This window comes from Plantactinospora mayteni, assembly GCF_016862935.1.
GTDB lineage: Bacteria > Actinomycetota > Actinomycetes > Mycobacteriales > Micromonosporaceae > Plantactinospora > Plantactinospora mayteni.
Genome location: NZ_BONX01000036.1, coordinates 1 through 115,343, shown reverse-complemented (window position 1 = coordinate 115,343; position 115,343 = coordinate 1). Strand labels below are relative to the sequence as shown.

Below are 115,343 nucleotides of genomic sequence, written 5' to 3'. Positions count from 1 at the left end.
TGGTGTACGTCCCGCACCTCGACTACGACCTGCAACGCTTCGGCCCGTCGTCCCCACAGGCGTCGGCCGCCGCGGCCGAACTCGACGCGGTACTCGGTCCGCTGCTGGACGCGGCAGCCGCCCGGAACGCGACCGTGGTGGTGCTCTCGGAGTACGGCATCACCGAGGCGAGCCGGCCGGTGGACGTGAACCGGCTGCTCCGCTCCGAGGGACTGCTCCGGGTCTACACCCAGGACGGGATGGAATACCTCGACCCGTGGACCTCCCGGGCGTTCGCGGTCGCCGACCACCAGATCGCACACGTCTACGTGAAGGACCCGGCCGACGTACCGGCGGTGGCGAAGCTCTGCGCCGGGCTGCCCGGGGTCGCCGAGGTGCTGGACGCCGCCGGCAAGGCGGAACACGGGCTGGACCACGAACGGGCCGGCGAGCTGGTGCTGGTCGCCGAGCCGGACGCCTGGTTCAGCTACTACTACTGGCTGGACGACGCCCGGGCCCCGGACTTCGCCCGGCTGGTGGAGATCCACCGCAAACCCGGGTACGACCCGGCCGAACTCTTCTTCGACCCGGCCGCGCCGGGTGCGGCGAAGCGGCGGGCGGCGGTGGCGCTGGCCCGGAAGAAGCTCGGGATGCGCTACCTGATGAGCGTGGTGGGGCTGGACGCCGGCGCGCGGGCGGTACGCGGCTCGCACGGCCGGCTGCCCGCCGATCCGGCGGACGCCCCGGTGCTGATCTGCTCGGACCGGTCGGCGGCCCGGGACAGCTACCGGGCCACCGAGGTCAAGAGCCTGCTGCTCCGCCTCGCCGACGCCGATCCCGCCGCTGCCCTGGGAGATCGGCCATGACGGCGACCGTGCCGGAGGTGGATCTGGGCGACCTACGGAAGCGCTTCGACGCCCAACTCGTCGCCTTCCTCGACCGGCAGGACCCGGACTGGCCGGACGGCGCCCCCCGGGGCGTCTTCACCACCCTGCACCGGTTCGTGCTGGCCGGCGGCAAGCGGCTGCGCCCGCTCTTCTGCTACTGGGGCTGGCGGGCCGCCGGGGGTGCGGACGGTACGCCGATCGTGGCCGCCGCCGCCGCGCTGGAGCTGTTCCACGCCTTCGCGCTGATCCACGACGACATCATGGACGGCAGCGACCGGCGCCGGGGCGAGCCCTCGGTGCACCGGCTCTTCGCCGACCTGCACGCCCGGTCGGCCTGGCGCGGCGACCCGGCCTCGTACGGCCGCAGCACCGCGCTGCTCTGCGGTGACCTCTGCGCGGCCTGGGCGGACCAGCTCTTCCACGAGTGCGGGCTCTCCCCGGCGGAGGTGCACCAGGGGTACGGCGTCTTCGCGACGATGCGTACCGAGGTGATCGCGGGGCAGTATCTGGACCTGGTCTCCGGGGTGGGGGACGGTTCGGTGGCGAGCGCGCTGACCGTGGTGCGGATGAAGGCGGCCCGCTACACGGTGACCCGGCCGTTGCAGATCGGTGCCGCACTGGCGGCCGGTTCGCCGGAGCTGCTCGGCGCGCTGGCCGCGTTCGGCGACCCGCTGGGCGACGCGTTCCAGCTCCGGGACGACGTGCTCGGGGTCTTCGGCGATCCGGCGCTGACCGGCAAGTCCATCCTGGACGATCTGCGCGAGGGGAAGCCGACGGTGATGATGGCGTTGGCCCGGGGGAGTGCCGACCGGGCCCAGGCGCAGCGGTTGAAGGCGCTCTTCGGCAACCCGGAGCTGGACCCGGACGGCGCCGCCGAGCTGCGATCGATCATCGTGGCGACCGGTGCATTGGACCGGATCGAGCAGATGATCAAGGTACGCACCGACGCCGCGCTGGCGGCGCTGGCCGAGGCGCCGGTCTCCGCCGAGGCCGCCACGGTGCTCGCCACCCTGGCTGCCGAGGCCGTGGAACGGCACGGATAACGCCGCGCGGCGGGGTGGTCGGCCGGACGGTCCACAGTGGCGCGGAGAGGCGCTAGTCGATCACTGGTCCGGCAACTTTTCACCGTGTCGACAAAAGTTCATGTTGGCGTGGCAGAAGGCATAGACACATCCACACATAGAAATTACTGTGTCGAGCACAGCTCAAAGTTGTTACGTCGAGGTAACCGACGGCGCGGTTAGCCCACGACAGCGATCGGCGTACCGGTGTGCCCATGCCGGTCCACGGTCGCGGCTTGGCGGGAACGGCGGCCCCCGGGCGGAGATCCACCCCGACGGCATCTGGCGCGACGGCGAGCGCCCTGCCTGTATCGCAACTGGTCAGGACGGGAGTGCACGACCATGTCTCTCACCCACCATCCCCGCCCACCCGGCCGATCCGGCCGCGCGCATCCGACAGGACCCCGGCGGTGGGCCGGCGGCGCCGCGCTGCTGCTGGCCGCCACCACCCTCCCGGCGGTACTCGCCCCGGCCGCCCCCGCCGTGGCGCACCCGATCACCGCCTCCGACTTCCAGCAGGTGACCCTGGCCCGTGGCGTCGCCGAGGTGGGCGAGCCGATGACCATCGCGGTGCTGCCGGACCGCTCGGTGCTGCACACCGCCCGCAACGGCACGCTGCGCCGCACCGACGCCGCCGGCAACACCGCCGTACTCGGCACCCTGCCGGTCTACACCCACGACGAGGAGGGGTTGCAGGGCGTCGGCGTCGACCCCGGCTTCGCCACCAACCGGCAGATCTACCTCTACTACGCCCCGCCGCTGAGCACGCCGGCCGGTGACGCCCCGGCGAACGGCACCCCCGCGCAGTTCGCGCCGTTCGCCGGGGTGAACCGGCTCTCCCGGTTCACCCTGAACGCCGACTTCACCCTCAACACCTCCAGCCAGGTGACCGTGCTGGACGTACCGGCGGATCGGGGGATGTGCTGCCACGTCGGCGGGGACATCGACTTCGACGCCGCCGGCAACCTCTATCTCTCCACAGGGGACGACACCAACCCGTTCGAGTCCGCCGGCTACGCACCGATCGACGAGCGGACCAACCGCTACCCGGCGTACGACGCGCAGCGCTCGGCCGGCAACACCAACGACCTGCGGGGCAAGATCCTGCGGATCAAGGTGAACGCGAACGGGACGTACTCGATCCCGAGCGGGAACCTCTTCGCACCCGGTACCGCGAACACCCGGCCCGAGATCTTCGCGATGGGCTTCCGCAACCCGTTCCGGATGAGCGTGGACAAGGCCACCGGGCACGTCTACGTCGGCGACTACGGCCCGGACGCCGGCTCCACCAACGCCAACCGGGGCCCGAGCGGGCAGGTCGAGTTCAACCGGATCACCTCGCCCGGCAACTACGGCTGGCCGTACTGCACCGGGACGAACACCAGCACCGAGACGTACAACGAGTGGACCTTCCCGGACGGGCCGGGCGCGGCGAAGTACAACTGCACCGGCGGCCCGACCAACAACTCGTTCCGGAACACCGGCCAGACCACCCTGCCGCCGGCCCGCCCGGCCTGGATCCGGTACGCCGGTGACGCCGGCAGCCCGCCGGAGTTCGGCGGCGGTTCGGAGTCCCCGATGGGCGGCCCGGTCTACCGCTACGACGCGTCGAACCCGTCGACCACCAAGTTCCCGGCCACCTTCGACGGCCAGTTCTTCGCCACCGAGTTCGGCCGGGGCTGGATCAAGCCGATCCACGTCAACGCCGACGGCTCGCCCGGCACCATCGACACCTTCCCGTGGGTCGGCAAGCAGGTGATGGACTCGGCGTTCGGGCCGGACGGCTCCTACTACCTGCTCGACTACGGCACCGGCTACTTCAACGGGGACGCCAACTCGGCGCTCTACCGCTTCGACTACGTCGGCGGCGGCAACCGGGCCCCGACCGCGGTGGCCAGCGCCAACCCGACCTCCGGGGTGGCACCGCTGACCGTCACCTTCTCCTCGGCCGGCTCGTCCGACCCGGAGGGCGGGGCGCTGACCTACTCCTGGGCGTTCGGTGACGGCACCACGTCGACGGCGGCGAACCCGACGAAGACGTACGCCGCGAACGGCACCTACACGGCGACGCTGACCGTACGCGACCCGGCCGGCGCCACCGGCACCGCCAGCGTCACCATCGGGGTCGGCAACACCGCGCCGACGGTGACCATCACCGCCCCGGCCAGCGGGCAGCTCGTCGCCTTCGGTGACGCGGTGCCGTTCTCGATCACCGTCACCGACCCGGAGGACGGCACCATCGACTGCTCCCGGGTCAAGATGACCTACGTGCTGGGCCACGACAGCCACGGCCACCAGATCACCTCGGCCACCGGCTGCACCGGCACCATCACCATCCCGGTCGACGGTGAGCACGACGACGCGGCGAACATCTTCCCGATCTTCGACGCCGAGTACACCGACCGGGGCGGGCTGACCACGCACGCCCAGCACGAGCTGACCCCGAAGCACCGGCAGGCCGAGCACTACGAGACCTCGTCCGGGGTGAACAAGTTCGCCAAGGCGGCGGCCGAGGGCGGCCAGACCGTCGGCGACATCAACAACGGTGACTGGATCGCCTTCACGCCGTACCGGCTGGCGGGCGCCACCTCGTTCAGCGCCCGGGTCTCGTCGGCCGGTGCCGGCGGCACCATCCAGCTCCGGGCCGGCTCCGCCACCGGCGCCATACTGGGCAGCGCCACCGTGCCGGTTACCGGCGGCTGGGACACCTTCACCACCGTCACCGGCACCATCGCCAACCCGCCGGCCGGCACCACCACGCTCTACCTGACCTTCGCCGGCTCCGGCACCGGTGCCCTCTACGACGTGGACGCCTTCACCGTCAACACCGGCAGCTCCGGTGGGGGCGGCGGCACCGGCCCGATCGTCGGGCTGGCCGGGAAGTGCCTGGAGATCGAGGCCGGCGGCACCGCCGACGGCAGCCAGGCGCAGATCTGGACCTGCACCGGATCGGCACACCAGACCTGGACGAGGAACGGCCAGACCCTGCGTACCCTGGGCAAGTGTCTGGACGTCTCCGGCGCCGGCACCGCGAACGGCACCAAGATCCAGCTCTGGACCTGCAACGCCACCGCCGCCCAGAACTGGGCCCCGCAGGCCGACGGCTCGCTGCGCAACTCCGGCTCGGGCAAGTGCCTGGACGTCTCCAACAACAGCTCCGCCGACGGGCAGAACGTGCACCTCTGGGACTGCATAGCCGGTGCCGCCAACCAGAAGTGGACCCTGCCCTGACGTAGCCGGACGGGCGCCCGCCCCGCACCCGGCGGGCGCCCCTCCCCACCGCCCCTCCAGAGGAGAGCGACGATGCGACTGTTCCGCAGCAGAACCCGGAAGACGATCCGTCCCAGCCTGGCCATCGCCACCACCACGCTCGCGGTGCTGGCCTGTACCACCGTGCCGGCCGGTCCGGCCAGCGCCGCCGACGCCCCCTACGACGTACTGGTCTTCTCCAAGACCGCCGGGTTCCGGCACGACTCGATCGCCGCCGGTACCCAGGCGATCCGGGAACTCGGCGCGGCGAACAGCTTCACCGTGACCGCCACCGAGGACGCCGCCCAGTTCACCACCGCCAACCTCGCCCAGTACGAGGTGGTGGTCTTCCTGAACACCACCGGCGACACCCTGAACGCCAGCCAGCAGACCGCCTTCGAGTCGTACATCCGCAGCGGGAAGGGCTATGTCGGGGTGCACGCCGCCGCCGACACCGAGTACGACTGGCCGTTCTACGGCAACCTGGTCGGGGCGTACTTCGCGTCGCACCCGGCGATCCAGCAGGCCAACGTGAAGGCGGTGGACCGGGGGCACGCGGCAACGGCCCACCTGCCGCAGACCTGGACCCGCACCGACGAGTGGTACAACTACCGCACCAACGCCCGGTCCAGTGCCCGGGTGCTGGCGACGCTGGACGAGTCGTCGTACTCCGGTGGCGGGATGGGGGCGGACCACCCGCACGCCTGGTGCAAGACGTACGAGGGCGGGCGCTCCTTCTACACCGGCGGCGGGCACACCCAGCAGTCGTACGCCGAGCCGGCGTTCCGGGCGCACCTGCTCGGCGGCATCCGGTACGCGGCCGGCCGGACCAAGGCAGACTGCCGGCCCGAGTCCGGCTACACCACCCTCTACAACGGCTCCACCACCGGCTGGTCCCAGGCCGGGCCGGGCAACTTCACCAACTCGGACGCCACGCTGACCTCGGTCGGCGGCATGGGCCTCTACTGGTACAGCGCCAAGCAGTTCACCTCGTACTCGCTGAAGCTGGACTGGCGGATGGCCGGCGACGACAACTCCGGAGTCTTCATCGGCTTCCCACCGTCGTCCGACCCGTGGTCGGCGGTGGACAACGGCTACGAGATCCAGATCGACGCCACCGACGCGGCCGACCGGACCACCGGCGCGGTCTACACCTTCAAGTCCGCGGACATCGCGGCCCGGGACGCCGCGCTCAACCCGCCCGGCGAGTGGAACAGCTACGAGCTGCTGGTCGAGGGGGAGCGGCTGCGGATCTACCTCAACGGGGTACTGATCAACGACTTCACCAACACCAACCCGGTACGGTCGCTGGCCGGGCACATCGGCATCCAGAACCACGGCACCGGCGACGACGTCTCGTTCCGGAACATCCGGATCAAGGAACTCGGCGGCGGCCCCGGCCCGGACCCGGGCCAGAACACCACGATCCAGGCCGAGGCGTTCAGCGCGCAGAGCGGGGTCCAGGTGGTCGGCAAGGCCGGCGCCAACGGCGGGTCGACGATCGGGTACCTGGACCCGGGTGACTGGGCCGCGTACAACGGGCAGAACCTGACCGGGGTCACCTCGCTGCGGGCCCGGGTCGTCTCCGGCGGTGCCGGCGGCACCCTCCAGGTCCGGACCGGTTCGCAGACCGGCCCGGTGCACGGCACCGCGACGATCTCCAACACCGGCGGCTGGGAGAGCTACGCCGAGGTCAGCACCGCGCTGACCGGGGTACCGACCGGCACCCAGAACCTCTACCTCACCGTCGCCGGCTCCGGCACCGGACTGTACGACGTCGACGAGTTCACCCTGGTCCGCTCGACCACCGGTGGCGGCGGGACCGGGCCGGTGGTCGGGCTGGCCGGCAAGTGCCTGGAGATCGACGGTGGCGGCACCGCCGACGGTACCCAGGCACAGATCAGCACCTGCGTCGCCAACTCGGCCCGGCAGACCTGGACGCGCACCGGCCAGACCCTGCGGGCCCTCGGCAAGTGCCTCGACGTCTCCGGCTCGGGCACGGCGAACGGTACCAAGATCCAGCTCTGGACCTGCAACTCCAGCGGGGCACAGAACTGGGCCGCCCAGGCCGACGGCACGCTGCGCAACCCCGGCTCGGGCAAGTGCCTGGACGTCTCGAACAACAGCTCGGCGGACGGCCAGGACGTACACCTGTGGGACTGCATCGCCGGTGCCGCCAACCAGAAGTGGACGTTGCCCTGAGATAGGCGGGTAGCGGGCGGCGCGCATCCCCACCACCCGCCCGGCGCGACCCCGCCGCCCCCCGTCTCGCCCCGTCCTCCCGGACACCTCCGGTCCGGGAGGCGGGGCTCTGGTCCGCTCGCCCCGGCCATCGGCGGACCTCGGCCGTCGGGTCGGGGCTTCCTTGGGCCGGGCGGCACGGCCTAGAGTGGTCGTGGCGATCCCCGGCGCTGGCCGGTGACCGGGCGGGAGGCGCAACCCGTCCGGCCCAGGTGCGGTTGCGCACGTGCCGACCACACCGCCGGGGGAGTTCCCGCCACCGTCCAGGGTCGGTCACCCTCGCCCCGGTCCACCGGCACCGTGCCCGGCGCAGTCGCGAATCCCGCGTGATCAACAGGGAGAAAGACCATGGCGCGACCCATCACGCTCTTCACCGGCCAGTGGGCCGACCTACCGTTCGAGGAGGTGTGCCGGCTCGCCTCGGAGTGGGGCTACGACGGGCTGGAGATCGCCTGTTGGGGTGACCACTTCGAGGTCGACAAGGCGCTCGCCGACGACTCGTACGTCGACCGCAAGCGGGAGACGCTGGCCAAGTACAACCTCAAGGTCTGGACGATCTCCAACCACCTGGTCGGGCAGGCGGTCTGCGACCACCCGATCGACGAGCGCCACCAGGACATCCTGCCGGCCCGGATCTGGGGCGACGGGGAGCCGGAGGGGGTCCGACAGCGGGCCGCCGAGGAGATCAAGGACACCGCCCGGGCGGCGGCGAAGCTCGGCGTGAAGACCGTCGTCGGGTTCACCGGCTCGTCGATCTGGCACACCCTGGCGATGTTCCCGCCGGTACCGCCGTCGATGATCGAGCGGGGCTACCAGGACTTCGCCGACCGGTGGAACCCGATCCTCGACGTCTTCGACGAGGTCGGGGTGCGGTTCGCGCACGAGGTGCACCCGAGCGAGATCGCGTACGACTACTGGACCACCCGGCGGACCCTGGAGGCGATCGGGCACCGGCCGGCGTTCGGGCTGAACTGGGACCCGTCGCACTTCGTGTGGCAGGAGTTGGACCCGGTGAACTTCATCTTCGACTTCGCCGACCGGATCTACCACGTCGACTGCAAGGACGCGAAGGTGCGTACCGGGGACGGGCGGCGGGGCCGGCTCGCGTCGCACCTGCCCTGGGCGGACCTGCGCCGGGGCTGGGACTTCGTCTCGACCGGGCACGGCGACGTGCCGTGGGAGGACTCGTTCCGGGCGCTGAACGCGATCGGCTACGACGGTCCGATCTCGATCGAGTGGGAGGACGCCGGGATGGACCGCTTGGTCGGTGCCCCCGAGGCGTTGCAGTTCGTCCGGCGGCTCGCCTTCGACGCGCCGAGCGCGGCCTTCGACGCCGCGTTCAGCAGCAAGGAGTGAGACGACACCGCCGACGGCACGGAGTGACCGTGGCGTAGCCGCCCGGTGCGATCGCGCACGGTGCGGGACCGGCCCGATCCCGGGTCGGCCCCGCACCGGTCACGCGGGGTGGCACACCTGCTCGGAACGTGTCGTGCGGCTGGTCAGTAGCGAGTCGCCCCGCTGCTCAGAACGTGGTGCCGTTCGCTCCCGACGCCGCCCGGGAGGCGGGGGCGGTCGTCGAGGACTTCGTACCCGATCCGACGGTCGCGTCCGTGCGCCCGCCGTCGCCGGTGCCCGAGTCGGCCGGGGTGCCGTTACCCAGGGCGAACCTCTCGCCCAGCCGGGTGTGGCTGAGTCGGTCCCTGCCCTCGGTGTACAGCCGGGAAGCCTGGGCCTGAGCCACCCCGGCCGCCTCCTGCACCGTCGGGTGGTCGAGGACCTTGCGACCCTTGAGAACCAACTCCTCGTACCTCTCCCGGCCCGCGCGGGCGCCCAGGACGAAGCCCACAGCCAGCCCGCCGACGAACCACAGCTTTCCGCGCATGACGGCTCCTCTCCGTGTTCTGACGCGGTCAGCGCCCCCGGCACCGCCGGTGGGCGACCGTGTCGCGCCTGCGTCATCTGTCCCCAGGTCCGTACCCATCCTCCTCCGATGTCATGCCTGCTTGTGGCCCCCATGCCGTTTTGTCCAGATATCTTCCCTGCCTCGTCCGGCGATAACCCGGTAGCCCCGCACCCCCACCTGTCCTGTACTCTTGTCCCGTCGCACCGCCCCGGAGAGATCCAGTGCCGGGCAGGCGATCCCCCGTAGCTCAATTGGCAGAGCAGCCGGCTGTTAACCGGCAGGTTTTTGGTTCGAGTCCAAACGGGGGAGCTTTCCCAACATCCCGCCCGTCGGCCCCGCCGACGGGCATCGTCATATCTGGGGTCCGTCCGGCCTCCGGCCTCGGCACCCGCCAGCCCACGGCAGCGGTCGCTCGGGCCGACTCCGGGCGGGCCGGGAGAACCGGAACACCAGCCGGGCCGGACAGCACGACCACGACGGTCGACTGCCCGGGACGCACCGCGCGCCCCGCACCGGCCGTGCGCCGGCCGGGCGGTGCGGACGTGGCCAGGGTGCCCCGGCGGCGGGCTCCCCAGGTGGCCGGCACGGAACGGATGGGTGGGAGATGGCTGGAACGCGGCGCCGCGCCACCATGCTGTTGGCCGCCCTGCTGGTGGTCGGCTGGCTGGCGGTGGGCGCGCTGTCGACGCCGTACCCGGGCCGGCTCAGCGAGGTCGCCACCAACGACAACGCGGCGTTCCTGCCGGCGGATGCCGAGGCCACCCGGGGAGAGCGGCTCGCCGCCGGATTCGTCGAGCGGCAGACCCTGCCGGCGCTGGTCGTCTACGCCCGGGACAGTGGTGTCACCGACGCCGACCGCGAGCGGGCGAGCGCCGACGCGGCCCGGTTCGCCACCGTACCGGGGGTGGTCGCGCCGCTGCCGCCGCCGATACCCAGCGCCGACGGCAAGGCGCTCCAGGTGATCGTGCCGGTGGACAACGCCGAGGGCGACCGGACCCGCGAGGTGGTCCGCGACCTGCGCCAGATCGCCGGGCACGGCAGCGACGCCGGCCAGGTCGTCGTGGTCGGCGGTCCGGCCGGGCTGCTCGGCGACCTGATCGAGGTCTTCTCGTCGATCGACGGGCCGCTGCTGCTGGTCACCCTCGCCGTGGTACTCGTCATCCTGCTCATCGTCTACCGCAGCCCGGTACTCTGGATCATCCCGCTGCTGGCCGCCGGCCTGTCGTACGCGCTCGCCGCCCTGGCCGTCTACTTCCTGGCCAAGAACGACGTGATCACGTTGAACGGGCAGGCCCAGGGCATCCTCACCGTGCTGGTCTTCGGGGCCGGCACCGACTACGCCCTGCTGCTGATCGCCCGCTACCGCGAGGAACTGTTGCGCCACCACGACACCGTCACGGCGATGCTCACCGCCTGGCGGGGCGCCGCCCCGGCCATCTTCGCCTCCGGCGGTACGGTCATCGCCGGGCTGCTCTGCCTGCTGCTCTCCAGCCTCAGCTCCAACCAGGCCCTCGGGCCGGTCGCGGCGGTCGGCATCGGCGCCACCCTGGTGGTGATGCTGACCTTCCTGCCGGCGCTGCTGCTGATCGGTGGGCGGTGGGCGTTCTGGCCCCGGTCGCCGTACGTCGAGCACGCCGCAACGGTCGGCGGGCTGTGGAAACCGGTGGCGCACTTCATCGCCCGGCGGGCCCGGCTCGTCTGGGTGGTCACCACCCTGGTCCTGGTCGCGCTCGGCTTCGGCCTGACCCAGCTCGGCGCCACCCGGCTCAGCCAGACCGAGCTGTTCACCAACCGGACCGACTCGGTGATCGCCCAGGAGGTGATCGACCGGCACTATCCCGGCGGGCTGGGCAGTCCGGCGACCATCTTCACGCTGGCCGGCGCGGCCGACCGGGTGGCGGCGGCGGCCCGGGCCGTACCCGGGGTGGCCGAGGTGCGTACCGTCCCGGTGGACGACCCGAACGCGACCGGTTCGGAAGCCGGGCCGGGTGCGCCGGGCGCGTCCGGCGGCCCGCCGAAGGTGGTGGACGGACGCGTCCAGCTCCAGGCCACCCTGCGGCCGCCGGCCGACAGCGCCGAGGCGGAGCAGACGGTACGCGAGCTGCGCGTCGCCGTACACGCGGTGCCGGAGGCGGACGCGGTGGTGGGCGGGTTCACCGCGATCAGCGTGGACACCGCGGACGCCTCCACCCGGGACCGGAACGTGATCATCCCGGTGGTGCTCGGGGTGATCGCGGTGATCCTGGCCCTGTTGCTCCGGGCCCTGCTCGCGCCGATCCTGCTGATCCTCACGGTGGTGCTGTCGTTCCTGGCCACCCTCGGGCTCTGCGCGTTCCTCTTCCAGTACGCCTTCGGATTTCCCGGCGTCGACGCGTCCTTTCCGCTCTTCGCGTTCGTCTTCCTGGTGGCGCTCGGCATCGACTACAACATCTTCCTGATGAGCCGGGTCCGCGAGGAGTCGGTGCGTCGGGGTACCCGGTCCGGGGTGCTGCGCGGGCTGGTGGTCACCGGTGGGGTGATCACGTCGGCCGGGTTCGTGCTGGCGGCGACCTTCTCGGCGCTGGCCGTACTGCCGCTGGTGATCCTGATCGAGCTGGGGTTGGCGGTCGCGCTCGGCGTGCTGCTGGACACCATCGTCGTACGCTCGCTGCTGGTGCCGGCGCTGACCTACGACATCGGGCCGGCGGTCTGGTGGCCGTCCCGGCTGTCCCGGGTCCCCAACCATCCCGACGGGGAATGACGGTCGTGTCCGAGTTGCCGACGGAGACGGATGTGGTGATCGTCGGCGGTGGGCTGGCCGGGTTGGCCGCCGCCCGCCGGCTGCACCGGGCCGGTACCCCCTGGCTGCTGGTCGAGGCCGCCGAGCGGCTCGGTGGCCGGGTCGGCACCGACGCGGTGGACGGCTATCTGATCGATCGCGGTTTCCAGGTGGTGAACACCGGCTACCCCCGGTTGTCGGCACTGGTGGACCTGACCTCGCTGGGACTCGGCTACTTCACCCAGGGCGTACTGGTCCGCCGGGGCGACACCCTGCACCGGATGGTCCACCCGCTGCGGGACCCGTTCGGCGCGGCCCGGACCGTGCTGACCGGCCTCGCCGACGCGGCCGGGGTGGGCCGGCTCGGGAACGCCTCCGCCGGAATGGGTGGGTCTGGGAGCGGCGCTGTCGGGCTCGGCGGGTCCGGGAACGCTTCGACGGGCGAGGACGGCGACCGGGGTACCGGCGGGCGGCTGGCGGAGGTACGCCGGATCAGCAGTGTGGGGCGGGCCGGCGACCGGCTCCGGCTGGCCGCGCTGGCGGCCCGGTGTGCGAGCTACCCGGTCGACCGGCTGCTGGCCGCGCCGGAGACCAGCACCGAGGCGGCGCTGCGCCGGGCCGGGCTCTCCGACCGGATCGTCGAGGAACTCCTCCGGCCGTTCCTCTCCGGGGTCTTCGGCGAGCGGGAACTGCGCACCTCCAGCCACGTCCTCGCGATGATCGTCCGATCGTTCGCCCGCGGCCGGATCGGACTGCCGGCCGCCGGGATCGCGGCCCTGCCGGAGGCCCTCGCCGCCCCGCTGCCGGAGTCGCTGATCGCGCTCGGTGTCTCCGCCACGTCGCTGCGGCCCGGGCTGGTGAACACCTCGGCCGGAGCGGTGCGCTGCCGGGCCGTACTCGTCGCCACCGATCCGGTGACCGCGACCGCCCTGCTGCCACCCCTCGGCCGGGTACGCATGCACGCCCTGACCACCTACTACCACTCGACGGCCGAGCCGCCGCTGGACGAGCCGATCCTGCTGCTCGACGGAGACCGGCGGGAGTTGGTGGCGAACACGGTGGTGGTCAGTCGCGCCGCGCCGACGTACGCCCCGCCGGGGCGGCACCTGGTGGCGACCTCGGTGGCCGGTCCGCTCGTACCGCCGGAGCCGGTGGTCCGGACCGAGCTGGCCCGGCTCTACGGCCGTCCGGTCGACGACTGGGAGCATCTGACCACCGTCGGGGTGCCGGAGGCGTTGCCGGCCGCGCCGGCACCGCAGGGGCGGCTCCGGAAGCCGGTGGCGCCGAGGGAGGGGATCTTCGTGGCCGGCGACCATCGGGGGAGCCCGTCGGTGCAGGGAGCGCTGGCCAGCGGGTGGCGGGCGGCCGGGGCGATCATCGGGTTCTTGCACGGCTGACCGTCACCCGGGCCGGGCGCTGACCGGCCGCCCGCTCGGCGTCACCTGGATGTCGATGCCGGTTGGTATCCTCGCCGTGCCGGAACCGCCGGGGGCGGTGCCGAACCGGGGAGCGATCCGGTGGGCCGGGTACGGTCAACTCGATCATCACTGGTGGGTGCCGTATGTCGGTGGCCGGTCGACGTCGTGTCGGGTTACCATCCCGGCGCCCGTTCGGGGGCGGTAGCTCAGCAGGTTAGAGCAGGGGACTCATAATCCCTCGGTCGCGGGTTCGAGTCCCGCCCGCCCCACCGGCAAGAACGTGCCGGTCAGCGCGGCAGAGCTGCTCACCGGCGGTGGCGCCGAGGCGGAGGCAGGTGACACGCACCGTCTGGTGCGGGGCAGCATCGGGTCGTACACCGACCGGTCGAGCGGTCGACGGTTGCAGGCGGCGGTGTTCCGCCTCGAGGGGCGGCTGGCCGACGGCAGTCAGTGGACCACCTCGCTGCGCGTCGCGGTGCCTCCTCATGCCGAACAGACCGCTCTGTTCGCGGAGCCGGACGAGCCGGCGACACGAACCGCCATGGCCGCAACGCCCATGGGTGTGGCTGGACCTGGAGCACCACCGCCTTCCGGAGACCGCATCCGTGCGGCCCGGCAGTCCGCGACTGATCCGTGATCTGCTCGCCGCGGTCGAGGGCACGGGCGCGTCGTTGCCGTTGACATCGGAGGTTTTCGACATCACTGAGGGCCACGTCGATGAACTCCGCGGATGGCTGTTCGACCCCGGTCGCCGCGTTCCGGTGATCGTCTTCAGTCCTGATCCACAGCAACCGGAGGACCAGGTGCGTTTCGCCAGACGGCTCGCCCGGGATGTCACCGGGGTGGCCGTGGTGATGCGCTTGCACAATGTCGCCTCGGCGGCGGCCTTCAAGCGTCGGGTTGGCACCCACCTGCAGGTGTACGGCGGTGGGATGCGGACCTATCTACCGGGGCTGACGCCGAACGAGCCGTTTCCGCGGCGGCACCGCATCCTGTCCGCGGCCAGCATGCGCGCGCTCGGACAGCGGTCGGCCAACGCCGTACGCGACCAGGTCCTGACCCTGTCCCGCCGCCGCCGTCCTACAGTTTGGTCCGCCGCGCTCTCTCACGGGGGTCCGCGGTGCGGACCAACCCGGATCGGCGGCCACCGGCCACGCATCCGGCGCTGTTCCCGGCCCCCGGTGAACCGACCGTACTTCCCGGCCTCACCGGCAATGTCACCGTTCCCGAGGCGCCGGTGCCGACCGAGACCGTCGAGGGGAACCGGCTGCTGCGGGCCACCCTCACGCTGGCCGGCGTCGATCCGAGCGCGATCGTACTGGTCGACGAGCCGGCCGGCGTCGCGGCTCTGACCGCGGAACGTCTCGCCCCGCAGGACCTGCTGCTGCGTTCGATGCGGGTGAACACCGAGGCCGGTGAGAAGCTCGCGGAGGCCAGCGCGGAGATCACCATGCTGTACGCCGAGATCGACGACCTGACCGTTCAGCTCGCCGAGGAGCAGAAGGTGCGCGGGGAGGTCGAGGACCTGCGGCTGGGCTGGGAGCTCGGCGAGATAGAGCTGACCGACCTGGAACGGGACAACGAGCGGCTGCGTGCCCGGATCCGTTGGCTCGAATCAGAACTGACCGCCCATCACGTGCACGTCGCCAGCCAGGAGCCTCCCGGCCAGATAGTTCTACCCGGCAGCGTGGTCGAGACGCTCGAACTGGCGGCCCGGTTGCCGTTCCTGTCCATCGGGGCCACCTCGGACGCGGCGGCCGGGCTCGACGTACATCCGCAGGCGGAGCGGTGGGCAACCAAGATATGGCAGGCGCTCGCGGCACTGAATGCCTACGCGGAGGGGCGGTCGGCCGGCACCTGGCCCCCATTCGTTCCTAGCCTGGTGCAAAGGGCCTCCGCCGGGCGGCGCCGCGGTCCCGGCGACGTGGGTTGTACTGAAGGGTTCGGAAACCACCACGACCAAACCGAGGTTGCGGGAAGCGCGCACCTTCGCGGTGCCGGTGCAGGTGGAGGCGTCAGGTCGGTCCTACATGCAGGCCCACATCAAGATCCAGCAGGGCGGTACGCCGTGTCCACGGATCCACTTCCACGACGACACCGGAGGCCGGACCGGCCGCATCCGCATCGGTTACGTCGGCGATCACCTTCCCACCTCGGGCTTCCGCTGACCCCGAAGCTGACCCGCTTCACATGGCCGAGCCCGACCGACCCGAAGCCAATGGTAGCCACTCAGCTACTTCTCGTGATATGCGTGGCGAGTTCCTCACTGAGGAGGCTTTCCATGCGGATTCTGGTTCTCTCCGATCATGGTGGCAAGCAGTTGGGCCGGACCGTTGCCCAATTGCGGGACGCCGAGACAACCGTGGCCGCCTGGCACGACTCGTACCTGCGGGCCCGACAGGATCTCGACGCGAGCCGCCGCCGCACGTCGTGGTGGCGGCGGCTGCTCGAGGTGTCCACGGCCGAGGAGCGGCAGGCGTCGGCCCGTACCCGCCAGGCCTGGCAGGGCGTGGCCGCAGCCGATGCGGGCCGGCAGCGTCTCGATGGGCGGGCACGGCAGCAGGCGGCCGGCGTGTCGGGCGAGGAAGCCCTGCAACGCGGGTTGTCCGTTCTGGACGACTCGTGGGTCATGCTTCGCGGCTATCGCAACCGTCGCGGTGAGACCGACCATGTGTTGGTCGGCCCCGGTGGCGTGTGGGCGGTCGAGGTCAAACGGCGCCGGGTCCGGCTGCATGCCGTGGGCGAACATTGGTGGTACGAGAAGTTCGACTCCTACGGCAACCTCGTCGACAAAGGCCTGGCCGTAGACGGTGGAGGGCGAAGCTGGGCACGGCAGGTCAACGATGTCGCGGCCGACCTCGCCGCATGGCTGGCCCGCAACGATCTGCACGTGCCGATCCACACCGCCGTCATGATCATGCACGAGCGAGCGACCCTCGGCCGGTGTGAGAACCCGACGGTGCGGGCCATCGGCACCCATCCCACACATCTACTCGAAGCGATCGACCGGTACGCCGTCTCCCTCGACTCGCAGTCATGCGAGAGAATCGTCGCGCTGATCCGCCGCGACCACCGGTTCCACGAACGACGGCGCGGCGGATCTGGCGGCCGAGGTGACAGACGGGGGTGAAGGTGCTCGACCTGCGAGATGTCGTCAAGCAGTGCGCCGAGCGGCTGGAGCGTTTCCAGCGGAATCCGCACCGGCTCGGCGAGCAGAACACCAAGGCGAGCCTGATCAGCCCGATCATCGAAGCGCTCGGCTGGGATCTGCGAGATCCCGACGAGGTCTCCCACGAATACCGGCGCAAAGGCACCGACAACCCGGTCGACTACGCCCTGCTGTTGCTGCGCACGCCGAAGTTGTTCATCGAGGCAAAGGGCTTGGGTGAGAACCTGGATGTGCCGCGCTGGGCCAACCAGACGATCGCGTACGCGACGGCCGCCGGGGTCGAATGGGTCGCACTCACCGACGGCATGCAGTGGCGGATCTACAACGCGCACGCGCCCGTGCCCATCGAGCAGAAACTGTTCCGGACCGTTCGCATCGACGATACCGAGCAGGCCGTGGAACTACTCAGCCTGTTGACCAAGGACAATATGCGTGACAACCGGATCGACGATCTCTGGAAGGGCTTCTTCGTCGACCGCCAGGTCAACGTCGAGCTGACCAGCATGTTCAGTGGGACTGAGCCGCCGGCCGAGCTTGTCGCACTACTCGACCGGCGCCTACCCCGGCTGACCGCCGACGAGGTCCGCACGAGTCTGATCCGAGCCCGCGCCACGTTCGACTTTCCGATACCCACCGGCCAGCCTGTTCTACCCTCCGGCGCCGCGGTTCACCCGGCGCCGCACCTCTCGATCACCACACCGTCCGTCTCGCCGAGTGACCAGAGGCCCGCCACCGCCGGTCGCCGGACCCGGCCGGCAGTGACTCCGCCGGAACGACTGATCAAGGTGACCGACATGATCGCCGCCGGGCGGCTCCGGCCAGGATCCGCCCTCCACGGCGACTATCGTGGCGTCGCTCATCACGGTGAACTACTCGCTGACGGCCGGGTCCGCTGCAACGGGCAGATCCACTCGACGTTGTCCGCAGCGGGACGCGCCGTCAAGCTGCAGATCCTCGGACACGACGCGCCGGAGTCGAAGATCTCCACCGACGGGCTCAGTTTCTGGCGCGCCACCGACGCGGTCAGCGGCGACGTGGTCAGTATCAAGGAGATCCGGAGCAGATGCGCCCGAGACCGGGACGACAGCCAACGTTCGAGCGGCAGATGACCTCGCCACCCTCGCAGGTCGCTCCAGACGGCGCCTGTTCGCCGTGTTGCCGTCGTTGTCGGGCGAACGGCGGGCAGGGCGACATCGGGTGGAGGGAGCGCGGGCACCGTCGCGCGATACCACCAAAAGTCGCGATGCGGCTACCTTGAGCCTCGACCTGAATCGATGTCATCGATAGCCTGAGTTGACAACGTGGACGGGTGGCTGATGGCTTCGAACAGACGATCGGGTAACTCCGAGTTCTTCCGAATGCAGCAGAACCAGCTGAAACAGGCTCAGCGAGATCAGCGCGACGCCGAGCGCGACGCCGCTGCCGCAGCGCGGGACAAGCGGGCGAGATACCTCGCCTCGCGTCGAGACGAGGCCGAGCGCAGAACCGCCGACGTCACCCGGTGGGTGGCGATACTCGACGGGCTTCTCGTCGAGGGCGTTCGCCGCGCCGCACGAGTCGACCTCCAGCGCTTCAAGCAAACTTTCACACCATTGACCTTCGATCGTGGGAGCTTGGCGGTCGCGGCGCAACGGCCTGAGTGGCGACAATTCGAACCGGCTGCGCCGGGGATGTTGTCGACGCTTTTTGGGGGCCGCGAACGGCATGAGGCAGCGGTGTCGCTGGCGCGGCGGCGGTTCGATGACGCTGTGGCGTCGTGGGAGAAGCAGGAGCTTGACCGGCAACAGCGTCTCGCGCAGGCGCGAGCGGCGTTCGATGCGCGGATGGCGCGGGAGCAGGCGGAATGCGTAGAACGCAACCGTCGGATCGATGCCGAGATCGCCGCACTCAACGAGCGACGCCGGCCAAGCGTGGAGAGGTACTGCGAACAGGTGCTCTCGCGATTGCTGCTTCCACCTCAGTTCCCACGTCGCGCGGAGGTTGCCTTCAACCCCGACGCAGAGCAGGTCGTGGTCCAGCTACAGCTACCGGGAACTGATGTGGTACCGACGGCGAAGACGTTCCGGTACGTCCAGAGTGGCCAGAACGCCGACACGATACTCGAGACCAGGCGGCCGGATTCGGAGATCAAGAGGCTCTACCGCGACGTGATCGCACAGGTGACGTTGCTGGCCATACGAGATCTGTTCGACGCCGACGAGCGCCTCCGCGAGGTTGCCTTCAACGGGCACGTGGACTCCATCAACCCGGCAACTGGCAGGCAGGAGTACCCGTGCCTCATCAGCTTGGACGTCGAACGAACTGTTTTCGAAGAACTCGTCCTGGACCGGGTAAAACCAGCGGACTGTCTGCCGCATCTTCGCGCGCGCGTATCTGAGCACCCTTACGCGCTGAAGCCGATCGAGCCCATTCTTGTCTTCGACTTGAGTAAGTTCGCCTTCATCGAAGGTCTCGACGCCGTCTCCACCCTCGACCACCGACCCGATCTCATGCAAATGGGACACGGGGAGTTCGAACATCTTGTGCGCCAGGTCTTCGAGGCGATGGGCATGCAGGGATGGACCACCACATCCAGCAAGGACGACGGTGTCGACGCGGTGGTCAGGAACCCGGACCCCTTCGTCGGCGGAATCACCATCATCCAGGCCAAGCACTACAAGAACGTCGTCGGGGTCAATCACATCCGTGAGTTGGCCGGTGCCATGGAGGAGAAGAAGGCAGGGCGAGGAATCCTGGTCACGACCTCATGGTTCACCTCTGGTGGCCGCCAGAAGGCGTTCGAACATGGACGTATGCAGCTTGTCGACGGCCAGAATCTGATATTCCTGATCAAGAAGTATGCCGGGAAAGACGTCGTCATCAGCGTGAAGCGGCCAAAGAACGCGGCCTCGATCGACCAGCCCGACCTACCGGAGGACTGAAGGCAGTTTCCGGCTTCGGTCGGGGCCTCGTGCTCAGGAGCCGGGTCTTGGTCGTGCAGCCCGTCCACGAATGCGGGCGGTGGGCGGCTCTGTTGCGCTGTTCGATCGGTAGGCGCGTCTGGTCTGGACAGGTGGCGTGGTCAGATCGCTGCGGCGAGTTCGGTGAACGCGGCCGCGACGCGTTTGCCGAGGGTGTTCGTCGACGGCGACCTCATAGTGTCCGCGGCGCAGGTTCTGAACGAAGGCGTGTCCGGCGATCACCAGCTGGGCGGTACGGTCGGTCCGTAATCCGCGCATCGGTCGGAGGCGGTGTTTGAGCCGGCCGTGATCGGCCTCGACCGGGTTGTTCGCATACCGTTCGACGTGATGCCAGGCCGCCGGGACCAGGTCGGCGAGCACGGCGGGGTAGACCGCTGCGGCATCGGTCACCACCTTCAACGACGTGAGGGCGCGGGTGAAGAACCGGCGAGCCGCCGCAGCGTCTCGGCGGGCCGACACCAGCACGTCGATGACCTGCCCGTACTGATCGATCGCCCGGTATGCATACCGCCACACCCCGGCGACCTTCACATACGTTTCGTCGACGAACCAGCGGTCACCCGGCGCACGGCGGGCGAACCGGGCCGCGTCGGCCAGCAAGAGAGTGAACCGCTGCACCACCCGGTACACCGTGACGTGATCCACTTTCACACTGCGTTCGGCGAGCAGTTCCTCGACGTCGCGGTAGGACAGGTCGTAGCGCAGGTACCAGCGCACCGCTACCACGATCACCTCCGGCGGGAAACCGGAACCCCGCGAACGCTGACGTCGGAGCGGACCACTGACGGGAACGCGCTACCGACCTCACCGGTCAACCATGCCTGACTACCCCGCCGGTCGGCACCACAGCATCCGATCGCTCAATGCAACAGCGCCGGCGCGTATCCCATGAGAAACAGAATGTGCCGTATGCTCGCTACGAGCAAGACCCGCGTGCGGCGTGCGGCTTACCGTCGACGCCATGAGGAGCCGCATCAGGGGAGGAAACGGGCGTGGTTGCCAGGCTGGTGGACATGGCAGGGCTCATCGATCCGGGGATCGCTGTTCCGGTGGTCGTGGTGCTGGCTGTCGGGTTTCTCGGCTGGGTGATCGTGAGTGACGGCCGGACGGTTCGGTTGGAACGGCTGATTCGCGCCTTCCGGGAAGGGCGTAAGGGGGCGGACGATGACGCTTGATCATGCTGCCGGCGGTGCTGGCGAACGGCGTCTGATGACCAGGTTGGAGATCGCCCAGGCGGCCGGTGTGCATGGGGCGGCGGTGAGCAACTGGATGCGGCGGCACCCGGATTTTCCCGACCCCGTCAGCACCGTGCCCGCCGACCTCTTCGCGGCTGAAGAGGTGGCCGCGTGGCTCGACAGCCGCAAGATCCAGCGCGACGAGCGGCGAGACGGCGAGACGGCCGGTGCCACCTACGGCCGGCGCTTTCGTCTCACCGCCGGCCTGGCCGATGTCCACTCCGATGTGAAGGTGGCACCCGACATGGTCGCCGAAGCCATCAAGGCCGACCTGTGGCAAAGCCTGGGGCCTGGCTTCACGCAGAGCCAGGACCACACCATGTTCCAGGAGATGATCATGGCGCTGGTCTGCGTTCAGGCGATCGCCCCGAAAGAGTGGACCCGCATCACGGACACCCTCAGCCCGGATCTCTTCGCCCACGTGTGGTCCGCCCTGCCGACAGTCGACGGCGTACGTCCGGAACTGTTGGACAGGATCGTCCGAGACAGGTGGTGGCAGGCTCGCTTCCGTATCGGCGTCAAGGTTCTGCAACGCTGGGTCCAGCCCGGTACGAGTGCGCCACGGGAGAGGGTCGGCCGGCGGTTGACGGCAGCCGCGGCCTTCGACCATCTGCTCGATCGATTCGCGCAGGCCCGCAAGTCCAGCGACGACGAGTACCTCACCCCGTATGGCGTGGCTCGCCTCATGGTGCGGCTCGCCGATCCGAGCCCAGAAGACCGGGTTTACAACCCGTGCTGCGGCTCCGGCGAGATCGTCGCCGCCGTGCTGGACCACCAACGCGACAACGGAGCAGACCTGTCGCTGGGACACAACGTCAGCGGTCATGCCCTGGCCTCCCGGGCATGGCGCCTGGCTGTCATGAACACCGCCGTTCACGGCCGCCCACTCGACCTCGGCGGGCCGCCACCCGACGATCTCAAGGTCGTTGACGTCAGGGGCGGCCCCTACGACGTCGTCCTGACCAACCCCCCGTTCACCATGCCCGACTGGCGGTCGGCAACGGATATCGCATCTTCCGGCTGGCCGTACGGTGAGCCGTCCCGCCACAACGCGCACTTCGCCTGGCTGCAGTTGATCGCGGGCGCGCTGGCACCGGCAGGCCGAGCCGTCGCGGTGATGCCCAGTATCACCACGTCGGTCGCCACCAGCAAGAGCCGGCAGATCCGCGCCGCGATGGTGGAACAGGGCGTGGTCCGCTGCATCGTCGAACTCCCGAAACAGATGTTCCGGGAGACGGCCAGCCCGCTCTGCCTCTGGCTCCTCGGCCGCCCGACGCAGCGTCCGGACCACGAGGTCCTGCTCATCGATGCGAAGAAGGCCACCGAACCGGCGGGCAGAACCCACCGGATCCTGACCGACGAGGGTAGCCGGCACATCGTCGACCTCTACCGCACATGGTCCGAGGCCGGCGGCGGCCCGGTTCAGCCGACCGGCAACCTCGCCGCGGTCTCCGTCAGCCTCGAACGTCTCCGCGAGCACGACCACGACCTCACACCATCGACCTATCTCCGCCCCCCTGTCCCGGACGTGACGAACCGGTCGCCGAGCCCCGCCGCGCTCCGGGCCGAACTCCGCCGGCTCGACGACGCGGCCGTTGCCGCCGACCATGAACTGGACCACTTACTCGATCGGTTGCAGCCATGGAACCCCTGATCAGTCCCACCCCCGACAACTGGACGCACCGTCGCCTCGACGACCTCTGCCGCATCAACGGCGGCCCCAGCGGCTCCGACCTCAACGTCGGCGACCACGACGCCGACGGTATCGCGGTCATCAACACTGTCGACATCAGCGACGGCCGGGTGTCCGACACCCCGAAAATCAGGATCAGCCCGGCGGCTGTGCGGAGGCTGAGCCGCTACGAACTCACCGTCGGCGACGTTCTGCTGGCCAGGCTCAGCGGGAGGATCAATCACGTCATCATCGGGGAACGAGAAGCCGGGATGCTCATGGGCGGATCCACGATCCGGATCCAGGTCGCCGAAACCGCGAAAGCGATCCTGCTGCCGTTCTATCTCCACTGCTACCTGATGCACCCGGCGGTCCTGGAGTTCCTTGGCCAGCAGGTCAAACAGGGAGTCCAGCCCAGCTTGACCCAGAGCAGCCTCAGAAACCTGCCCATCGCCCTGCCCCCGATGGGCATCCAGCAGGAGATCGCCGAGGTGGCGCAGGCGTTCCGCAACAAGATCGAAGCCCACGAAAGGGTCGCCGGACTGGCCCGGCAGCTGTACAAACAGGTGGTCCCGCAGATGGTCGCGAACGAGATGACGTTACGGGCGTGACCCAGGGATCACTTACGACAATGTTCATGTTGTGCGGGCGCCGGCCGTCGCGGCCGACGCAAATGATCCCGCGTCAGGAGGATGATTCCGGGCACGATCAGTGGCCGCGCGCGAGGGCTGGACTTACTGCTGCTTCAGGCGGGCGATCTCCGCTTCGAGGTCGGCTACGCGTTTCTCCAGCTGTACGCGGTTCGGTCGCGGAGCGACCGCTGTGTCCGCTTCTGATCTGCCCTTGACGGGGATCGGTGGTACCAGCCAGCCCACTCGTTGGAAGGCGACGATGGGTTGTTCGTATTGGCAGGTCCAGCATGTCGTCATCGGGTCCGGCTCGAGGTGGCCCTGCTCGATCTGGCGGATGGCGTGCGCGTACTCGGCCGCCTCGAGATGCTCTTTGATCTGTTCTATCCGGGCTTTGCGTTGCGAGACAGTATCGGGATCGTTCGGTTCCGTCTGTCGATGGCCGTCCGCTGGCTTCCAGTCCAGCGGCGTGATCTGGTGGTCGAGGTGTCCGCATTCCAGCTTCACGGTCCAGTAGCCGACCGTCTCAGGTTCGCGCCGCAGGTCCTTGTCGCCTTCGAGATCCAGCGTTGACCGGGTGAGATAGCGGCTCACCGCCTGGTACGGCGGCTCGGGGGTTCGGTGAGTGGTGCAGGTGTAAGCGCCTTTACGCAGCGGGCTGCCGCCCCACGACCATGTCATGTCCGTCGGTGGCCGGCCGTCGCCAAGCGTCAGGATCTCGACGATGTCGCCGCAGCCGAGCTGCATCCGCCACCGGAACATCAGCTCCGCGTCCGGAAAAGCTGACCGTATCAACGTCCGGTCTTCTCCCTTTCCGGTGGCCAGGGCCTCGGCGCGGCGTTCGTTGTACTCGCGTAGCACCACAGCGACTGGCCTGGCTCGGCCAGGCAGCCGCCGCTCCGACTCGTGGCGCTCGTACGTTGCGCCTTCGCGCCGTGCCTTTCGTACCCGTTCCTCCGCACTGTCCTGAAAGATCTCCGAGATTCGGCGGATCTGGTCGGGGCTCATCGGAGGCGGCGGGCAGCATCGTCCGCAATGGCTGACCGCGCTACCCGCCATACTCCAACGCCCGGCGTGACAGTAGGCGTGCCGCTCCTTGAATGCCTGCTCCGCAGCCGTACGGGCGGCCTGCTCCTCGGCGGTCAGATACATCGTGCCCTTGCCAGTCCACGAGGGCAGCTCGCCGAGCGAGACGAGTTCCTCGCCGCAACCGGGACACGGTTCGCCAGCCATCATCTGCTCGTGAGTCAGCCGGTCCGACTCGGCGTATATCGCCACGGACCACGCTTCGCACTCGAGATGCTGCGTGACCCCGCTGGCCACCATCCGATGAAGCTCACCGTACCTGCGGCATTCCATGCAGTACGGAGTTCCGTCGTCTGCCTTGGCCGGCAACTTGCGCAATGCGGCCTTGGTGATCAACGTCCGTTCTGTCACCGCCAGCGGCCTTCCGTGAAGCATCGATGGCTCAGGCTATTTGCCCGTCGCGAGCTACCGACATCCCACGAACGAGTGGTCGCGTCCCAGCGTGCCCACCGGAGCCGTACCTACCCCTCGGGCGGATGTCGATCATGGTCTTCCCGCTGCCGCGAGTGACTTCTCCGAGCGCACCGACCCACTTACGGCCTGGCCTGAATGCGGCGTGAGCTGGTCAAACGTCCTAGTAGCGGGTCGCCCGGAATGACTATCGGGTGGTTCGCATGGCGCAACGTCCGACCCACTTGTTGATCTTTCGTGCGAACCTGGCCGGACGACCCAGGTAAGGTACAGTTTTCTGTACTTGCCTTGGAGGTGGTCATGCGTACCGTGAACTTCACCCAGCTACGGCAGAACCTGGCTGCCGAACTCGACAGCGTGATCAACGACGCGGAGGAAGTGGTGGTGACCCGGTCAGGCCACGATCCCGTGGTGATCGTGCCACTCGCGGAGTACGAGTCGATGAAGGAAACCGAGTACCTTCTGCGCACTCCGAGCAACGCCGCAGCCCTGCGCCGATCGATGGAGGAGCTTGAGAAGGGCGACGCGGCCGAGAGGGATCTGATCGACCCGGCCACCGTGCGGGACGTCGCGTGAGGCTGGTCTTCACCGCGACGGCGTGGAGCCAGTACCTCAGCCATACGGACCGTAAGTTGGTCAAGCGCATCAACGACCTCATCGCGGACGTGATGCGCAACGGATACGAGGGCATCGGTAAGCCGGAGCCTCTTCGGGGGGAGCTGTCCGGCTTCTGGTCCCGCCGGATCGATCGCGAACACCGACTGGTGTACCGGATCACCAAGGACGACGTCGAGATCATCGCCTGCCGTTACCACTACGCTGACCGGTAGCGGACTGGATTGGAACCAGGAACGTCGGTCGTCTGGCCACCGAATCTCGGGACGCGTGAACCGAGGCTTTCCAGCGGCAGCGGGTCACCGCTGATGGTCGCCGGTTGGTTCGCATGGTGGTACCTCCGGCCCACCTGAAACGGATACCCAAACGGAGGGGTCCACGAGCAGCGAAGCTGCAGGCCGAGGTCGATTTCCTGGCCGCGTTGCATGCCCGACCCGATTCACATCTGGGGCAGCCCGGCGAGCGGGTTCCGCAGCGTCACCCTGTGGCTTCACCGTATTCAGCAGGAAGCCGGCGTAGCTGCGGGCGAGGGATGTCGGATGGGTCCGGCGGGTTCCCGGGTACGCCGGGAACTGGGCAGCTATCAGGCATCGTAGACGTGGCGTGCTTGGTGACGGAGGTGTTCGAGGGCTTCGGCGAGGCGGATTTCGATTTCTTCCGGCGGGGATCCGAGCCGCTGGGCGATTTCGTGGATGTCAGCCTCGTGCAGGTATCGGAGTTCGATCAACCGGCGCTGCTCCGGATGGAGCGGGCCGAGCAGTTCGCGGACGAGGTTGGCGGTTTCGAGTTCGGCTGGTTCGCTCTGCGATCGTGCGGGCAGGGTCGCTGCCCCGGGCTGGCCGTCTCGTTGGTGCGGGAAGTTGATCGAGACGGGCATGGCGGCCTTCCAGGTCTGGACGCTCTTGTCGAGGATCCGTGCCGGTACGCCGAGGCGGGCGGCCAGTTCCGCGTTCGTAGGGTCGCGGGTTAGTTCCTGGGTCAACGCGTCGCGTGCGGCGGTGACCGCTTCGCGGGCGAGAGGTGTGCGGGTTGTTCCGGAGAGGGTCATGGAGCGGGCGTACGCGCGGATCGATCCGGCAACCCATTTGCGCAGGTACGGGATGAAGTCGCCGTATCTGGGGTCGCAGCGGTCAACGGCGCGGATGAGCGCCTCGCAGGCAACCTGCGCGGCGTCATCACCGGGTACTCGGTAGTGCTGGTACCGGCGGGCCAGCGTGCGGGCGAGGTTGAGATGCTCGACGATGAGCCGGTCACGGAGAGCGTCGTGCTCGGCCATACCGGGTGCCGTGTTGCGGAGGAGCGCGAACACGTCCCGCAGCCGGCGGTCCTGGAATGTCGGCCGCAGCGTGCGGAACTGTGCGGCGAGGTCCTGGTACCGGATCCCGGGTGTGGTGTGCCGTCGGACGAGGGTGTGGAGGATGCCACCGTCGGGCTTCACGCAGTGCTCGTACGCGCGGACGGCGCCGGCGGTGCAACCGAGTGTGGCGGCGAACCCGGCCCGGGTGTAGCCGAAGAAGACACGCACCGCGGTCATGTACTCGTGGATGGAACGGTGCGCGGTTGGGTCGACCGTTGTGACTGGCCGATACTCGTACCACGTGGCCAGATTGTTGAAGTTGATGCCGTCAACGGGCATGGCGTCCAGAAGGTCGAGCAGCAACGGCCGCGGTGGTCGCCGCAAGCCCTGCTCGTACGAGGCAATACTCGTGACGCTCCGGCCGAGGATCGCGCCCAGCTCGGCTTGGCTAAAGCCGTGCTCGCGCCGGATCCCGGCCAGGAACGCACCGACGCTCGGCCGCGGCGGCGCCGGAGCCGGGGAACAAGGATGACAAAGGGTTGCGGTGTGACGTCGTACGGTCATGGATATCTCCGAGGCATCGATTGCTGGTTCTGACGCTCAACGAGCGGAGCAGAGGTCGGGACGCGATTCGGGCTCAGATTGACCATAATTCCGACCGGTCGCTAAAATGGCTGCCATGGAGACCATCCCCATCACGGAAGCCAAGGCCCGGATCGCCGAGCTCGCCGACCGGGTCGCCCGGGAGCACGACCACTTCACCATCACCCGCAATGGCCGCGCCGACGTGATGCTGATCTCGGTGGCCGAGTACGAGTCGATGCGGGAAACGCTGGACCTGCTGTCCGACGACGAAGCCCTCGCAGACCTGCGCCAGTCGCGGGAGGATTTTGCAGCCGGCGACACGTTCTCGATGGACGAGGTTCGCGCGGAGTTGGAGCGGCGTCGCAGCAGGGCGGCCTGATGCCTCCGGGGGGCAGGCAGGTGCACGACCGCACCAACGAACCTCTCAGCCCGTACACGGTGATGTTTTCCCGCCAGGCTCGCCGCAATCTGCACGAGGACCTGCCGTTGGAGGTGGCGATGGCGGCGACGGAAACCATCCAGCGGGCGATCGCGGTCAACCCGTATCGGGTAGGCAAGCCTCTCGACGAACCCTTTGACGGCTTCCACTCTGCCCGCCGCGGCACGTACCGGATCATCTACCGAATCAACGAGGCCAAGCGAGCCGTGGAGATCCACTCGATACGCCACCGGCGCGACGCCTACCGTTCGTAGGACACATTCTGGGTTGGGTCCGGTGACGTCGCCACTGTGGCTGCGACGACACGGCACTCATTGGCTGCCGCCTCTGTGCTGCGAACTGGGCAGATTGCAGCATTAGCGGATCGCCGGCGATCGTGGCGGTGTGGTTCGCATGGTGGTACCTCCGGCACACCTTGTGTTTGTGCAGGTGAATCGACATCGGTAATCGAATGATGTCGATCATCTGTGATCTTGTGGTCACGGCCGTGGTCACACGGCGCCCCACACTACGCCTCGGCGACCAGTGTTGAAACGTCCGAAGAAATCGCCTCTGAACAGGGATTGTTACTGTTCCTCGGGCTGTCCGAGATGCCTAGGCCGGATTGTGGGGCGCAGAACCGTGTAGTACGGCGGTGCCGGCCCGTGTCGCTACGTACGGATCGGTCGCTGGGTTACCCGCTCGTCGCCTGTCCCCGAGAGGGGCATCCCCGGCGGGTGATAGCCGGGGCCCAACAGTCGCCGACAGCGCCGTCTCAATCGAGAACTGTCGGAGGTTGTTGAAAATCTTGGCCTCTGATCGACGCGGATTCCGTGTCTGCTGCGCTCGGCGCCCGCCGCGCGCGGATCGCAACCCCGGCCCCTGTGACTGGAGCATGTAGTCGGGCACGAGCTGCGCCCGGACCCCGCCGGGCGAGGATCGCAACTCCGCACGCCGCGTCGGTGACGGCTTGTCCTCGTCTCGCTGCCCCCGGACCCGACCATTCCGTCACATGATCCGGCATCAGGTTCCAACCTCCCGAGCGTGCCTGGCGTCTTCTACCCGGCAGCTCACCGGAGCCCATCGAAATCCGGTGTGCGTGGTGACGTCGAAGGAGGGAACGCGAGTGGAATTGCGGAGCTGGTTGGTGGCCGTCACGCTCGCCGCCGTGGCCGTACCGGGGGCTGGTCCGCCTGGGGCAGCGGCGGCGCCGGCGAGCAGTCCGGCCGTGCCGGACCGGTGGGTGACGCTGGTCACGGGAGATCGGGTACTGGTCCGGCCCGGACCACCGCTCGACACGGTGCTCCAGGTGGCGCCCGCGAAGGGACGGGAGGAGATGGCGTTCCGCCAAATCCAGGAGTACGGCGACGTCTTCGTCATCCCCGGCGACGCGACGCCGTTGGTCGCCGCCGGTACGGTGGACCGCCGGCTCTTCAACGTCTCGAAGCTGATCGACTTCGGCTACGATGACAGGTCGCGCGGAGATCTGCCGCTGATTGTCACCTGGGCGAGTCGGCAGCAAAGCGCGGCGCGGAGCATGTTGAGCGCGATCGGAACCACCCTTACCCGGGAACTGCCCAGCGTGGACGGTGCGGCAACGCGGGCCGGCAAGGACCGGGCCGTCGAGTTCTGGCGCGGCGTACGTCCGGCGGCGGGTCGGGGGAGTCTGGCCGGCGGTGTGTCGTCGATCCGGCTCGACGGTCCGGTCCGGGCCACCCTCGACCACAGCGTGCCGCAGATCGGCGCGCCCGCGGCCTGGCAACGTGGCCACCGGGGTGGGGGAACGACGGTGGCGGTGCTGGACACCGGGATCGACCGCACCCACCCCGACCTCGCAGACGCGGTCACCGCCGAGCGGGACTTCACCGAGAGCGCCAGCGGACCGCACGACGTGCACGGCCATGGTACGCATGTCGCCGCCACCATCACCGGAAGCGGAGCCGCCTCGGCCGGACGGTACGCCGGGGTCGCCCCGGACGCGCGGCTGGTGAACGTAAAGGTGCTCGACGACGAGGGGTCCGGCCTCGACTCGTGGGTCCTCGAGGGCATGGAGTGGGCGGCCGGTACGGGCGCCAAAGTGGTCAACATGAGCCTCGGTGATCCCTGGCCCAGTGACGGCTCGGACCTGCTGTCCCATGCGGTGAACCGGCTGACTGCGCAGCGCGGCACACTCTTCGTGGTCTCCGCCGGCAACTCCGGCCCGGACGACGGTTCGATCGGCAGCCCGGCCGCAGCCGACGCCGCGTTGACCGTCGGCGCGGTCACCGGTGAGGACGAGCTGGCGGACTTCTCCAGTCGGGGGCCACGGCTGGGGGACGCGGCGGTGAAACCCGACATCACCGCACCCGGCGTGGGGATCGTCGCGGCCCGCGCCGAGGGCTCGGAACTCGGTGAACCGGTTGGCGACGGGTACCAGCGACTTTCTGGTACGTCGATGGCGGCACCGCATGTGGCCGGAGCGGCAGCGATCCTGGCCGGGCAGCACCCGGACCTGACCGGACCGGAGCTCAAGGCGCTGCTGACGGGAAGCGCGACCCCGAACACCCGTTCCACGGTGTATCAACAAGGCTCCGGACGGGTAGACGTGGCCCGGGCCACCGGTCAGAGCATCTTCAGCCAGCCGGCGAGCGTCAACAACGGCATCGCCCGGTGGCCGCACCAGGACGACGTACCGACTGAGCGAACAGTCGAGTACCAGAACGTGACGGCGACGCCGGTGACCCTCGACCTGTCCCCGGAATTGCGTGACCCGACCGGGGCGGCGGCGCCCGCCGGGATGTTCACGGTCGAGCCGCGTCGGGTCACCGTACCGGCGGGCGGCGTCGCGTCGGTCAGCCTCACCACCGACACCAGGGTCGCCGCCCCGGACGGAGCCTACGACGGCGTGCTCATCGCGACCGGCTCCGATCAGACGGTGGTCCGGACGCCGGTCGGCGTGGTACGCGAGGTGGAGAGCTACGACGTGACCGTGACCATGCTGGACCGGCAGGGAAGACCGACGCCGGACAATTGGCTCCGGTTCGTGGACCTCGCAGCGCAGCGGGCCTGGATCCACCACGATCCGTCCGGGACCGTGGTGGCCCGGTTACCGAAGGGACGGCACTACTTCGAGGCCGATGTCGGGGCATATGACGGCGTCACACCGGGTGCCGAGATGCAGGCGGTCGAGCCGGAGGTGCTCGTTGACCGCGACACCCGCCTGACGGTGGATGCCCGGGACGGTCGACCGCACGGAAACACCGTGGAGCAGCCCACGGCCCGCCCGGTGAACACCGTCTTGTCGTTCCAACGGTTTACTCCGTGGGGTGACACCGGTGGCGGTGTGTTCGGCCGAGCGGAGCGGCTGGCGTTCATCTACCTGCGGCCCTCAGCCACGACGGCGCCACCGGATGAGTTCGTGTTTGAGTACGAGCAGACGCTCGCCAAACCGGACGGGTCTGGTGGCTTCTCGGGCAGTCCCTACCTCTACCACCTCCGGTGGGCGGTGCCGGGGCGGGTCCCGGCTGACCTGGTCCGGCACACCCGCGACCGGGACTTGGCGGTCGTCCGCAGCACGTTCGCGGCGAGCGGGCCGGGTGAGCAGGTGATGAAGGACAGTGACCGGGTTCGGCTGGCGACTCCCGCCACCCTCACCGAGTACTACACCCCGGACGTGCCCTGGCCCGCCACTGTTTTCCGCGCCGGGCCCAATGCCGAGGGCGTCCTCTCGCACAAGCCACGGACCTACCAGCGTGGTGGGGCGCCGCTGGCCGAGCGCTGGAACGTTGGCGTCTTCGGACCGGCGTTCCCGCCCCGGCCGGCGGCGGAGGACCGCTTCGTCTTCCGGTTCGGCGACACGATCGGAGCGAACATCCCGCTCTTCACCGACCAGGGGATCGATCACGCGGGTTCGTCGTCGACGGACTCCGGCGGTACGCGCCTCTACCGCAACGGCGAGCTGATCGGGACGACCGAGGATGTTGGTTACGGGTACTTCGACGTACCGGGCGATGCGGCGACGTACCGGCTGGAAGCCCGGGGTGAGCGGCCCGGCGAGACGTTGTCCACCCGAGTCAGCTCGGCCTGGACGTTCCGCTCCGGTCACGTCCTCGGCGAAGGGGATCAGCCCCTCCCGGTGCTGGCGGTGCGGTTCGCGCCGGCGCTGAACGACCACAATCGGGCACCTGCCGGGCGAGACTTCGCGTTCCCGGTCTACGTCCAGGCGCAGCCGGGCCCGGCGTACGGGAAGCTGCGGGCGCTCACCGTCGAGGTCTCGTACGACGACGGGGCGACCTGGCGGCCGGTGAAGCTTCATGGCGAGGGTTACGAACGGACGGCGTACTTGCGGCATCCATCCGGCTCCGGGTTCGCCTCGTTGCGGGCCAGCGCCACGGACACCCTGGGTAACACGGTGGAGCAGACGATCATCCGTAGCTACGCCTACTGACTGAACCGGGTCGGCGTATGCCGGGCGGCGGGAGCCGCCGCCCGGCATCGTGCCGAGGCGTTCGCACCAGCGGAGCCCTCGGGGGCGCGAGTTGTGCCGAATCCGAAAGGTGCGGGTCTGTCAAGCAACGGCTCATGCGCAGAACCGGTGATAGGTGATCCTCGATGGCGTTTCGTACTGCGGCAAACCCGGCCGTAGTGGCGCTTGCCGGAAGCAGCACCATAGAGAAGACGGGAGGTACGCGCGCCCGGGGCGTCCGGACACCGTACCGGCTCCGGGTTGAGCCGATACTGATTCCAACCGGCCTGCTCGAGATGGCGACCGTGGTTCCGCACCGGCTCTCTGGTGACGGCTGGTAGGCACCCGGTCCCAGAATAGACATCCGATGTATCCGTCCGCTCTCGCGTGTCTCCGGCGGGGTCGGACAGCGCTGCGACCCGTCATCGTGGACAGGGTCACCCGGGCGCTCGCCTATTGGAAATCGCGGAACCGCGTGTTTTGATCGGATGTCTATCGGCGCTCGACGAGGAGAACTGATGATGGGTAGACCGCTCGGTGCCCTGCTCACCCTGCTGCTGGCGGTGAGCACGCTCGCCGTGCCCGGCACCGCCACCGCCGGACAGCGGCAGCCCAGAGGCATCCCCGGCGCCGTCGAACTCAGCGCCGATCCCGACCTCGCCGCCTGGCAGCGGCTCCAGTACGGAATGTTCATCCACTGGGGCATCTACTCCGAACTCGGCGGGGTCTGGCAAGACCAGCCGGTGACCAGCGGCTACAGCGAGCAGATCCAGATGTGGGCGAACATCTCCGAGGCCGACTACCGCGACGTGGCGCACCGGTGGACGCGTTCGACCCGGCCGCGATCTGCGGCCTCGCGAAGCGCGCCGGCATGCGGTACGTCATCATCACCAGCAAGCACCACGACGGCTTCTCGATGTTCGACACCGCCACCACCGACTACGACATCGTCGACGCCACGCCGTACGGGCGGGACCCGCTGAAGCTCCTCGCCGACGAGTGTCGCCGCCAGGGCCTCGGCTTCGGCTTCTACTTCTCCCTCGTGGACTGGCACCAGGGTCACGAGTTCGACGGCGGCAACAACAACCCGATCCCGCCGTCGATGGAACCGGTGATCGAGGCGCAGATCCGCGAGCTGATGTCCCAGTACGGCGAGATCTCCGAGGTCTGGTTCGACATGTCCTCGCCGACGGTGGCGCAGAGCGAGCGGTTCGCCGGCATCGTCCGCGGGTTGCAGCCGCACGCCGCCATCAACAGCCGCGTCTGGAACAACGTCGGCGACTTCCGCACCCTCGGCGACAACGAGATCCCGTCCGTCCCGCTCGACGGCACGTGGCAGACGCCGGCGTCGATCTACCACGAGACCTGGGGCTACCGCAGCTGGCAGCAACGCGACGACCTGCCGGGAAAGATCCGCGACCTGGTCGTCGGCCTGACCGGCGTCCGCGCCCGCGGCGGCAACTACCTGCTCAACATCGGCCCGCGCGGCGACGGCTCGATGGTCGAGTTCGAGGCCGACGTGCTGCGCGGCATCGGCGACTGGCTCGCGCGCCACCCCGGCGCGGTGCTCGGCGCGTCCGCCACCAGGTTCGGCGGGCAGCCCTGGGGCGAGGTCACCGTCAACGGCTCGAACCTGTACCTGCACGTCACCGACTGGCCGCAGTCCGGGGAGCTGCGCCTGCCCGGCCTCGCCACCCGGGTGCGCGGTGTCGTCGAGGACGGCGCGGGCGCGCTCGACTGGCGCATGGACGGTGACGACCTCGTGGTGTCGCTTCCCGACCGGCCGCACGACCAGATCCTTCCGGTGCTGCGGGTGGCGCTCGCCGGCGAGCTGCGGATCATCCCGCCGAACACGGTCGACGCGCGGGGCGCCTGGCTGCTGACCGACGTCGAGCGGGGTTACAGCCACACCGACACCGGCAGCTACGGCAGCACCCGCCGCACCACCGTACGGCACACCGCGTACCTGGTGACCGACCGCGCGGAGCGGGTCTCGGTGACCGTACGCGGCACCGCCGACCCGGACGCCCGCTACCGGGTCGCCGTCGGCGGCCAGGCACGGGTGGTCACCGGTGCCGCGCTGACCGGTGGCGCCGTCGGCCCGTTCACCGTCCGCCCGAACCAGGTCACGCCGGTGACGATCACCCTGGCCGCACCCACCCACCAGGGCCAGGATCTCGGCCTGACCGTCGACACGACACTGGTCGCCGCCACCGACCGGCTGGTCGGCTGGCTGGACGCCCCGACGCACCTGGAGACCGGGGCCACGACCGAGATCCCGGTGCTCGTGACGAACCCGCGCCGCGAGGCGGCGAGCGGCTCGGTGGCGCTCCGCGTGCCGAACGGCTGGACCACGGGCGAGCCGGTCTCGTTCACCGATCTCGCACCGGGCCGGACGGTCGAGGCGCGCATTCCGGTGACCGTGCCGGCGGACGCCGAACCCGGGCCCGCGTCGCTCGCCGTCGACCTGTCAGCCGGTGGCCGACACCTCGAACTGGCCGGGCAGGTCGCGGTCGTGCTGCCCAACGTCGCCGTCGGCAGGCCCGCCACCCAGGTCAGCACCGCCTGGGGCGGGGTGCCGGGCCGGGCCGTGGACGGCAACACCGCCGGCGACTACCTGGTGGACAACTCGGCCTCGCACACGGCCGAGCCGTCGTACCAGGCGTGGTGGCAGGTCGACCTGACCCAGCGGTACCAGGTGGACGCCGTCGAGATCTGGAACCGCACCGACTGCTGCACCGAACGGCTCTCGGACTACTGGGTCATCGTGTCGCCCGAACCGATCACCACGAACTCGCTGGCCGAGGCGCTTGCCACCCCCGGCGCGACCGCCGTTCACCTGCCGGAGGCGGCCGGCCGCCCCACCCTGGTCGACGTCGACGGCGCCACCGGGCGGTACGTCCGGGTGCAGCTCAAGTCGACGAGCGACCCCCTCACCCTCACCGAGGTGGTGGTACGCGCCCGGCAGTAGGTCCGCGTCGCGCGGAACCGGGTCTTCGACGGCGTCCGGTCGGCGGGATCACCAAAACCCGGCGCGTTTATCCGGATCTGAAGAACACCTGCTCCGCTCACCGATCCACCCTCTCCTGGGCGGCTCCAACCCCTGCTCGCGGGCGGGGAGTGGCCGGCGGCTTTTAGCCGATAGCGCGGCCCGCCGTCAATGTGTCCCGGGTTCGCCGCGTGGTAATCGAACCCGGCTGTCCATATTGACAGAGCTCCGTGGATTTGATGGCCTTTCCGCAACATCCCAGCAACAGCTGGGAAATCATTCCCCACCGTGCCGTCCCCGCCCGGAGGCATCATGAACCGTCCCGATCGACCAGGGCGCCGCCTGGTCGCGCTCGTCGCCGCGGCCGCGGCCGCCGTCGTCACCGCCGCCGTCGCGCTCGCCGTGCCGTCCGCTGCCGGCGCCGACCCGCTCGGCGCCGGCAGCTACACCACCGTCCGCCCGGCAGGCGCCGCTGCCCCGTCCGGCTGCGCCGACATCTCGACCAACCCCCGGCGGTACGTCACCGCCAACGCACCGGCCGGCGCGGTGCCGACCAACGACTGGTGGTCGTCGCTGCTGTTCAAGCGCTCGGACTGCGCGTACTCCATGCCTCTGCAGGCCCACCCGATGGCCTTCGACCCGGCGGCCGGCGGGCTCGGCGTCTCGTACACCACCACCGCCACCGTCTCCGGTACGCCCACCACGGTCGGCGAGTACCACTACCCGTACAGCACCGAGTTCACCCTCGGGGTGACCGGGCTCAACTCCCCGGACGTCAAGGTGGACGGCTGGACCGACTGGACCGTGTCGCCCTACTGGTCGGACGGGACGCGGACGCTGCGGGCCACCATCGGGCACGGTCTGCCCTTCGTCCACGCCCAGGTGACCGGCGGCAACGCCCAGCTCAGCTTCGGCGGGGCGCCCGAGGTCTGGAGCAACAGCGGCACCCGGGTCGGATTCACCGTACGCGGGCACGACTACGTCGCGTACGGCCCGGCAGGGGCGACCTGGTCGGTCGCCGGTACGGCGATCACCTCGACGCTGGCCGGCCGGGGGTACTTCTCGGTCGCAGTGCTGCCGACCACCCCGAGCACCCCGGCCGCCGACCGTGCCGCCCTGGCCGACAGCTACGGCCGGTACGCCCACGCACACGTCACCGGGACCCAGGTCGACTGGCGCTTCGACCAGGCGACCAGCACGGTGCACGCGACCTACACGCTGACCACCACCGCCCGGGAGGGCGCCGAGCGCAACACCGTCGTCGCGCTCTACCCGCACCAGTGGAAGAACCTCGCCGGCGGTGCCCCGATCCCGCAGACGTACGTCTCGCCGCGCGGCGCCATGCGTACCCTGGTCGGGGTCGGCTCGTTCGGCACCGCGATCCGCTACCACGGCGTGCTGCCGGAGCTGCCCGCCGTCGCCACCTCCAGCGGCGCCGACCTGGCCACCCTCGGCGGCTACCTGGACCAGGTGGCGACCGGTGACCCGCTGGCCGGCTTCGGCAACGACACCTACTGGACCGGCAAGGGGTTGGGCCGGGCCGCCCGACTCGCCGAGATCGCCGACCAACTCGGTCGGACCGCCCAGCGGGACCTGCTGCTGGGCGCGATCCGGACCCGGCTGACCGACTGGTTCACCGCCTCGCCCGGCGAGACCGGGCGGCTGTTCCACTACGACCGGGCCTGGGGCACCCTGGTCGGCTACCCGGCGTCGTACGGGTCGGACCAGGAACTCAACGACCACCACTTCCACTACGGGTACTACATCGCCGCCGCGGCCACCCTGGCCAAGTTCGATCCCGGCTGGGCCGCCGCGGACGGGTACGGCGGCATGGTCAACCTGTTGATCCGGGACGCCAACGGCGTCGACCGCGCCGACCCGATGTTCCCGTTCCTGCGGGACTTCGACATCTACGCCGGGCACGACTGGGCCTCCGGGCACGGCTCGTTCGACGCCGGTAACAACCAGGAGTCCTCGTCGGAGGGGATGAACTTCGCCAGCGCGCTGATCCAGTGGGGGCTGGCCACCGGCAACACCGCCGTACGGGACGCCGGCCTGTTCATCTACACCACCCAGGCCCAGGCCATCCAGGAGTACTGGTTCGACTCGGCCAACCAGAACTACCCGGCCGCCTTCGGCCACAGCACCGTCGGCATGGTCTGGGGCGACGGCGGGGCGTACGCCACCTGGTTCAGCGGCGAACCGGAGATGATCCAGGGCATCAACATGCTGCCGATCACCGGTGGCTCGCTCTACCTCGGCTACCGTCCGGACTACGTGACGACGAACTGGAACGAGCTGGTCACCAACAACGGCGGGCCGCCGACCGTCTGGTCGGACGTGCTCTGGTCGTTCCAGGCGTTGGCCAGCCCGGACACCGCGCTGGCCAGCTTCCGGGCCAATCCGGGGTATCCGCCGGAGGAGGGCGAGAGCCGGGCACACACCTTCCACTGGCTCCGCAACCTCGCCGCGCTCGGCCAGGTCGATACCACCGTCACCGCCAACACCCCGCTCTACGCGGTCTTCAACCGGGGCGGGGCGCGCACCTACGTGGCGTCGAACATCACCAGCAGTCCGATCACGGTGACCTTCTCCGACGGCCGGACCCTGACCGTGCCGGCCGGTCGTACCGCCACCACCGGGGTACACACCTGGAGCGGCGGGAACGCCAGCGGGGGAACGCCGAACCCCACCCCGACGCCGACGGCGAGCCCGACAGCCACACCGACGGCGAGCCCGACTCCGACCGTCCCGCCGGTCACCAACAACCGGCTCCACGTCCGCTCCGGCGGCGCACTGGCCGGCACGGCGGGCCCCGGAGCGACCACGGTCGCCATCCCCGCCGCGGCCGGCAACCATGACGGTACCCCGAACAACCCGGTCACCCACCGCCTCTGCGGGCTGACCGGGACCTACCAGGGCGGCGGGGCGACGAGCTTCGCCCTGCACGTCGACGCGGGGACCGCCGTCGGGGCCGGGGTGCAGGCCCGGATCTCGTACGACTTCACCGGCTCGGGCAGCTACGGCCGAACCGAGACGTACGCCTACTTCGCCACCGACCCGATCCCCGGCACCGAGACGTACACCCAGGCCACCGGGGTACGCGCCACGTCGGGCGGCTTCGCCGCGATGAGCGGCGGCTGCGTACGGCTGGAGGTCTGGAACGCGATCGGCTCGACACCGACCACGCTCCGGGTCGACGCGACCGCCGCACAGGGTGCCCAGTCGACCGTCACCATCCCGTTCACCCTCTCCGGTTGACTGTATGAGTGAACCTTTTTCAACCTGAACCGCGCGGCGCTCACACGCCGCGTCCGACCTTGCGGTCCGACGAACCGCAAGGGGAGGTTGAAAAAGGTTCAGGGGAGAGCGGGCTTGCCGGACAGGTCTGCGGTCGCGAGCCTCACCTCGCCTCGCGGATCAGCGAGGCGGTCGCCCGAGACCGTCGTGCCGGCGCGGCGGCACGGCCCCTGCGGCGGCCGTGAGGTCCGTCAGCAGCGTGTCGAGCAGTCGCTCCTCCATGACCGCTCGCCCGATTCGGCTCATCAGCGTTCCCAGCCCCAGGTCCCAGGGCGTTTCGGCCGGAGCCCCGCTCAGCGAAACGCCCTGGCCGTCGGCCCGCGCGTAATCCTCGGCGCCCATCCGCCAGGGCACGGCCTGCGCGTATCGCCTCAGCGCCGCCCCGGTCATCCGCACGCCGGTCCAGTCGAAGTCGTTGCGCCATCGGATCACCACCTCGGGCCGTACCGCCTTCAGCAGTTCGTGCACCGCCGCGGACGGGACCCCCTCGGTGCAGACGATCGCTTGAGTCCGCCGGCCGGCGGCGGCTCGCAGTACGGCAGGGTTCTCGCACACGAAGATCTCGGTGGCCTCGACGGTCAGCGGAGCCAGCCGTAGCTGCTGCAGCGTAGCCCGAAACGGCACGTGCGCCAGGGCGGCCTCGGTGAGCCAGGGGCCGACAATCCCGCCGGCGGCCGGCAGGTTCAGCACGAGCACCTGGCTGGCCAGGTCGTCCGGAACGACCCCGGCCAGCTCCCACAGCTCTCGCTCCTGCTCGGCTCCCGACGGCGCGGGCAGTCCGTGCCAGGCCGCGAGTGCCCGCAGTACCAACCCGCGGACGGGTCCTTCGGTGAGCCCCTTGGTGTCGTCGAGTATCCGTTCGGCGAGCACCGGCAGCGGGATGTCGGTGGCCGGCAGCGCGTCCAGCACGGCGACCACGTCGGGGAACGGAAGGCCGCCACGCACGACACGGGTCAGTGTGCCGTCGCGGCGCAGACCGTCGAGCCACCGCTCGTACCAGTACGAACCGGCGTGCCTGCTCTCGGCGGCCAGCGCGAGCACGGCGTCGCGTCCCAGCGCTTCGCGCTTGCGCTCCTCGGGCCGGTCGCGTACCGGTCCGAGCGTCTCGGCCAGCCCTTTCCCGTGCGCGGCGCGCAGGTGCGCATCCACCTCGGCGAGGCGTACCGTGACCCGCCCCACCCCGGCGGGCCGGTGCACGCCGGTGAGCCCGATGATCACGAGCCGCTCGTCGTCGTCCGGTGCGGAGAGCGACACCGTACCCGCAAGGCTGCCGCCCGTGCGTTCCAAGCTGCGACGGGCCGCCACGAGCAGCCGCCGCCAGCCCGGTTCGGTGAGCGGGTCACTCACCGATCGGCGCCCGGCGGGTCTCCGGCGAGCCCAGTGCTCGTGCCAGGCTACCGTCGAGGTCGGCGACGTTCATCTTGCCGTCCCAGACCAGCAGCACCGTCGACACGGCATGGTCCACGGTGGAGTGCGACAGGTCGTAATGAGCGGCCCCGGTTACCGCAGGGTGAGTGGCCCACAGGTCGTAGCCGGTCATGAACAGGTCGAGATCGAACTGCTTGGCCAGCGACATCAACTCGCCGCGGCCGTTCTCGTCGACGCCGGCGAATGCCTCGTCCAGGCCGAGCAGGCGGGGCGCGTCCGGGCGGGCGGAGTCGAACAGGGCGTTCGCGGCGGCGAACAGCGGCAGGTGCAGCGATACCGATTGTTCGCCGCCAGAGAGCTGACTGTGCCGGGACCTGGTCAGCGCTTCGCTGCTCCCGCCGGGCCGGTGCAGAGTGAACGCGAATGTCCGCCACTGGCGGTAGTCGAGGATCTCGGCGAGCAAGTCCCGGTACGGCTTCTCCGGTGCCTGGGCGCGGGCCGTCTTGATCCGGCTGGCGAAGTGCCGGCGCATCTGGGCGAGCTGGGCGGGGCCGAGGCGGGCGGGGTCGCGTTCGAGTAGCCGGCAGACCTCGCGCTGTTCCGGGTCGAGGTCGTCGGCGAGCCGCCAGCCGACGCCGACGGTGAGTCCGGAGGACATGCGCCGGGCGCGCATCTGGGCGTCCATCGCCGCGACCAGGTCGCGGGCCTCGATCGTACGCCGGTGGATCTGACCGGCAAGCTGTCCGAGGAGGGCGTCTTCGAAGACCCGTTGCTCGGCCTCGGTCAGCAGATGTTCCTGGTCGCGGCGTTCGGCGGCGATGTGATGCGCGAAGTGTGCGACGGGCGTGAGTCCCTGCTCGTCTGCGACCCGCACCACCACGACGCCTTCGTCGGTGTCCCACTCCGGCCGGTGGTCGAGCCCTGCGGCGGGCAACTGGGCCTGCAACTCGGTGAGCGCGCCGCTGAGCCTGGTCGCGCTCTGCTTGAGCGACGTCTCGGTCGGGCTGAGATCACGAGTGGCGCCGAGGATCGCCTCGTGCAGCGCCACGACCTTCGGGTCCACGTCGTCACCGGTAGCTTCGGTCACCGGCCAGGGAAGCTCGACCGGGCACCGCATCAGGCCGAGCAGATCCGGCTGGGCGTACGGGCGCAGCCGCAGCGACTCGCGCCGGGCCTCGGCGATCGCGTCGGCGATCGCCTGCTCGCCGAGCCGAACGCGTTCACCGGCCGCGGCGAGGCTCTCCCTGGCCGTGCTGTGCGCGTCACGGGTGACGATCAGGCTGTTCTCCGCCTCCTCGATGGCCACCTCGGTTTCGTTCACCTCGGCCAGCACGCGCGTCGCCTCGGCGCCGATCGAGGCCGAGAGCGTCCGCAGCTCCTCATCCTTCTCCACGTGGCGGCGAGTGGCCTCCCGGGCGGCTTGCTCGGCCTCGGTCAGGCGCCCGTCCGCCTCGGCCCGGCGTTCGGCGGCCTGCTCGGCGAGCCCGACGGTTCTCGCTGCCGTCTCGTACGCGTGCCCCAGCTCGACGCCGAGCAGGGAAAACCGGTCGAGCGAGGCCGCTGTGGCGTCGAGGCGCTCGACCGGTAAGCCGCGTTCGGCGACAGCCCGGCGCAGCGCGACAGCGGCCGCCGCCTGCTCCGCGACGGCGGCGTCCAGTCGGTTCGCCGCGTCGAGGGCGGCCTCCCGGCGTACGCGAAGCTCCGTCGCGGCCCGGTCCAGCGCACGCTCGGCGTCGCCGACGGCCCTCCTCGGCGGTAACGCCGCACCGGCCGCACCCGCCGCGGTGAGCAGCGCCTCCCGCGCCCGGCGCCGTTCCGTCACCCGCTCCGACTCCACGCGCAGATCGGCGAGCCGCCGTTCGCAGTCTGCGACGCGGATTGCGCGCCGGGCGGCCCGGGCTGTGGCGCCGATGTACTCGCAGCGGTCCTTGGCGAACCGGCCGGTGCCGGCGCCCTGCGCCCACCGGCCGGAGGCGTCGACGCCGGCTGGACCGCCGAGGTCGCCCAGGGCGATGCCGGCCAGCACGGCCGAGATCCGTCCGGCGGGCACGAACTCCTGGTCCTCCGGGACCAGCACATCGGCCAACGCCCGCCCCGCCACGCGTGGCCCGGCGCGCAGGAAGGCGTCCTGCTCGCCGCCGTCGTCGCCGTCCGGGTGGATCCAGGCGTCGAGCAGCCCGGCGGCGTGCAGCGCGGCCTCGATCCCGGCGGCCTCGGCACCGGGCGTGTCGTCGGCGAACCGGACGAGCCGCCACAGCGGTGCGCCGGGCCGGCCCTCGCGCGGCGCCGGCCGGGTGGGCGACAGCGGTGGGGCGTCGTCGTGCTCGGCCGCGATGGCGTCGCGATCGGCGGTCAGGGCTTCGCGGTCAGCGGTCAGCGTCTCCTCGCGCGTGCGCAGCGACGCGACCTCGTCGCGGACGGCGGCAAGCGGGGTGGCGACCTGTTCGTGGTAGAGGTCGCGCAGGGACGGAGCCGCCGGCTGCCCGGCGAGCAGTTCAGCCAGACTGGGCCGGTTCAACTCGGCGAGCAGGCCGGCGTGGTCGGCGCCCCAACGGCGTACCGAGGCGGCGGTCTGCTCCTTCGCCTCGTCCAAGGCGATACCAGCACGTTCCTCGGCCGCGACCGCGTTGTCAGCGGCGGCCCGAGCCTGCCGATCCGTCTCGGCCGCGCGTGCGTGGTCCCGTTCCGCCTCGGCGAGCCGGCCGCGCAACGCCCGCACGTCGGCGACGTCGGCGCGGCGTGCCTCGACCCGAGCGGAGACCCGGACTCCGAGCCCGTCGGCGGTCGCGTCGGCAGGCCGCCACTCGACGCCCGCGACCGCCGCCTCGGCGGCGAGGTCGGTGGCCGTCCGAGCCGCCCGCGCCTGTGCGTCCTGCGCGGCTGTCACGGCCTGACGCCACTCGGCCTCCCGCCTGCCCGCGGTGCCCTGCTCGGCGGCGACTCTCTCGTTCGCCCGCCGCTCGGCGGCTGCGAGATCCTGCACATGCCGGTCGAGGTCGGCCAGCTGCTCGTGGGAGTGGTAGGCCGCCGAACTCTTGAGACGCTCCAGGTGTGCGCGCAGCCGTCCCGGTTCCCCCTCGACCGCGCGCAGCCGTGCCTCGGCCTCGGCTGCGGCCCGTGTCGCCTCGGCCGCGGCGTCCCGCGCGTCGGCCAGCGCGGCGCGGCGATCGTCGACCGCGGCCCGGCGCACGCTGAGCGCCTCGGCGGCGGCCCGGGCATGGGTACGCAGGTAGGTGGCATACACGGTGAGAAACGACGTGGTGGCCTGATCCGCGACGACGAGCCCCTCCAGGGTACGGGCCACCGTCTCCATGTCGTCGAATGAACGCGCCGCCTCGACGAGTAGATGATCCTCCACCGGGCGCAGACCGCGTTGCAGCGTGCGGGACAGCTCGACCGGATTGAGATCCTTGGCCAGCTGCGGCTTACGCAGGTTGAGTACCAGGTCGAGCAACTGCTCGTAGCGGGCGGCACCGAGCCCGAACAGACGCGCGTCAACCAGGTGCCGGTACTCCTCGACCGAGTCGCGGACCGCGTCCGCGCCGAGCCGCTCGATCAGTTCGCGCCGCGACACCGGCCGGTCGTCGGCGTCCAGCAGCGACAGGTCCACCCCGACCCGCCCGTCGGCCACGAAGTGCCAGCGCGTGACCCGATCGTTGTGCTTGTGCGCCCGCAGCCCGATGCCGATGGTCACCCACGAGCTGCCGTCGCCGAACTCCATCCACACGTACGCGTGCGACAGCTCCTGCCCTCGGTAGAGGATATTGGACTTCATCGTCCGGTCCTCACCGGCGAACGGGTTGAGCCTGCGCGGCTCGATGCGTCCGTCCAGCACGAATGGAAAGAGCACCTCCAGCGCCTTGGTCTTGCCCGAGCCGTTCGGGCCACGCAGCACCAGCCACCCATCGACGAACAGGAACTCTTCGTCCCGGTAGTCCCAGAGGTTGATGATGCCCGCGCGGGTGGGTACGAAGCGTGCCAAGAGCGATCCCTTATCAGAAGAGTGTGCGTTGCCGGACCTGGGCGACGGTGTTGCGGTACCGCCCGATCAGCGGCCGGGCCAGCACGCCGCCGGGCACCGGGACGACCGCGCCGAACCGGGCGAGCAAGGAAACCGCCTCGGCGCGCAGGCGGTCCGGATCGGCGTGCCAGGTGGCGCCGAAAGCGGACCCGTAGGACCGCAGGATCTCGCCGGTCGCCTCGCGCAGGAAGCTGTCCGTGATCAGCGGCATCCTCCGCTCTCCGGAATGCTCGTCCGGCTCGTCCGCCTCGACGGGGGCAGGTGGTGGGTCCGCGAGCACGGCCCGGCTCTCGGGCAGGCCGGTGTCGGCGGCGGCGGTCAGCGCGGCCTGCCGGTCGTTCGGGTGCGGCGCCGGCACGCGCCGGGCGCGGCGGCCGTCCGGGTCGGACACCCGATCGCCGATTGCCACCGCGAGCAGCACGGCGGCCTGTGCCACCGAGCCGGTGCCGGGGAACCGCTCCGCCGACCAGCCCACGGTGTCGACCAGCAGGACTCCTTCGGCGCGGCGCTCCAGCCGGAGACCGGTCAACCGGTGCAGGTCCTCCGCGAGGGCCTGCCCGCGCAGGTGGTTACCGATCTCGGCGGGCACGTCGTCGTAGTACACGACCGACCGCTCCACCGCGGCCCGCCGCGCGGCCTGCGCCGCCGCTCGGCGCTCGGCGTTGCCGCTGTTGCTGAGCGACCGCTCCAGCAAGGCGGCCACCGAATCGATGTGTTGCAGCACGCGCGGCGGCCGGAAGAGGGCGAACACGGCGTCGCGGGCCACGTCGTACAGCGCCTCTCCGGCGTTGGGGTCCCTGGCCCAGGTGGCGCTGGAACCGTCCGCCACCCGCAGCACGCCGCGCTCCTCGAGCCAGGCCACCGCATCCACGAAGGCCCGCCGGTCCGTTCCCTGATCCGCGTCGAGTCCCAGGGCGGGGATCCGGTTCGCGTCGCCGGCGACCTGGTCGGCCAGCTCGGTAAGACTGATCTGGATGCCCGCGCGACCCAACGTCGCCAAACAGAGCGCGAGGTACGCGTACCTTTGTCGGTCGAATGGGCGGCCCGTCCTCGAAATCGCCGGACAGTCCGGGTTCAGCGCGTCGGCCGTGCGCACCAGGCGGGCGGCGGTGCCATGCAGCTCCAGCCGGTAACCGAACGCCTCGGACAGGTCGCGGCGCAGGTCGGCGGCGAACCGGCGGACCCGCGGCAAGGCCCTCTCGTCCGGCCAGATCGCCGTCACCAGAGGATGGCGCAGCAGCAGGCGTACGGCCCGCTGATAATCGGCCAGCTCCAAGTCGGACACGTCGGCGGCGAACCTCACGTGGCCATCATCCGCTCCGGCTTTCCGGCCGCGCGCTGGTGTGCTCGGCCGTGGTCAGGGTGAGCGCGTACCCGTCGAGGTGGAGCCGGCCCCCAGTGGTGACCACCGTGGTGAACTGGCCGGATGCCGGGACGAGCGTGAGCCGGATCCCGAACGCAGCCGCAGCCAGCGGCGTGTCGAGACGGCCGGCCGCGCGTGCACTGAGCGCGAGGTCCAGCAGCCGACGCAACGCGCCGGCCTGTGCCTCGTCGAGCGGCACTGCCGTCCCGCCACCAAACGCTGTCACCAGGCCGGACGCTGCGCTGGCCTGACGGTGTTCCTCGGCGATCTGACGCTCGCGCAGTATCTGTCGCGACGAGTCGGCACGCTCGATGCGCGCCGGCCGGCCGTTGCCCTGGCCGGGCATGCGGCCGGACTGCACGAGGGTGCGCGACAGCTCCACGGCCGGGGCCTCCCACCAGGAGAGCCGGCTCGGAATCGCCTCCTGGTCCGGGTATCCCACGCTTACGTGCCGGGGGGCACCCAGCCCGAACACGAGGTCGAAGACGGCGTGGGCCGCCTCGTCGGAGCCGATACCGGTGAACCAGGCCGCCAGGTGCCGCAGCTGTGATTCCCGACTGACACCGCCGCGTCTCGCCTCGGTTACCCTGCGCAGCAGCGCCAGCACGTCCCCGATCGCCGCCATCGTCGCACCGGCCAGCCGATCGGCCTCGCTGAGGGCGTCGGGCTCGGGCGGCGCCAGCCACGACCGCAGGCCGGACCACCTGCGCTGCCAGTCGGCGATCCGCTCCGAAGGCGTGGCGAACAGGCGCTCGTCGGCTTCTGCGGCCGCCTCGACCATCCGCTCCAGACCGGTCGTCTCCACCTCGGCGACTGCCTCGCGCAGCCGCGGAGTGTAGCGCTGCAATTCGTCGTGGAAGTCCCGCAAGTGGGCCAGCAACGCGTCCTTGTGCGCCAGGAAGACCTCTGGGCGCACGTCGTGGGTACGACTCAAGTCGCCGAGCATGTGGTAGAAGCGTGCGGCCCGCTCGGCAACGTCGGCGAGCGCGCGGTCGAGCCGGTTGAGCTTGCGGTAGACCTCCTCGGCGTCCCCGGCCGCGTTCGCGGTGGCCAGCGCCTTCAGGTCGGCGAGCAGGTCGGCGAAGACCAGCCGGGACAGTGTGCTGTCGTCCAAGCCGGCGGCGAGCACGCCCTCCACGGCACGATGGGCGCGATAGCCTGCCTCGGTGAACTGGTAGACCGAGTGGCGGTTGCGGTATTCGGCGAGCGTCGCGGCGCGGGCGCCGTCCTGGCTGCGGTCGAGCACACCCCAGTCGACCAGGGCGTCCAGCAGGCGCGGCAGCTCCAGCGTCGCAGGTTCGGGACAGTCCGGGTGGGTGGCGGCCAACCCCGCGAGCGTAGCCGCCACGTCGGAGGTGTGCAGGACGACGTGGTAGCTGGAGCGCGCGGCGTCGAAGGCACGCAGCACCCACAGGTACGCGGTCCGGTTGTCTGCGGTCACGTATCCGAACAGTCGCATCCGGTCGTCGAGCCCGAAGTCATCGAGACCGAACGATGCTGGACCGGAGTTCGGCACGCCAACCCTCCTCACGACGGTCCGGTCAAGGTTACCGGGGTCTGGGAGAGACGGCCGGACGTGGTGTGCGCCCCGCCGGTCGCACCCGACTGGTCGGCTGCCAAAGGCGACGCCCTGTCGGGCAACCGGGCAAGTCGATGAGGCCCGGGGAAGGAATCGATCTTCTCAGCGGCGTCGAACGCGGTGCGCGGTTGGTCGTACCGGTGACGCCGGGCGTTCCGGCAGATCCGAAGTTGTCGGCCAGCGCGGGTTCGGCGCCGAGAAGTACGGCGGCCATCACGCCGGCGGCAAGTAGTCGGCCTCGGGCGCGTCGGGATCGTGTCAGCACGTGGTGTCCTTCTTCCGGAGGGATGGTTCGTCAGTCCATTGGCAGGTGAGCGGTGAGTCCGGGGATGTCGAGCGCGTTGTCCAGCCGGAGGCGGCTCAGCTCGGCGTCGGTCAGCGCCCGGTCGTAGACGCGCAGCTCGTCCATCCGGCCGTCGAAGCGGTGCGCCCCGTCGAGGCGCTGGCCCAGGTAGATCGGCATGGGCTCGGCACCCGCAATGGTTCCGGCCGTACCGGTCGTCGTGCCGACCTGGATGCCGTCGACCATCAGCGAGAGCGTGTCCCCCTGTCGGCGGAGCACCAGGTGGTGCCAGGCGCGATCGTTGTAGGCCCCGGCCGAGGCCACGCTGATCCCGGCCGTCGCGCCCGCCGGTCGTACGCTGGCCTGGATCTTGTTGTCGGCCGGTTCGCCCCGGATCCACACCTGTGGCGTGGTGTTCTGCCCGTACGCCCAGAAGATCGCCTGTGGGGCGGTGGACTCGCCGTACCGGAACCAGACCGACACGGTGAAGTCGCCGGGGCCGAGTACGGGTGTGGTCCGGTACGGCAGTTGGACCCGGCCACTGATCCCGTCGAAGTTGATCCCGCCGCCGAACCTGCCGGCGCTGCTCGGGGTAGCGCCGTGGAACACCAGCGCGGACCGCCCGCCGGCCGTGTCCGGCGTCGTCGCGGGGGTGTGCAGGTCCGTCTCCGTCAACCGGACGAAGACGATCTCGTCATGGTACGAGTTGACACCGCGCTCGTACAGCAGGCCGACCCCGCCGTCCGCCAGCTCCACCAGGTCGGAGTAACCGGCATAGCACGCGCACTCGTCCTTGCTCGCCCCCCGGTTGGCGGTGCCCCACACCTGGCGTCCCTCGTCCGTCGAATCGCTGGCGACGGTGTCCACGGTCTGCCAGGTCCGCCCCTCGTCGAACGACGACCGGACGGTCATCGCCCGGCGCGAGTTGTTCCAGGCCGGGGCAGAGGTCAGGATGCGGTTGTACGCATCGCCCTCGTCGGTGGCCCGCAGCCGCAGTGACGCCGACTCGACCCGGTGCGTCTCGAAGCCCGTGACGGGCTGGAACCCGTCCGCGGTGTAGCTCTGTCCGCCGTTCTTGCTGATCGCGAAGAGCCGGTGTGGGCGCTGGTTGACGTCGAACTCCGGATCGTCGATGGGCTCCGGCGTCCAGTTCTGTCGGGCCCAGACATAGAGGTCACCGTTGGCCAGCTCGACCAGGCTCATCTCCTGTGGCTTGGTCCTGGCCTCCGCCGGGTACTCCCGCCGGGCCCCCTTCTGCCAGGTCGTCCCGCCGTCGTCGCTGTAGGCGATCATCGCCCCGGAGACGCTGCCCGGCGCCCCGTAGTTGACTCCGACCACCAGCCGGCCGGCGTGCGGACCCCGCTGGAGCTGGATCGCGTGGACCGGGCCGGTCGCGTAGTGACCCCAGCTCGGGTCGTCGATCTGGTCCAGCAGGCTCCGCGCCGTACTCCAGGTCCGGCCGTCGTCGTCGCTGTACTGGACGTACGGCGTGCGGGGCTGACCATGGTGGCTGTCGCCATCGTGTGCCGGGTCGACCCAGTTGTACGTGCTCAGCAGCACGACCCGGCCGTCCGGTACCGCGGTCACCGGCGCGCCGGGAAGGGTCCGGTACACCACCGGGGCCGAGTTGCCCCGGGTCGCCGCTGCCTCCGGGTCCTCGGGCGTGCCCCGCAGTACCGACAGTTCGGGCTCCCAGACCGTCGCGCCGGCGGGCAGCCGCCGCACGACGATCTGGGTATTGGACTTGTCCAGGCAGGTCTTTATCCGGTGCGAGGCGAAGGCCAACAGCGAGCCGGCCTTGGTGCGGACGATGGCCGGGATCCGATAGCACGGATCCTCCTGGGCCGATTTGCCGGTGGTGAACAACGTCGTGGTCCTGGCGGCGAACGGGTCGACGGTCGCCAGCGGCGCGACCCCGGCCGCCGACCCGGCGGGTCGCGCCGACCCGCTGGCCGGCAGCACCGCGAGGCCGCCGGCAGCGAGTAGCACGATCGTGGTCAGGCGGGCGACGCCATAGTGGACGGTCTTCGGTGGGTGCGTCGATCTCACCAGGGCTCCTCCTGGTCGGTGGCGGTGGTGCGAACCGCCGCGCAGGCGACGCGGCGGCGGTCAGCGGCGGCTCCGGTCAGGTGCCCGGGAGCGGCACGGCGGTGTCGAGGACGACCTCCACCGGGATGTGGTTCGGCCACGGTCGACAACCGGGTTCGGACTACAATTGCTCTTCTCCATGGCGTGCCGCCAGGACACGGACCGTCAAGTGACCGTCAATCTCGGGGGGAAGGACGGCGACCGCGGACACGATGGACACCCGGCATCCCCCGGCGCATGCTGATCCGGCGCCACCACCGGCCGAGGAGGAATCCTTCGCCCGGACGCTGCGTGCGCTCCGCGAGCGGGCGTTGTTGACCCAGGAGGAACTGGCCCGCCGGTCAGGGCTCAGCGTGGGCACTGTACGCGGCGTGGAGACGGGCCGGATCCGACGGCCCCGGCTCGGCTCGGTACGCCTGCTCATCGACGCGCTGGACCTGCCGGAATCGGACCGTCAGGCGCTGGTGTCACTGGCTCGCGGGTCGCCGGCTCCACCTGCGGAGCGAACGGGCCGCCGGCCCCAGCAGGCCCCAGAGTTCGGGTCGGGGCAATCGCCGGGCCACGGCCACGGCCGGGAGCCGGCGAGCGACCTGGTTCCGGCGCAACTGCCGGCGGCCGTGGTCGGCTTCACCGGTCGTACCGAGGCACTCAAGCTCTTGTCGCAGAGCCTTCCCACGGACACACCGGCACAGGGCATGATCTCGGTGATCGCCGGCACCGCAGGCGTCGGCAAGACCGCACTCGCGGTGCACTGGGCACAACAGGTCCGGGACCGGTTCCCGGACGGGCAACTGTACGTAAACCTTCGAGGTTTCACCTCGGGCGGCTCGCCGATGGAACCGGCGGAGGCCATCCGCGGGTTTCTCGACGCCCTGTGGGTGCCGCCGCACCGTATCCCAGCCACCACGGAGGCGCAGTCCGCGCTGTACCGCACCCTCCTTGCCGATCGCAGTGTGCTCGTCGTACTGGACAACGCCCGGGACGCCGCGCAGGTCCGCCCGCTCCTGCCCGGCTCGCCCCGGTGCCTGACCCTGGTGACCGGCCGCGACCGGCTGTCCAGCCTGGTCGCGCTCGAAGGGGCCCACCTGGTCACCCTCGACCTGTTGCCGGACGACGAGGCACGCGAGTTGTTGACCCGTCGGCTCGGCGTCGACCGGATGGCCGCCGAACCCCGGGCGGTCGACGACATCGTCACCAGGTGCGTACGCCTTCCGCTAGCACTGGCGATCGTCGCCGCTCGCGCCGCCGGGCAGCCCGAATACTCTCTGGCTACGCTGGCCGACCAGCTCGACAGGAGCCGGGATCGGCTGGACGCCCTCGCCGTCGACGATCCGGCCCTGGACGTCCGGGCCGTGTTCTCCTGGTCATACCACGCACTGAGCCCGGACGCCGCCCGGTTGTTCCGGCTACTCGGCCTGCACCCGGCAGCGGACGTCACCGTGTCCGCCGCGGCCAGCCTCGCCGGTACGGCATCGACCCGGGCGCGGAGGCTACTGGACGAACTCACCCGCGCACATCTCATCGCCGAGCACATTCCCGGCCGGTACGCCTTCCACGACCTGCTCCGCGCCTACGCCGCCGAACTCGCCGACCATGCGGAGCGGGACGCCGAGCGACACGAAGCCGTACACCGGATGCTCGACCACTACCTGCACACCGCGCACGGCGCAGCCCTTCTACTGCTGCCGACCCGGGAACCGCTCCCGCTGGACCCGCCCGTCGCCGGCGTCGTTCCGGAGCGGCTGACCGACCACCGCCAGGCGGCCGGATGGTTCGTCGCGGAGCACGCCGTCATGCTGGCCGCCGTGGAGCATGCGGCCAGTACCGGATTCGACGCCCACGCCGGCTGGCTGGCCTGGACCTTGCAGGACTTCCTGGACCGGCGAGGGCACTGGTCCGACCTGACCGTCACCCAGCACCGGGCGCTGTCGTCGGCGACCCGCCGGTCGGATCTGCGAGGCCAGGCCGACGCCCACCGCGGCCTCGCCCGCGCGTACTTCAGCCGCGGCGACCACCGTGACGCGCACACCCACCTGCGGCACGCCCTGAGCCGGTACGCCGAGCTGGGCGACGTTCCCGGGCAGGCTGACACGGCCCGCAACCTGAGCCTGGTGCTGTGGCACCTCGGGCACGGCGAGGAGGCGCTCCGCCATGCCGAGCGGGCGCTTGCCCTCTACACGGAGGCCGGACACGAGGCGGGGCGGGCCCGCGCATTCAACGCGGTCGGTTGGTGCCTTGCCCGGCTCGGCGACTACCCACGGGCGCTCGCGTACTGTCAGGAGGGCCTGGTGCTGCAACAACGCGGTGGTGACCGGTTCGGTCAGGCTCACGCCTGGCACGGCGTGGCCCACGCCCACCACCGTCTCGGCCAGCACGAACAGGCCGTCGCCGGCTACCGCCGTGCCGTCGACCTCTTCCGCGACCTGCACGACCGCTATGACGAGGCCATCTGCCTGGCCGGCATCGGTGATGTCCACGCCGGCACCGGCGACCTGGCCGCCGCCCGGCAGGACTGGGCACTGGCCCTGGACATCTTCACCGAACTCGACCACCCGGACGCCGAGCAGGTCCGTGCGAAACTGGGGTGACCCCGGGTACGTCCCGTCGCAGACACGTCACGGACGTCGTACGGTGTTCCTCGGGCGTACCACACGGCGCTCCGGGCAGTCGGCGGCTGGCTGATCCCTCAGCCGGTGACCGCCAGGGCCAGCAAGCCCTGCTCCAGACCCACCAGCAGGGTGCCGCCGACGGTGCAGCAGGCGAGGGCCGAATGGTAGACGGGGATCGTGCGGACCGTTCGGCCGGTCATCGGATCCCAGATCCGCACCGTACGGTCTCGGCTGGTCGATGCGAACAGGTCCCGACCGCCGGCCCGCACCAGGCTCAGCCCGGTCACGGCCGCGGAGTGCCCGATGAACCACCGGACCGGTTGGCCCTGTTCGGCGTCCCACATCCGGATGGTGTGGTCCGCGCTGGCCGATATCAGCGCCGGCCGGCCGGCCACCGTTATCCCGCAGAGCGCGTTCACAGCATCCTGGTGGCCCTGCTGGGTCCAGAGCGGGGTGTCGCCACCGCCCCACAGCATCACGGTGCCGCTCTTGTCCGCCGAGGCGAGTGCCTCGAAGCCCGGCCAGCCGACCGTGGCCAACGCGGTCACCCAGGCCCGGGTGACGTGGCCGAGCAGAACCGCGCGTACGCCGCCGGTGTGCGGGTGCCACAACCGGATCGCCTGGTCGTCGCCGGCGGAGGCGATCAGGGTCTCACCCTTCACGACGATCGGGCAGATCGCCGCGACCCGATCGTGGTGTTCGCTCATCTCCCGCACCAACGAACCGTCCCGGACGTCCCACGACCCGACCAGGTTGTCGTCGTGGGCCGTGAGGACCAGCGGCTCCTCGTCGTCCGCGACCGCGCAGACCGCGTTGACGGCGCCCCCTGACGTGGCGAACGCCCGTAGCCGCTCGCCGGTGGCGACATCCCAGAACCGCACCTGCCCGTCACCGCCGCCCGAGGCGACCAGCGTCGACCGCTCGTCCGGGACCAGGCAGAGCGCGCTTACTGGTCCGAACCTGTCCTGGTCGGCAACCGTGTCCGGCTGGCCGCCGGCCGGATCCCACAACCGGACCGTGCCGTCGTCGCCGGCGGTGGCCAGCATCCGGTCCTTTGCCGTCCGGAGTTCACACACCGCGCGGATCCAGCTCGCGTGTCCGTGCAGGCTCGGCCTCTCCGCCCAGGTCGGCACCTCCCACAACCGGATGAGTCCGTCCTCACCGGTGGAGACCAGCAGGCAACCGCCGTCGACGTCGACCGTGCACAGGTCGGTTATCGGTCCGCCGGTGTCGAGGACCGTGACTCGCTGACCGGTCAGCGGATCCCACAGCCTGACTGTGCCGTCGTAGCCCGCCGAGGCGAGCAGCGTGCCGCCGGGCGCGCGGACCGCGTACAGCGTCGTGACCCATCCGGTGTGGCCGGCGAGCACCTGTGCCGGCTCGGCGCCGGCGCTCGGCTCCCAGATCCGGATCAGGCCGTCGTAGCCGGAGGACGCCAACAGGTGCCGGCCGCCGGCCGGCACGTGCGTCACCGCCGTCACCCAACCGGTGTGGCCGGTCAGCTCGTACCGTTGAGAGCCGGTGACCGGATCCCACACCCGTACCGTCCGGTCGTCCCCGGCCGAGGCGAGCAGGTCACCATCGGGAAGGGGAATGACACAGAGGTTGCGCACCCAGTCACCGTGCCCACGCAGCTCATGCCGGCGGTGGCCGGTCCGCGGATCCCACAGCCCGATCGTGCCGTCGTGGCTGCCGGTGGCGATCAGCACCTCGCCGCCACCGGTCTGGACCGCGCACACCCCACGGATCGTGTCGTCGTGACAGGTGAAGACCTGCTCGGCCTGGTTGGTCAACGGATCCCAGAGCCGGACGGTGCCGTCGTCACCGACGGAGGCGAGCAACCGTCGACTGTCGATTTCGATGGAGGCGACGTCGTAGACGGCCTGCGAGTGCCCGTCCAGCACGCTGCGTTCCTGCCGGGGAGGGGTGTGCGCCCACCGCGCACGGTACGGCGCCGCGCGGGCGACGATCCCGCTGCCGAGCTGATCGAGGCGGTCGACGACCGAGAAGAGCGCGGCCCGCTCGGCTGGTTCCGCCGCCACCGCGAGCGGGGTGCGCTGCAACAGCCGCGCCCGGGCGGCCGGCAGTGGCGCCATCGACGTCTGCTCCGCGTCGACGACCGTGAGCAGCCGGTCCAGGTGCGCGTGCAACAGGTAGTCCTCGTCGATGAGCAACCGTTCGACGAGCCCGGCCCGGCCGGCGTGCTGGGGCAGCGACCGCAGCAGGTAGTCGGGGGCGTCCGCCCAACCGGTGGCGCCGGCCAATTCGGTCCAGGCGGACACCAGCCGATGCTGGTCGTCGCGGCGGGACGCCCGTGCGTCGCGGTCCGCGAGCAGCGCGTCGTTGAGAGCCTGGTGGAACAGCCGGTACGTGGGCTGCGCACCGCCACCTGTCTCGACCAGGAAGTTAGCTGCCGAGGTACGGGCGAAACCGCCGAGCTCCGCCTCGGTGACGGCTCCGCCGAGGGCCGCTATCGCGGTCTGCCACAGGGGGAGCGGCAGCCCCGGCGTCTCGGCGTGCGCCAGGGCGGTCAGCGCGAGCCGGGCGGAGGTCGAGCCCGCTCTCGGCAGGCCGGAGAGGTAGGCGTCCAGCGCGTGCGCAACGGTGGCGGTGAACGACACCGTGGCCGGGTCGACAGGCTCGGTGTCGCGCAACGCGTGTGCCCGCGCGACGAGGCCGGCGACGAGGAAGTTTCCCTTGGCCAGCGCGGCAATCCGGCAGGCGAGCGGTGCGGCCACAGTGGCGTTGGCGTACGGGTTGGCCGGCCGTTCGGCACCGACCAGTTGCAAGGTCGCCTGGGCGTAGTCGGCGAGGTCGGATTCGGCGAAGTATTCCGGTGTGTCCAGGTCGATCAGTTCGGCGTTGTCACCGAAGCAGGCGATCAGGTCGCCTCGGTCGTCGGAGCGACGGGTGCCGACCACCACCCGGAGCCCGTACCGGCCGCAGTCGCGGACCAGCGGCAGCAGGATGTCGTTGACGACCGCACGGGCGTCGGCCGGGTCCGCTGTCTCGTCGAGCGCGTCGATGATCAGCGCGAACTGGGTGGGCCGGCGGGACAGTCGCTCGCGTACCGCCGGCATCAGATCGGCCGGTGCGCCGGGCAGGTCGACGGCGACCGCGCGGGCGATTTCCGTCGCCACTTCGACGGCGGTCTTGCCTTTGGCGTGCACCGCGCAGGAGACCGAGCCGATCGAGGCTCGGACGGCGATGTCACCGACGGACAGGTTCGCGCGGATCTGCTGGTCGGCGGTGGTGACGACCCGGCCGAGGGCGGCGGACTTGCCCACGCCGGGCGAGCCGGTGACGATCAGCGGGCTGGTGACCGGTGCCGGCCCGTCGATCCAGTCCACGATCCGGCGCAGGGCCGCGGTGCGGCCGCGGAACCGGGCCCCGCCTTCGGTGTCGACCGCCACGCCTCGGGCCCGGGGCAGCCAGTGGCGACACGCCTCGCTGTCCGTGCTGAGTGTCCAACCCCAGGCGGAGAGGGCGGCGTCGTCGGCATCCTCGGCTCGCCAAGCGGAGAGTGTTCCCAGCTTCATCTCGGGTAACTGTTCGTCGGCGTAGTGCAGCGTCACAGCCTGACCGTTGCCCTGGGTGTCGGCGGAAACGACGACCCCGATCACCGCCTGGTATTCCGGGGACCAGACGGCACCGCCGCTGAACCCCTTACCCAGCACGCCGCTGGCATCACTGTTGATCATGACGCGTCCCCAGCCGCCGATATCGGTGAAGGTGCCGGTGACCGGGGTGCCCCCGATGATCCCTCTCGGAAAGCCGTACGTCCAGAAAGGACGGCCCAGCAGCGGCTTGGGCCCCAGGCAGCGGAGCCGCGCCGGTACGACTGACGCCGGCACCGGCTCGACAAGCTCAAGGACGACCAGGTCTACGTGTGCCACAGACTTGCCGTCGTGCAGGCATTGTCGGACCTTGCGCCGATCGAAGTAGTTGACCTTCGATGCGAGGGGGAAGGCGACCCAGAGATCGTCGTGCAGGGTGCCGTTGGTCGCGAACGCCACGTGGTGACAGGTGAGGACGAGGTTCATGTCGATGACGATGCCAGTGCCGATCGGCGTGTCCGGGTCTCCTTCCCGGTGGAGGGCGACCGCCCACGGGCTGTCGTCAGGGACTGCTGTCACCGACCACTCCGTCCGTCAGTGCTGCGGCCCGGTGCCGCTCTCCGCGGATCCGTCCGGTTGCCAATGGAGAGTGACTTCGAAGTTTCCTTCGGTGGTCGCCCTGGCGACCACCCAATTCGCCGTCCCGGTCGCCTTGACGCCGAACCTCACTTCGACCGCGTCCGGGGACACCGCTTTCACCTGCTCCAGCAACTCTTTCGCGGCGGCGATCGCCGGTGCGGCGGCTTCGCGTACCCAGCCGGCCACGTCGCCGACCCCGGCGGGCTGGAAACCCGCAGGTGGTTCGACCTCGATCAACGCGACCGTCTTGTCATCGACCTGGTAGCGGACCACCTCAGACTGCACCGGTCACCTCCGTGGCTATTCCCCGAAAAGGGGCGAACGAGAGGGTTTCGGTGCATCGCGATTGCCGACCGTCCCCTCGCCGATCAGCCATGCTGCCTGTTGCCTCCGATATTCCGCAACGGGCGAATGCATGATCACCCGGCACCGCTCCGAACAGGTGTTTCAGGCACACCCTCCACGCTGCATTACTGAAGATCCACTCAATCGGCGTTGTCGGTTATCTGCGGTCCCATACCTGACCTTGCGCTTGCCGGGCGACGTCGGCAGAATCGGCGCGTGCCGGGGGCGACCCCCGTTGCCAGACCTGGATCACCTGCCATCCCCCCGAGTCTTCGCTCAGCATCAGGAGCGTGGTGAAGGCTCGCGCCACAGAGGAGCATCCGCATGTCGGAAAAGGAACTGACGCTCGTTGACAGGTGCATTCTCGTCACACTAATGATCAAGGCGACCCCGCTGCCGCAGACCTACTTCACCAATATCGTCGGGATCAGCATCAAGCCCGACCATCGGCGCAAGCTGCTCTCTCTCGAGCTGATCGAGGTCACCGCGAAACCGATCACCCTGGCGCTGACCGACGAAGGATGGCGCCGGGCGGGCGAGGAGTTGGGGGCGGAGGCGCCGAAACGCGCGGGTGCCGCCGGCGGGACGCTCTATGTCGCACTGGACTTTCTGCGCCGGCTGATCGACCATTCCGGTACTCAGGCCGACGACCTGTTCCGGTTGCAGATCAACGGCGGCGACGTCGTCTCGGCGCTGGCCGCCGGGCCGTCGGCGCTCCCCGATGCGGCGCCGAGCCAGGATGCCGTCGCGACCACCGATGCCGACCCGGCCATCCTGGTGCGGCGGGCGTACCAGGAGTTGGCGGGGAAGCCTGGCGACTACGTCATGCTCTCCGACCTGCGCTCCGTGCTCGATGACCTGCCCCGCGCCGAAGTGGACGCCGCCCTGATCCGGTTGAACCGGGACCGGAACGTCCACCTCGTTCCGGAGTCCAACCAGAAGGTACTCAGGCCGGAGGAGCGGGCCGCCGCAGTGAGCATTGGCAACCAGGACAAGCACCTCATCGCCATCTCGTCATGATCAATGAGGAGGAGCGGAAGGCACTGGCGGCACTGCGGTTCAACTGGGCTCCGACCCCTGACGACGTCTGGAAGCCAACGCCGTTCCACGTCGAGGGCCTGCACCGCGACATCGCCAGGACGGTGCTGGACAGCGTCGCGGAGGCGGACGGCAGCGTCGACTCCAGCCCCGTGGGTGTCGCCGTCCTCGGTCAGCGTGGCACCGGCAAGACACACCTGCTCGGCGTGGTGCGTCAGGAGGTGCAGCAGCGCGGCGGCTTCTTCTTCCTGGTCAGTCTGTTGGAGGCAAGCGCGTTCTGGCGCAGCACCGCAATGTCGATGCTGGCGGACTTCGCCAGGCCGATGCCGGACGGGACGACCCAACTGCGTATGTTCCTGCGCCGCCTGGCGGATCTGGTCGGCGCCCAGCGGGCGGTGCGCCGGGCGGTCACCGGAGACACCGAACTCAGTCGATCCGCGCTCGACGCCTTCGTCGACCTGATCCGCAAGGCGAACCGTCAGATCGGCACCGAATGCCAGGACACCGCACGAGCGCTGGTGCTCTACGCCGCCGAATCCCCTGCCCTCCAGGACATCGGCTACGACTTCCTCTGCTCCAGCGACGAGGAGGAGCCGGGCTCGCGGGCGGCGTGGGGCGTGCGGCGCAACAAGCGGGCGCCGCAGGAGGTGGTCAAGGACACGTCCCGGTTGCTGGCCATGGTCGGCCCGACGGTGATCGCCGTCGACCAGATCGACCTGATGGTCGCTCAGTCGGTGAAGACGACGCACACCGAGGCCAGGGGTGAGACCGACTGGCAGACGTCGTTGCTGCTGGAGCAGATCGCCAGCGGCCTGATGTCGTTGCGCGAGACCACCCGGCGGTCGCTTTCGGTCGTCTCCTGCCTGCCGCAGACCTGGCAGAACGTCAAGGAGCAGGCCACCGACACGGTCCAGGACCGGTTCCGGGAAGCCATCTGGCTAAAGGAGATTCCCTCCGTCGAGGTCGGGCGGGAGCTGGTCGAGAAGCGGTTCGCGGTGGCGTTCGACGAGCTCGGTTTCCGGCCCGCGTACCCGACCTGGCCTGTCCATCCCGCCGCGTTCGACGAGGTTGTCGACTTCACCCCCCGGGAACTGCTGCGCCGGATCGACACCCACGTCCGGGCCTGCCTGGCGGCGGGCGAGGTACGCGAACTCACCCACCTGCTGCACTCGGCCGACGACCAGGTGAACATCGACGCCGCACCGGCGCCGGCGGCCCTGACGGCGCCGGCCGGTGGCCGACCGGACGAGTTCAGCAAAATTGACATCCGGTACGTGGAGTTGGTTGCTGCTGCGGATCCCGAGCCCGCCGTACTTCAACAGTCCGAGGACGCCAGGGTCCCGGTGCTGCTCCAGGCCGGGCTGACCGCGTGGATAGCCGAGCAGGGCGCCGCCGACGAGTTCAGCCTCGACCCGCTCCCCGCTGGCGGGAAGCCGGCCCTGCACGCGCGATTGCGGCACAGCCTCGACGAGGAGAGTGAGGACGAGGAGCACTGGTCGTTCCGGGCGATCTCCGCCCCGCACCACATCGCCGCGCTCAACCGGATCCGCAACGCAGTGACCACCGCCGGGCTCACCGAGGGAGTTTCCAAGCGCAGGCTCTTCCTGCTGCGCAGCGCACCGTGGTCGGCCGGTGCCCGTACCCGAGAGGTGCTGGACGCCTTCGAGCGGGCCGGCGGCCGGACGATCTCCTTTCCCGCCGCGGACATCAGCCGGCTGGCGGCTCTGGAACAGCTCATCCGAAACTACGGGCTGGAGACCCTGCGGCCGTGGTTCGCGGATCGGCGACCCGCCGCGGAGATCACCTGCCTAGCTGAGGCGTTAGGCAGCCGGCACGATGCGCCCGAGGTGCGACCGCAACCTCCGGTCGCGGTGCCGGATCCAGCGCCACAGCCATTGGAGCAGGCGCCGTACCCCGAAGCCGGGCAGGGGGAGTCCCCGTCGTTCCGGGCGGTCGGCCGGGCATGGGTCCCGACAACACCGCGATCCGCTGGAGCCGCCCCCTGGTCCACCGACCCGACGCCCGAACCATTGAACCTTTTTCAACCTGAACCGCGCGGCGCTCACACACCGCGTCCGACCTCGCGGTCCGACGAACCGCAAGGGGAGGTTGAAAAAGGTTCATTGGGCCCGACTCCTGATTCCCGGCCGGTCGCCGGAATCGACCCGCAGCATGTGGTGCTTGGTACCGCCGTCGGGCGATCCGATCCAGTGCGGATCGGCCTTGAATCGCTGCGTCGCCACACGGTCATCTTTGCCGGATCCGGCTCCGGCAAGACCGTCCTGATCCGCCGGCTGGTCGAGGAGTGCGCCCTGCGCGGCGTCTCCGCCATCGTCCTCGACGCGAACAACGACCTGGCCAGGCTCGGGGAGGCGTGGCCTGCGCCGCCGAGCGGGTGGGGGCCGGACGACGCGGACCGGGCGGCGGCGTACCTGTCCGGGACAGACGTGGTGATCTGGACGCCGGGACGGCAGGGCGGCCGGCCGCTGGCCTTTCATCCGCTGCCCAGGTTTGTCGACGTGCTCGACGACCCGGACGGGTTCACTGCGGCGGTGAACGCCGCCGTCGCCACGCTCGCCCCGCACGCCCGGGTGGACGGGGGCACGGACAAGGCACGGCTCGGCCGGGCCGTGCTGCGCGAGGCGCTGATCAGCTACGCCCGGACCGGCTCCAACGACCTGCGTGAATTCACCGAGGTACTCAACGACCTGCCGGACGGGGTGAGCCAGCTCGACGGTGCCCTGAAGCTGGCGGCGAGCATGGCCCAACTACTCAAGGCGGCGCAGATCAACGACCCGCTGTTCGGTGGCACCGGCACGCCCGTCGATCCGGGTGAACTGTTCACCCCGGAGCCCGGCCGACGTGCTCGGGTGTCGGTGATCAGTTTTGTCGGGCTGCCCGAGGACCACCAGCGGCAGAGCTTCGTCAACCAGCTCCAGCTCGCGCTGTTCACCTGGATCAAACGCCACCCGGCCGGCGACCGGCCACTCGGCGGGCTCTTCGTGATGGACGAGGCCCAGACCCTGGCCCCGTCCGGCGCCGTCACCGCCTGCACGCAGAGCACCCTCGCGCTGACCTCGCAGGCTCGCAAGTACGGGCTGGGCCTGGTCTTCGCCACGCAGGCGCCGAAGGCGCTGCACAACCAGATCCCCGGCAACGCCGCCACCCAGTTCATCGGTCTGCTGACCGCACCGGTCCAGATCGAGGCGGCCCGGGATCTGGCCAGGGCGAAAAGCGCCGATATTTCCGATGTTGGTAAACTACGGACCGGGCAGTTCTACGCCAGTGTCGAAGGCGCCCGTTTCGTCAAGACGCAGGCTCCGATGTGCTTGAGCCACCATCCACGCAGTCCGCTGACGACTGAGGAAGTGGTCCACCGTACGGCCACCTCAGTGCCCAGACCGTAGTCCGGCCGACTCGGGATCGAGATCGCTCGGAGAACTTGATTCTCATCCGGTCCGCCAGCCGTGCTGGCGCGGACCAGGTCCGACGTGAAGCAGTTCGCCAGAGCGTCGCATCCGCACCGGCGAGCGAGGCGCGCATGTGCCGTCGCGCCTCGTGGATGCGTGACTTTCAGGGTGCCGACCGGAACGGCGAGTAGCAGCCCGGTCGCCGTGGCCTGTCGCACGGTCATTAGAGGGAATGCGGTCCGGGAGACAGGGACACGCGTACTTGGGAGCTCGCCAAGGCCGGGCGTAAGCAAGGCTGAGTCATCACATGGTCCCGTGCACGCTTGACGAGCACATCGATGTCCGTTAGACCGTGTGGGGGAACTCCTACCGGCCAACGGAGGACAACGTGGCGCTACATCGCATCGCTGTCATGGTGCTCACTGCCGGTCTGCTCCTCGGCGCCGGCGCCGCTCCGGCACATGCGGCCGGGCTGCGGGAGGTGACGAAGGGGCCCTGCCAGTACGCCGAGACTCCGGACGAACCGGCGGCGCGACCGGTCCCGCTGCCGCGCGATCCCCGGCACACGCCGGACCGTGGCACGGTGACGACCACCTTGGTCACCAACCTCGGCCTCATACCGCTGACCCTCGACCGCGCGCAGGCGCCATGCACCGTGCAGAGCTTCCTGCACCTGGTACGGCACAGGTTCTACAACCGGACCATCTGCCATCGGCTCACCACCTACCCGACGCTGAAGGTGCTGCAGTGCGGCGACCCATCGGGTACGGGTGAGGGTGGTCCTGGCTACCGGTACAAGGACGAGCTGCCGACGGACCTGCCGCCCGCGCCCACCGACCCGACCGGCGAGCGGAAGGTCTACGCCCGCGGCGTGCTGGCGATGGCCAACGCCGGGCCGGACACCAACGGCAGCCAGTTCTTCCTGGTCTTTGCCGACTCGGCGCTGCGGCCGAACTACACGATCTTCGGCAGTGTGCGGCCACTTGGCCTGCGTACCCTCGACCGGGTCGCCGCAGGCGGCGTGGCGCCGACGGCCGAGGACCCGGCCCCGGTCGACGGCACCCCGGCCCGGCGCACGGAGATCTGCCTGGCGATCTAGCGTCGCTCAGGCAGGGTTTGCCCGCGCGTGACGTCTGACCCGCTCGTCATGGCGGACGGCTCGACGTGGCGGGAGGTTCATTCCCGTCCAGGCGGCCGAGTCGAGTGTTGCCGGAGGCACGAACGCGGCTCCCAGACCGGCTGGGTAGTCGGTCGTCGGGGCCGACCGGGCCGGCCACCCCCGACCGTGATCTCCCCGTTCGCGCCCGGTGACCGGTTTGCGCCCTGCCACTAGCCTCGGTCGGCAACGGCGTCCGGGATCCCGGGAGGTACGGACATGAATCGGCTCGCGGCACGCCGACTGGGTGCCCTGGTGCTGACGCTGACGATGCTGGCGCCGGTTGGCTGTCGCGAGACGCCGGAGCCTCCGCCGAACGGGGGCGTCGCGGTGAAGGTGTTGACCTACAACACCCGGGGGCTGCTGCGGGAGAGCAAGGGAGCGGATCACATAGACAGCGACCGGTGGCGGTTCGTCGACGTGCTCGTGGGACGGATCAGCACCGAACGCCCGCAGATCGTGATGCTCCAGGAGATCTGCGCCAGCCAGGTCGACGAGTTGGCGCACCAACTGTCCACCAGGTACCCGATGTCGATCGCCGCGATGGTCGACGACGGCCCGCAGAAGGGTTGTCCCGCACCCCGGCGCGGGCAGTCGGACCCCACCCATCAGCGGTTCGGCAAGGCCATCCTGACGGTCGGCGCGGCGGCACCGATCGTCCCGCCGCAGACCGGAGCAGCGCACGGCATCGGCTGCGTACGGTGGTCGGGTTACCCGGGGTTCAAGGCGTGTGTGCTGCACACCGCGCCCGAGGAGGGGCCCGGGGTCGGGGAGGCGTTCGCCGGGTGGCAGGCGGCGCTGCCCGGACCGCTGGTCCTCGGCGGCGACTTCAACGCCGTACCGACGTCCCGCAGCCTGGACCGGCTCTACAGCAGGCGGGTGCCGATGCCCCCGGCGGAACCCGACAACCCCTCGCTCGCGTTCGGCTTCATGTACGAGGCCGCGATGTGTATCGACGACGATTGCGAACACCTGGTGCGCGCCGGGGAAGCGACCTACGCCCGTTCGCTGCTCGGCGACCTGAAGATCGACTACATCTTCGCCGACGACCAGCACTTCGCCCCACGGGCCGAGGCCCGGGTGGAGGACACCTCGGACGACTGCGGTGGCAAGGGCTGCTCGGACCACCGGATGCTCTGGGGTGAGTTCCACGTCGAGAAAGCCGCCCCGGACGCGGACCTGCCGGCCGTGGCGGACGGACAGCTCGACGTCCGGGCCATCCGGCTCGACCCCGCGCGGCGGATCGTCACCGTGAACCCGGTCTACGTGCCGCGGGGCGCGGAGGCGATCGCCCAGGCGTGCGAGGCGGACAACGTCAAGCCCGACGCCGAGTGGTGCAACGACTACTACGTCCGGGACGCCGACCGCAATCTCTACGACGTACCCATCGCGCCCGAGGCGACCGTCAAGCTGTATTTCACCCCCGGCGTCACCTGCGCCGAGGAACCCTGCACGGTCGGCCTGGACCAGGCGGCGGAGGTGCTGGCCGAATGGTCGAGTCGGGCGCCCGGGCTGCTCGGCACCATCGTCGTCCGGAACGGCCAGGTCGTCGCCCTCAACCACATCTACACGCCCTGACCCCCGGCCAGTGGCAGCCGGCCGGGGCCCCGACCTCGTGCCTGCCGGAAATCTCATCCGGCGAGGTTGGGCAGCGTGTTCGTTCTCGTGCGGGACGCCGCCGAGACGATCCCTGACGACGGCAGGTCAGTACGTGTGTCACGGAGTGAAACGCGTGGCGCCGTCCGCGCAGAATCCGTTGCTGGCAGCCCTACCGCCCACGCACTGACCATCGACGAGCGTCCTGCCCTGAAGAGGCTCGCCGAGATCGACCTCGAAGGAAACCTGGTCGTTGCCTGGGCAGGGTGCGGGGTCTTGCTGCTTCGGCGCAACGGCGAACGTCACCACGATCTCGGACTCGCCCAGCTGAACCCTCGGCGGTAGCACCTGCCCGGTGGTCCCGTTGTTGCAGCCCAGTCGCCAGACGAGGGCGGTGAACGTCGTCGAGGAGCGGTGCAGGCTCTGGCGCGGCCCGAGAACCCAGACGGCAGGGTCTCCCGACACGACCGGCTCCGCCGATGTGTTCGGCCCGGCCGTGGAGGTCGGACCCGATGCGCCCGTCGTCGGTGCGGAGGCCGGACCACAGGCCGCCGTCACCACGGCCAAAGCGATCAACACCAACACCGTGGCAAGCCGATACCGGGTACGCATCACCATGAGACGGCGTGGTCGGTTCGTCGGTTCCGAACCCACCTCAGCCGGTGCCCTCGCCCAGGTCCGGCGAGGGCACCGGCTGCGTCAAACGGACCATCGTGCCGCCAGCGCCGCCGTCACTTCGGCGAGCCGGCCGCCCTGGTGCCGGGCTGCCTCCCGCACGGCCTCGGCGTACGCGGGGTCGCGGCCTGCGCGGCTCTCGACCATGCTCACGCCGTAGGGGTTTCCGCCCGCGGCGTGGCAGGTGTCGTAGTTGACGTACCCCACCGGCAGGATGATCGATCCCCAATGGTGGAAGGTCTGGTAGAGCGAGAGCAGGGTGGACTCCTGACCTCCGTGCTCCTCGTAGCTGGCGGTGAATCCGGTGGCCGCCTTGTGGGCCAACTCCTCGGCCTGCCACGGCTTGGTGGTGGTGTCGAGAAACTGGCGTAGCTGTGAGCACGGGTTTCCGAAGCGGGTTGGCGTGCCGAAGGCGTACCCGGTTGCCCACCGAAGGTCATCGAGTGTGGCGAGGGGGACGTCCGCGGTGGCATCCAGATGGCGTCGCCACTCCGGCTTGGCGTCGATGACGTGCTCCGGTGCCAGCTCGGCGACCCGCCGTACCCTCACCTCGGCACCTGCGTCGGCGGCCCCGTCGGCGAACGCCTGTGCCAGTTGGTACACCGTACCGGTGGCCGAGTAGTAGATGATCGCGACGCGGGCATTCAGCGTTCCCATTGCAGTCCTTCCTGGTTCGGTTGCCAGGTCACACTGCCGAGCCCGACTTACCGGCCACTGACCGTTCACTTACTGGCCGGCAGCGCCGCCACGTCATCGAGCGACAGTTCCCCGCCCCGCCGGCACTCGACGGCGAAGCCCGCCACCCCCAGTACCTCCCGGATCGCCGCCGCTATCCGGACGACGTCTTCCTGCTGCCCCGCCGGGAGGGGGGCGCCCACCGAAGCCCGGGCGGCCTCAGCCGCTCCGCACAACCGGGCCGCCCGGTGGTGGTCCCCGAGGAGGACCGCGGTCCCGGCCAGCCCTTCCAGCGCGAGTGCGATCGCCCGGGGATCGCCGGTGGCCCGCGCCGCGACCAAGCCTTCGGTATGCAGGCGCTGGGCCGACGAGGCGTCACCGCGTTGCTCGGCGATGAAACCAAGTTCCGCCAGCGTGAGCGCGACGCCGGGTAGGTAGCCGGCGTGGCGGTTCCAGTCGAGCAGCTCCCGTTGCCGCGTCTCGGCGGCGGCGAGCCGGCCGTGCCGGCGGTCTCCGAGCGCGAGCCCGGTCGCGGCGAAGGCAGCGGCCGACCGGTTCGACTGTTCCTCGGCCACCCGCAGCGCCTTCTCGTGGTAGTCGGTGGCAGCCGCATCGTCGCCGACCATCAGGGACAGCCGGCCGAGACCCGCCAGTTGTCGCGACACCGATGGCCAGAGCCGCAACTCCTCGGCGATCTGGAGCGCCGACCGGTGCATTCGTTCCGCCTGCTGGTAGTCACCCCGGATCTCCGCGAGAGTGGCGAGCAGGTTGGTGGGAAGCCCCTGCCCCCACCGGTCGCCGAGCTGTTCGAACAGCGATCGGCTCTCCTCACAGTCGCGCCGGACCGTGTCGAGGTCACCCTGCACCAGGGCGAGGTCGGCGCGGGTGCCCAGCGCCGCCGCGATGCCCCACCGGTCCCCGAGGCGCCGGAAGCCGGCGAGGGCAAGCGTGACCAGTTCCGTGGCGACAGCCATATCGCCGGAGCCGAGCATCGTGAAGGCGAAGAGCCACTGCGCGAACGCTTGCCCGGCCGGGTCGCCCCGCTCGGCGTGCCGGTCGAGAACGTGCTGGCGCCGGACCGCCAGTTCGAGGTCCCGATGATCCCGTGCGGCGATGCCGGTCAGCCAGGTCATCGCCCGCAGCCGCGCACCGTCGTCGTCTCCGGTGGGCGCCGTGGCGAGCGCTGTGGTGAGCGCACGCCGTGCCTCCTGGTGGCGGCCCCGCAGCAACCAGTACCAGCCCAGCGAGTTGACCAGCCGCAGGCTCAGATCGGGCCGCCCCAGCGTTGCCGCGTCCTCCAGGGCCGACCGCAGGTTTCCGGCCTCCTGGTCCAACTGGCGCAGCGCCTCGTGTTGGTGGTGTCCACGCAACCGGGCGGCGGCGTGCTCGGCGAACGTCGTGTAGTAGTCGACGTGCTGCCGGCGCACCAGCCGCGCGTCGCCGGCCCCGTCGAGCTTCTCGCGGCAGTACGCCCGGACCGACTCCAGTAGCTGGTAACGGCGCCCCGCGTCGCTGTCGCGTACGGCGACCAGCGAGCGATCCACCAGGCGGGCCAGCAGGTCGACGACGTCGGCGGCGCTCACCTCACCACCGGCGCATACCTGCTCGGCCGCGGCCAGTGTGCAGCCGTCGGGGAAGACCGCGAACCTCCGCAGGACGGCCCGCTCGGCCGGAGGCAACAGCTCCCAGCTCCAGTCGATCATCGCGCGCAGGGTCCGCTGCCGCGCGGGTGCGGTGCGCTGGCCGGCGGACAGCAGCCCGAACCGATCGTCGAGTCGCTTCGCCAACTCGGGAAGCTCAACCGCGCGTACGCGAGTGGCGGCGAGTTCGAGCGCCAGCGGGATACCGTCGAGCCGTCGGCAGATCGTGGCCACCATCTCCGCGTTGTCCGGCCCGAGCGAGAAGCCTGGATCCGCCGCGGTGGCCCGCGCGACGAACAATCGGACGGCGCTGGCCTGCGCGACCTCCGCCGGAGCCGCGCCGGCTTCGGGCATCGCCAGCGGCGGTACCGGAAGAGCGACCTCCTCGCCGAGGCGGAGCGGTTCCCTGCTGGTGGCGAGCACCCTGAGACCCGGCACCGCACCGAGGAGCCGCTCGGTCAGGTGGGCCACCGGCTCCACCACGTGCTCACAGTTGTCCAACACCAGCAGCAACCGCCTGGAACGGAGGCTACTGGCGAGCCGGTCGGCCACGCCGATCGGCTCGCCATCGACCGGCAGGCCCGGCGCGGCGTCCTCCCGGATCCCGAGCGTGGCAGCCACGGCCTCACTGATCGCCTCGCGCGCCACCACCGGATCGTCGCGGCGTGGCTGGCTGGCCAGCTCCACCACCCAGGTTCCGTCGGCAAAGTCGTGCACGGTGGTCCGCGCCACCTCGACGGCGAGTCGGGTCTTGCCAACCCCACCCGGGCCGGTCAGCGTCACCAGGCGCCCTTCGGCGAGCCGCGCGCGTACGGTCGCAAGCTGCTCGGCCCGGCCGATGAGACCACCGTCGGGCGCCACGGAGGTGGGGGCCGGAACGTTGGTCCGGCGCCGGGTCACCGGTGTCGCGGCCGCCCTCGGGCGCAGCCCAGGATCCTGCCGGAGGATCGCCTGGTGGAGCGCGACCAGTTCCGGACCGGGGTCCACGCCAAGCTCGTCACTCAACCGCCTGCGGAACTCGTCGTAGACGGCGAGCGCCTCGTGCTGACGGCCGGACAGGTATAGAGCACGTAGCTGCGAGGCCCGCAACCGCTCACGCCATGGGTGGTGGGCCACCAGGTCGGTCAGCTCAGCGGCGACCAGCGCGTGGTCGCCGAGTTCGAGCCGCGCCTCGGCGAGTTCCTCCTGCGCCGCGAGCCGTTGTTCCGTCAGCCGGTTGATCGCCTGGCGGGCGAGGAACTCATCGGCGAAGTCCGCGTACGCCGGGCCCCGCCAGAGCGCCAGCGCCTCGGTCAGCAGCGACGCCCGCGACTCCGGTTCCGGCGCGGCATGGGCCCTCGTCGTCAGGTCGGTGAACCGTCCCGCGTCCACCGACTCCGAAGGTATGTCGATCCGATACCCCGCCTCACCGAGCTGGACCATATCCCGGCGGCCCGGCTCGGCGGTCGCGAGCGTACGCCGTAGTTGCGAGATCTTGGTGTGCAGTGCCCCGGCCGGGTTACCGGGCGGCTGGTCGCCCCACAGGTCCTCGATCAGCCGATCCACCGGGACCGGCCGTCCCTCGTGGACCAGTAGGTCGGCGAGCAGCGCACGAACCTTGAGACCTGGAACGGGGACGAGGACCCCGGCCGAGGTCCACACGGCCAGCGGCCCGAGCACGCCAAACATCATGTGGCCACGGTAGTGCCGCCTGCGCTGGCCCGGCCCGGCCACCCGGTTGGTCGCGCGCTGCGGGCGGGTCAGGGCATGGGCATGAGGCCGAGGGCGGCCAGCAGCATGGGGACGGCGAGCAGGATCACGCCCAGCACCACCGGGGCACCGAGTACGCCGAGGACGGCGACGCCTTTCCGCAGCCCGAACCGTCGCGAGTACGAGATCGCCAGGACACCGTAACCAGCCGCGAGCAGCAGGAAGAAGAGCACGTAACCGACTCCGGCCAGGTCGATCTGGTCGGGTGTGCCCACCAGACCGGATGCCATGCCGACCGCTTGCACCACGCTGCCGACGGCGTACACGCCGAGCATCGCGAACGCTCCCCACAACAACACGCCCAGAACTGCCGGGGGAAGCCTCGGGCGGTGGGAAACCGACAGCAGTGCCACGGCCGCCCCCATCGCCTTCAGCCCGACGACGAGCCAGTTCATCACGGCGATCGCGGAGACGTACTCGGCGTAGGGGCCGTCGGCGAAGTGGTCGGTCAGCTCGAAGACGATGTTGACGATCGCGAACACGATGCAGCACAGGGCCACCAGACGACCTGTCACGACGACACGGGTGCCGGGTCGCGCGGGGGCTTGGGGACGATCGCTTGCGAAAGCAGTGGAAGCCATGCCACCAGTCGATCCGAAACCCGCGCCCGAGTCCTCCCCCGGGCGGGGGAGATCGACAGCACGGCCTGGCGCTGGAGTAGGAGGTCGCGGCAACGACCGAAACGTGAAACGTGTACGCCTGGTACCTGCGGTCCCCGGATCTGTTCGCCACCGGCCCGGCGTACCGATCTTGGGTGGGGGATGTGCCGAACAGCCCCTGAACACCCGGAAAATGTCTAGAATGTCCGAATGATGAGGCTGCGCCTGGCCGTCCTTCCGGTCGTACTGCTCCTCGTCGCCGGCGGTTGCTGGGGCGGCGACGAGCAGCGGCGGCGTACGCCCGCGTCCGAGGCACCGGGCGCGTTGCCGTTCGGGACGCTGGTCTCCGGGATGCCGCCGTACCAGACGGCCGGAAACGTCTACGCGGCGACCGGCCCGGAGATGCTCGACGAACAGGTCCGGAAAGATCGGGCCCTCGTCTACGTGCCGAACACCAGGAGCAACGACGTCACGGTGATCGACCCGAGCACCCGCCGGGTCATCGACACCTTCCCGGGCGGTCCCGAGCCGCAGCACGTCGTACCCTCGTACGACCTGAGGACGCTCTACGTGGCGTCCAGCAAGATCCCGGAAGGCGGCCTCATACCGATCGACCCACGTACCGGCAAGCCCGGCGCGTTCCGGATGCTGGAGGACGTCTACAACCTCTACTTCACCCCGGACGGCAAGCAGGCCATCGTGGTCGCCGAGGCATACCAGCGGCTGGACTTCTACGACCTGACCACCTGGCAGCGGGTCCGGTCGGTGCGGTTTCCCGAGTGCGAGGGCATCAACCACATGGACTACTCGGCCGACGGCAAGATCATGCTGTTCAGCTGCGAGTTCGCCAACCGGATGCTCGTGCTGGACACGGTCAGCCTGGACAAGCTGCGGGAGTTCACGCTGACCGAGACGACGGACGGGATGCCGCAGGACACCCGGCTCACCCCCGACGGACAGCGTTTCCTGGTCGCCGACATGCACGCGCACGGCGTCTACGTCTTCGACGCCCAGGCCACCCGGCAGACCGGCTTCATCCCCACCGGCAAGGGCGCGCACGGCATCTACTTCAGCCGGGACGGCAAGCTCGGCTACGTGACCAACCGCGACGAGGGCAGCGTCACCGTACTCGACATGGCCACCCTGAAGCCGACGGCCACCTGGCGGATCCCGGGCGGCAGCCCGGACATGGGTGGGCTCTCCGCGGACGGCGAGACCCTGTGGCTCTCCGGCCGCTACCACGACGAGGTGTACGCCCTCAGCACCCGGGACGGCAAACTGCTGGCGCGAATCCCGGTCGGTCGTGGCCCGCACGGCCTGACGATCTGGCCCCAGCCCGGCCGCTACTCTCTCGGGCACACCGCCAACATCCGATAGCCGGATGGTTCCGCCGCTCCGCCGGCACCAGATGCTCCGCCGGCACCAGATGTCCCGCCGGCTCGGTCAGCACCGCACAGCCGGGCGCCAGATTGATCAACTAACTGTTCACGTCGACATTGCCTGCTGATCACTGGACCGGACCTGTGGGTTCGTGAAATCCCGGCAGGGTGTGTGGATAATCGCGCCCTCAGCGCGCCGTAGACCGTACACCCCGGAGCGTTGTCCTTGCCCCCACGCGGACGTCGGCCGCGCCGCAACCGAGTCGGCGCCCTCGCGCTGTTGGCTTTCGCCGCGACCCTGTTCGGCGCGCCCGCCCCGGCCGAGGCGCACCCGTTCGGCGATCCGCAGACCGTCGCCATCGCTCCCGACCGGCAGCGCCCCGAGGTCGTGCACGTCCGCTGGAAGGTCGGCGGCCTTGACGACCTGACCCTGCTCGGGGTCTCGCTCGGCCTGCTGCCGCAGGAACGGGTACTGCTCGACGGCGCCGTCTTCTACCAGGACTCGGACGCGGCGGCACTCACCGCCTCCGACCGGTTCGCGGCGTACCTGCTCCAACAGATCACGGTCAGCAGCGCCGGAGAGCCGTGCACCGGCTCCGTCCAGCCGCCGGGCGACCTGGCCCGCGGCGGCGCCACCCTCGACTACACCTGCCCCGGCCCGATCGGCACGGTCGCCGTCGCGGTCCGGACGCTGACCGACCTGAACCCGGCGTACCGGACGCTGGCCACCGGCCCGGGCGGCGCCCGCGCGGTGTACGAGTCGGGCCAGGACTCGCACGACTGGGTGCTCGGCGAGGCGGCGGTACCGGCCGGCGTACCAGGTGAACCACCGGCGCCCGGCGCGTCCGACGATCTCGGCCGGAGCGCCGCCGTCCAGCTCGGCGCCGTGCTCGGCGGGATCGTGCTGGTCGCGGTCGGCGGGCTGCTGCTGTTCCGCCGGTCGACCCGGCGCCGCCGGGCCGCCGAGGCGCTGCCGAACGGGCGTCCCGGACAGCTCGCATGAGCGCGACCGCCCTCGTCCACGCTGCCATCACCCACGCTGCGCCCATCCACGCCGACGCCATTCAGGGCGCCGTCATCCAGGGCGCCGGCCTTGCCGACCGGCTACAGGGACTGGTCTCCGCGCCCGGCGTGCCACCGTTGGCGTTCGCGCTCGCGTTCCTCGCCGGGGCGGGCCATGCGGTGGCGCCGGGACACGGCAAGAGCCTCGCGGCGGCGTACCTGGTCGGGTCGCGGGGCAGGATCCGCGACGCCGCCTGGCTGGGCGGCTCGGTGGCGGTGATGCACACGCTCTCGGTACTGGTGATCGCCGTGGCCTGGACGTTCCTGTCCCTCGCCGACGTCGTCCGGCTGCCGCAGCTCACCACCTGGCTGGAGCTGGTCGCCGGCCTGCTGGTGGTGGCCACCGGCCTCTGGCTGGTACGCCGCCACCTGCACCGGCACCCGCACACCCACGATCACGCCCACCCCCACTCGCCCGACCACGATCACGACCACCCGCACAGCCACGACCACGGCCACGATCACGGCCACCCGCACAGCCACGGGCACCAGCACGAGTACGGCAAGCGACCCGGGCTGGTGCTGCTCGGCATCTCCGGCGGGCTCACACCGTCCCCGGCCGCGTTCCTCGTCCTGGTCACCGGCCTGTTCATCGGGCGGGCCGGCTTCGCCCTGCTGCTCGTCCTGACCTTCGGCATCGGGATGGCCGTCGTCCTGTTCGGCGTCGGCCTGCTCGCCATCGCCGGCAACTCCGTCGTCATCCGTGGCGCGCGCTCGTCCGGCCTGCTGCGCCAGGCCACCCGGGTCGCCCCCGTCCTCGCCGCCGCCGGCATCACCGTGTTCGGCGTCGGCCTCACCGCAGTCGCGGCGATCAATCTCACCGCTGTCACATAAGGAGAAACCCGTCATGTCGAACCAATCGCGGGTGGGCGCCAGACGCCTGCGCGCGCTCTGGCCAGTGTTCGTCGTCGCGCTCGTCGCCGGGACCGGGCCGGCGCTCGTGCCGCCGGTGGCGGTGGCCGAGGAACCCCCGCCGCCGGCCGCCGCCGGTGCACCGGTGCTCAACCTGATCGACGGGCAGACCCTGGACGGCAGCGTCACCGTCACCGCCGAGCCCACCAGCGAGGACGACTCGGTGGTCAGCCTCACCGTCGACGGCGAGCAGGTCGACGCCGACAAGACCGCCGGCACGGCGCGGTTCGGCTTCGACATGGGTGGCAACGGCACCGAGGCCCGCTACCGCAACTACCTCACCGTCAACGACCACACCGCCGAGGCGGACCGGATCTACTTTCCCACCATCCCCGGTGGGAACAGCGGCAGCCTGGCCTTCCCCGGCTCGTGGCTGCGCTCCGGGGTGAACACCGTCACCGTGCACGCCGGCTGGGCCTGGGTCGACACCACCAACACCAACGCCACCGGCTACGAGCAACTCCCGTACGGCGAGGGTGGCCGGTGCCACAACTACGACGACTTCCCGCTGAGCGGCATCAACCTCAGCCTGCTCGGCGTGGTCGCCGACGGCGAGCAGAACCTGTTCAGCTACAACTTCGGCGACGGCACCTGTGGCAGTGGCCGGAACCTGCTGACCCAGGATCTCACCTTCGTCGTCTCCGGTGAGCCCGGCAGTACGGCCGGGTTGACCGCCGAGCTGGACACCACCGAACTCGACAACGGCCGGCACACCATCGCCGCGACCAGCCGGTCGGGCGCGAAGCAGAGCGTCACCGTCGAGGTCAACAACGCCGCTCCCGGTGCGGCGAAGCTGACCCCGGCCGACGGCGCGCTGGTCCGGGGTACCCGGCCGGTGATCGCCGCGCTGCCGAACGGCAGTACCGACACCGTCGAGTCGCTCTCCATCGACGACCGGCCCGCCGAGAACGCGGAGACGCTCGCCGCCGGTACCGCGACCCTCGGCCTGACGGTCGAGGCCGGCAACTCGATGGAGGCGAAGTACCACAACCACGTACTGGTGAACGGGAACCGGGTCGAGCTGGGCGGCGACTACGCGGTCAGCGGTGCGGCGCAGGTCAGCCTGGACTTTCCCACCCGGTTCCTGCGGCCCGGTGACAACGTCGTCGAGGTCAGGACCGGCGACTACAACGGCAGCGCCAACGGCGCGACCTGCCCGAACCACGACGACTTCCGGCTCACCCGCGGTTCGGTGAGCCTGGCGCTGAGTACGCCGGGGACGGTGACGCCCGGCACCACCTACCTGGTCACCACCACCGGCTCGACGGTGACGAAGGCGGCGACCACCGACGCCTCGCTCGCGCTCGGCGACGGGACCTGCGGCCCCAACAAGGAGGCCGAGTTCCACTTCACCGTCGAGGGCGCGCCGACCACCCGCACCATCGACACCCTGGGCAGCGGCGGCGACGCGCACCTGAAGGTCTTCGTCGGCGGCAACGGCGCCGACAACGGATTCGACAACAAGGTACTGGTCAACGGCATCCCGCTGGACCTCGGCGTCTGGGAGAAGGAGGTCGCCGACCTCGCGTTCCCGAACGAGTGGCTGGTACCCGGCGTCAACGTGCTGGAGTTCGTCGCCGGCAGCGACCACGGCAGCGCCAGACCCGGTGGCTGCGACAACTACGACGACTTCACGCTGCGCGACTTCCAGCTCGCCCCGGTCAGCGGGAAGGCGACCCAACTGACCCGGATGATCGCCGGGACCACCGTCACCATCGGCTCGACCAGCTATCCGGTGGGTGCGCCGGTGACCGTGCACGTCGGGGACGGCACCTGCGGCAGCAGCCACAACGCCACGCTGACCAAGGCGATCCTGTTCGACGTCACCGCCGAGGACGGCTCCGCGCTCCGGGCGCTGGGCAAGCGGGCCGACGTGGACACGACGGCGATCTCGGACGGCGCGCACACCATCCGGGCGACCGTCGGCGACAAGACCTCGACCCGGCACTTCACCGTCGACAACACCGCGCCGGTGGTGCAGAGCAGCGTCCCGGCGCCGGGCCAGCGGCTGACCGCGACCGTCGCGCTGGACGTCCGGGTCACCGACGCCACCGGGGTGGCCGGGACGCCCGCCATCGCCCTGGACGGCAAGCCGGTCGCCCAGGGCGACCAGATCGGCCACGGCCTGCCCGCCGGCGACCACACCCTGGCGGTGACCGCGACCGACACGCTCGGCAACACGGCCACCCGGGAGGTGCGGTTCACCAGCGCGAGCATCCCGGACGTGCCGACCGAACTCGGCGCGGCCGTCGCCGGTGGCAACGCGCCGTCGGCCACGCTCTCCGCGAAGATCCCCGGCGAGGACGGGGTACCGCTGACCGCCACCTTCACCAGGGCGGACCTGGTGCTCCCGACGGCGGGCTACCAGGGCGAGGCGTCCGCCGTGCCGACCACGCTGGACGTGGCGCACGACAAGAGCGTCGATGTCGGCTCGCTGCGCCCGCTCGACGGCCGGACCATCGACACCCCGTCCAGCCGGGACGTGGTGTTCCAGCGGTACGACCTGAAGCTCGGGGCGACCGACGAGACGCCGATCCTGCGCTGGGAGGGTACCGCCGACCCGAAGCGGGTGGTGGCGCTGCGGGTCTGGGACCCGGCCGGCAAGAAGTGGGTGGTGTTGACGAGTTCCCGGGGCCAGGCCGGGCAGAGCACCGTGCTCACCGCCCCGCTGACCGAGGGTTACCGGGACGGCGGCACCGTGCACGTGCTGGTCACCGGCGAGGACCCGTTCGCCGACGACCTCTCCCCGCGCGACTCCTCGGCGCAGAACGACAAGGACCGGTTCGAGGACCCGGCGACGTACGACTTCGCGCTCGCGCACTTCACCGACACCCAGTACCTGAGCGAGGGCGCGGCCGGCGGCACGTACGACGACTTCGACGGCCGGGCCGAGCCGTCGGACATCCAGACGGCCGAGGAGCAGGCGATCTTCGCTGCGGCGTACCGGGGGCAGACCCAGTGGATCGCCGACAACGCGGCGGGCCGCAAGATCGCGTACACCGCGCACACCGGTGACGTGATCGAGAACGACTACTACGACCCGCTGGCCAAGAACCCGGACGGCTCGTTGCAGCGGCCGGGACTGAACGAGCAGGTCGACCGGGAGTTCGACCGCGCCTCCAGCTACCAGCGGATCCTCGACGACAAGGGCGTGGTCAACCAGGTCATCGCCGGCAACCACGACAACCAGCTCGGTGCCGAGACCGGCCCGGACTCCCGGTTCAGCCGGACGTTCGGTGCCGACCGGTACTACCAGGTGGCGAAGGGGTGGCCGGCGGGCGCCGAATACCACGCCTGGGACGAGGTGACCAAGCCCGACGGCACCGTCACGCCCGGCCGGGACAACCAGAACAACTACGTCCTCTTCACCGCCGGTGGCCTGGACTTCGTCGCCGTCGGCCTGTCCTATGGGGTGACGCCGGATGAGGCCCGCTGGGCCGACTCGGTGTTCAAGCGCTACAAGGACCGGAACGGGATCCTGCTCTCGCACGACTACCTGAAGCCGTCGACCAACCCCGACGGCCGGGGCGCGGCCTTCTCGGCGCCGGACGGCTCGCCGCTCTACAAGCTGGTCGTCGAGAACAACCCGAACGTCTTCCTGGTGCTTGCCGGGCACGAGCACGGCGTCGGCACCAACCTGAAGACAAAGGTCGGCGTCACCGTGACGCACGACGTGGTCGAGTTGCTGGCGGACTACCAGTTCTACACGGTGCCGGCCGGTGAACTCTGGCCCGACCTGGTCGACGCGGCCGGCAACATCGACCTGAACCGGGACGGTACGCCGGACCACAAGGCCACCGACCGGTTGCAGTTCGGGGCGAGCTTCCTGCGCCTGATGCAGTTCGACGTGGAGCGCGCCGAGATGTCCATCGACACGTACTCGCCGCTGCTGGAGAACTTCGGGGCGACCGAGTACGACATCCGGGCGGACGGCAGCCAGACCACGCCGCGCTACAACGGTGCGGAGGACAACCTGACCCTGCCGGTCGACCTGACCAGCCGGAAGACCTCGTTCTCCACCGACTCGCTGGCCGCGTACGTGCCGTCCGGCGTGATCGGGACGGACGAGGTGAACGCGAACGGCACCGCCACGGTGACCTGGGGCGGGCTGGTGCCGGGCACCTCGTACGCCTGGATCGTCTCGGCCCGCAGCGCCGACGACGGTACGGCGGTGGCCCAGCCGGCGGTGTTCCGTACCGCCAAGGGCGCGCCGACGGTGACCGTCAGCCCGGCCACGGTCGACTGGGGTACGGCGGCGACGGTGACGGTCAGGGTCACCGCCGGCACGGCGCCGGTCTCCGGCACGGTGGAGGTGCGCGAGGGCGACACGATGCGCGGCTCGGCGACGCTCTCCGGTGGCAGCACGACGTTCACCCTGCCGGTGGGCCTCGCGGGCGGCGAGCACAGGCTCACCGCGTCGTACTCCGGGAGCGAGCACCTCGACCCGGCGCAGGGCACCGGCACCGTGACGGTGAGACTGCCGGCGGCCTGGAGCGCGTCGAAGGTCTACGACAGCGGTGACCGGGTCAGCTACCAGGGCAGGGTCTACCTGGCCTCCTGGTATGCGAAGAACCAGAAGCCGGGTGATCCGAACGGTCCGTGGCAGGAACTGGCCATGACCGAGGAGGGTGTCACGATCTGGACGGCGTCCCGGATCTTCGACTCGGGCGACGTGGTGACGTACGACGGGAAGATCTTCCGGGCCCGCTGGTACACCCGGAACCAGGCACCGGGGAACCCGACCGGTGCCTGGGCGGAGATCGCCCCGCCGGCACCGGACGGCAGCCCGGCGGCCTGGACGCCCAGCACCGTCTACCAGGCGGGCGACCGGGTGTCCTACCGGAGCCATGTCTACGAGGCCAAGTGGTACACCCGGAACCAGACGCCGGGTGACCCGAACGGCCCGTGGAAGTTGATCAAGTAGCGGATGCCGCGCGGCCGGCCCGGGACCGGAAGGTCCCGGGCCGGCGTGGTTCGGCGGCCGAGCGGGGTTCGGGGATCACGCGTGACATCGAGCCCATATTCTTGACTGATTCCAGATAAGTGAGCAGACTGCGAGGCGTGCTGGCGCCCGTTGACTTCCCGCAGTTACTGCGCGGGGCCGCGTTGCGGGTGACCCGTCCCCGGGTGGCCGTGCTGAACGCGGTCTACGCGCACCCGCACGCCGACACCGACTCGATCATCGGTGCCGTGCGTACGGATCTTCCCGACGTCTCCCACCAGGCCGTCTACGACTCGCTGCACGCGCTCACCGCGGCGGGTCTGATCCGGCGCATCCAGCCGTCCGGCTCGGTGGCCCGCTACGAGTCGCGGGTCGGGGACAACCACCACCACGCCGTGTGCCGGTCCTGCGGTCGCATCTCCGACGTCGACTGCGCCGTCGGCGAGGCGCCCTGCCTGACCGGGTCCGACGACGACGGCTTCTCGATCGACGAGGCCGAGGTCATCTACTGGGGCCGCTGCCCCGACTGCTCCACCGCAGGCCAGCCCCGAACCTCCACCGCAGGCCAGCCCCGATCCTCCAGCGCAGGCCAGTCCTGATCCCTCTGATCCGCTCCTGATCCCTCTGATCCGCGAAGTCACGGAAGGAACCAGATGTCCGAGAACCACGACGCCGTCGTCCACGACGCGGAGGCGGGCAGCGAGTCCCGCTGCCCGGTCGCGCACGGGCGCGCCCCCCACCCGACCCAGGGTGGCGGCAACCGCGGCTGGTGGCCGAACCAGCTCAACCTGAAGATCCTCGCCAAGAACCCGGCCGTGGCCAACCCGCTCGGCGGGGAGTTCGACTACGCCGAGGCGTTCAAGACCCTCGACCTGCCCGCCGTGAAGCGGGACATCGCGGAGGTGCTGACCACCTCCCAGGAGTGGTGGCCGGCCGACTACGGCCACTACGGCCCGTTCATGATCCGGATGGCCTGGCACAGCGCCGGCACGTACCGGATCAGTGACGGCCGCGGCGGTGCCGGCGCCGGCATGCAGCGCTTCGCGCCGCTGAACAGCTGGCCGGACAACGGCAACCTGGACAAGGCCCGCCGCCTGCTCTGGCCGGTCAAGAAGAAGTACGGGCAGCGCCTCTCCTGGGCCGACCTCATGATCCTCGCCGGCAACGTCGCCCTGGAGTCGATGGGCTTCAAGACCTTCGGCTTCGCCGGTGGCCGGGCCGACGTCTGGGAGCCCGACGAGGACGTCTACTGGGGCCCCGAGACCACCTGGCTCGGTGACGACCGCTACACCGGTGACCGCGAGCTGGAGAACCCGCTCGCCGCCGTCCAGATGGGCCTGATCTACGTCAACCCGGAGGGCCCGAACGGCAACCCGGACCCGATCGCCTCGGCCCGGGACATCCGGGAGACGTTCCGCCGGATGGCGATGAACGACGAGGAGACCGTGGCGCTGATCGCCGGCGGCCACACCTTCGGCAAGACCCACGGTGCGGGTCCCGCCGACCACGTCGGCGCGGAGCCCGAGGGCGCCCCGATCGAGGAGCAGGGCCTGGGCTGGAAGAGCAGCTTCGGTACCGGCAAGGGTGCGGACGCGATCACCAGCGGTCTGGAGGTGACCTGGACCTACCACCCGACCCGGTGGGACAACGAGTTCTTCCACATCCTGTTCGGGTACGAGTGGGAACTGATGACGTCGCCGGCCGGCGCGCACCAGTGGCGTCCCACGAACGGCGCGGGCAGCGACATGGTGCCCGAGGCACACGATCCGGCGAAGCACCGCGAGCCGCGGATGCTGACCAGCGACCTCGCGCTCCGGTTCGACCCCGTCTACGAGCAGATCTCGCGGCGCTTCCTGGAGCACCCGGAGGAGTTCGCGGACGCCTTCGCCCGGGCCTGGTTCAAGCTGACCCACCGGGACATGGGCCCGGTCGTCCGCTACCTCGGCCCGGAGGTCCCGACCGAGACGCTGATCTGGCAGGACCCGATCCCGGCGGTGGACCACGAACTGGTCGACGCCGCGGACGTCGCCACCCTCAAGAGCCAGATCCTCGCCTCGGGGCTGACGGTCTCCCAGCTCGTCTCCACCGCGTGGGCGTCGGCCTCGACGTTCCGGGGCGGCGACAAGCGCGGTGGCGCCAACGGGGCGCGCATCCGGCTGGAGCCGCAGAACGGCTGGGAGGTCAACAACCCCGACGAGCTGGCCCGGGTGCTGCACACCCTGGAGGGGATCCAGCAGGCGTTCAACTCCGCCCAGAGCGGCGGCAAGAAGGTCTCGCTCGCCGACCTGATCGTGCTCGGTGGCTCCGCCGCCGTCGAGTTGGCCGCCGAGAACGCCGGCCAGCCGGTCGAGGTGCCCTTCACGCCGGGGCGTACGGACGCGTCGCAGGAAGAGACCGACGTGGAGTCCTTCGCGCCGCTGGAGCCGACGGTGGACGGGTTCCGCAACTACCTCGGCAAGGGCCACCGGCTGCCGGCCGAGTTCCTGCTGGTCGACCGGGCGAACCTGCTGACCCTGAGCGCGCCGGAGCTGACCGTCCTGGTCGGCGGTCTGCGGGTGCTGGGTGCGAACCACCAGCAGTCGTCGCTGGGCGTCCTCACCACGACCCCGGGGACGCTGACCAACGACTTCTTCGTCAACCTGCTCGACCTGGGTACGGCGTGGACGGCGACGTCCGAGGACGCGAACACCTTCGAGGGTCGTGACCTGGCCAGCGGCGAGGTCAAGTGGACCGGTACCCGGGCCGACCTCCTCTTCGGCTCGAACTCCGAGCTGCGGGCGCTGGCGGAGGTCTACGCCAGCGACGACGCGCGGGCGAAGTTCGTCCAGGACTTCGTGGCGGCGTGGGTGAAGGTGATGAACCTGGACCGGTTCGAGATCGCCTGATCCGGCCCGCCCAGGCCGGCCCGGACGAAGGCCCGGCTCGTCTGTCGACGAGCCGGGCCTTCGCGTCATGCGCCACTAAGTCGGTTCGAGCGTCATCCGCTACCGGGTCGGTTCGAGTACACCTCGAACTTGTGTCGCTCCGCCGACCAGCGTCAGCGTCGTACCGTCCGGCGTCGGCGGCTCAGGTAGAGGAAGGCCGCACCGGCGATCAGCAACACCACACCGAGCCCGAGGAAGGCGATGGTGTTCGTACCGGTGAGCGCCAGGCCACCGCCACCACCGGACGTCGCCGTCTCGGCGTTGTCCCGGGCGGGCGGGCCCTGGGCGACGTTCGTGTCGCCCGCTGCCGGTTCCTCGGTCGCCGGCTCGGTGGCCGGAGTGGTCGGACTGGCCCCGCCACCGGCAGGCTTCTGCGGAGTCGGCTTCTGGCCGGCCGGTTCCTGCCCCTTGCCCGGCTGCTGCTGGTCCGGCTCCTGCTCGGGGGAGTCGTCGCCGGGCTGCCCGGCCGGTGGCTGCTGGCCACCCGGGTTGCCGGCCGGCGGCTGCTCGTTGCCGGGATTGCCCGCGGGCGGCTCCTCGCCGCCTGGGTTGCCGGCGGGCGGCTCCTCGTCGCCCGGGTTGCCGGCCGGGGGCTGCTCGTTGCCAGGCTGCTCGTTTCCGGGTTCCTCGTTACCAGGCTCCTGGGCCGGTGGTTCCGTCGCCGGTGGCTCCTCCTCGGCCGGCTCGACCTGGATGCGGACCGAGTCGAGCGCCGGGATCTGGTTGGCCCGCACCATCATCGGGATGCGGTGTGAACCGTCACCGGCCCACGACGAGCACTGCGCGAGACCGGCGGGCAGGCCGGGCACCTCGATGATCACCGAGTCCGGTTCGTCGCTGCCCTTGCCGTCCTCGGTCGCGACGAAGAACGCCGGCACCGGAGCCGGGTCGGCCGCCTCCCGGGTGCTGGTGAGCATCCGGCAGGCGGTGTGGAAGTGGCCCCGGACCAGACCCTCGTCGTTGAGCAGGGAGGACTCCAGGTAGTAGCCACCCCGCCCGGCCGGCAGGAACCGGTCGCGGACGAGGTTGCGGGTGCTCACCACCAGCCGGAACGGCTCTCCCTCGCGTACGGTCCGCGGCGCCTGGGCGATCAGCAGCGTCGGGTTCTGCTCCGCGGTACCCACCTCACCGAAGGCGGTCACCACGCACCGGCCGCCGTCCTGGAAGCCGGTGTGCGCGGGAAGGTCACTCGCCTTGCAGTCGTCGCCCAGGGTGTTCAGGCCGCCGCCACCCGGACTGGCTCCGCCAGGGGTACCCGGCGGCGTGGCCGGGCTGGTCGACGCCGGACACTTCTCGGCGGAGGCCGGCGGCGACGCCTCGGCGGACGCGTCGTTCCCGGCGGCGCCGGGACTCTCGGACGCGCCGGCGGACGGCGGCGAGCTGGCCTCGCAGCCGGGTGCGGCTTGCTGGCTCTCCGCGTTGGAGATCTGTGTGACACCGACCAGGCCACCGAACACGGCGAGAGCGGCGGCCACGGCGAGGAGGCGGCGGCGCTGGCCGGAATCGATGGAGGCGCGACCGCGGTGCGACCGTCGCATGTGTATGAACCTCCCGAAGTCATGCGCTGCGGCTCGGACCGGTGGGGGTTCCGGCTGCCGTGACGGACGACCGTCTTCCGGTGGCTGGCGACCCGACAACGCCCGGAGGTCGAAATCGGTGCCGCGCGGGCCGTTCCGTACGCCGCACGCACACCGTATGGACCGGCCCGTCCGTGGATCAAACGCAGCAGGCGGAAATGCGGGTTTCTTGAACCGCAGATAATAGAAACTTATGGTGCCGCCGTCGGCCGGGTTCGATCGTGCTCGACCGGTGATGCCGACCGGTCGGCGTACGAGTCGACATGCGTCGATCTGTTGCGGTGACGCACACAGTCCGCGAGGGGGCGCCTCGGCCGAGCCGACCGGTCAGTTGCGGCTGTCCGGTCGGCTGCGGACGTCCTGCCTGCTCTCGCCGCTGGGAACGATGTCGGCTACGGTGATCGAATAGTGTTCCCGTCCCGTCGCCGCCTCCTGATCGCCGTGCCGGCCACCGTCGTCGCCCTCGGCGTGGGACTGTTCGCCGTGCTCCGGTTCACCGGGGACCCGCCCGCCGAACCGGCCGCCGCCACCCGGGTCGTCCAACCCGGGGCGCCGGGTCAGGCCGGCCGCATCCTCTCCCCGGCGGAGCAGTCCAAGCTGCCGCCGCCTCCGGCGCACACCGGGTCCGACGTGCAGTTCATGCAACGGATGATCGGGCATCACGCGCAGGCGCTGGAGATGACCGCGCTCGTCGCCGACCGTGCGGAGAGCCCCGAGGTGTCGCTGCTCGCGGGTCGGATCCAGACGTCGCAGCGGGACGAGACGGCGCAGATGGAGCGGTGGCTGACCGAACGCGGTGCGGAGGTACCCGGTCCGCACACCCAGCACGCCGGGCATGCCGGGGTGATGCCGGGAATGCTCACCCCGGAGCAGATGGGTGAGCTGCGGCAGGCCCGGGGCAGGGAGTTCGACCGGCTCTTCGTCGACTTCATGATCCGGCACCACAACGGGGCGTTGACGATGGTGCAGCAGCTCTACGCGGCCGGTGGCGGGCTGGAGCCGGCGACCGACCGGTTCGCCCGCGAGGTCAACGCCGACCAGGCGATCGAGATCAGAAGCCTCCAGGAGTTGCTGGCCAAGCTGGCCGGCTGAGCCACCTGGAAACGCGCCGAGGGGCGTGCCCCGCCGGGTACTCCCGACCGGACACGCCCCCACTGCCAGCGGTGCCTACCGTGCGTCAGTCAAGACTGGCGCACTGGCCGGCGACCGGCCCCTGCACCGTGTTGGCCGTACCGAGGTTGATCGGCGCCGGTGAGTTGCCGGTGCAGCTCAACGGGCCGCGTACGGTGCTGTCCGCGACGATCGGCTCGACTGTCCCGGTACGGTTCGAGGTGAGTACGACCGGTCCGGAGATCTCGGTCTGCACGATGGCGGCGCTGGCCTTCGTACCGGTGATGCTCACCGGTCCGCGCACCGTGCTCCCGTAGAGGTGCACCGCGGCCGCGTTCGACGCCGACACCGGGCCGGAGATCGTCGAGTCGAGCGCGAGCAGCGAGGCACCCGGGCGGACCGTGACCGGGCCGGAGACGGTCGCCCCGGTCAGGCAGGTGACGCCGGTGACCGTCAGCGGGCCGTTGTGCCGCGTCGAGACGGTCGAGGTGCAGGTCCGGGCCAACTGGTCGAAGCGGGCCCGGGCCACCGCGAAGCTCGGCGCCCAGGTGGTCCTGGTCTGGTGCTGGGCGTTGAACTCCGGCAGGCGCACCTCGCGGGCGGCGGCGATCTCCGCCGCGCTCAGGTCCTCGCTCGGCTTCAGCCCGAAGACGTCGAAGCCACGGGCGATCTCGCTGCCGTAGACCTGACCGTTGTACCAGTACGCCGACCAGAAGCCGCCGAGCATGATCGAGGTGGGGCTGATCGGCCCCCGGTCGAAGTAGCCGATCTCGCGCGGGTTGGCCGAGTCGGTGAAGTCCAGCAGCGAGATGCCGCCCTGGTACCACGCCTGGGCCAGGATGTCCCGCCCCGGCACCGGGATCAGCGAGCCGTTGTGTGCGACGCAGTTCTCCTGGAGTGTCTGCGGCACCGGCAGCTTGTAGTAGCTGGCGAACCGCATCTTCCGGTCCACGATGTCGAAGATCGCGTTGGCGCCCCACTGCGGCTGGTCGGTCGTCCGGCACCGGGCACCGGTACCGCCGCCCCACTCGTCGGTGAAGATGACCTTCTTGCCGTCGTTGCTGAGCGTCGCGGAGTGCCAGTACGCGAAGTTCGGGTCGGAGACCTCGTCGATCCTTACCGGGTTGACGGGGTCGGAGATGTCGATCAGGATGCCGTTGCCCTCACAGGCGCCCGCCGCCAGGCCGAGTTCCGGATAGGCGGTGATGTCGTGGCAGGCGTCGGTCACCGGCGACGGGCTCCAGCCGCTGCCCGACGGGTGGGTCGGGGCCGGCGGGGTGTTCTGGAGTCCGTCGACCGCACCGGTCTGCGGGTTCGTGAAGAGTCGGGGACCGCTGACGATCGCGGCCTGCTCGGGGGTCGCCACCGGGACCTTGATGACGTCGATCCGCCACCGGGCCGGGTTGTCGCCGGCCGCCGGGGTGTTGTTGCAGCCGGCCATCGTGCTCGCCGGGCGGACGCCGGCGGTGCCGGAGACGTACACGTAGACGTTCGCGCTGTCGTCCGGGTCGGTCACCAGGGTGTGCGTGTGCGAGCCTCGGCAGGTCTGCACCGCGGCCACCTGCACCGGGGTCGTCACGTCGCTGATGTCGAAGACGCGTACGCCCTGGAAGCGGGTGCCGGCCGCCGGGTCCGTACCGCAGTCGAGGCGGCCACGGGTCTCCTCGACCGACATGAAGAGCAGGTTGCCGTAAACGCTGAGGTCGCCCTGCCCACCCGGGCACACCACGCTGGTGACCAGGGTCGGGTTGGCCGGCTGGGAGATGTCGTAGACGTTGAAGCCGTTGAAGTTGCCCATGAAGGCGTGCTCGCCGCCGAAGGCGAGATCCGATCCGGCATAGCCGAAGTCACCCGGGTTGGCCGGGTTGACGAAGCCCGCCGGCTTGTCGCGGTGGGCCAGCAGTTCGAGGTTGCTGCTCGCGCTCTGCGCGTCCAGCCATCCCGGACCGAGGCCGATCCGCGGGTCCGGCGCGGGCTCCTGGCCCGATGCCGTCCCCGGCAGCAGAGCGGCGAGGAGTACGGCTGCCGCCGTCACGCCGACGAGCCGGCGTCTCCCGCCTGGTGTGCGATCCGACCGATTGGTCATTCGTTTGTCCTCCGTGCACGATGCCCCAGGTGGTGGCGACGTGCGTCGGGGCGCGTGCACGCCGCGGTGGTAAGGACCGTATCGCGTATCCCGCCGAAAAGATCATGGACGTATTCGCGAGGGACGCGAAAACCGTCGACAACCAGGGCCGACCGGCCGACCCGGCCCGGCCGATCCGCCGATCCACCCCGCCCGACCAGGGGCCGGGTCCCGCTCGGGGCTATCCCGTACGGTCCTCCGGATACCAGCGCAGCTCGACGGTGTTGCCGTCCGGGTCGGATATGTAGATCGAGATCGCCTCGCCGCGCGCACCGAACCGGCCGACCGGCCCCTCCAGGACGGTGAAGACGCCCGACTCGATCACCTCGGCCCAGTCCAGCGGCTCCACGACCAGGCAGATGTGGTCGACGTTCGACTCGCCCCGCTGGCCGTGCAGCAGGTCGATGATCGTCTCCGGGGTGATCCGGACGGACGGGAACGGCACCTTGCCGGCCCGCCACTCCTCGACCCGGACCGGTGCCAGGCCGAGGGTTCCGCAGTAGAACGCGAGGGAGCGTTCCACGTCCTGCACGGTGAGTACGAGATGGTCGAACGCCTTCACCTTCATCGTCGTCACCTCGCCGCCGGCGCGACGTCGCGCCGTACGTCCCGGGCATCGACGATCGGCCGGAGCCGTTCGCCGGGCTCCGTCGGCGGTGTGTCGAGACCGCTCGGGTGGTCGGTGATCTCGGTGCTGCCCATTGTTTCCTCCTGTCGGACCACGCTGCCGTGACCGGCTCCGGATCCAGGCTGAGCCGGCCGACCTCCGCCGCTCGGCGTACTGGCCGGCCGGAACCCGGTCCGCCGGTGACGCCTCTTACGATCCACCGCACGGCGACCGGGACCAAGCCGTGATCGGACTACCATCGTTGAGCCAGATTCAACGATGCCTTCGACCGATGACCTCACCGATGACTCACCTGTGACTTCGACGATGGCTGCGACGAGGGGCCGCCGACGTGCTGGAACGACACGAGATCGAGACCTTCCTGACCCTCGCCGAGGAGCTGCACTTCGGGCGTACCGCCGAGCGGCTCCGGGTCACCACCGGGCGGATCAGCCACGTGGTGAAAAAGCTCGAACGCCGGATCGGCGCGCCGCTGTTCGCGCGTACCAGCCGGGTCGTCCGGCTCACCCCGATCGGGCGGCAGTTGGCCGCCGACCTGACCCCGCTGGTGGCCGGGATCGACGAGGCCGTACGCCGGGCCGTCGACGCCGGGCGCAACGTCACCGGCCGGCTCCGGGTGGCGTTCCTGGGGGAGGGGACGGCACCGCTGCTGCTCAGGGCGGTCAACCTCTTCACCGAACGGCATCCCGAGTGCGAGGTCGAGGTGCACGAGGCGCAGCTCGCGAACACCCGGTCGAGCCTGTTGGACGGTTCCGTGGACGTGCTGATCGCCTCGTACCCGTTCGACGGCATGGCGAACGGGCCGGCGCTGCTCTCCGAGGGACGGGTCCTCGCGGTCGCCGCCGGCCATCCGCTGGCCGGTGCGGCGTCGGTCTCCCTGGAGGTCCTCGCCGACCATCCGGTGGTGCAGTATCCGGCGGTCACCTCCGCCGAGTTCAAGCGCGACCGCACGCCCGAGCACACCCCGGCGGGCCGGCCGGTGCCGAAGGGGCCGGTCGGGAACACCTTCTCCGAGATGCTCTCGCTGGTGGCGCTCGGCCGGGGCATACTGCCGGTCGGCGAGCACAGCCGGCGCTACTATCCCCGCCCCGACCTCGCGTACGTGCCGATCTCCGACGCGCCGCCGATCGAACGCGGCCCGATCTGGCTGGCCACCAACAGTACCGCTCGGGTCCGGGAGTTCGTCCGGGCCGCCGCCGACGCCAACCCGCCGACCCCGGGCTGATGTCCAGCCCGACGAACGCGGACCGGTGCGCGGTCCGTCGGCGGGTCACGGGGTCAGCGGCAGCACCCGGTCCGGCGTACCGGCCAGGGCGGCGACCGCCCCGTCGGCGTTGACCAGGCGGTAGCCCTCGCCGTCGAGCGCCTCGATCCGCCACCGCGCGGCCGGGCCGGCGCCGTCGAGGGGACCGAGCCCGTTGCCCCGCTCCCTTCGGACACCGCCGTCCGCAGTGGACGGACCCGGGTGAGCCCGACGGTGACACGACGGCCGTACGGTGACACGACGGCCGTCTCGCCGCCATCGTCCCGGTGTCCAAAACCCGCTGGCGGTGCCCGGAACACACCGATCTGCCCGGCGGGTGCGGCCCATGGACAGGTACGCCGAGCCGCCCCCGCTGCCCCGGGTCGCGTTACCGCTTCCCGTCCGGATGACGATCGACGAAGGCCATCCACGGATCGTTCTCCGGCGTGTCGCCGCCCGCTCCCGTCACCGACCCGGGCCCACTCGACGCCCCCACCGGCGTCGCTGCCGCTGCTGGTGCCGGTGCCGGTGCCGGCGTTGGTGTTGGTGTCGACGTCGACGGCGGCTCTCCGACCTCGGTCGCGCCATGCCGGGCCGCCGCTGCCGGAGGTGGTGCCGCGTCCGGAGTGGGCGAGGCCGGGATCGGGGGTACCGGAGCGGCCTCCTCCTCGATGCCGCGCCGGGCGGCGAGCAGGGCCGCCAGGGCGGTGGTGATCGGTACGGCGGCGATCAGCCCGATGGTGCCGACCGCGCTGCGTACCAGCTCCTGGGCGATCAGTTGACTGGTGAGCAGCTCACCGACCGGGGTGGCGGTGTCGGCGGCGAAGAGCAGCATCAGCGGCAGGGAGGCACCGGCGTACGCCAGTACGATCGTGTTGATCACCGATGCGATGTGCGCCCGGCCGATCCGGGTGGCCGCCGAGTAGAGCCGCCGGAACCCGTACCCGGGGTTGGCCAGCGCGAGTTCGCTGACCGTGGCCGACTGGGTGACGGTGACGTCGTCGAGTACCCCGAGGGAGCCGATCACGATGCCGGCCAGCAGCAGGCCGCGCATGTTGACCTCGCCCTGGGTGATGGAAAGGTAGTTCGATGTCTCGTCGGCGATCCCGGAGAGGTGCGTGGCGGCGGTGGCGACTGCGGAGAGGCCCGCGGTGATGGTCAGGCTGACCAGCGTGCCGGCCACCGCGACCGTGGTGGTCATGCTGAACCCGTGCGTCAGGTACAGCACGGTGAGCATGATCGCCGCCGCGCCGACGATGGCGACCAGCAGCGGCGAGCGCCCGTCGAGGATGGCCGGCACGATGAACATCAGCAGCACCGCGAAGGTGAGCCCGAGCCCGGCCAGGGCGCTCAGGCCGCGCCACCGGCCGAAGGCGAGGACGGCGAGCGCGAACACCGCGCCGAGCAGCCACAACTGGGTGGAGCGCTGGTGGTCGATGATCGAGTACTGTCGCTCCGGGCTCTCCTCCAGATAGAGCAGCACCACCTCGTCCCCGGCGGCCACCCGGATCGCGCCCGGCCCGGACGGTACGTCGGTGCTGACCCGCTGGCCGGCCCCGATGCCCTCGGTCAGGTCCACGGTGACCGTGCCGCAGTCGGTCGGGGCGCCGGTCGGCAGTTCCTCCCCGTCAGGCGGCGCGGCGCACGGGGTCGACTGGACGGCGACGACCGTGCCGAGTACCTGGATCGGCCCGTCGGCCGGACCGGGCGTCGGGGTGTCCCGGGGCCACAGCAGCACCATCGACACGAGGGTGAGGAGCGCCGCCGGGATCAGCAGGGCCAGACTCAGCCGGCGTGCGGCGCGGCTGGTCGGCCGGCCGGGGCGGGGCAGGTGGCTGTGCGCGTGTTCGGAACTCATCGGCTCGCGTGCTGGCCTTCCTCGTTGGGTCGCTCGGCGGGGCTCCGGGCCCGAGCATCGCAGCCGGAGGCTCCCGACGGGCCAGCATGACACGCGAGCACCCGGCCAGACGATATGCCGGTTGTCATTACTGTTGGTTGTCGAGCGACGACATGGAGCGATCTCATGTGCGGATGAGGGCGTCGGTCAGTCGGACGGCGGTCTCCTGGTCCAGTGGCCCGTGCCCGAGCAGGAAGCGATACCAGAACAGCCCGTACGCCTGGTCGACCAGGAGTTCGAGGTCCAGCTCCGGGCCGAGTTCAGCACGCTCCCGGCCCCGCCGGACGATGGCGTGCAGCGCGTCCCGGCGGGTCTCGGTGAACTGCCGGAACAGGTCGGCGGTGCCCGGATCACGGGCCGCCTCGGCGGCCAGGGTACGCAGCACCGCCGCCGTCGCCGGCTCGCCCGCCCGGCGGAACGTGTCCGCGAGGTAGCCGCAGAGGTCCTCCCGGAGCGATCCGGTGTCCGGTACCGGCACCAGCGAGTCACTCCAGTCGGTCAGCGCCTCCAACAGGACCGCTCCCTTCGACTGCCACCAGCGGTAAATCGTCTGCTTGCCGACCCCGGCCTCGTGGGCGATGACGTCGACGGTCAGCCCGCCGTCGTGCGGCGTGGTGAGCAGCCGGAGCGCCGCGTCGAGGATCGCCTGCCGGGCCTCCTCGTTGCGGCGCCGACCGGTGTGTGCCCGGCGGTGGCCGTCGGAACCGCTGGTCGTCACCGCACCAGCATATGATTTGTCGGAACTGTCGTTCTCGATAACGGGTGGCGGCGTCAGGTCCGCCGCCGTGGTGCCGAGTCCAGGAAATCGCCGAGCACGTCTCGCCACCGGTCCGGGCTGTCCAGGTGTACGTCGTGCCCGGTACCCGGGATCTCCACGGTGCTGACCACCGGATGCCGCCCCATCCGGGCGTACTCGTCCAGGCCCAGCCAGCGGGGCTGTCCACGATCGAGTAGTTCTCCGGGTTGTGCCGGGTCGGTGGGTTTCGACCACCGTGGCCGGTGGGGAGAGACTGTGCACATGGGCGAGATAAAGGTGGGCACCTCCTCGTGGGCGGATCGGTCGCTGCTCGCGTCCGGCTGGTATCCCCGGTCGGCCAACAGCCCGGCCGGGCGGCTGACCTACTACGCCGAGCGGTTCGGTCTGGTCGAAGTGGACACCACCTACCACGCCGTACCGGTGCCGGAGACGACCTCGGCCTGGGCGGACCGTACGCCGCCGGACTTCACCTTCGACCTGAAGGCGTTCGGCCTGTTCACCGGGCACGGGGCGGAGCTGGCGGCGCTGCCCCGGGACCTGCGGCCGGACGGCGGGGACACCGGTCGGGTACGCCGCCGTGACCTGCCGGCGTCGACCTACGACGAGCTGTGGCAGCGGTTCCGGGAGGCCGTCGAGCCGATCGCCGGAGCCGGCAAGCTCGGCGTACTGCTGTTCCAGTTCCCGCCCTGGCTGGCGCACGGTGAGCCCGCGAAGCGGCGGATCCTCGACGCCGCCGAGCGCTGCCGGCCCTGGCGGGTCGCGGTCGAACTGCGCCACGCGTCCTGGTTCGACGGCGACAACGGCCCGGACACCGTCGGCTTCCTCGCCCGGCACGACATCACCATGGTCAGCGTCGACATGCCGCAGGGGCACGAGTGGTCGATCCCGCCGCTGCTGCTGGCCACGGCCGAGCCGGCGGTGATGCGGTTCCACGGCCAGAGCCCGGAGTGGACCACCGGCGACCGGGAGGGCCGGTTCCGGTACGCCTACGGCGACGACGAACTCGCCGACTGGGCGAAGCGGCTGCGCGACCTCGCCGCCGAGACCGACGAGCTGCACGTCCTGCTGAACAACTGCTGCGCGGGCCAGGCGCAACGGGACGCCGCCACTCTCGCCGCCCTGCTCGGCCCGGAGGCGGACTGGCCGAACCGGTACGCCCGGCGCCGCGCCGCCCTGCGAGTGGTGCGGTAGCGGGTACGGTCGGCGCTGGCGGGTGCCGGTCAGCCGGCCAGGTCGGCGGGGTCGGTGTTGGCCCCGCAGAGCAGCACGGCGAGCCGCTCCCCGGCGACCGGCCGGTACGCCCCCGAGGTGAGCGCGGCCATCGCGGCGGCGGTGCCGTGCTCGACGGCGACCCGGTAGTGGCTCCAGAGCAGTCGGCGCGCCTGCACGATCTGTGTGTCGGTGACCAGCACGCTCCGCACCCCGGCCCGGACCGCCACCTCGTACGCGATCGAGCCGACCCGGCGGGCGCCGAGCGAGTCGGCGGCCACCCCGGCGACCGGTACGTCGACCGGCCCGCCCGCCGCCAGCGCGGCGTGCAGCGCCGAGGCGCCCTCCGGCTCGACCGCCACCACCCGGGCCCGACCCTCCAGTGCGGCGGCCACCCCGGCCATCAGCCCGCCGCCGCCGACCGCCACCAGTACGGTGTCCAGCTCACCGACCTGCTCCAGCAGCTCCAGCCCGAGCGTGCCCTGACCGGCGCAGATCTCCGGCTGGTCGTAGGCGTGGCAGAACAGCGCCCCGGTGTCGGCGGCCCGCTTGACCGCGGCGTCGTACGCCTCGGCGTACTCGGTGCCGTGCGGGACCACGGTGGCGCCGAGCTGGCGCAGCTTGTCGACCTTGACGGCGGGGGCGGCGGTCGGCACGTACACCTCGGCCGGTACGCCGAGCGACCTCGCCGCGTACGCGACGGCGGCGCCGGCATTGCCACCGGACGCGGTGACCACCCCGGCGGCCGGCAGTTCGCGGCGCTCGGCGGCGGCCAGCACCCGGTTGAACGCGCCGCGTGCCTTGAACGACCCCGAGTGTTGCAGGTACTCCAGCTTCAACCAGAGCGCTCCGGCCGGTCCGGCGAGGTCGGGCTCGACCCGGGCCACCGGGGTCGTCCGGACGTGCCCGGCGATCCGGCTCGCCGCGTCCTGCACATCGGTACGGGTGATCACGATCGCCGCCCCTTCCACCTGGTACGCCGTACGGTATCCCCGGCCGTCGGGCGGCGCGGATAGGGTGTGGGGCAATCCACCCCGGTCCGCCCCCGGGCCCGCCTTGCGGAGGTCGCGCGATCATCGACGGCATCACCATCCGGCAGCTCGCCGGCCGGGTCTGGATCTCGCTCGGCGACCCGGACCCGGAAAACGTCCAGGCCGGCGTGGCGGTCGTCGCCGACGAGCGGGGCAGCGTCGTGGTCGACGCCGGACACAGCCCCGCGCACGCCCGAGCGATCCAGGCGGCGATGCGGGCCGCCGGGCTGCCCCCGGCCCGCTGGCTGGTCTACACCCACCACCACTGGGACCACGTCTGGGGCGCGTGCGCCTGGCCGGACGTGGAGATCGTCGGGCAGGTCGCCGGGCGGGAACTGCTCCGACAGGAGGCGACCCGGCCGTGGAGCCACCGCTACCTGCGCGAACAGGTGCGGGAGAACCCGCGACTCGGCCCGAGTTTCCGGGCCCGGGCGCTGGCCATGGACGACTGGGCCGACTTCACCATCCTGCCGCCGACCCGCACCTTCACCGACGAGCTGACCCTGCCGGTCGGCGTACGGCTGCGGCACGTCGGCGGCGCGCACGCCCCCGACTCGACGGTGGTGTACGTCCCGGACGCCCGGGTCGTACTGCTCGGCGACTGCTTCTATCCGCCACCGGCGCACCTGCGCGGCCCCGACGACGGCCTCGACCTGGCGATGATGCGCGACCTGCTCGACGACGACTACGAGTGGTACGCCGACAGCCACGGCGAGCCGACCACCCTGGCCCAGGCCCGGCAACTGCTCTCCGGCTGACGCCGATACCGGCTCGGGCGCCGGGCGAGGCCGATACCGGCTCGGGCGCCGGGTGAGGGCAGTTGTCCGGGCGCGGACAGTCGAGCGACTTGCATCCGGTACCCGGGTACAGGGTTACCGTCGTGGCATGACCGAGACGAAGGTGCTGGTCGAGGGGTCGTGGCCGCCGCAGGCGTGTACGTTGCCGACGGCGGAGCGGCCGTTGCGGCTGACGGAGTTCGACGAGCTGTTCGCCTCGGCGGTGCGTGGGGTGGAGCGGGTTGACCCGTTGCGGGTACGGCTGGAATTGCGGCCGGAGCCGGCGGTGGCCGCGCGGGCGGCGGATCTGGTGGTTCGGGAGACCGCCTGCTGTTCGTTCTTCACCTTCACCTTGGGCGCCACGGCTGGGCGGCTCACGCTGGACGTGGCGGTGCCGGCGGGGCGGGTCGCCGTGCTGGACGCGCTCGCCGCGCGTGCGGAGCCCGGTGATCGTCGATGACGACAAGCAGCGGTAACGGTTCGGCCCCCCGCACGACGGGGCTGCGATCGGGGCAGGTGGCGGAGGCCGCCGGGGTGAATCAGCAGACCCTGCGCTACTACGAACGGCGGGGTCTGGTGGCCGAGCCGGACCGGACGTTGGGCGGGCATCGGCTCTACCCGCCGGAGACCGTGACGATCCTGCGGGTGATCAAGACCGCGCAGCGACTCGGGTTCACCCTGGACGAGGTCGCCGAACTGCTGAACGTGGGTGCCCACCGGCACGGCGGGCGGGCCGATGCCGGCTTGCAGGCCCGTGCGCGGGGCAAGCTCGTCGAGGTCGAGCGGAAGATCGCCGATCTTGTCGTGATCCGGGAGACCCTGCGCCAGGCGGTCGCGGCCGGCTGCGACGACCTGGTCGTCTGCGCGGACAGTCCGTGCTGCCCGCTGCCGTTCGTCGAACTTACCGAGGGAGTCGATCGTGTCGAGGTTTGACCTGCGTCGAATGCTGCCGTCCGGTCTGACCGGGCTGGCCGGGATCGCGTGTGCGGCCTGCTGCGCGCTTCCGCTGCTCGTGGCGGCCGGGCTTCTCGGCGGCGCTGGCTGGGCCGCCGTCGCGCGGGCGATGCCGGCGGTCGCGGTCGGGCTGGCCGTCGCGGCGGGTGCGGCCTGGTGGTGGGCGTCCAGGCGGGTGCGCCGGCACCGCGGCCACTGCGCCGGTGGCGAGTGCTCCTGCGGCGGGCAGCCCGTCGAGCGGGTACCGGAGAGCGTCTCGATACGGTCTTCCTCGTGATTCTCGCCCGTTCACTTGCCCTGTTCGTGCTCGCCGCGCTGGCCGAGATCGGAGGTGCCTGGCTGATCTGGCAGGGCTGGCGGGAGCATCGCGGAGTGCTCTGGATCGCCGCGGGGATCGTGGCTCTCGGCGCGTACGGGTTCGCCGCATCCCTGCAACCGGATCCGAACTTCGGCCGGATCCTGGCCGCGTACGGCGGAATCTTCGTCGCCGGCTCCCTGGCCTGGGGCGTCGTCGTGGACAAGTTCCGCCCGGACCGGTGGGACATCACCGGCGCCGCCATCTGCCTGCTCGGCGTTGTCGTGATCATGTACGCACCACGCGGCTGAGCCCAGGTAACACCTCTCCTAATCGCTGGCGACCGGGCCACCGGCGACGGGGTCGAGCGGTGCCCGTCGCTCCGGTTGCCCGTCCGGCAGGAGTACGGGTGTCCCGGCTCGGGCGAGGATTCCGATGGCGGCGACGCAGCAGATTCCCCCGATGACGGTGAGGACCGGGGTGTAGCCGCCGGTGGCGCCGAGTAGCGCAGCCGCGGCCAGTGGGGTGGACGCCCTGGCTACGGTGGCGGGGGTGGCGAGGATGCCGGCGATGGTGGCGTAGGCGGTGGTGCCGTACCGGTCGGTGAGTAGGGCGGGTGCGGCGAGGCTGGCGACACCGAAGCCGAATCCGAACGCGGTGACGGCGATGATGGCGCCGATCCGGTTGGCGGCGACCAGTGGTAGGCAGAAGGCGGCTGCGGCTTGGATTCCGAAGACGGTGGCGACGAGGGTGGTCATCCGGATCCGGCGTTGGGCGCCGGTGAGGACCAGGCGGCCGGTGACCGACAGGACGCCGAGTAGCCCGGCGACGGTGGCGGCGAAGGTGGTCGGATGTCCGCGGTCGGTGAGGAAGCCGACCAGGTGCAGCGTCATGGTGCTCATCGCGGCGCTGTGCGCGACGAACGCGATGGCGAGGAACCAGAAGCGGCTGTCGTGCAGGGCGGCCCGGACGACGGCGGCCCGGACGGCCGGGGAGGTGTGCGGGGCGGTCGCCGTGCTGCGTGGGGCTTTGCGGACGAGGACCGCGTGCAGCGGGATGGTGATGACGCCGTAGATCCCGGCGAGGATGAGCAGGGCGGTGCGCCATCCGTGGTGGGCGACGAGTTGTCCGGTCAGGGGCAGGAAGATGGTGCTGGCGAAGCCGGCGACGACGATCATGGCGAGCAGTGCCCGGGGTCGGCGTTCGGGGTCGAACCAGGAGACGATGACGGCGGTCGCCGCCTCGTAGAGCACCATGGACATCGCCAGGCCGATGCCGACGAGGACGAGGTAGAGCTGGGTGACGGTGCGGACCTGGGACCAGGCGGCGAGCAGGCCGGTGGCCAGGAGTGAGCCGGTGGTCATCAGGGCCCGGCCGCCGTGGCGGTCGAGCCATCTGCCGACGGGTACCGCCAGGATCGCCCAGGCGAGTACGGCGGCGGTGAACGCGCCGGTGACCGCGGTGGTCGAGGCGTGCAGGTCGGCGGCCATCGGTTGGAGCAGGACGGCGAAGGTGTAATAGAGGGTGCCGTAGCCGACGGTCTGGGTGATCGCGAGCGCGGCGACGATCCGCCAGCCGGGGAACCGGGCCCGGCGCCCACCGTCCCGTCGGGCGGCCACCGGTTCCGTGATCGGCATGGGTCAGTTGCCGCAGCAGCCGCCGGCGGAATCCGTGCCGGGTGAGGTGGAGGTGCCGCAGCAGCCGCCGGCGGAGTCCGTGCCGGGTGAGGTGGAGGTGCCGACGAGGGGCAAGGGTGCGGCGAGGAGGCCGCCGGAGATGCCGGTGGCGAGTCCGCGTCCGCCGCTGGTCGTGGTGGTGTCGGCGGCCGGGGTGCCGCAGCAGCCACCACCGCTGGCGGTGATGGTGTTGTCGTGGAGGATCGGGTTGCTGTTGCAGACCCCGGTTTCGGGTAGCTCGAGTTGGACGTCGCGGGCCGCCGTCCAGTCTCCGGCGAGGGCGGCGACGACGGAGCGGGCCTGTTCGTAGCCGGTGGCCATCAGGAAGGTCGGGGCGCGGCCGTAGCTCTTCGCCCCGATGGCGTAGTAGCCGGGTTCGGGGTGGGCGAGTTCGTCGACGCCGTGGGGTGGGACGGTGCCGCAGGAGTGCTGGTTGGGGTCGATCAGCGGGGCGAGGGCCCGGGTGGAGCCCATGATCGGGTCCAGGGCGAGGCGGAGTTCGGTGGTGATGGAGTGGTCGGGTCGGAAGCCGGTCGCCGACACGATCCGGTCCACGGTGAGGGTCCGGGTCCCGTCGGACACCGTCACCGCGCCGTCGGCTGCCGGGGCGAGCTGGTGCACGGAGAAGCCGGTGACGAGGTCGATGCGGCCGGCTTCGACGTGTTCACGCAGCCGGGTGCCGAGAGCACCGCGGGCGGGTAGGGCGTCGGCGGTTTCGCCGCCGTAGGTGCGGGCCGGGCTGGTGGATCGGATCGCCCAGCCGACCTTCGTGTCGGGTGCCTGCTCGGCGAGTGCGGCGAGGGCGAGGAGGGTGTTCGCGGCGGAGTGGCCGGCGCCGACGACCAGGACCCGCTTTCCGGCGAACCGGTCCCGGTCGGCGCCGAGCACGTCGGGCAGCGCGTGCGTGACGACTCCGGCGGCGGTGGTTTCTCCGTGTGCGGGGATGCCGGCGGCGCCGAGCACGTTGGGGGTGGTCCAGGTGCCGGAGGCGTCGATGACCGCGCGGGCGCGCAGGTCCGTACCGGAGGCGAGCCGGAGCAGGAACGGGGTGGCTTCTCGCCCGGCGGTGCGGAGCCGGTCCAGGCCGAGCCGGGTCACCGCGACCACTCGTGTCCCGTACCGGATGGCGGGCTTCATCGCGGGCAGGTCCGCCAGCGGTCGTAGGTAGTCCGCGACGAGTTCGCCGCCGGTCGGCAGGATCTCGGGGTCGGGTTCGACCCAGCCGGCGTCGCGCAGCAGTCCGGCGGCGGCCTGGTCGACGTTGTACCGCCACGGCGAGAAGAGCCGTACGTGCCCCCACTGGGCGACAGCGGCGGCAGGGCCGTCACCGGCCTCCAGAACGGTGAACGGCAGCCCACGCTGGTGGAGGTGAGCGGCGGCGGCCAGGCCCACCGGACCGGCACCGATCACGACCACGGGCAGGTCTTCCAGACGGTCGATCATCACAACTCCTCTATCTTCAAGATACTCGAAACAGCAGTCCAGGTGGTGCCGAGGCGTGGCTCGGGGCTGTCTCGACGTTCTTCGAATCAGAGACTTGCACGCTGTTTCGAGATCTGTCAACCTAGACACATGTCGAAGCAGCCGCCGGGACTCACTCTCACCGACCTCGACGCCGGGATGCCCTGCTGCACGCCGATCAGCGAGCAGCGGATCCCGGCGGAGACCGCCGCCGTGCTCGCCCCGGCCTTCAAGGCGCTCGGCGACCCCGTCCGCCTCCAGTTGATGTCGATGATCGCCTCGGCGCCGGCCGGGGAGATCTGCGTCTGTGAACTCACCCCGGCATTCGACCTGTCCGGGCCGACGATCTCGCACCATCTCAAGACGCTGCGTGCGGCCGGCCTGGTCGACGCCGAGCGCCGAGGAACCTGGGTCTACTACCGGGCGCGACCGGGGATCATGCGGCAGTTGGCGAGCCTGCTCCAAGTCGGGATCCCGGCGAGCGCGTGACCACCACCACCACCACCGCCCGCACCGCCCGCCCGGCACCTTTCGTCGCCCGGCTCTCCCGGCTCGACCGGCTCCTGCCACTGTGGATCGGCCTGGCCATGGTCGCCGGGCTGCTGCTCGGCCGCGTCGTCCCCGGCCTGAACACCGCCCTGGAAGCGGTCGAGGTCAGCGGAATCTCGCTGCCGATCGCCGTCGGGCTGCTGGTCATGATGTACCCGGTGCTGGCCAAGGTCCGCTACGACCGGCTCGACACCGTCACCGGCGACCGCCGCCTGCTCTTCTCCTCCCTGGTGCTGAACTGGCTGATCGGCCCGGCGGTCATGTTCGCCCTGGCCTGGACCTTCCTGGCCGACCACGCCGAGTACCGCACCGGCCTGGTCATCGTCGGCCTGGCCCGATGCATCGCCATGGTGATCATCTGGAACGACCTCGCCTGCGGCGACCGGGAGGCCGCCGCCGTCCTGGTCGCCCTCAACTCCGTCTTCCAGGTCCTCGCCTTCGGCGTACTCGGCTGGTTCTACCTCTCCGTGCTGCCCGGCTGGCTCGGCCTCTCCGGAGCGGCGTTGCAGGTCTCCGGGTGGGACATCGCCGGCAACGTACTGATCTTCCTCGGCGTCCCGCTGCTCGCCGGCTACCTCACCCGCCGCCTCGGCGAACGCGCGAAGGGCCGCACCTGGTACGAGGACGCGTTCCTGCCGAGGATCGGCCCGGTCGCCCTGTACGGACTGCTGTTCACCATCGTCGTCCTGTTCGCCCTGCAAGGCGACGCGATCACCAGCCAGCCGTGGGACGTCGTGCTGATCGCGGTGCCGCTGCTGGCCTACTTCGCGATCATGTGGGCCGGCTCCTACGGCCTCGGCCGGGCGATCGGGCTGAGCTACGAGCGGACCACCACCCTCGCCTTCACCGCCGCCGGGAACAACTTCGAACTGGCCATCGCCGTGGCGATCGGCACCTTCGGCGTCACCAGCGGCCAGGCGCTCGCCGGTGTCGTCGGACCACTGATCGAGGTACCCGTCCTCGTCGCGCTGGTCTACGTCAGCCTCGCCCTACGCCAGCGCCTCTTCCCGGCCACCGCCCCCGCCCGGAACTCCCCGTGACAGCCGCCAGGCGCGGGGCGGACGAAGCGGCCGAGACGGATTCCGGGGGACCGACCGTGTCGGGCGGTACACCCAACGGACCGATCGACGGCCACGTCAACGAGCCCTACCAGCCCCGTTTCCGTACCGCCCGGCTCGACCGGCAGCTACCCGGGATGCCCGCACGTCGGGGCGCCGCCCCGCCCGAGCCGACCGCAACCATCGACGTGCCCGCCACGCGCCGGCCGCGCCACCTGACCTCGAAGGAACCGACCATGCCCGACAGGCCCAGCGTCCTGTTCGTCTGCGTACACAACGCCGGCCGCTCCCAGATGGCCGCCGGCTGGCTCCGCCATCTCGCCGGCGACACCGTCGAGGTGAGGTCCGCCGGCTCCGCACCCGCCGACCAGGTCAACCCCGCCGCCGTCGAGGCGATGCGCGAGGTCGGCATCGACATCACCGACCAGACCCCGAAACTCCTGGAATGGGAGACGGCCGAGTCCTCCGACGTGATCGTCACCATGGGCTGCGGCGACACCTGCCCCGTCTTCCCCGGCAAGCGCTACGAGGACTGGCAACTCGACGACCCCGCCGGTCAGGGCGTCGATGCGGTCCGGCCGATCCGCGACGAGATCCGTACCCGGGTCGAGAAGCTACTGACCGAGCTGTCCGCAGGTCAGGCCGCTGGCTGAGGCGACGCGGTCGCCGGATGGTCCACGCCGGCCCGGCTCGGCTGGCCGGGACCTCCCGCGTCCGAACGGTCAGCCCCGGCCGGCGGTCTCGTCCGGCGGCCGGCCATGGCACCGGCCGTCCCGGCCAGCGACACGTCCGGATGGCGTCACCGGCGGCTCGCCGCCCGTCATCCCGTGCCGTGGCCGGCTCCACCGCCGAGGCGCCGACCGCAGCCGCCGCCTCGGCAGGGGCGGCGGCAGTCGGTCCTACCTCCTGTCAGCGGCCTGCCACGGGCTCTCCGGGGCGGCCGGTGTCGGCTCCGGCGGTCCGGGCGACGGAGCCGGTGCGGTCGGTGAGCGCGCGTACTCCGAGGTAGAGGAAGGGCAGCAGCAGGAGCAGGTCGGCCAGGTGCGCGATCGTCGGCTCCCGGGTGATCCGGCTGAGCGGAAACGCCAGCGCACCCAGGCAGACCAGTACGCCGACCGGCACCGGTGCGGCGCGCAGCCGGAGCAGCGCCGCGCCCAGTCCGAACAGGACGAGCGGAAAGAGCGGACCGGCGGCCCAGTAGAGCGACCAGGCGGCGAACGGATGCTGGTCGAGCAGTTCGATGGTGGTGGCGTGCGAGGCGCCGAAGAGCCCCTCGTGGATGCTCTGTACCCCGAACGCCACCCCGCCGACGGCCGCGAAGACGGTCAGCGGCACCGCCACCGCCACGTAGCGGGGCGCGGCGGCGCGGAGCCGGTCGTAGAGGCCGAGCAGGCCGACGAGCCAGCAGGCGCAGGAGAGCGCGCCGAGCGTACCGGCGGTGATGCCCTGCGAGTCGGGCTCCCAGAAGAAGCCGGAGGCGAAGTTCAGCAACGGTCCCAGCAGTAGAAACATGCCGAGAACGCTACGAACGGACGGCCGCCGCCGGATCCGCCCGACGGCACCGCCGGGCTACCGCGGTCGTCGTAGCCCGGCGAGCCCGCCGCGGTAGGCGAAGACCACGAGCTGGGCCCGGTCCCGGGCACCGAGCTTGGTCATCGCCCGATTCGCGTGCGTCTTCGCGGTCGCCGCGCTCATCCCGAGCCGGACACCCACCTCCGCGTTGGAGAGCCCGTCCGCGACCAGCGTCACCACCTCGCGTTCCCGGGCGGTCAGCGTGTGCAGGCCGGGTACCTCCGGGCCGTGCGCGTAGGCGGCGATCAGCCGGCGGGTCACCTCCGGGGCCAGCAGCGCGTCGCCGGCCGCCACCACCCGGACCGCCCGGCGCAGCTCGTCCGGCTCCAGGTTCTTCAGCAGGAAGCCGCTCGCCCCGGCGTGCAGTGCCGCGTAGACGTACTCGTCGAGTTCGAAGGTGGTCAGCACGACGACCCGGACCCCGGGCAGCCGGTCGTCGGCGAGGATCCGCCGGGTCGCGGTCAGCCCGTCGGTGCCCGGCATCCGGATGTCCATCAGTACGACGTCCGGCCGGTGCGCCCGGGTCAGTGCGATCGCCTCGTCGCCGTTTGTGGCCTCGGCGACCACCTCGATCTCCGGTGCCCGTTCCAGCAGCACCCGGAAGCCGGCCCGGACCAGCGTCTGGTCGTCCGCCAGCAACACCCGGATCGTCGTCATCCCGGCAGCCACCCCCGTACCTGGAAACCACCGCCACCGTCGGCCGGACCGGTGCGCAGCCAGCCGCCCAGCCCGGCGGCCCGTTCCGCCATCCCGCGCAGGCCGTTGCCGGGCGGCCCGGCGGCGCCCCGGCCGTCGTCGGAGACGGTCAGGACGAGCCCGTCGGGGCGGTAGCCGAGCCGTACCTCGATCCGGTCGGCCTCGGCGTGCCGGATCGCGTTCGCCACCGCCTCCTGCACGATCCGGTACGCGGTCGCCTCCACCGCCCGGGGCAGCGGGCGCGGCGTACCGTCCTGCCGCAGTACCGCGCCGGTCGTCTCGGCCAGCGTGGGCAGCCGGTCCAGGCCGGGCACCGGCGGTTCCGGGCCGCCCGCGCGGGTGCCGTCCCGGAGTACCCCGACCGCCGCCCGCAGTTCGGTCAGCGCCTCCCGGCTGGCGTGCCGGACCGCCTCCAACGCCGCCCGGGCCTGCTCCGGGTCGTCGTCGAGTACGTCGGCGGCCACTCCGGCCTGCACACCGACCACCGCCAGGGTGTGCGCGGTGACGTCGTGCAGCTCCCGGGCGATCCGGATCCGCTCCTCGACCACCCGCTGTTGTGCCGTACGGTCCCGTTCGGCGGTGAGCAGGGCGAGCCGGATCCGTCGGCTCCGTACCGTCTCGCCGAGCAGCAGCGCGGCCACGAACACCACGGTCGAGCCGTCCAGCGTCGCGTCCAGCGGCCCCACCCCGGCCACCGTGATCCGGCCCTGCGCGTCCAGCAGCACGAAGAGCGCGGCCAGCGCCAGGCCGAGCCGGCGGCGCGGGGCCACCGCGACCGAGTAGAGCGCGACCCAGACCGGGGCGGCCGGTGCGCCGCCGGGATACCGCGATACGTGGTAGAGCAGGAACAGCCCGCCGATCACCGCCAGCACCGCGGCCGGCCAGCGCCGCCGGGCGAGCAGGGCCGCCGCCATCGCCGCGCCGAGGCCGTACGCCCAGAGGTCCGGCGCCCGGTCGCCCGGCTGCACCGCCACGACCGCGATCCGGTACGCGGTCACCGCGCCGGCCGCCGCCGCGATCCCGGCGTCCACCGCCCAGCGCCGTCCCCGGCCACCGCCGAACGCCACCCCGGCCACGGCCCCGCCCCTCATTTGGCCACTGTACGTAGCCAGGCACCCGGCCGCGTACCACGGATGCGGTAGCCCGGTGGCCGGACGCCCGGCGTGCTTCCCCGACCCGGACGCGCCCGACCCGGCGGGTGAGCCGGAAGCCTCTGACCAGTGGCCCGGGTCCGCGTGCACCGTGCCGCCACCGGTTCATCATCGAACCGTCGTTTTGCGGCCATATGACACAGGAATCCTTCCGGGGTGCTGAGACTGCCCGCAGTGATCGGCTACCGCATCCTGGGCACCGCCGGGACGACGATTCTGGCCTGCTCCGGACTGGCCGCCGGGGCACTTCCGGTCGACCAGACCGGGGCGGAGCTGTGGCTGACCGACTGGCGACACCATCCGGGACCGGCCCTGCTCTGCGGATATCTCGGGCTCACCATGCTGGTGGCCGCCTGGTGGTGGGCGGGACGCGAGATCCGGCGGCCGGACGGTGCCGAGGTCCGCAGCCTGGTGGCCACCCTGGCACTCTGGTCCGGCCCGCTGCTGCTCTGCCCACCCCTGTTCAGCCGGGACGTCTACAGCTATCTCGCCCAGGGCGCGATGGTGCTCGCCGGCGCCGACGTCTACGAAGACGGGGTGTCACAGCTCGGCGGCCGGCTCGCCGCCGAGGTGCCGGAGATGTGGCAGCACACGCCGGCACCGTACGGGCCGGTCTTCCTCGGGCTCTCCGCACTGGTCGCCGGTGCGGCCGGTACGAAGGTGGCGGCCGGGGTGATCGGGCTGCGCCTGCTGGCCCTGCTCGGCGTCGGCCTGCTGGCGGTACTGCTGCCCCGACTGGCCCGGCACAGCGGGGTCGAGCCGGGCGCGGCGGTCTGGCTGGGCGTGCTCAACCCGTTGGTGCCGCTGCACCTGGTCGCCGGGGCGCACAACGAGGCGGTGATGCTCGGGCTGCTGGTGGCCGGGCTCTGCCTCGGGTTCGAGCGCCACTTCGCGCTGGCCACGGTCGTGGTGACCCTGGCCGCGCTGGTCAAGGCGCCGGCGGTGGCGGGGCTGCTGGTGGTGGTGGCGCTGGCCCGGCCGCACCACGGGATCCGGGCCGCGACGTTGCGTGCCGCCGGGCTGGCGCTGCTGACGGCGGTGGCGGTCAGCCTCGTCACCGGGCTCGGCTACGGGTGGATCGCCGCGCTCCGTACCCCGATCTACAAGCACAGTTGGTCGGTCTCCAGCGCCCTCGGGCGGGCGTCGGACCGGCTCGGCCAGGCGGCCGGGTTCGACCTCGGCGCCGCCCCGATGCAGTTCTGGACCTGGGTCGGTCTGCTCGCCGCCCTCGGCGGTACGGCCGTCGTCTGGTGGCACCGGCACCGGCTCGGCCCGACGTACGCGCTGGGCCTGGTCCTGGCGGCGGTGGCGGTACTCGGCCCGGCCACCCGGCCCTGGTACCTGCTGTGGGGCCTGGTCCTGATCGCCGCCGCCGCACCCGAGTCACCGGTACGCCGACTGGCCTCCCTGACCGCCGCGGCGGTGGCCTTCCTGACCCTGCCCAGCGGGTTCGGGCCGGATTCGGCGCAGCTCCTCCTCGCCACCGGCGGGGTGCTGCTCGGCATCGTCGCGATCGGGTGTTTCCGGTTGGGCACGAGCGCGCTGTCGACGGCACTGGCCGGTCCGACCTGGAACAGCCGGGCACTGGAGGGAACGTCCCGATGACCACCAGACCGTCCGGGACGTACGCCCGGGTGAGCCTGATCCTCGGGCTGGCCGGGGTGATCGCGGTCGCGATCGCGCTGCTGCCCGGGCACCGGGGCTGGTTCGACGTCGGCGTCTACCACGGTGCCGTCAACCACTGGCTGCACGATCGTGGCCAGCTCTACGACTACGTCCGGCCCGGCACCGACTACGGGTTCACCTACCCGCCGTTCGCGGCGCTCTGCATGCTGCCGATGGCGTGGCTGGACTGGTACCCGACGATCGCGGTCAACCTCGCCGTCACCGGGCTGGCCGCCGCCCTGGTGCTGTGGCTGCTGGTCGACCCGATCGTCCGGCGGGAGGGCTGGCAGCGGGGGTTCGGCTTCGCGCTCGCCGCGTGCCTGTTCGCGATGCTCGGCCCGGTACGCGACACGGTCAGCTTCGGCCAGGTCAACCTGGTGTTGCTCGCGCTGGTCTACGCCGACCTCTGGTTGCTCGACCGCGGTCACCGGCTCGCCGGGGTCGGCACCGGCATCGCGGCGGCCATCAAACTCACCCCGGCGATCTTCATCGGCTACCTGGTGGTCACCCGCCGCTGGCGGGCGGCGGGCACGGCGACGGCGACCGCGGCGGCGGCGACCCTGCTGACCTGGCTGGTGGCCCCGGAGGCCAGCCGGGAGTACTTCGGGCGGGCGGTCTGGGACACCGGCCGGGTCGGGGCGTTGGACTACGTCTCCAACCAGTCGCTGCTGGGGTTGGTGGCGCGGTGGAATCCGGAGCATCCGGACCGGCTCGTCTGGATCGTGCTGGTCGCGGTGGTCGTGGTGGTCTGGGCGCACCGGGCCCGCCAGGCGGCCCTGCGTGGGAACGACCGGGCCGGTTTCGCCCTGACCGGGGTGGCCGGGTGCCTGGTCAGCCCGGTCACCTGGGTACACCATCTGGTGTGGCTGGTGCCCGCGCTGGTGGTCCTCGCCGACTCCGCGCTGCTCCGCCGGCCGGCCGACCGGGTCCTCGCCGACTCCGCGCTGCTTCGCCGGCCGGCCGACCGGGCCATCGACGAGGATCCGGAGCTGTCCCACCTCGGCGCCCCGGCGTCCGGAGCACCGCGGTACGCTCCGGACTCCCCGCTCGGCACCAGCCGCCGGATGTGGGGCTGGTGGATCGGCGCCTACCTGCTGCTCTGCGGCAGCGTCGTCTGGCTGTGGTCCAGGGACCACAGCGGCGTCGTCGGGTTCGTCGGATCGAACTGTTACGTCCTGCTCGCCCTGGCCTTCCTGCTGTTCCTTCCGGTGGCCACGACCGCCGACGCCGACCCGGCCGGGGAGCGTCCGGCCGGCGGACCGTCCGGCCGGTGGGCAGCCGGACGTCTGCCGGGTGGCACCTAGGCGCCCGCCGGGGGCGGTCAGCCGGCATCGGTGGCCGGGATATCGTGGCGGGACGAGTCGGGCGCGGAATGCCGGCCGCGCTCGACCCCGTCCGGTGGTGTCACGGCCTCGGGCAGGGTGTCGATCGGGTTGTGGTAGGCGGGGGCGTACCCGGCCGAGCCGGACCGGCACCCGGCCGGCGGGACGGAGTGGATCGGATGCCCGACGCGGCAACGGCCGACGGGCCGGGGCGAGCCGACCGGCCGGAGCCGGGCGAGGTCGACGGGTCGGGGCCGGGCGAGGTCGACGGGCACGGCGGCGCTGATCCGTTGTCGGTCTTCACGGCGCAGCGGGGCCGGCTGCACGCGGTCGCGTACCGGGTGCTGGGGCGGGTTGCCGATGCCGAGGACGTCGTCCAGGAGACCTGGCTGCGGTGGAGCCGGGTACCTGTCGCCGAGGTCGCCGACCCCGAGGCGTACCTGGTGCGCGTCACCACCCGGCTGGCGATCGACCGGTTGCGCAGCGCACACGCCCGCCGCGAGTCGTACGTCGGGCCGTGGCTGCCCGAACCGATGCTGACCGGCCCGGACGTCGCCGAGACGGTGGCCAGGGACGACGCGGTCTCCACCGCGATGCTGCTGGTACTCGAAGCCCTCTCCCCGCTGGAGCGGGCGGTCTTCGTGCTCCGCGAGGCGTTCGACTACTCGTACGCCGAGATCGCCGGGTTCGTCGGCCGCTCCGAGCCGGCGGTACGGCAGACCGCCCGCCGGGCCCGCGAGCACGTCGACCGGCAGCACGTCCGGTACGACACCGACGCCGCCACCCAGGCGCTGGTGACCGAGCGCTTCCTGGCGGCCTGTGCCGGCGGGGACCTCGGCGGGCTGCTGGCGGTGCTTGCCCCGGAGGTGGTGCTGATCAGCGACGGTGGCGGCCTGGCGCCGGCGCCGCGCAAGGCGATCGTCGGCCTGGAGTTGGTGGCCCGGGCGATGCTGACCTTCGCCGGACGGCTGCCGGCGGATCCGGCGATCGACGTCGTCCGGTTCAACGGTGCCCCCGGCATCGTGGTCAGCTCCGCCGGGATCCCCGTCGCGGCGGTCAGCCTGCACCTGCTGGACGGCACGATCAGCGCCATCCACCTGGTGAGCAACCCGGAGAAGCTGACCGGGCTGCGCGACCTCCGGTCACCCTGACCGGGCCGCGCGCCTTCCGGTCATGCTGACCGCGAGAGGCCGTCGCCACCTGCCCGGCCCAGGCCGGTGGACCCGGTGGTGGCCCGGGAGGTCCCGCCCCGGACGGAGCCGTTCCGGGAGATCGCCCGCAGCGGCACGGTCAGCCACCGGGAGAGCCGGTAGGTGGGGGTCGGGCTGCTGGTCACCACCTCCTTGTAGAGCGCGGCCCAGCGTCCGGCCAGGTACCAGCGGTTCGGGGTGTCGTCCGGGTGGGTGAACTGGATGACCGCGTCCCGCCGGCCGAGGCTGACCGGCTGGTGCAGGTAGCCGAAGCGGAACGGGCGGCCGTCCCGGCCGCGCAGCCGGCGGGCGATGGTGTCCGCGGCGTGCGCCGCGCTGGGTATCCCGCTCTGGCAGGTGCCGTGCAACGTTCCCCAGGGCGCCTGGATCGCGGCGGCGTCGCCGACCGCGTACACGGCTGGGTCGGAGAGCGCGCGCAGGGTCGGGTCCACCACGATCCGCCCTCGTGGGTCGACCGTCAGGCCGGCCTCGGCCGCCAGCGGCGGGGCCACGAAACCCGTGGTCCAGAGGCAGGCGTCGACCGGTACGAGTTCGCCGTCGGCCAGTTCGACCGCGTCCGGCAGCACCCGGACGACCTCCACCTCCGTGCGTACCTCGATGCCGAGCCGGTCCAGCGAGCGGTGCAGCCGGGCCCGGGCCCGGTCGCCCATCATCGCGCCGGGCGTGGCCCGGGTCAGGAGTACGACCCGCAGGCCGGGCCGGTTCTCCGCGATCTCCGCCGCCGCCTCGATCCCGGTGAGCCCGGCGCCGCAGACCGCCACCGTTCCGCCGCCACGTCCGTCGAGTTCGGAGAGTCGGGCGGCCAGCCGGGCCGCCGTGGCCGGGCTGTCCAGGGTGTACGCGTGCGCGTCCGCCCCGGGCACGGTGACGTGGTCGGCGACGCTGCCGAGCGCGTACACCAGGATGTCGTAGCCGATGCCCCGGTCGCCGTCGGCGGTCGCCAGTCGGACCTTGCGACGCTCCCGGTCGATCGCGGTGGCCCGGCCGGGCCGGAACTCGACCCCCGTGCCGCGCAGCAGGTCCGGGATCTGGTGGTCGACCAGCCGTTGCCCGGTGCCGATCTGGTGCATCCGCAGCCGCTCGGTGAACCGCGTGGACGGGTTGACCAGGGTGACCCGGCCACCGCTGCGGCGGGTACGCCGGGCCAGCCGGATCGCCGCCATCGTGCCGGTGTAGCCGCCGCCCAGGACGACGATCCGGGGTCCGTTCGGGTTCGGTGCCATCGTGTTCCGCCTTCTTCCTGTCATCCGGTGGGGTCGCGGCGGGGTGCCGCGTCCTGCCGGCCGGCCGTGCCTTCGCGGCCGGTCCGGGTCTTGTCGGCCGGTTGGTGCTCCGGCCGATCACCACCCAGGACGGGCCGGCGCCTGGCGGGCGTGAGCCGTAGGCCCTATGACCTGGGTCACCCGTCGTTGCGTCCGCGGGCCGCTTCCGCGCTTGACCCTCGACCTCGTCGAGGCCACAGCATCGGCGGCGGAGAACGGGCCGACGCAGGGGAGTGGACGATGGAGCAGGACACCGACGAGACGATGGCGGGCATCGCCGAGGCGGTCGAGTGGGGGCGGGCCGGGCGTACCGGGGCGGCGCGGGAGCGGTTGACCGAGTTGTGGGGGCGGATCGGTCCGGCCGGTGACCCGTTCCACCGCTGCACCCTGGCGCACTACCTGGCCGACCTCCAGGAGGACCCGGCCGAGGAACTCCGCTGGGACCTGCGGGCGTTGGAGGCCGCCGACACGCTGACCGACGAGCGGGCCCAGCGGCACGACACCAGCCTCCAGGTCGCGGCGTTCCGGCCGTCGTTGCAGCTCAACCTCGCCGAGGACTATCGCAAGCTCGGCCGGCCGGACCAGGCCCGGGAGCACCTGGCCCTGGCCCGGGAGAGTCTGCCGGCGCTCGGCGACGACCCGTACGGCCAGATGATCAGGGACGGCGTCGTACGGCTCGGCGCGCTGCTGGCCGCCACCGACCCGACGGCCGGGCCCGTGACGCCCGGCTACGGCCGCCCCGGAACGGACTGAGCAGCGGGTACGACCAGCGTCCACCAACCTCCGATGTAGACGGAGCTGGCGTCGGGGCGGAGTGCCGGGGGAGAGTGCCGTCCGTCAGGTGGGACGGAATTGATCCAACGTATTGACGAACTCCGTCGACGCCTGTGAACATTCGATCGGGAAGCCGGAACTTTAGAACAAGCAACAAAAAGTCTCCGGCTGCCCGACGAAACTTCCCCACAGGCTGCGTCGAATTCCTGGAGCGGAGCGCATGTCGGCATCGGGCTCGGTCATCACCGTCCACAATCCCGGCACGGGCGAACCGCTCGGGGAGGTCGAGTCCACCAGCCCGGAGCGGCTGGCCGAGGCGGTCGAGCAGGCACAGCTCGGCCAGGCGGCGATGGCCGCGATGCCCGCACACGAACGGGCCGCGCTGCTCGGCCGGATCGCCGACCTGGTCGAGGGCGAACGGGCCGAGCTGGCCCGGCTGCTCGCGGCCGAGAACGGCAAGCCGCTGCCGCAGACCCGGGGCGAGGTCGAGGCGGCGATCCGGATCTTCCGTGGGTACGCGGCCGAGGCGACCAGGATCTTCGGCCGGCAGACCCCGCTGGACGCCGTACCGGGGCTGGAACGGCACCTGGCGGTGACCGTACGTGAGCCGCTCGGCGTCGTCGCCGCGCTGGTCCCGTTCAACTACCCCGTCGAGCTGTACGCGCACAAGGCCGCCGCCGCGCTGGCCGCCGGCAACGCCGTACTCGTGCAGCCGCCGGCCCGCTGCCCGCTGGCCCTGGCCCGGATCGCCGAGCTGGTCGAGGCGGCCGGCGCACCCCGGTACGCCCACCGGCTCGTCCCCGGCGGCGTGCGGGTGTCACAGGCGCTGGCCGAGTCACCCGGGGTCGCCGCCGTCAGCCTGACCGGCAGCACCGAGGCGGGCCGGGAGATCGCCCGCCGGGGCGCCGGCACGCTGAAGAAGGTACTGCTGGAGCTGGGCGGCAACGACGCGCTGATCGTCTGCGCCGACGCCGACGTGGAGGCGGCGGCCCGGGCGGTGGTACTCGGCCGGCTGGCCCGGGGCAACGGGCAGATCTGCTGCGCGGTCAAGCGGGTCTACGTGCAGGAGCCGGTGCACGACGACTTCGTCTCGGCGCTGCTCGCCCAGACCGCCAAGCTCTCCGTCGGCGACCAGTTGCTGGAGTCGACCGACGTCGGGCCGCTGATCGCCGAGTCCGCCGCCGAACGGGTCGAGGCGGCGGTCGGCCGGCTGGTCGCCGACGGGGCCCGGCTCGCCACCGGCGGTACCCGCCGGGGCGCCTTCGTCGACCCGGCCGTACTGGTCGACGTGCCGACCGAGAGCGCCGCGTTCGCCGAGGAGATCTTCGGGCCGGTCGCCCCGGTGGCCCGGTTCACCGATCCGGCCGACGCCGTCCGGATGGCCAACGAGTCGCCGTACGGGCTCCAGGCCGCGGTCTTCACCCGGGACATCTCCCGGGCGTTCACCATCGCCCGGCAACTCGACGTCGGCGGAGTGGTGATCAACGGCTCGACCGCGCTGCGCGCCGAGAACCTGCCGTTCGGCGGCACCAAGGACACCGGCGGCTACCGCGAGGGGCTGCACGACACCCTGCGCGACCTCACCCGGCAGAAGACCGTCGTGGTGACGGAGGCGTTCGGGTGACCGTCGCTGCCGGGTCACCGAAGGCGAGCAACGCCCTGGAGCTGCGCGGCGTACGCAAGGAGTTCGGCGGCGTACCCGTGCTGCACGGGGTGGACCTGGTCGGCCGGCCGGGCGAGGTGGTCGCGGTCGTCGGGGCGAACGGTGCCGGCAAGTCCACGCTGATCAAGATCCTGGCCGGCGCGCTGCCGATGAGCGGCGGCGAACTGCGGCTCGACGGCGCGCGGATCGAGCTGACCTCGCCGCACGACGCGCACGAGCACGGCATCCGTACCGTCTACCAGGAACTCACCCTGGTCCCCGAGCTGACGGTGACCGAGAACCTGCTGCTGGGCAACTTCCCCCGGCGGCGTACCGGACTGATCGACTGGCCGGCCGCGCACGCCCGGGCCGGCAAGCTGCTCGCCGAGATCGGGTTCGGTGCCGTGCGGCCGAGGGCCATCGCCGGCCGGTTGACGGTGGCCCGGCAGCAGATGGTCGAGATCGCCAAGGCGCTGGTCAGCGAGCCCCGGGTACTCGTGCTCGACGAGCCCTCGGCGGTGCTCGCCGGCACCGACCTGGACTCGCTGTTCGGGCTGATCCGCCGGCTGCGCGACCGCGGGACGCTGGTGATCTACGTGTCGCACCGGCTGGCCGAGGTGCTCGACCTGGCCAGCTCGATCGTGGTGGTCAAGGACGGCCGGGTGGTGGCGACCACCGAGCCGGCCCGGACCAGCGAGGACGAGCTGATCCGGCTGATGGCCGGCCGGCGGCTGGAGCGGATCTATCCGGACCGGCGGAGCGGGTTCGGCGAGCCCCGGCTCCGGGTCAGCGGGCTCTCCCGGCCCGGCGAGTTCACCGACGTCTCGTTCACCGTCCGGGCCGGCGAGATCGTCGGGATGTTCGGCCTGGTCGGCTCCGGCCGCAGCGAACTGGCCCGGTGCGTCTTCGGCGCCGAGCCCGCCGCGACCGGCGAGGTCCGGGTCGCCCTCGATCCCGGCTCGACTGTGCGGAAGGGGCGACGGCCCACCTTCCGGAGCCCGGCCGAGGCGATCGCCGCCGGGCTGGCGCTGGTGACCGAGGACCGCAAGCGCACCGGTCTGGTCCCGGAGCTGACGGTACGGGACAACATCGGCCTGACCACGCTGTACGCGACCACCCGGGCCGGGCTGCTCGACGTACCCCGGCACCGCCGCGCGGTCGACGACCTGATCGCCCGGCTCGACATCCGGCCGGCGCACTGCGCGACGATGCCGGTAGTCCGGCTCAGCGGCGGCAACCAGCAGAAGGCCGTACTCGCGAAGTGGCTGCTCGCCGGTCCCCGGGTGCTGATCCTGGACGAGCCGACCCGGGGCGTCGACATGGCGACCCGGATGAGCATCTACCGGATGGTCGACGACCTCGCCCGCGAGGGTCTCGCCGTACTGCTGATCTCGTCGGACCTGACCGAGGTGCTGGGCGCGACCGACCGGGTGCTGGTGATGCGGGAGGGCCGGATCACCGCCGAACTCGACGCCGACCGCAGCACCGAGGACGAGGTGCTCGGCCACTCGATAGGACGCGCCGGATGACCCCGATTGGAGACGACCGGATGGGCCTCGACTGGACGCGCGGCACGACGAGGTGCGGCACGACGAGGTATGGCACGACGAGGTGCGGTACGACCCCGGGACGGGCCGGATGACCGGGCAGCTCACCAGGGTCGAGCCGGATCCGGCCGCCGAGCCCGGCCGGCGGCCCCGGTTGACCGTCGCGGGCCGGCCGGTGACGGTGGAGACCGGGTTCCTCACCCTGGTGGTGCTGGCCCTGGCGGTGGCGGCGCTGACCTCGGACGCCTTCCTCACCCAGACCAACCTGACCAACCTGCTCAAGCAGATGGTCACCACCGGACTGCTCGCCTTCGGCATGCTGGTGGTGATCCTCACCGGCGGCATCGACCTCTCGGTCGGCTCGGTGGTGGCGTTCGCCGGCATCGTCACGGCAGGGCTCGTCTCGGGGCTGCCGCTGCCGCTGGCCATGGCGGTCGGCATCGCCAGCGGGATCGCCTTCGGGCTGGTCAACGGCGTCCTGGTCGCCCGGTTCGAGCTGGCGCCGTTCGTGGTCACCCTGGCCGCGCTGACCACGATCCGGGGACTGGCCTTCGTCTACTCCGACGTGCCGATCGCGCCGGAGCACCCGGACTTCTTCTGGCTCGGCTCCGCGATGCTCGGGCCGATCCCGCTGACCACCGTGATCATGCTGCTCGTCTTCACGCTCGGCGGGGTCTTCCTGCGGCGTACTCCGGCCGGGCGGGCGATCATCGCGATCGGCGGCAACGCCGAGACCGTACGCCTGGCCGGCATCAACGTACGCCGGCACGTGGTGCTGGCGTACACGATCAGCGGTGCCTGCGCGGGCCTGGCCGGGGTGATCCTGGCCAGCCGGGTCGGCATCGCCCAGCCCAGCGTCGGGGTCGCGTTCGAGCTGGACGCCATCGCCGCCTGCGTGATCGGCGGGGCGAGCCTGGCCGGCGGCCGGGGCTCGGCCCGGGCCACCCTCGGCGGCGTCCTGGTACTGGTGCTGATCAACAACCTGCTCAACCTCTACGACGTGCAGAGCTTCTGGCAGCAAGTACTCAAGGGCGTCGTCATCGTCGTGGTCATCGGAGTGCAACGTGCGAGCCGGCCCCGGACCTGAGTGGTCCCGGCGCCGGAAGCGTCCCGTCGACCGGCACCCGGGTCCGGGCCGGTCGGGCAACACCCCCACCACAGGATGGAGAACCGGCAGATGAACGCGAAGCGGCTCACCGGGCTGTTACTCGTCGGCGTGCTCGCCGCCGGCCTGACGGCCTGCTCGGACGACGACGGCGACGGGTCCGGCGACGGCTCCTACACGGTCGGGGTCGCCAACTTCACCCTCGGCGGCCCGTACTTCAGCGGCATGGACAAGGCGATCGCGGCCCAGGCGGCGAAGAAGGGCAACGTCGAGATCGTCAGCACCGACGCCAACGGCGACGCGGCGAAGCTGGCGGCCAACGTCGAGGACCTGCTCAGCAAGAACGTGGACGCCATCATCATCTCCGGCGGGCCGCTGGAGTCGGCACCGGCGGTACTCAACTCGATCAAGGCGGCCGGCAAGCCGGTGGTACTGGTGGACCGGAAGTTCGCCACCGGCGAGTACACGAGCTGGATCGGCCCGGACAACGAGGCGATCGGCCGGCAGAACGGCGAGTTCCTGGCCCAGCGGCTCAGCTCGGGCGGCAAGGTCGGCATCATCAAGGGCGGCCCGGCGGACAACAGCATCGGGCTGGCCCGGACCAACGGGGTCAAGGCGGCGTTGCAGGGCAAGCCCGGGATCGTCCTGGTCGAGGCGCCGGACTTCGGCAACTGGAGTTCCGACGGCGGGCTGACCGTGATGGAGAGCCTGCTCGCCACCAACGCCGACCTGGCGGCGGTGTTCTGCGAGAACGACGCGATGTGCCTGGGCGCGCAGCGCGCGGTGGCCGACGCCGGCAAGTCCCAGCAGATCGTCATCGCCGGGGTCGACGGGCAGGCCGAGGCGCTGAAGGCGATCCTGGACGGCACCAACTACCTGGTCACCGGCCTGAACGACGCCGACATCATCGGCAGCATGGGCCTGGACCGGGCGGTCGAGATCCTCGGCGGCGGCACGGTCGAGAAGGACACCGTCGTCGACTCGCCCCGGGTCACCAAGGAGAACGCGGCGCAGTACCTGAAGGACGGCGAGTTCTGAGCGCGGGGGTCGGCGGTGACGCCGGCCCGGTCCAGGTGGCGGATCGGCGACGCCACGCGGCATCGACAGCACGGGAATCGGAGGTCCACTGTCTGGCCGGACCCCGCACGAGGGTGCGGGGCCGGGGTCGGCGAACTCACCCACCGTCGAAAGGGCGCCTCCCATGCACGGACAGTCGCACAGCAGAACCCGCCGGTCGGTCTGGACCGTGGCCGCCGCGACCCTGGTCGCGGTCGTCACGGCGACCCCGGGCGCGGCCACGGCCGCGTCTCCGGCCGCCGGCACCGCCGCACCGGCCGAAACCACCACCACCACGACCGCCCACGCGGCGGACGACCCGACCCGGCCGGGCTGGACCCTGCGGTACGAGGAGAACTTCCGCACCCCGCTGGGCGGGACCAACGCACCATGGGTACGCGAGAACCACGCCCAACCGTTCGACACGATCATGGACGACGCCGGGCAGTGGTACCGGAACGACTACGGGCCGGCCTGGACGACCGCGTTCAACTCGTTCTCGACCTACCGCAAGGAGTTCCCGGTCGGGCAGGACGGCTGGCTGACCGCCTCGCTGTCGGCCCGGGACTGGAACAACGACGGCGTCATCGAGGCCCCGCCGTCGATCACCACCCAGGCGCTCGGCGCCGAATCCGTCGCCCGGCTGACCGTGCCGGACCACACCGGCGGGGCGATCCTCCGGCCGACCCGGCAACTGCCGGACCGCTACCGGATCGAGTACAAGCTGAAGACGCTCGACTTCGGCGGCAAGCGCAACGGCAGCATCTCGTACGGCGGCCGGGAGAACGGCTACGGCACCGCCGGCTGTAAGACCCAGCACCCGTGGGGCGAGGGCTCGGACAGTCCGGGCTGGTCCGGTGACGCCTCGGTGCCGTACTGCGAGTGGCAGGACGTTCGGCGCGGCCCGTACGGCTACAACGGCTTCCACTTCCTGTCGATCGTCGACTTCGCCAACCCGGCACCCCGGAACAACCACTTCTGGCACTACCGCCGGAAGGTGCTGATGGACTCGTTCTCCCAGCACCCGGACCGGGTCGGCGCCGGCACCGGCGGCCGGGTCTGCGACGCGAGCACCAACACCTACTACAACTACCGGGACAGCAGCTTCAACACGGTGAACATGTGGATCAGCGGGATGCCGAACTGGACCCCGGGCCGGGGCGGGCTGGCCGGCAACTCGCAGTGGTTCATGACCACCTGTTCCGGCGGGGTCGCCGAGCAGCAGCTCTCGTCGGCGGCCGAACTCCAGCCGGAGCTGATGCCGAACGAGTTCTACACCTTCGCGATCGAGCGGGACGCCACCGGTTACGTGTTGGAGGCGAGCGGCAATTTCGCCCGGGCCGGTCGGCAGACCATCCGGTTCCACCGCCCGTTCGTGGTCGGCAACGCGCCGATCTGGCACTACAACACCAAGCCCGGCGAGTACGACGGCCGGTTCAACGGCAACCTGGTGCAGAACGACTACAACGGCTCCACCACCTGGCCGAACCAGTGGCCGGCCGGGTCGGCGTACCCGGACTGGTTCGTCATCGGCGACCTCTACACCAACGTGTACGAGGGCAGCGCCAGCCTCACCGACATCCGGCTGTACGAGCCGGAGCAGCAGCCGCCGGCGAACAACCTGGCGTTGAACCGGCCGGCCAGTGCCGACAGCCAGTGCGCGGCGGTCGAGGCGCCGGCCAAGGCCGTCAACGGAAGCTGGACCGGCGGTACCTCGGACAAGTGGTGCTCGCTCGGCGCCAGCAAGTGGCTGCGGGTCGACCTCCAGGCCGACCGGCAGGTGGGGCGGTTCGTGGTGCGGCACTCCGGAGCGGGTGGCGAGAAGGCGTCCTGGAACACCCGGGACTTCGACCTCCAGGTCAGCACCGACGGCAACACCTGGAGCACGGTCGCCTCGGCCCGGGGCAACACCGCCGACGTCACCACGCACACCGTGTCACCACGAACAGCCCGGTATGTCCGGCTGAACGTGCTCAACCCGACGAGTGACAGCGACCGGGCGGCCCGGATCTTCGAGCTGGAGGTCTATCCGAGCTGAGGACCGTCTCCGGAGACGACGAAAGGGCCAGCCCCGGGTGG

79 protein-coding genes, 2 tRNA genes and 2 pseudogenes (1 of these 83 running past the window's edge) are annotated in these 115,343 nt (G+C 71.0%); 54 read left to right on the top strand and 29 right to left on the bottom strand.

Annotated elements, in window-relative coordinates; translation table 11 throughout:
* The 5 genes from Pma05_RS26155 to Pma05_RS26135 form a co-directional block, all read left to right on the top strand.
* Positions 1-845: the 3' portion of an alkaline phosphatase family protein gene (locus tag Pma05_RS26155; RefSeq protein WP_203860128.1), read on the top strand. 568 nt of this gene lie to the left of the window's left edge; the window shows 845 of its 1,413 coding nt (coding positions 569-1,413); its start codon lies off the left edge, out of view; its stop codon occupies positions 843-845.
* Positions 842-1,909 carry a polyprenyl synthetase family protein gene (locus Pma05_RS26150; protein ID WP_203860127.1) on the top strand — a complete coding sequence of 356 codons (1,068 nt, stop codon included), beginning with the start codon at positions 842-844 and terminating at the stop codon, positions 1,907-1,909. Before Pma05_RS26155 ends, Pma05_RS26150 begins: the two co-directional genes overlap by 4 nt.
* 360 nt (positions 1,910-2,269) lie before the next feature.
* Positions 2,270-5,158, top strand: coding sequence for a PQQ-dependent sugar dehydrogenase (locus Pma05_RS26145; protein ID WP_203860126.1), 2,889 nt, complete (start codon positions 2,270-2,272; stop codon positions 5,156-5,158).
* Between the two features lie 72 nt (positions 5,159-5,230).
* Positions 5,231-7,378, top strand: a complete 2,148-nt coding sequence (locus Pma05_RS26140; protein ID WP_203860125.1) for a ThuA domain-containing protein — start codon at positions 5,231-5,233, stop codon at positions 7,376-7,378.
* A 387-nt stretch (positions 7,379-7,765) separates the two neighbouring features.
* Complete coding sequence (locus Pma05_RS26135) at positions 7,766-8,773, top strand: sugar phosphate isomerase/epimerase family protein (protein ID WP_203860124.1); 1,008 nt, start codon at positions 7,766-7,768, stop codon at positions 8,771-8,773.
* 166 nt (positions 8,774-8,939) lie between these two features.
* On the opposite strand, the gene Pma05_RS26130 is transcribed toward Pma05_RS26135, so the two are convergent.
* Complete coding sequence (locus tag Pma05_RS26130; protein ID WP_203860123.1) at positions 8,940-9,299, bottom strand: hypothetical protein; 360 nt, start codon at positions 9,297-9,299, stop codon at positions 8,940-8,942.
* A 257-nt stretch (positions 9,300-9,556) separates the two neighbouring features.
* On the opposite strand from Pma05_RS26130, the gene Pma05_RS26125 reads away from it, so the two are divergent.
* The 7 genes and pseudogenes from Pma05_RS26125 to Pma05_RS26095 all read left to right on the top strand — a co-directional run bounded on the left by Pma05_RS26125 (position 9,557) and on the right by Pma05_RS26095 (position 19,586).
* Positions 9,557-9,629: transfer RNA gene (locus Pma05_RS26125), tRNA-Asn, on the top strand.
* A gap of 295 nt (positions 9,630-9,924) precedes the next feature.
* Positions 9,925-12,060, top strand: coding sequence for an MMPL family transporter (locus tag Pma05_RS26120; protein WP_203860122.1), 2,136 nt, complete (start codon positions 9,925-9,927; stop codon positions 12,058-12,060).
* A pseudogene (locus Pma05_RS26115) lies at positions 12,057-13,466 on the top strand (FAD-dependent oxidoreductase); the annotation flags it as partial. The gene Pma05_RS26120 and the pseudogene Pma05_RS26115, both read left to right, overlap by 4 nt.
* Positions 13,467-13,691: 225 nt before the next feature.
* Positions 13,692-13,765, top strand: a tRNA-Ile gene (locus Pma05_RS26110).
* A 968-nt stretch (positions 13,766-14,733) separates the two neighbouring features.
* A complete protein-coding gene (locus Pma05_RS26105) occupies positions 14,734-16,626 on the top strand; it encodes a nuclease-related domain-containing protein (protein ID WP_203860120.1) in 1,893 nt (630 codons plus the stop codon).
* Positions 16,623-17,774: a restriction system modified-DNA reader domain-containing protein gene (locus tag Pma05_RS26100; protein WP_203860119.1), complete on the top strand. Its 1,152-nt coding sequence runs from the start codon at positions 16,623-16,625 to the stop codon at positions 17,772-17,774. Before Pma05_RS26105 ends, Pma05_RS26100 begins: the two co-directional genes overlap by 4 nt.
* Positions 17,775-17,966: 192 nt before the next feature.
* On the top strand, positions 17,967-19,586 hold the full coding sequence (locus tag Pma05_RS26095; protein ID WP_203860118.1) for a restriction endonuclease: 1,620 nt from the start codon (positions 17,967-17,969) through the stop codon (positions 19,584-19,586).
* Between the two features lie 140 nt (positions 19,587-19,726).
* Here Pma05_RS26095 and Pma05_RS26090 read toward each other — a convergent pair.
* Positions 19,727-20,433, bottom strand: a pseudogene (locus Pma05_RS26090) (IS6 family transposase).
* Between the two features lie 184 nt (positions 20,434-20,617).
* Between Pma05_RS26090 and Pma05_RS26085 the strand changes: the two are divergent.
* Genes Pma05_RS26085 through Pma05_RS26075 form a run of 3 tightly spaced genes read left to right on the top strand, consistent with a single transcriptional unit; the run spans position 20,618 to position 23,143 of the window.
* Positions 20,618-20,800, top strand: a complete 183-nt coding sequence (locus tag Pma05_RS26085; protein ID WP_203860117.1) for a hypothetical protein — start codon at positions 20,618-20,620, stop codon at positions 20,798-20,800.
* Positions 20,790-22,514, top strand: coding sequence for an N-6 DNA methylase (locus Pma05_RS26080; protein WP_203860116.1), 1,725 nt, complete (start codon positions 20,790-20,792; stop codon positions 22,512-22,514). Before Pma05_RS26085 ends, Pma05_RS26080 begins: the two co-directional genes overlap by 11 nt.
* The gene (locus Pma05_RS26075) at positions 22,502-23,143 is read left to right on the top strand and encodes a restriction endonuclease subunit S (protein WP_203860115.1); all 642 of its coding nucleotides are present in this window, start codon (positions 22,502-22,504) and stop codon (positions 23,141-23,143) included. Before Pma05_RS26080 ends, Pma05_RS26075 begins: the two co-directional genes overlap by 13 nt.
* Before the next feature lie 123 nt (positions 23,144-23,266).
* Here Pma05_RS26075 and Pma05_RS26070 read toward each other — a convergent pair whose 3' ends face one another.
* Entirely contained in the window at positions 23,267-24,583 is a 1,317-nt protein-coding gene (locus Pma05_RS26070) for a hypothetical protein (protein WP_203860114.1), read from the bottom strand.
* A gap of 375 nt (positions 24,584-24,958) precedes the next feature.
* On the opposite strand from Pma05_RS26070, the gene Pma05_RS26065 reads away from it, so the two are divergent.
* The gene (locus Pma05_RS26065) at positions 24,959-25,234 is read left to right on the top strand and encodes a type II toxin-antitoxin system Phd/YefM family antitoxin (protein ID WP_203860113.1); all 276 of its coding nucleotides are present in this window, start codon (positions 24,959-24,961) and stop codon (positions 25,232-25,234) included.
* The gene (locus tag Pma05_RS26060; RefSeq protein WP_203860112.1) at positions 25,231-25,488 is read left to right on the top strand and encodes a Txe/YoeB family addiction module toxin; all 258 of its coding nucleotides are present in this window, start codon (positions 25,231-25,233) and stop codon (positions 25,486-25,488) included. Before Pma05_RS26065 ends, Pma05_RS26060 begins: the two co-directional genes overlap by 4 nt.
* Positions 25,489-25,856: 368 nt before the next feature.
* On the opposite strand, the gene Pma05_RS26055 is transcribed toward Pma05_RS26060, so the two are convergent.
* Complete coding sequence (locus Pma05_RS26055; RefSeq protein ID WP_203860111.1) at positions 25,857-27,134, bottom strand: sigma-70 family RNA polymerase sigma factor; 1,278 nt, start codon at positions 27,132-27,134, stop codon at positions 25,857-25,859.
* Positions 27,135-27,249: 115 nt separating this feature from the next.
* Here Pma05_RS26055 and Pma05_RS26050 point away from each other — a divergent pair, with 115 nt between their 5' ends.
* The 6 genes from Pma05_RS26050 to Pma05_RS43555 all read left to right on the top strand — a co-directional run bounded on the left by Pma05_RS26050 (position 27,250) and on the right by Pma05_RS43555 (position 38,267).
* Positions 27,250-27,534 (top strand): type II toxin-antitoxin system Phd/YefM family antitoxin, encoded by a 285-nt coding sequence (locus tag Pma05_RS26050; protein WP_132342799.1) that lies wholly within the window; start codon positions 27,250-27,252, stop codon positions 27,532-27,534.
* A 20-nt stretch (positions 27,535-27,554) separates the two neighbouring features.
* The gene (locus Pma05_RS26045; protein ID WP_203860110.1) at positions 27,555-27,848 is read left to right on the top strand and encodes a type II toxin-antitoxin system RelE family toxin; all 294 of its coding nucleotides are present in this window, start codon (positions 27,555-27,557) and stop codon (positions 27,846-27,848) included.
* Positions 27,849-28,699: 851 nt separating this feature from the next.
* Positions 28,700-31,999, top strand: a complete 3,300-nt coding sequence (locus Pma05_RS26040) for a S8 family peptidase (protein WP_203860109.1) — start codon at positions 28,700-28,702, stop codon at positions 31,997-31,999.
* Positions 32,000-32,535: 536 nt separating this feature from the next.
* Positions 32,536-33,000: a hypothetical protein gene (locus Pma05_RS42805; protein WP_239313100.1), complete on the top strand. Its 465-nt coding sequence runs from the start codon at positions 32,536-32,538 to the stop codon at positions 32,998-33,000.
* Complete coding sequence (locus Pma05_RS26035; protein WP_239313097.1) at positions 32,889-34,988, top strand: alpha-L-fucosidase; 2,100 nt, start codon at positions 32,889-32,891, stop codon at positions 34,986-34,988. Before Pma05_RS42805 ends, Pma05_RS26035 begins: the two co-directional genes overlap by 112 nt.
* 330 nt (positions 34,989-35,318) lie before the next feature.
* Positions 35,319-38,267: a glycosyl hydrolase gene (locus tag Pma05_RS43555; protein WP_203860107.1), complete on the top strand. Its 2,949-nt coding sequence runs from the start codon at positions 35,319-35,321 to the stop codon at positions 38,265-38,267.
* Between the two features lie 159 nt (positions 38,268-38,426).
* Here Pma05_RS43555 and Pma05_RS26025 read toward each other — a convergent pair whose 3' ends face one another.
* The 5 genes from Pma05_RS26025 to Pma05_RS26005 form a co-directional block, all read right to left on the bottom strand.
* Positions 38,427-39,653 carry a TIGR02679 domain-containing protein gene (locus tag Pma05_RS26025; protein ID WP_203860106.1) on the bottom strand — a complete coding sequence of 409 codons (1,227 nt, stop codon included), beginning with the start codon at positions 39,651-39,653 and terminating at the stop codon, positions 38,427-38,429.
* Positions 39,646-43,656 carry a TIGR02680 family protein gene (locus Pma05_RS26020; RefSeq protein WP_203860105.1) on the bottom strand — a complete coding sequence of 1,337 codons (4,011 nt, stop codon included), beginning with the start codon at positions 43,654-43,656 and terminating at the stop codon, positions 39,646-39,648. Before Pma05_RS26020 ends, Pma05_RS26025 begins: the two co-directional genes overlap by 8 nt.
* A gap of 13 nt (positions 43,657-43,669) precedes the next feature.
* A complete protein-coding gene (locus Pma05_RS26015) occupies positions 43,670-44,980 on the bottom strand; it encodes a DUF2398 family protein (RefSeq protein WP_239313094.1) in 1,311 nt (436 codons plus the stop codon).
* 25 nt (positions 44,981-45,005) lie between these two features.
* Positions 45,006-46,517, bottom strand: a complete 1,512-nt coding sequence (locus Pma05_RS26010; RefSeq protein ID WP_203860288.1) for a TIGR02677 family protein — start codon at positions 46,515-46,517, stop codon at positions 45,006-45,008.
* Between the two features lie 415 nt (positions 46,518-46,932).
* Complete coding sequence (locus Pma05_RS26005) at positions 46,933-48,969, bottom strand: sialidase family protein (RefSeq protein ID WP_203860103.1); 2,037 nt, start codon at positions 48,967-48,969, stop codon at positions 46,933-46,935.
* 251 nt (positions 48,970-49,220) lie between these two features.
* Between Pma05_RS26005 and Pma05_RS26000 the strand changes: the two genes are divergently transcribed.
* The gene (locus tag Pma05_RS26000; RefSeq protein WP_203860102.1) at positions 49,221-51,596 is read left to right on the top strand and encodes an ATP-binding protein; all 2,376 of its coding nucleotides are present in this window, start codon (positions 49,221-49,223) and stop codon (positions 51,594-51,596) included.
* A 98-nt stretch (positions 51,597-51,694) separates the two neighbouring features.
* Here Pma05_RS26000 and Pma05_RS25995 read toward each other — a convergent pair whose 3' ends face one another.
* On the bottom strand, positions 51,695-55,753 hold the full coding sequence (locus tag Pma05_RS25995) for an AAA family ATPase (protein ID WP_203860101.1): 4,059 nt from the start codon (positions 55,751-55,753) through the stop codon (positions 51,695-51,697).
* A gap of 15 nt (positions 55,754-55,768) precedes the next feature.
* The gene (locus tag Pma05_RS25990) at positions 55,769-56,086 is read right to left on the bottom strand and encodes a CU044_2847 family protein (RefSeq protein ID WP_239313091.1); all 318 of its coding nucleotides are present in this window, start codon (positions 56,084-56,086) and stop codon (positions 55,769-55,771) included.
* A 447-nt stretch (positions 56,087-56,533) separates the two neighbouring features.
* On the opposite strand from Pma05_RS25990, the gene Pma05_RS25985 reads away from it, so the two are divergent.
* From Pma05_RS25985 to Pma05_RS25970, 4 genes are all read left to right on the top strand, one after another.
* A complete protein-coding gene (locus Pma05_RS25985) occupies positions 56,534-57,178 on the top strand; it encodes a hypothetical protein (protein ID WP_239313088.1) in 645 nt (214 codons plus the stop codon).
* Positions 57,175-60,603: an ATP-binding protein gene (locus Pma05_RS25980; RefSeq protein WP_203860098.1), complete on the top strand. Its 3,429-nt coding sequence runs from the start codon at positions 57,175-57,177 to the stop codon at positions 60,601-60,603. Before Pma05_RS25985 ends, Pma05_RS25980 begins: the two co-directional genes overlap by 4 nt.
* 415 nt (positions 60,604-61,018) lie before the next feature.
* A complete protein-coding gene (locus Pma05_RS25975) occupies positions 61,019-61,705 on the top strand; it encodes a peptidylprolyl isomerase (RefSeq protein WP_203860097.1) in 687 nt (228 codons plus the stop codon).
* Positions 61,706-61,981: 276 nt separating this feature from the next.
* A complete protein-coding gene (locus Pma05_RS25970; protein ID WP_203860096.1) occupies positions 61,982-63,340 on the top strand; it encodes an endonuclease/exonuclease/phosphatase family protein in 1,359 nt (452 codons plus the stop codon).
* Between the two features lie 138 nt (positions 63,341-63,478).
* On the opposite strand, the gene Pma05_RS25965 is transcribed toward Pma05_RS25970, so the two are convergent.
* The 4 genes from Pma05_RS25965 to Pma05_RS25950 form a co-directional block, all read right to left on the bottom strand.
* Positions 63,479-63,976, bottom strand: coding sequence for a hypothetical protein (locus Pma05_RS25965; RefSeq protein WP_203860095.1), 498 nt, complete (start codon positions 63,974-63,976; stop codon positions 63,479-63,481).
* Between the two features lie 81 nt (positions 63,977-64,057).
* Positions 64,058-64,690: an NAD(P)H:quinone oxidoreductase gene (gene wrbA, locus Pma05_RS25960; RefSeq protein WP_203860094.1), complete on the bottom strand. Its 633-nt coding sequence runs from the start codon at positions 64,688-64,690 to the stop codon at positions 64,058-64,060.
* Positions 64,691-64,755: 65 nt separating this feature from the next.
* Entirely contained in the window at positions 64,756-68,019 is a 3,264-nt protein-coding gene (locus Pma05_RS25955) for an AfsR/SARP family transcriptional regulator (RefSeq protein WP_239313085.1), read from the bottom strand.
* 68 nt (positions 68,020-68,087) lie between these two features.
* On the bottom strand, positions 68,088-68,612 hold the full coding sequence (locus Pma05_RS25950) for a hypothetical protein (RefSeq protein WP_203860093.1): 525 nt from the start codon (positions 68,610-68,612) through the stop codon (positions 68,088-68,090).
* A 294-nt stretch (positions 68,613-68,906) separates the two neighbouring features.
* Here Pma05_RS25950 and Pma05_RS25945 point away from each other — a divergent pair, with 294 nt between their 5' ends.
* The 6 genes from Pma05_RS25945 (at position 68,907) to katG (ending at position 79,876) form a co-directional block, all read left to right on the top strand.
* Entirely contained in the window at positions 68,907-70,073 is a 1,167-nt protein-coding gene (locus tag Pma05_RS25945) for a YncE family protein (protein WP_239313082.1), read from the top strand.
* Positions 70,074-70,355: 282 nt separating this feature from the next.
* Entirely contained in the window at positions 70,356-71,078 is a 723-nt protein-coding gene (locus Pma05_RS25940; protein WP_203860092.1) for a hypothetical protein, read from the top strand.
* Positions 71,075-71,971 (top strand): HoxN/HupN/NixA family nickel/cobalt transporter, encoded by an 897-nt coding sequence (locus Pma05_RS25935; RefSeq protein ID WP_203860091.1) that lies wholly within the window; start codon positions 71,075-71,077, stop codon positions 71,969-71,971. Before Pma05_RS25940 ends, Pma05_RS25935 begins: the two co-directional genes overlap by 4 nt.
* Before the next feature lie 13 nt (positions 71,972-71,984).
* Positions 71,985-76,973 carry a carbohydrate-binding protein gene (locus Pma05_RS25930; RefSeq protein ID WP_203860090.1) on the top strand — a complete coding sequence of 1,663 codons (4,989 nt, stop codon included), beginning with the start codon at positions 71,985-71,987 and terminating at the stop codon, positions 76,971-76,973.
* A 140-nt stretch (positions 76,974-77,113) separates the two neighbouring features.
* Positions 77,114-77,590, top strand: a complete 477-nt coding sequence (locus tag Pma05_RS25925) for a Fur family transcriptional regulator (protein ID WP_203860285.1) — start codon at positions 77,114-77,116, stop codon at positions 77,588-77,590.
* A 54-nt stretch (positions 77,591-77,644) separates the two neighbouring features.
* Complete coding sequence (katG, locus tag Pma05_RS25920; RefSeq protein WP_203860089.1) at positions 77,645-79,876, top strand: catalase/peroxidase HPI; 2,232 nt, start codon at positions 77,645-77,647, stop codon at positions 79,874-79,876.
* 152 nt (positions 79,877-80,028) lie between these two features.
* On the opposite strand, the gene Pma05_RS42790 is transcribed toward katG, so the two are convergent.
* Positions 80,029-81,453 (bottom strand): LPXTG cell wall anchor domain-containing protein, encoded by a 1,425-nt coding sequence (locus Pma05_RS42790; protein ID WP_239313077.1) that lies wholly within the window; start codon positions 81,451-81,453, stop codon positions 80,029-80,031.
* Between the two features lie 447 nt (positions 81,454-81,900).
* Here Pma05_RS42790 and Pma05_RS25910 point away from each other — a divergent pair, with 447 nt between their 5' ends.
* Positions 81,901-82,584 carry a DUF305 domain-containing protein gene (locus Pma05_RS25910; protein ID WP_203860088.1) on the top strand — a complete coding sequence of 228 codons (684 nt, stop codon included), beginning with the start codon at positions 81,901-81,903 and terminating at the stop codon, positions 82,582-82,584.
* Positions 82,585-82,669: 85 nt separating this feature from the next.
* Here the strand turns inward: Pma05_RS25910 and Pma05_RS25905 are convergent, their stop codons facing one another.
* From Pma05_RS25905 to Pma05_RS43550, 3 genes are all read right to left on the bottom strand, one after another.
* Positions 82,670-84,688: an LVIVD repeat-containing protein gene (locus tag Pma05_RS25905; RefSeq protein ID WP_239313074.1), complete on the bottom strand. Its 2,019-nt coding sequence runs from the start codon at positions 84,686-84,688 to the stop codon at positions 82,670-82,672.
* 220 nt (positions 84,689-84,908) lie between these two features.
* Complete coding sequence (locus Pma05_RS25900) at positions 84,909-85,295, bottom strand: VOC family protein (RefSeq protein ID WP_203860087.1); 387 nt, start codon at positions 85,293-85,295, stop codon at positions 84,909-84,911.
* Between the two features lie 5 nt (positions 85,296-85,300).
* Positions 85,301-85,429: a hypothetical protein gene (locus Pma05_RS43550; RefSeq protein WP_275414752.1), complete on the bottom strand. Its 129-nt coding sequence runs from the start codon at positions 85,427-85,429 to the stop codon at positions 85,301-85,303.
* 257 nt (positions 85,430-85,686) lie between these two features.
* Here Pma05_RS43550 and Pma05_RS25895 point away from each other — a divergent pair, with 257 nt between their 5' ends.
* Positions 85,687-86,580: a LysR family transcriptional regulator gene (locus Pma05_RS25895; RefSeq protein ID WP_203860086.1), complete on the top strand. Its 894-nt coding sequence runs from the start codon at positions 85,687-85,689 to the stop codon at positions 86,578-86,580.
* A 406-nt stretch (positions 86,581-86,986) separates the two neighbouring features.
* On the opposite strand, the gene Pma05_RS25890 is transcribed toward Pma05_RS25895, so the two are convergent.
* The 3 genes from Pma05_RS25890 to Pma05_RS25880 all read right to left on the bottom strand — a co-directional run bounded on the left by Pma05_RS25890 (position 86,987) and on the right by Pma05_RS25880 (position 89,515).
* Positions 86,987-88,456 carry a YibE/F family protein gene (locus Pma05_RS25890; protein WP_203860085.1) on the bottom strand — a complete coding sequence of 490 codons (1,470 nt, stop codon included), beginning with the start codon at positions 88,454-88,456 and terminating at the stop codon, positions 86,987-86,989.
* A 163-nt stretch (positions 88,457-88,619) separates the two neighbouring features.
* Positions 88,620-89,213, bottom strand: a complete 594-nt coding sequence (locus tag Pma05_RS25885) for a TetR/AcrR family transcriptional regulator (protein ID WP_203860084.1) — start codon at positions 89,211-89,213, stop codon at positions 88,620-88,622.
* A 53-nt stretch (positions 89,214-89,266) separates the two neighbouring features.
* A complete protein-coding gene (locus tag Pma05_RS25880; protein WP_203860083.1) occupies positions 89,267-89,515 on the bottom strand; it encodes a hypothetical protein in 249 nt (82 codons plus the stop codon).
* On the opposite strand from Pma05_RS25880, the gene Pma05_RS25875 reads away from it, so the two are divergent.
* A complete protein-coding gene (locus Pma05_RS25875; protein WP_203860082.1) occupies positions 89,514-90,443 on the top strand; it encodes a DUF72 domain-containing protein in 930 nt (309 codons plus the stop codon). The two genes, Pma05_RS25880 and Pma05_RS25875, sit on opposite strands and share 2 nt — an antisense overlap.
* A gap of 29 nt (positions 90,444-90,472) precedes the next feature.
* Here the strand turns inward: Pma05_RS25875 and Pma05_RS25870 are convergent, their stop codons facing one another.
* Positions 90,473-91,432: a threonine/serine dehydratase gene (locus tag Pma05_RS25870; RefSeq protein ID WP_425567692.1), complete on the bottom strand. Its 960-nt coding sequence runs from the start codon at positions 91,430-91,432 to the stop codon at positions 90,473-90,475.
* A gap of 188 nt (positions 91,433-91,620) precedes the next feature.
* Between Pma05_RS25870 and Pma05_RS25865 the strand changes: the two genes are divergently transcribed.
* The 5 genes from Pma05_RS25865 to Pma05_RS25845 all read left to right on the top strand — a co-directional run bounded on the left by Pma05_RS25865 (position 91,621) and on the right by Pma05_RS25845 (position 93,828).
* Entirely contained in the window at positions 91,621-92,250 is a 630-nt protein-coding gene (locus Pma05_RS25865) for an MBL fold metallo-hydrolase (protein ID WP_239313071.1), read from the top strand.
* 127 nt (positions 92,251-92,377) lie between these two features.
* The gene (locus tag Pma05_RS25860) at positions 92,378-92,728 is read left to right on the top strand and encodes a hypothetical protein (protein WP_239313068.1); all 351 of its coding nucleotides are present in this window, start codon (positions 92,378-92,380) and stop codon (positions 92,726-92,728) included.
* The gene (locus tag Pma05_RS25855) at positions 92,725-93,201 is read left to right on the top strand and encodes a MerR family transcriptional regulator (RefSeq protein WP_203860081.1); all 477 of its coding nucleotides are present in this window, start codon (positions 92,725-92,727) and stop codon (positions 93,199-93,201) included. The genes Pma05_RS25860 and Pma05_RS25855 overlap by 4 nt, the downstream gene beginning before the upstream one ends.
* Entirely contained in the window at positions 93,188-93,499 is a 312-nt protein-coding gene (locus Pma05_RS25850; RefSeq protein WP_203860080.1) for a hypothetical protein, read from the top strand. The genes Pma05_RS25855 and Pma05_RS25850 overlap by 14 nt, the downstream gene beginning before the upstream one ends.
* Positions 93,496-93,828: a YnfA family protein gene (locus tag Pma05_RS25845; protein ID WP_203860079.1), complete on the top strand. Its 333-nt coding sequence runs from the start codon at positions 93,496-93,498 to the stop codon at positions 93,826-93,828. Before Pma05_RS25850 ends, Pma05_RS25845 begins: the two co-directional genes overlap by 4 nt.
* 18 nt (positions 93,829-93,846) lie before the next feature.
* Here Pma05_RS25845 and Pma05_RS25840 read toward each other — a convergent pair whose 3' ends face one another.
* Both Pma05_RS25840 and Pma05_RS25835 read right to left on the bottom strand, forming a co-directional pair.
* On the bottom strand, positions 93,847-95,154 hold the full coding sequence (locus Pma05_RS25840) for an MFS transporter (protein ID WP_203860078.1): 1,308 nt from the start codon (positions 95,152-95,154) through the stop codon (positions 93,847-93,849).
* Between the two features lie 3 nt (positions 95,155-95,157).
* Complete coding sequence (locus tag Pma05_RS25835) at positions 95,158-96,636, bottom strand: FAD-dependent oxidoreductase (RefSeq protein ID WP_203860077.1); 1,479 nt, start codon at positions 96,634-96,636, stop codon at positions 95,158-95,160.
* 129 nt (positions 96,637-96,765) lie between these two features.
* Between Pma05_RS25835 and Pma05_RS25830 the strand changes: the two genes are divergently transcribed.
* The 3 genes from Pma05_RS25830 (at position 96,766) to Pma05_RS25820 (ending at position 98,914) form a co-directional block, all read left to right on the top strand.
* The gene (locus Pma05_RS25830; protein WP_203860076.1) at positions 96,766-97,143 is read left to right on the top strand and encodes an ArsR/SmtB family transcription factor; all 378 of its coding nucleotides are present in this window, start codon (positions 96,766-96,768) and stop codon (positions 97,141-97,143) included.
* The gene (gene arsB / locus Pma05_RS25825; protein WP_203860075.1) at positions 97,140-98,243 is read left to right on the top strand and encodes an ACR3 family arsenite efflux transporter; all 1,104 of its coding nucleotides are present in this window, start codon (positions 97,140-97,142) and stop codon (positions 98,241-98,243) included. Before Pma05_RS25830 ends, arsB begins: the two co-directional genes overlap by 4 nt.
* A gap of 254 nt (positions 98,244-98,497) precedes the next feature.
* Positions 98,498-98,914 (top strand): arsenate reductase ArsC, encoded by a 417-nt coding sequence (locus Pma05_RS25820; protein WP_203860280.1) that lies wholly within the window; start codon positions 98,498-98,500, stop codon positions 98,912-98,914.
* A 256-nt stretch (positions 98,915-99,170) separates the two neighbouring features.
* Here the strand turns inward: Pma05_RS25820 and Pma05_RS25815 are convergent, their stop codons facing one another.
* From Pma05_RS25815 to Pma05_RS25805, 3 genes are read right to left on the bottom strand one after another with little or no spacing between them, the layout of a single operon-like run.
* Positions 99,171-99,773 (bottom strand): hypothetical protein, encoded by a 603-nt coding sequence (locus tag Pma05_RS25815; RefSeq protein ID WP_203860074.1) that lies wholly within the window; start codon positions 99,771-99,773, stop codon positions 99,171-99,173.
* Between the two features lie 57 nt (positions 99,774-99,830).
* Positions 99,831-100,490: a response regulator transcription factor gene (locus Pma05_RS25810; RefSeq protein WP_203860073.1), complete on the bottom strand. Its 660-nt coding sequence runs from the start codon at positions 100,488-100,490 to the stop codon at positions 99,831-99,833.
* On the bottom strand, positions 100,487-101,620 hold the full coding sequence (locus Pma05_RS25805) for a sensor histidine kinase (RefSeq protein ID WP_203860072.1): 1,134 nt from the start codon (positions 101,618-101,620) through the stop codon (positions 100,487-100,489). Before Pma05_RS25805 ends, Pma05_RS25810 begins: the two co-directional genes overlap by 4 nt.
* 216 nt (positions 101,621-101,836) lie before the next feature.
* Here Pma05_RS25805 and mptB point away from each other — a divergent pair, with 216 nt between their 5' ends.
* The 3 genes from mptB to Pma05_RS25790 all read left to right on the top strand — a co-directional run bounded on the left by mptB (position 101,837) and on the right by Pma05_RS25790 (position 105,818).
* On the top strand, positions 101,837-103,285 hold the full coding sequence (gene mptB / locus Pma05_RS25800; RefSeq protein ID WP_203860071.1) for a polyprenol phosphomannose-dependent alpha 1,6 mannosyltransferase MptB: 1,449 nt from the start codon (positions 101,837-101,839) through the stop codon (positions 103,283-103,285).
* A complete protein-coding gene (locus tag Pma05_RS25795; RefSeq protein ID WP_203860070.1) occupies positions 103,282-104,649 on the top strand; it encodes a glycosyltransferase 87 family protein in 1,368 nt (455 codons plus the stop codon). The genes mptB and Pma05_RS25795 overlap by 4 nt, the downstream gene beginning before the upstream one ends.
* A gap of 197 nt (positions 104,650-104,846) precedes the next feature.
* Positions 104,847-105,818, top strand: a complete 972-nt coding sequence (locus tag Pma05_RS25790; protein ID WP_203860069.1) for an RNA polymerase sigma-70 factor — start codon at positions 104,847-104,849, stop codon at positions 105,816-105,818.
* A gap of 20 nt (positions 105,819-105,838) precedes the next feature.
* On the opposite strand, the gene Pma05_RS25785 is transcribed toward Pma05_RS25790, so the two are convergent.
* Positions 105,839-107,101, bottom strand: a complete 1,263-nt coding sequence (locus Pma05_RS25785; protein WP_203860068.1) for an NAD(P)/FAD-dependent oxidoreductase — start codon at positions 107,099-107,101, stop codon at positions 105,839-105,841.
* A gap of 279 nt (positions 107,102-107,380) precedes the next feature.
* Between Pma05_RS25785 and Pma05_RS25780 the strand changes: the two genes are divergently transcribed.
* From Pma05_RS25780 to Pma05_RS25755, 6 genes are all read left to right on the top strand, one after another.
* Positions 107,381-107,893, top strand: a complete 513-nt coding sequence (locus tag Pma05_RS25780) for a hypothetical protein (RefSeq protein ID WP_203860067.1) — start codon at positions 107,381-107,383, stop codon at positions 107,891-107,893.
* A gap of 241 nt (positions 107,894-108,134) precedes the next feature.
* Positions 108,135-109,538 (top strand): aldehyde dehydrogenase family protein, encoded by a 1,404-nt coding sequence (locus Pma05_RS25775; protein WP_203860066.1) that lies wholly within the window; start codon positions 108,135-108,137, stop codon positions 109,536-109,538.
* Positions 109,535-111,085: a sugar ABC transporter ATP-binding protein gene (locus Pma05_RS25770; protein WP_239313064.1), complete on the top strand. Its 1,551-nt coding sequence runs from the start codon at positions 109,535-109,537 to the stop codon at positions 111,083-111,085. The genes Pma05_RS25775 and Pma05_RS25770 overlap by 4 nt, the downstream gene beginning before the upstream one ends.
* 52 nt (positions 111,086-111,137) lie before the next feature.
* Entirely contained in the window at positions 111,138-112,190 is a 1,053-nt protein-coding gene (locus tag Pma05_RS25765; protein ID WP_203860065.1) for an ABC transporter permease, read from the top strand.
* A 90-nt stretch (positions 112,191-112,280) separates the two neighbouring features.
* The gene (locus Pma05_RS25760; protein ID WP_203860064.1) at positions 112,281-113,246 is read left to right on the top strand and encodes a substrate-binding domain-containing protein; all 966 of its coding nucleotides are present in this window, start codon (positions 112,281-112,283) and stop codon (positions 113,244-113,246) included.
* A gap of 163 nt (positions 113,247-113,409) precedes the next feature.
* A complete protein-coding gene (locus tag Pma05_RS25755) occupies positions 113,410-115,302 on the top strand; it encodes a discoidin domain-containing protein (protein WP_203860063.1) in 1,893 nt (630 codons plus the stop codon).
* The last annotated feature ends 41 nt before the right edge of the window (positions 115,303-115,343 follow it).

What these genes read in the sequence shown, in the direction of transcription:
- Pma05_RS26150 (WP_203860127.1), top strand. Translation starts at nt 842, where the DNA reads ATGACGGCGACCGTGCCGGAGGTGGATCTGGGCGACCTACGGAAGCGC.
- Pma05_RS26145 (WP_203860126.1), top strand. Translation starts at nt 2,270, where the DNA reads ATGTCTCTCACCCACCATCCCCGCCCACCCGGCCGATCCGGCCGCGCG.
- Pma05_RS26140 (WP_203860125.1), top strand. Translation starts at nt 5,231, where the DNA reads ATGCGACTGTTCCGCAGCAGAACCCGGAAGACGATCCGTCCCAGCCTG.
- Pma05_RS26135 (WP_203860124.1), top strand. Translation starts at nt 7,766, where the DNA reads ATGGCGCGACCCATCACGCTCTTCACCGGCCAGTGGGCCGACCTACCG.
- Pma05_RS26130 (WP_203860123.1), bottom strand. Translation starts at nt 9,299, where the DNA reads ATGCGCGGAAAGCTGTGGTTCGTCGGCGGGCTGGCTGTGGGCTTCGTC.
- Pma05_RS26120 (WP_203860122.1), top strand. Translation starts at nt 9,925, where the DNA reads ATGGCTGGAACGCGGCGCCGCGCCACCATGCTGTTGGCCGCCCTGCTG.
- Pma05_RS26080 (WP_203860116.1), top strand. Translation starts at nt 20,790, where the DNA reads ATGACGCTTGATCATGCTGCCGGCGGTGCTGGCGAACGGCGTCTGATG.
- Pma05_RS26075 (WP_203860115.1), top strand. Translation starts at nt 22,502, where the DNA reads ATGGAACCCCTGATCAGTCCCACCCCCGACAACTGGACGCACCGTCGC.
- Pma05_RS26065 (WP_203860113.1), top strand. Translation starts at nt 24,959, where the DNA reads ATGCGTACCGTGAACTTCACCCAGCTACGGCAGAACCTGGCTGCCGAA.
- Pma05_RS26055 (WP_203860111.1), bottom strand. Translation starts at nt 27,134, where the DNA reads ATGACCGTACGACGTCACACCGCAACCCTTTGTCATCCTTGTTCCCCG.
- Pma05_RS26050 (WP_132342799.1), top strand. Translation starts at nt 27,250, where the DNA reads ATGGAGACCATCCCCATCACGGAAGCCAAGGCCCGGATCGCCGAGCTC.
- Pma05_RS42805 (WP_239313100.1), top strand. Translation starts at nt 32,536, where the DNA reads ATGATGGGTAGACCGCTCGGTGCCCTGCTCACCCTGCTGCTGGCGGTG.
- Pma05_RS26035 (WP_239313097.1), top strand. Translation starts at nt 32,889, where the DNA reads ATGCGGTACGTCATCATCACCAGCAAGCACCACGACGGCTTCTCGATG.
- Pma05_RS43555 (WP_203860107.1), top strand. Translation starts at nt 35,319, where the DNA reads ATGAACCGTCCCGATCGACCAGGGCGCCGCCTGGTCGCGCTCGTCGCC.
- Pma05_RS26010 (WP_203860288.1), bottom strand. Translation starts at nt 46,517, where the DNA reads ATGCGACTGTTCGGATACGTGACCGCAGACAACCGGACCGCGTACCTG.
- Pma05_RS26000 (WP_203860102.1), top strand. Translation starts at nt 49,221, where the DNA reads ATGGACACCCGGCATCCCCCGGCGCATGCTGATCCGGCGCCACCACCG.
- Pma05_RS25985 (WP_239313088.1), top strand. Translation starts at nt 56,534, where the DNA reads ATGATCAAGGCGACCCCGCTGCCGCAGACCTACTTCACCAATATCGTC.
- Pma05_RS25980 (WP_203860098.1), top strand. Translation starts at nt 57,175, where the DNA reads ATGATCAATGAGGAGGAGCGGAAGGCACTGGCGGCACTGCGGTTCAAC.
- Pma05_RS25975 (WP_203860097.1), top strand. Translation starts at nt 61,019, where the DNA reads ATGGTGCTCACTGCCGGTCTGCTCCTCGGCGCCGGCGCCGCTCCGGCA.
- Pma05_RS25970 (WP_203860096.1), top strand. Translation starts at nt 61,982, where the DNA reads ATGAATCGGCTCGCGGCACGCCGACTGGGTGCCCTGGTGCTGACGCTG.
- Pma05_RS25965 (WP_203860095.1), bottom strand. Translation starts at nt 63,976, where the DNA reads ATGGTGATGCGTACCCGGTATCGGCTTGCCACGGTGTTGGTGTTGATC.
- wrbA (WP_203860094.1), bottom strand. Translation starts at nt 64,690, where the DNA reads ATGGGAACGCTGAATGCCCGCGTCGCGATCATCTACTACTCGGCCACC.
- Pma05_RS25955 (WP_239313085.1), bottom strand. Translation starts at nt 68,019, where the DNA reads ATGATGTTTGGCGTGCTCGGGCCGCTGGCCGTGTGGACCTCGGCCGGG.
- Pma05_RS25945 (WP_239313082.1), top strand. Translation starts at nt 68,907, where the DNA reads ATGATGAGGCTGCGCCTGGCCGTCCTTCCGGTCGTACTGCTCCTCGTC.
- Pma05_RS25935 (WP_203860091.1), top strand. Translation starts at nt 71,075, where the DNA reads ATGAGCGCGACCGCCCTCGTCCACGCTGCCATCACCCACGCTGCGCCC.
- Pma05_RS25930 (WP_203860090.1), top strand. Translation starts at nt 71,985, where the DNA reads ATGTCGAACCAATCGCGGGTGGGCGCCAGACGCCTGCGCGCGCTCTGG.
- katG (WP_203860089.1), top strand. Translation starts at nt 77,645, where the DNA reads ATGTCCGAGAACCACGACGCCGTCGTCCACGACGCGGAGGCGGGCAGC.
- Pma05_RS42790 (WP_239313077.1), bottom strand. Translation starts at nt 81,453, where the DNA reads ATGCGACGGTCGCACCGCGGTCGCGCCTCCATCGATTCCGGCCAGCGC.
- Pma05_RS25905 (WP_239313074.1), bottom strand. Translation starts at nt 84,688, where the DNA reads ATGACCAATCGGTCGGATCGCACACCAGGCGGGAGACGCCGGCTCGTC.
- Pma05_RS25900 (WP_203860087.1), bottom strand. Translation starts at nt 85,295, where the DNA reads ATGAAGGTGAAGGCGTTCGACCATCTCGTACTCACCGTGCAGGACGTG.
- Pma05_RS43550 (WP_275414752.1), bottom strand. Translation starts at nt 85,429, where the DNA reads ATGGGCAGCACCGAGATCACCGACCACCCGAGCGGTCTCGACACACCG.
- Pma05_RS25890 (WP_203860085.1), bottom strand. Translation starts at nt 88,456, where the DNA reads ATGAGTTCCGAACACGCGCACAGCCACCTGCCCCGCCCCGGCCGGCCG.
- Pma05_RS25875 (WP_203860082.1), top strand. Translation starts at nt 89,514, where the DNA reads ATGGGCGAGATAAAGGTGGGCACCTCCTCGTGGGCGGATCGGTCGCTG.
- Pma05_RS25880 (WP_203860083.1), bottom strand. Translation starts at nt 89,515, where the DNA reads ATGTGCACAGTCTCTCCCCACCGGCCACGGTGGTCGAAACCCACCGAC.
- Pma05_RS25860 (WP_239313068.1), top strand. Translation starts at nt 92,378, where the DNA reads ATGACCGAGACGAAGGTGCTGGTCGAGGGGTCGTGGCCGCCGCAGGCG.
- Pma05_RS25855 (WP_203860081.1), top strand. Translation starts at nt 92,725, where the DNA reads ATGACGACAAGCAGCGGTAACGGTTCGGCCCCCCGCACGACGGGGCTG.
- Pma05_RS25840 (WP_203860078.1), bottom strand. Translation starts at nt 95,154, where the DNA reads ATGCCGATCACGGAACCGGTGGCCGCCCGACGGGACGGTGGGCGCCGG.
- Pma05_RS25835 (WP_203860077.1), bottom strand. Translation starts at nt 96,636, where the DNA reads ATGATCGACCGTCTGGAAGACCTGCCCGTGGTCGTGATCGGTGCCGGT.
- Pma05_RS25830 (WP_203860076.1), top strand. Translation starts at nt 96,766, where the DNA reads ATGTCGAAGCAGCCGCCGGGACTCACTCTCACCGACCTCGACGCCGGG.
- Pma05_RS25820 (WP_203860280.1), top strand. Translation starts at nt 98,498, where the DNA reads ATGCCCGACAGGCCCAGCGTCCTGTTCGTCTGCGTACACAACGCCGGC.
- Pma05_RS25815 (WP_203860074.1), bottom strand. Translation starts at nt 99,773, where the DNA reads ATGTTTCTACTGCTGGGACCGTTGCTGAACTTCGCCTCCGGCTTCTTC.
- Pma05_RS25810 (WP_203860073.1), bottom strand. Translation starts at nt 100,490, where the DNA reads ATGACGACGATCCGGGTGTTGCTGGCGGACGACCAGACGCTGGTCCGG.
- Pma05_RS25805 (WP_203860072.1), bottom strand. Translation starts at nt 101,620, where the DNA reads ATGAGGGGCGGGGCCGTGGCCGGGGTGGCGTTCGGCGGTGGCCGGGGA.
- Pma05_RS25795 (WP_203860070.1), top strand. Translation starts at nt 103,282, where the DNA reads ATGACCACCAGACCGTCCGGGACGTACGCCCGGGTGAGCCTGATCCTC.
- Pma05_RS25790 (WP_203860069.1), top strand. Translation starts at nt 104,847, where the DNA reads ATGCCCGACGCGGCAACGGCCGACGGGCCGGGGCGAGCCGACCGGCCG.
- Pma05_RS25785 (WP_203860068.1), bottom strand. Translation starts at nt 107,101, where the DNA reads ATGGCACCGAACCCGAACGGACCCCGGATCGTCGTCCTGGGCGGCGGC.
- Pma05_RS25780 (WP_203860067.1), top strand. Translation starts at nt 107,381, where the DNA reads ATGGAGCAGGACACCGACGAGACGATGGCGGGCATCGCCGAGGCGGTC.
- Pma05_RS25775 (WP_203860066.1), top strand. Translation starts at nt 108,135, where the DNA reads ATGTCGGCATCGGGCTCGGTCATCACCGTCCACAATCCCGGCACGGGC.
- Pma05_RS25760 (WP_203860064.1), top strand. Translation starts at nt 112,281, where the DNA reads ATGAACGCGAAGCGGCTCACCGGGCTGTTACTCGTCGGCGTGCTCGCC.
- Pma05_RS25755 (WP_203860063.1), top strand. Translation starts at nt 113,410, where the DNA reads ATGCACGGACAGTCGCACAGCAGAACCCGCCGGTCGGTCTGGACCGTG.